Source organism: Streptomyces sp. NPDC008092, from assembly GCF_042957285.1.
In the GTDB taxonomy this organism is placed as follows: Bacteria; Actinomycetota; Actinomycetes; order Streptomycetales; family Streptomycetaceae; genus Streptomyces.
This window is the reverse complement of the sequence record NZ_JBIBHY010000002.1, coordinates 461,047-572,135: the sequence shown is the minus strand read 5'-3', so window position 1 is coordinate 572,135 and position 111,089 is coordinate 461,047. Positions and strand designations below refer to the sequence as shown.

Genomic DNA, 111,089 nt, shown 5'->3' with positions numbered 1-111,089 from the left:
GCCGCACGCAACGTCTTCGACGACCCGTCCGGCGCGTACGGCCTCTCCGCCACCGCCCGGCACGCGATCGCCGGCATCCTCGCGCATGCGCCCGCCCTCGCCGCGCTGCTGAACCCGACCGTCAACTCGTACAAGCGCTTCGGGCCCGACACCCTCGCCCCCTGGCTGATCGACTGGGGCCTGGACAACCGCAGTGCGATGGTCCGCGTGCCGCCCGAGCGCGGTGCCGGCGCGCGGCTCGAACTGCGCCTCGGGGACGCGAGCGCCAACCCGTACCTGGCGATCGCCGCGACCACCGCGGCCGCGCTCCTCGGCGTGCTGGCCGGCGAGGAGCCGCCCGCCCCGCTGGAGGGCTACGGGTACGACACCACGAAGGCGCCCGTGCTCCCGATGGACCTGCCCGCCGCCCTGGACGCGCTGGAGGCGGACACCGACCTGGCCGGGCTGCTCGGCAAGGACTTCACCACGTCGTACCTCACCTACAAGCGCAACGAGGTCGAACGCTTCCAACGGCACGTCACCGACTGGGAGTTCACCGAGTACGCCTACCACCTGTGACCGACCGCGGCCGTCCGCGACCACCTTCGAAGGACCGACGATGACCACAACCACCGGCGTCGAGACCATGCGGCTCGCCGACGTCGACCTCGCGAACCTCGACAACTTCACCGACGGGGTCACGCCCTGGCGGATGTTCCACACCCTGCGCCACGAGGACCCGGTGCACTGGCAGCCCGAGGAGGCGCCCAACTCCGGTTTCTGGGCCGTCACCCGGCACGCCGACATCGCGCGCGTCGACCGCGACGCCGAGACCTTCACCTCCACCCGGTTCGTGAACCTGGAAGAGCTCGACGAGGACCAGATCCGCAAACGCGCCTCGATCCTGGAGCTGGACGGGGTACGCCATCGCGCCCTGCGCAGTGTGATCCAGCGGCAGTTCGGGGCGGGGGTCATCAACAGCTACACGGACTTCCTGCGCGGGCTGACGGCGAAGACGCTCGACGCGGCACTGGCCAAGGGGACCTTCGACTTCGTGAAGGAGGTCTCCGCGGACTTCCCCATCAACGTCCTGGCCCGGCTCCTGGACGTGCCGCCGGAGGACAACCAGCGGCTCATCGACTGGGGCAACCGCATCATCGGCAACACCGACCCCGACTACGCGGACGTCCTGCTGCACAGCGCGGAGAGCGAGAAGTACCGCGACCTGCCGTTCCGCTCCCCCGCTTCCCTCGAAGTCTTCGAGTACGGACGGGAACTGGCCCGGCAGCGGCGCGGCGGCGCGGGGACCGACCTGGTCTCCAAGCTGGTCAACACCACCCCGCGCGACGGGGTCCCGCTCTCCGCGCAGGACTTCGACAACTACTTCCTGCTGCTGGTGGTGGCCGGCAACGAGACCACCCGGCACACCATCACCCACTCCATGCTGGCCCTCCTCCAGCACCCCGAGCAGCTGGCCCGGCTCCGGGACGACCCGTCGCTGATCCCTACGGCGGTGGAGGAGTTCCTGCGCTGGGCGTCCCCGGTCTACCACTTCCGCCGGACCGCGACCCGTGACGTCGAGCTCGGCGGCAGGCGGATCAGGGAGGGCGACAAGGTCGTCATGTGGTACGCCTCGGGCAACCGCGACGAAGAAGTGTTCGGCAACCCGTACGACTTCGACGTGGCCCGGCAGCACAACGACCACGTCGCCTTCGGCAAGGGCAGCCCCCATCTGTGCCTGGGCAACCTGCTCGCGCGCACCGAGATCCGGATCATGTTCGAGGAGCTGATCCCGCGGCTGGCCGGCATCCGGCTGGCCGGCGAGGTGCCCCGGGTGCGCTCCAACTTCGTCAACGGCATCAAGAGGCTGCCGGTGGAGGTGACGCTCGCCTGACGTCCCGGGCCGGAGCGCGGGCGCCGTGCGTCAGAGTGCCGCCGCCCACGCGTCTACGGTCGTCACCTCGGCCTGCTTCGGGAACACCTTCTCGGTGAGCACCCGGTGCACCTCCGGGTCGGAGTCGAGGCAGCCGTCGGACAGGACGGTGAGCTCGAAGTCGAGGTCGGCGGCCTGGCGCAGGGTGGACAGCACGACGCCGCTGGTGGCGATGCCGGTGAGGACGAGGTGGTCGATCCCGCCGGCCCGCAGCACCATGTCGAGGTCGCTGCCGGCGAAGGCGCTGACCCGCCGCTTGGTGACCACCGGCTCGCCGGGCGCGGGAGCCACGTCCGGGTGGACCTGCGTGGACCGGTCGTCGCCGGCCGGGCGGGGCGTGGCGCCCACGAGGCCGCGGAACATCTTGTTGCGGGCGCTGACCTCCGGGTAGCCCGGGCGGAAGCCGACCACCACGTAGATCACCGGGACGCCGCCGGCCCGGGCGGCGTCGATCGCCTTGCCCAGGCGGGGCAGGTACTCGGCGTCGGGAAAGCGGTCCACGACGACCTGCTGGACGTCCATGACGAGGAGGGCTTGCTGCGGCACCGTCTCTGTTCCTTCCACGCGACCCCCGTTGGTCATCAAGCGATTACTTGGCAACGTAGACCTCGCTGCGGGATCATGTCAACGCATGATTACTCCGTGGCGGAGCGTGGGTCCGCCGAGGGGGCCGGGATGGCGTCGAGGAGAGGAGCCGCTGTGTCATCGGACGACGTGAGCGATCAGGCCGCCGACGGGACCCGGCGCCGGGATGCCGCGGCGACCCGGCAGGCCCTGCTGCTGGCCGCCCGCTCCCGGTTCACACGGCTGGGCTACGACCGTACGACGCTGCGGGACGTCGCCGCGGACGCCGGGGTCAATCTGGCGCTCATCAAGCGGTACTTCGGCTCCAAGGAGGGCCTGTTCAAGGCGGCGCTGGCGTCGACGCCCCGGTTCCTCGGCGGCGAAGGGGGGTTCCCGCACGACCGGGCCGCGCTCGCCGAGGCGCTCAGCCGCCAGCTGGCGGCCGGGGCGTGGGCGGAGTTCGGCGAGCACCCGGTGCTGATGCTGCTGCGGGACTCCGGGGACGAGCAGGTGGCGGAGCTGCGCCGGCGCGCTCTGGAGGAGTTCGGCCGGCAGGTCCTCGAAGCGTCGGGGGCGTCGTCGGCACCCGACGCCGAGCTGCGGGCGGAGCTGCTGGTCGCCCTCGGCGTCGGGGTCGCCGTCGTACGCTCGGCCGTGGGCCTGCGGCCCCTGGCCGACGCGACACCCGACGACCTCGCGGGCCCCCTCCACGACGTCGTGGAGGGGCTGCTCGGGCCGCCGCGGGGCTGAGAGCCCCGCCCGGAGGGGTCACTCGGGCCAGGCGGAGTCCCGGATGACCTCGACGAAGTCGCCACGCCGGAAGCCGGGGACGAAGTGGGCGAGCACGTCGGCCTTGACGTTGCCGAAGGTGGTGTCGGGGCGGTCCTGGCTGCCCTCGGTGAAGGCGGCGAGGATCTGGTTCTTGAAGTCGGGGCGGGGGTGCGCCGCGACGACCGCCGCGCGCTGCGCGTCGGTGACCTCGTGGTAGCCGATGCCCAGCACGTCCAGCTCGACACCGCGGGTGACCAGGGCGATCTCGGGTGCCATGTGCAGCGGGATCTCCGGGGTGGTGTGCAGGGCGATGGCGGTCCAGACCCGGTCGGCGGGCTCGCCGGTGATGCCGTGGGCCCGCAGGAAGGCGCGGGCCTCGTCGGCGCCGTCGATCTCGAAGCGCTGGTCGGTGCGGCGCAGGCTCTTGGTGAGTCCCAGGTCGTGGAACATCGCGCCGACGTACAGCAGTTCGGGGTCGAAGCCCAGCCCGAGGGCCCGGCCGCGCAGCGAGCCCCACAGGAAGACCCGCCGGGAGTGGTCGAACACCAGCGGGGTGGCGACGTCGCGGACCATGTCGGTGGCCTCCCGGACCAGGGCGGTGTCCGGGATCCGCACGCCTGCGATCTCTTCGTTCATCGTTCTCGGCCTCCGTACCGGATGGGTGATGTGCCTCCAGGGTTCTCCGGGGGACGTAGGCTGGGCCATGTCCCTGCTGCCAGGAAAACCACGGATTCGGACATGACTCATCGGGTGGGCATTGTGGTCTTCGAGGGGGTGACCATGCTCGACGTCAGCGGTCCGTCGGAGGTGCTGCACCTGGCGGGACGGCTCGCCGACCCCTACGAGCTGGTGCTGGTCTCCCCGGAGGGCGGCACGGTCACCACGTCCGCCGGGCTGGCGCTGACCGGCACGGTCCGGGCGGCCGACGCCGGCCCGGTCGACACGGTCCTGGTGGCCGGCGGCGACCGGCTCGCCGAGCGGCCGGTCGAGGACGAGCTGCTCGCCACGGCCCGCGGTCTGACCGAACGGGCGCGCAGGGTGGCCTCGGTGTGCACGGGGGCGTTCGTGCTGGGCGAGCTGGGGCTGCTCGACGGCCGGCGCGCCACGACGCACTGGCGGCACGCGGCCGCCTTCGCGCGCCGTTTCCCCCGGGTGCGGGTCGAGCCGGACGCCATCCACGTCCGCGACGGGCGGTACGTCACCTCGGCCGGCATCAGCGCGGGCATCGACCTCACCCTCGCCCTGGTGGAGGACGACCACGGCGCGGACGTGGCGCGGGACGTCGCCCGCGAACTGGTCGTGTTCCTGCAACGCCCGGGCGGCCAGTCGCAGTTCTCCACCGCGATCACCACGCCGCCCGCCCGCAGCGACCTGCTCCGTACCCTGGTCGCGTCCGTGCTCGCCGATCCGACCGCCGACCACAGCCTGCCCGCCATGGCGGCGTCCGCCGCCGTCAGCGCCCGGCACCTGACCCGGCTGTTCACCGCCGAGCTGGGCACCACGCCCGCACGCTGGGTCGAGCGGGTCCGCCTGGACCGTGCCCAGCAGCTGCTCCTGGAGGGTCACAGTGTGACCGCGGCCGCCCAGCACAGCGGCCTGGGCACCGACGAGACCCTTCGCCGCGCCTTCGCCCGTCACCTGGGCACCACGCCGACCCACTACCGCAGACGCTTCGCCACCACCGGCCGCCCGGATCGGCCCGGACCGGGCCGGACCGGCTAGGGGACCAGCACCAGCCGCCCGCGCACCCCGCCCGCGGAGAGGCGGGCGTGGGCCTTGGCGGCGTCGGCCAGGGAGAACGTCTCGGCCACCCGGAGCGTCAGCACGCCCTCGTCCACGAGTCCGGCCAGCTCCGCCAGGCGCGCCCCGTCCGCGGTCACGGCGACGGCGGCGGTCCGCACCCCGCGCACCGGCGCCGGCTCGCCGCCGGGCCGGACATCGACGTAGCCGCCCCCGTCGCGCACCCACTCCAGAGCCGGCTCACCGAGAACCGCCGCGTCCAGGACGGCGTCGAAGCTCCCCGCCGCGACGTCGCCCGCCGTGAAGTGCGCGGCCCCCAGCGACCGTACGAGCTCCTCGTCGGCCCCGCGGGCCAGCGCGGTCACCGACACCCCCCGGTGGGCCGCCAGTTGGACCGCGAAGCCGCCGACCGCACCCGCCGCGCCGGTCACCAGGAGGGACTGCCCCTCGGTCAACTCCAGCAGGTCCAGGGCCTGTACGGCGGTCAGCCCGTTCAGCGGCAGCGTCGCCGCGTGCACGGCGTCCACCGTGGCCGGCGCCGTGGCCACCGCGTCCGCCGCCACGACGACGTACTCGGCGTGGGTGCCGAGCGGCCGCACCATGCCGGGGTCCAGCGCCACCACCTGGTCGCCGACGCCCCAGGCGGTGGCGACGCCGGTCGCGTCCACGGTCCCGGCCACGTCCCAGCCGAGCCCGATCCGCTTGCCCGCGCCGCCGAAGAAACCGGCCCGCACCCCCTCGTCCACCGGGTTCAGCGCGGCCGCCGCGACCTTGATCCGCACCTGGCGCGGGCCGGGCTCGGGCCGCTCGGTCTCCACGACCTCCACGGCCTCGGGCCCACCGAAGGTGTTCACCACTGCTGCACGCATGACGAGTTGCTCCCTCTACGGCTTTCCTTCCTTGGTCTCTCCGCGGCTGTCTGCAACCCTAGGAAGAGCTACTATCTACTGGTAAGTAGTTACCTGAAGGTGCCTAGGTCCCCCAGAGGTGAGCGATGCCGACGACAACGGCGGCCCAGCGGCGCGAGCAGGCGCGCGTGGAGTACGACGCGTTCATCCGGGCCTGCCCCACCAACCAGCTCCTCGACCGGATCAGCGACAAGTGGGTGAGCCTCGTCGTCTGCGCGCTGGCCCCGGGCCCGATGCGCTACAGCGAGCTGGCCCGCAAGATCGCCGGGGTCAGCCCCAAGATGCTCACCCAGACCCTGCGCTCCCTGGAACGCGACGGCATCCTCGCCCGCACGGTGACCCCGTCCGTCCCCGTCCGCGTGGACTACGAACTCACCCCGCTCGGCCTCAGCCTCTCCCTCCTGCTGGCGGGCGTGAAGGACTGGGCGGAGACCTACATCGAAGAGGTCCACGAGGCGCGCGAGCGCTATGACGCGGGGGCCGAGAGCTAGGCGCTCCACCGGAGGTGCCGCGACAGCCGGCCGCAGGCCGCGACAGTCCTCCGCCGGCCGCGGCGCCGTCGCGGCCGGTCCCGCAGTCGCTCCGAGAGCCTTCGGCCGGGGCACCCCCCGTGCCCCTGCTCGGCGCTGCCGAACCGCAGCGGACCTCGCCGTACCCGCTCGGTCGCCCGGCGGTACGGCCCGCGGACGCGCCGACCAGGCGGCCGAAAAGCGGTGTTCAGGCGCTCGATCGCGCCGCTCGCAACCGCCAGTTCAAGCCGATGTTCTGATGCGGTCATGACATTCGTGGTTCCCGGGTGTCAATCTGCTCTCCGAAAGTTCACCGTCTCATCACAGGTTGTCCCACACAACTCCCGTGTCCGACCCCTGTCTTCACCCCGCACGGCCACGAGGACCTGACCCCCCTCGGACCGTGCCACCCACCCGCGCGCCGCCGGACGGCCTCACCAGGCCGACCCGCTCTCCCGGGCCCCACCGGGCCCGACCACCCCACAGAAGGAGAACGCATGTTCCGGCAGGACCGTCATCAGCAACGCACCAGACACAGCGTCGCCCTGGCCCTCACCGCGGCAAGTGCGATGCTCGTGGCCGGAATACAGAACGGCACCGCCGTGGCCGCATCCGGCGGTCACGCCCCGGCCAGGATCCTGGCCACCCCCGACGCCGGCGCGGCCCCCGCCGCGCTCTCGCCGGCGAGGCACGCGGCGCTGCTCAAGAGCGCCGCCACGGACGCTCCCGACACCGCACGGACCCTCGGCCTCGGCGCCGGCGAGAAGCTGGTCGTCAAGGACGTGTCCCAGGACGCCGACGGAACGACGCACACCCGCTACGAACGCACCTACGCGGGCCTCCCCGTCCTCGGCGGCGACCTGATCGTCCACGACGACGGCGGCCGCCTCACGGTGTCGCGGGCCACGAAGGCGGCCCTCACGGTTCCGTCCGTCAAGGCGAAGGTCTCCTCGGCGACGGCGAAGGCCAAGGCGCTCACCACCGCCGCGAAGGCCGGTGCCGAACAGCCCGCGATCGACGGCGCCCCGCGCCTGGTCGTCTGGGCCGCCTCCGGCAAGCCCGCCCTGGCCTGGGAGTCCGTGGTCGGCGGCTTCCAGGACGACGGCACCCCCAACGAACTCCACGTGATCACCGACGCGGACACCGGAAAGCAGCTCTTCAAGTACCAGGGCGTCGAAACCGGCACCGGCACCGGCCAGTTCAACGGGACCGTGCCCCTCGGCACCACGCTCTCCGGTTCGACGTACCAGCTCGTCGACGGCGACCGCGCCGGACACCGCACCTACGACCTGAACCAGGGCACCTCGGGCACCGGCACGCTCTTCACCGACGACAACGATGTCTGGGGCGACGGCACCCCTGCCAACCGGCAGACCGCGGGCGTGGACGTCGCCTTCGGCGCGGCGGCCACCTGGGACTACTACAAGAACGTCTTCGGCCGCAACGGCATACGCAACGACGGCGTCGCCGCCTACAGCCGCGCCCACTACGGCAACAACTACGTCAACGCCTTCTGGCAGGACGCCTGCTTCTGCATGACGTACGGCGACGGTTCGGGCAACACCCACCCGCTCACCGCGCTCGACGTGGCCGCCCACGAGATGAGCCACGGTGTCACCGCGGCCACCGCCGGCCTCACCTACTCCGGTGAGTCGGGCGGTCTCAACGAGGCGACCTCGGACATCTTCGCCGCCGCCGTCGAGTTCTACGAGAACCTGCCGGCCGACGTCCCGGACTACCTGGTCGGCGAGAAGATCAACATCAACGGCAACGGCACCCCGCTGCGTTACATGGACAAGCCGAGCAAGGACGGCGCGTCCAGCGACTACTGGAGCTCCTCACTGGGCGGACTCGACGTCCACTACTCCTCGGGCCCGGCCAACCACTTCTTCTACCTGCTCTCCGAGGGCAGCGGAGCGAAGACCGTGAACGGGGTCGCCTACGACAGCCCCACCTACGACGGGCAGCCGGTGACCGGCATCGGCATCGAGAACGCCCAACGCGTCTGGTACCGGGCCCTCACCACCTACATGACGTCGAGCACCAACTACGCGGGCGCCCGCACCGCCACCCTCCAGGCGGCGGCCGACCTGTTCGGCGCCTACAGCCCCTCCTACCTCGCGGTGGCCGACGCGTGGGCGGCGATCAACGTGGGCAGCCGGATCGCACTGGGCGTCAACGTAGCCCCGATCGCGGACCAGATCAGCGGGATCGGACAGGCGGTGTCCCTCCAGACGTCCGCGTACACCACCAACTCCGGCGCGGGCCTGACGTACACGGCGACCGGCCTGCCGGACGGTCTGACGATGAGTGACACGGGCCTGATCTCCGGCACCCCGACCACCCTCGGCACCAGCGACGTCGCCATCACGGTCACCGACGACACCGGCGCGAGCAGCACGGTGAGCTTCTCGTGGGAGGTGGCCTACGTCTACGCCAACGCCACCCGCGTCGACATCCCCGACAACAGCACCGCGGTGGAGTCCCCGGTCACCGTCACCGACCGCACCGGGAACGCCTCGGCGACCACCCAGGTCTACGTGAAGATCATCCACACCTACCGGGGTGACCTGACGGTCGATCTGGTCGGACCCGACGGAACGGTGTACTCGCTGCTGAACAGGAGCGGCGGCTCCGCCGACAACGTCGACCAGACGTTCACCGTCGACGCGTCCGCACAGCCGCTGAGCGGCACCTGGAAGCTCCGGGTCCAGGACCACGCGGCGATCGACGTCGGCTACATCGAGCAGTGGCGGCTCATCCCCTGAGCCGCACCCGCCCCTGCACCTGACCTGAGGTGAGGAGCCGTTGTCCCGGGACGCCGCCGCGGCCCGGGACAACGGCTCCGCCCGGGTGCTGACAGCACCCGTTCGGCGTAACGTGTTGTGCGAATGAACCGGTCGCGGGCCATGCGGTCCGATGTCGTCGGTCGGCCCGTTGGTCTCCGTGGCGTGCACCCGCATCAGTCAGGAGCGCATCGTGGGGACACCTGTTCGTCGACGCGCGCGCGGCGGATCCGCCGTGCGCCGCACCTCTGTTGGACTCGTCACCACCGTGCTCGCCGCCGGTGTGTGCACCGTGCCGGCCGCGGGGGCGGCCGGCCGTCCCGTGTCCGCCGTCTCGGCCGTCTCGGCCGCGAGTTGCGCCGACACGGTCTACACGAAGATGACCCAGGCCCAGCGGGTCGGCCAGTTGTTCATGGGCGGGGTCAACGCCACCCGCCCGAGCACTGCGGACCTGCAGACGCTGCGTACCTACCACGTCGGGTCCGTGATGCTCACCGGACGCAGCAGCGCCGGGACCACCGCGACCCGGAAGGTGGTCGACGCCTTCCGCACGCAGGCCGACACGGTCGGCGGGCACCGGGTCGGGCTGCTGGTCTCCACCGACCAGGAAGGCGGCCAGGTCCAGGTGCTCAGCGGCCCCGGTTTCTCGGTCATCCCCAACGCCCTGACCCAGGGCACGTGGAGCACCGCGACCCTGCGCAGCCGCGCCGCGACCTGGGCGGGGCAGCTCAAGGCAGCGGGCCTGGACCTCAATCTCGCCCCGGTCGCCGATGTGGTGCCCGCGAGTCTCGGCACCCGCAACGCCCCCATCGGCCGCTACTACCGCGAGTACGGCCACACCCCCGCGGTCGTGACCTCGCACACCGGCGCCTTCGCCGCGGGGTTCCGCACGGCCGGGGTGATGACCACCTTCAAGCACTTCCCCGGACTGGGCCAGGTGACCGGCAACACCGACACCACGGCGAACGTCGTCGACTCCGTGACCACCGCCACCAGTGCGAGCCTCCAGCCGTTCCAGAGCGGGATCAAGGCGGGTGCGCCGTTCGTGATGATCTCGTCGGCGAAGTACACGAAGATCGACTCGAAGCACCTCGCCGCGTTCTCACCGACCGTCATCAACACGCTGCTGCGCACCAAGTTCGGCTTCAAGGGAGTCGTCATCTCCGACGACCTCGGCCAGGCGGTCGCGGTCCGCGCCTACACCCCGGCACAGCGGGCGGTGCAGTTCATCAACGCCGGCGGCGACATGGTCCTCACGGTCAAGGCGTCGACCGTACCGGCGATGGTCCAGGGGGTGCAGGCCCAGATGGCGAAGGACGCCTCCTTCCGCACGAAGGTCGCCGCCTCCGTCCACCGCATCCTCACGGCCAAGGCCGCCGCCGGCCGCCTCACCTGCAGCTGAGACCGGCCGCCCGGATGCGCCCCGCAGGCCGGACGCGTTCGGGCAGTGGTGTCCGGTAGTCGGGCAGGAGACGCAGGACACGGAACGCGGACTTCAGGAACACCCGAACGACGCGTGCACGGCGGGGACCGAGCCGGCCGATCCGGTGGAGCCGGCAGACCCGCTCGCCGGCGAGGTAGCGGGTCAGGTCCCTGCCGAACGCCCGGAAGGGCGCGGGGAACCAGCGGCCGGCGAAGTACTCCATCATCGCGGTCGCCACGGCATGCCCCGCCTCGGTCGGTTCGTAGGGCCGCGAGTCGAACTTCACGGCGAACTCGGTCATCGCGTCCCAGTCCTCCGGAAAGGGCTCGTCGGCCAGCGAGCCGGACTCGCGTTCCAGGAGGCGGAAGAGGGTCTGCGCCCAGCGGTGCCAGGCGGTCTTCATGGGCTCGCTGGTGCCGGGCAGTCCCAGCGAGGTCAGCAGGCGGTCGCCGTAGGTGGCGAGCAGGACGAGGAGGTAGACGAAGTCGTCGGTGTCGTCGAAGTTGCCGGGCAGGTGCGGGGTGGCCCGGGCGACCGCCAGGTGGATGCGGTTGAGCCGGTCGGCCGCCGCGCGCCCCGCTCCGCTGGACAGGCCGTCCACCATCCAGGCCATCAGGAAGCGGTTGGCGTCCTGGTACCGCCGCTCGGGTCTCGTCGCCAGCTTCGCGGTGTGCGCCAGCGTCGCGGCCGTGGCGCCCGGCTGCATCATGCGCATGGTGCCCGGGTAGAGCGTCATCGCCAGGGCGAACTCCGGGATTCTGTAACCGACATAGAGCGAAATCATCCGCTCCCAGTCGGTCTCCGGATCCAGCCCGGCGAGTTCGCGGTCCACCCACTTGTACCCACGGCGCAACGTCGGATCCCCTCAAGCCGGAGCCACGCGCCGCGCCGCCCCGGCTCTGCCGGGAACGTGACGCCGCGCGGGCGGAAACTCCCCGGAGAGCAAGACGCCGAAAACGCGCTCATGGCTCCGTCCGGCGCGAGGTCGGCGCCTCGTCCGCCGGACCCGTGGTGCGGGGCCGGGCCGCTCAGGCCGGGCCGGGCCCCGACGCGTCCCGGCGGGAGACGGCGAGGTAGCCGACGAAGCCGGCGATGGCGACCGTCCAGGCGAGGGTCACCGGTGCCAGTCCCAGGGCGAGCCCGCCCCGGCTGTGCCCGACCGCCATCCAGTCGGCGAGCGAGGCGCCGAGGGGGCGGGTGATGACGTAGGCCGTCCAGAAGGCGGCCACGGCGTTCAGGGCACCGCCGCGGTGGGCGATCGCCGGGACGCTGATCGCGACGGCGAAGAGGACCGCCGAGCCGAAGTAGCCGAGACCCGCGGTGGCGGTCAGGTCACCGGCGGCGGTACCGAGGGCGAAGGTGGCGAGGACGGCCGCCCAGTAGAAGATCTCCCGTCGGCGGGTGCGGATGCCGTGGATGGACAGCGTCCGCTCGACGGCGTACCAGAGGGCGAAGACCGCGGCCAGCACGACGAGGAAGAACGGGGTGGACAGCGCGTAGGGCACGCCGAGACCCACGTGCAGGACGTCGGCGGCCATCGTGCCGAACACGCTGACCATGACGACCGCGGTCCAGTACACCCAGGCGATGTACCGGCGGGCCGCGAACTGCACGACCAGGGAGACCGCGAGCGCGAGACCGCCGAGACCGACTGCCGGTATCGGGCCGAGGACGTGGGCCAGCAGGTCCGACGCGGTCTCGCCCATCCCGGTGGTGAGCACCTTGATGATCCAGAAGTAGACGGTGACTTCCGGCACTTTGTTCGCCATGGTGCGCAGGGGAACGCGGGCGCGGTCGTCGAGGAGGTGCTCTGTGGTCATGGGCCGCACGATGGCACGCCGTGCACCCGGTGCCACAGATGTCTTTACCAATGCTTTGGCGCCTCTGGTGCATGAGTTTCAGGTCCGCGCGCCGGCCCTGAACACAACCTGAACGTCACAGCGAACTCCCTGGTCACGGTGGTTGGGTAGGTGATACGCAGGTGAGTTCACATGTGGGTGCCCACGACGACGGCCGCCCCGCCGCCCTCCCGCGATCGTCTAGAGTTCCGTACGACGTCTACAAAGTTGTAGTCGTTCAGGTGTTCAGGTGAGACCGTCCGCCGGAAAGGGCCCCGTTCATGACCACACCGTTCCTCGCGGCGTCACAGCTGGCCGTGAACGTGCTCGACGCTCATTCGCTGCTGTCGGCCTTCGGCGTGCTGGGCGTCGGGGTGGTGATGTTCGCCGAGACGGGGCTGCTGATCGGGTTCTTCCTGCCGGGCGACTCGCTGCTGTTCACGGCCGGCCTGCTGTGCACCGGCTCGGCGCAGGGGAGCCTGCACCTGTCCCTGGGACCGCTGCTGGTGGCCGCGGCCGTGGGCGCGCTGGCCGGCGCGCAGTTCGGGTACCTGCTCGGCCGGAAGGCGGGCGGCACCCTGCTGGCCCGCAGCCGCTCCAAGCGCCTGCACGAGGGCGTGCAGCGCGCCGAGGACTTCCTCACCCGGTACGGCCACGCGAAGGCCATCGTCCTGGCACGCTTCGTGCCGGTGGTGCGGACGGTGCTCAACCCGATGGCGGGCGCGCTGGAAGTCCCGGTACGCACGTTCACCCAGTGGCAGGTCGTCGGCGGACTCGCGTGGAGTGTCGGCCTGACCCTCGCGGGATACGCGCTGGGCTCGTCGATCCCGAACGTCGACCGGTACCTGCTGCCGCTGGTGGCACTGATCGTGGTCGTGTCGCTGATCCCCGTCCTCTCCGAGGTGTACCGGGGCCGGCGCGCCGCCGGGTCCGAGGAAGGCCGCGGATGACCGCCCCGACCCCGGCCGTGGTGCGGCCGTAGCTGCGACGGAGGACCATGCGTCACAAGATCCTGGTGGTGGAGGACGACCACGCCCTGCGGGACGTCCTGCGCCGCGGGCTGGCCGACGAGGGCTTCGAGCCCGTGCCCGCCGCCGACGGCGCCACCGCCCTGCGGCTGACCGACGACGGCATCGGCGCGGTCGTGCTGGACGTCGGGCTGCCGGACGCGGACGGCCGGGACGTGTGCCAGGCGATGCGCGCCAACGGATTCGCGGCGCCGATCATCTTCCTCACCGCCCGCCACCACCTGACCGACCGGCTGTCCGGGTTCTCCGCGGGGGCGGACGACTACCTTCCCAAGCCGTTCCACCTCGCCGAACTCGTCGCCCGGCTGCGGGCCACGCTCAAGCGGTCCGCTCCGTCGGCGGTGTCCACGGCCGGGGACCTGGTCCTGGACGCGACCCGGCACAGCGCGCACGTCGGCGAGGCCCGGATGGAGCTGTCCCCGACGGAGTTCCGGCTGCTGGCCACGCTCGTGGCCGCGGGCGGGGACATCGTGGGCCGCCGGGACCTGGTGCGGGCGGCGTGGCCGGACGGGGCCCAGGTCAGCGACAACACACTGGACCAGTACCTGAGCCGGCTGCGCCGCAAGCTGCGCGAGGCGGGCAGCGACCTGAGCCTCGGGACAGCGCGCGGGATCGGCCACCGGCTGTCATGAACGGCCTCCTGCGCCACCTGGCCCCGCGCACGCTGCGCGGCCGGCTCTCGCTCGTGGCGGTGACCACCGCGGCCCTGCTGGTGACCGTCCTGACCGTGGCGTTCAACACCGTCATGGAGCGGCACCTGCAGCACCAGGCGGACGCCGAGCTGGGCAACCGTGCGGCCGCCGTCGCCACCACCGTGGACACCAGCGGCTCCCAGGCGCGGGTCCTGGAGACCGTCAACGACCGGCTCCTCGACGCCAACGTCTGGATCTACACCGGGACACGGCTGCTGGAGAAGCCCCCGTCCGCCACCGCCGGCAGCGCCCTGACCGAGGCCGCCGCGCGGCTCGCCGTCCGGGGGGACGGCGTCTGTACGACCGTGACGGCCCGGGATCCCCGGTCCGTCCGCCTGTGCGCCCACTCCGTGGCCGGGCGGCACAGCAGGGCGACGGTCGTCACCGCCCTGGATCTCGCTCCCTACCGCAACTCGGCGGACACCGTGCTGCTGGGGTCCCTGGTCCTGGACTCCCTCATGCTCGGGTGCACCTACGTGCTGACCCGCCTCGCGGTGGGGCGGGCACTGCGTCCGGTGGGCACCATGACGGACCAGGCCACCGAGTGGAGCGCGGTGGGCTCCGACGAGCGCTTCGGTGCCGCCGGCCAGCCGGCCGAGCTCGCCCGCCTGGGGGCTTCGCTGGACGCGCTGCTGGACCGCATCCGTACCGTGCTGCGGCACGAACGGCAGCTGACCGGGGAGCTGTCCCACGAACTGCGGACCCCGCTCACCCGGATCATCATCGAGCTGGACTGGTGGCGGGCCCGGCCGCGCTCCGGCGCCGAGACCCGGGCGACGCACGAGGTGATCGCCGAGGCCGCCCAGGCCATGCGCACGATCTGCGACACCCTGCTGGACGACGCCCGCGCGGAAGCGCGCACCCCCGTCACGGCCCCCGGCGCCACGGCCGTCGTACCGGTCCTGCACCGGCTGGTCGACCGCCTCGGGACGCCGGAGCGGGTGAAAGCCGTCGTCGACGCGGCCGACCCGGAGCCGGCCGCAGGGGTCCGGCCGGCCCTGCTCGAACGCATCGTGAGCCCGCTGCTGGCGAACGCGCTCCGGTATGCCCGCTCCACGGTGACCGTGTCCGCGCGTCCGGTGCCCGGCGGGGTGCGCATCAGCGTCACCGACGACGGTCCCGGCGTACCGGAGGCGTTCGTGGGCGACCTCTTCCAGCCCGGCCGCCGGGCCGATCCCGGGGACGGGCACGACGGCGCGGGCCTCGGACTGCCGCTCGCGCGCCGCCTGGCCCGGTCCGTGGGCGGCGAGGTGTCCCACGATCCCGCGTACACCTCGGGGGCGCGCTTCCTGGCCGACCTGCCCGCCGGGTGAGGCGCCGCGGGACCGCGGACGTCGTGTCCTAGGAGGCGGCCCTGCGTTCCCGGAACTGCGCGTAGGCCATGAAGCCGAGCAGGACCGCCAGCAGCACGGCCGAGGAGCCGGCCGTACCGAGGTCGAGACCGCCCTTGGCGGCCGGCTTGGTCAGGAAGTCGCCCGCGGTCGCGCCGAGCGGCCGGGTGAGGACGAACGCGATCCAGAACAGCAGGACGTTGGGCACCGCGGGCACCTTCATCAGTACGGCCAGGACGGCGAGCGCGCCGCTCACCAGCAGCGCGCCGCCGGCGTAGCCGAGGCCGGAGCTGTCGGAGAGGAAGTCGCCCATCGAGGTGCCGAGGGTGTTGGAGACGAGGATCGCCGACCAGAACAGGGCCTCGCCGCGGAGGGTGACGATCTCCCGGATCTGGAAGGTCATGCCGCTCGCTTTCCAGACCGCGAAGATGACCAGCAGGATCGAGATCAGGATCGCCGCGCCGACCGGGTAGCCGAGGCCGAGGCCCTGGGGTCCCCAGCCCAGTGCGGTGGCGCCGTTCGAGAGGTACTTGGCGCTGGCGTCGCGGTTCATGAAGTCGGACATGGTGGTGCCGGCCATGCTCGTGGACAGGATGACGGTCCAGTACAGGAACGGGTGGTAGCGGCGGGACCCGAGCTGGGCGGCGAGGGTCGCCACGAACACCAGGAACAGCGCGATCGTGGTGAGGAAGTAGCCGAGCTTCAGGGTCTGCGCGAAGAGGTCGCCGGCGGTCTCGCCGAGGGTGGTCGCGGCGATCTTCATGATCCAGAACGCCAGTGTCACCTCCGGGAGTTTCTTCACCACCGACGTGATCCTGCCCTGTGCCGCGGGGCCGGTGAGGACTTCGGGCTGCTCCAAGGTGGGGGGCTCCTGTTCGGTCGTGCCGCAGGGCGCGCGCTCCGCGGGGGATACCGGGAGACGCGCGCCCTGTCGTGGGCGGCCGCGTGGGGCGGCCGCCGTGACCGACCTTGGCAGCACCGGCCCGGACGGAACCCGAACATCTGCCGCGTGCCTGGTCAGACCGCGTGCCGCGGCATCCGCTGCGGCTGCGTCACATCCTTGCGGGTGACGGACAGGAACACGACGAGCCCGAGGATGACGGCGAGGAAGACGGCGCTGGTGACGACGGTGCCCAGACCCAGGCCGCCGTCGCCGTTCGGCTGGGAGAGGTAGTCGCCGAGGGACGCGCCGAGCGGACGGGTGAGGACGTAGGCGGTCCAGAAGCTGAACACCGCGTCCAGCCCGAGGGCGCGGTGGGCGAGGGCGACGGCGGCGAGGGCCAGGCCGAACAGGACCGCGGCGAGCCAGTAGCCGAGGGCCATCCGCTCGGAGACCAGGTCGCCGGCTGCGGTGCCGAGGGCGAAGGTGAACAGGACGGCGAGCCAGTAGAACGTCTCGCGGGCGGTCGTGTCGATCCGGTGGATGGACAGGGTGCGCTCGCGCCGGTACCAGACCACGAAGACGACCGCGAGGACGATCGCGAAGACGGTGGTGCCGGTCTCCAGCGGGACGCCTATGGTGTCGGTGAGGTTGTCGCTGACCAGGGTCCCCACGACGCTGATCAGGGCGACGGCCGACCAGTACACGCCGGCGCGGTAGGCGGCGGTGCGGAACTGGACGACCAGGACGACGGCCAGCAGCGCGCTCATCAGGATCGAGACACCGGTCAGGCCGAGCCCGGCCTTCTGGGCGAGCAGGTCGGCCGCGGTCTCGCCGACCGTCGTGCAGAGCACCTTGATGACCCAGAAGTAGACGGTGACCTCGGGCACCTTGTTCCGGCGCGGTCGGAGCCCGCCCGCGGACGCCTCGGCGTCGGCCCCCGCGGGAGCGGGGGTCTGCGATGTCTCGTGTGTCATGGGGCCCGACCGTGTCACGGGACACCTGAACGCATCCTGACTGCCGGGCCGATCCTGATCCTGGCTGCCGGGCCGTGCCGAGGTCCGCGCAGCGAGGTCACCGGGGACCTGCCGCCCGCTGGGCCACCACCGGCACCGGCTCCCCGCGCCCTTCCCAGGGCCGGGCCAGCGCGACCAGCGCCAGCCCCGCCGCCACCAGCGCGCCCAGCATGACGAGCGCCATCGGCCGGGAGCTGTCCTCCCCGAACACGCCCACCAGCGGTGCGGCCAGGGCGCCGAAGAGGAACTGGAAGCCGCCGAGGAGCGCGGAGGCCGCGCCCGGGGCGGTGCGGCCCACCGTCTGGCCGATGCTCATGGCGCTCGGGAAGACCAGGCCGATGCCGCCGGCGGTCACGAACAGGCTGCTCCAGGTGCCCGCGAGGGTCTCGCCCACGGTCACCACCAGCAGGACCTGCGCCAGCGCGCCGAGCAGGGCGATGCCGACCCCGGCGGAGAGCAGGGCGTTCAGGCGGGTGCCCCGCCCGGCCAGCCGGGCGAAGGAGGCGCCGGCGGCGAGCATGGCCACGGCGTTGGTCGCGAAGATGAGGGAGTAGGTGGTCGAGGAGACGCCGTGCAGGTTCTCGAAGACGAAGCTGGAGCCGCTGATATAGGCGAACAGCGCGGCCGAGACGAAGGCCACCACCAGGACGTGTCCCATGAAGGTGCGGCCTGCCAGCAGCGTGCCCATGGCCCGGAAGGCCCCGGCGAGTCCGCCGCTCCGGCGCCGCTCCGGCGGCAGCGACTCGGGCACCGCCCGCACCACGGCGAGCAGGAGCAGCACGCCGAGCACGGCCAGCACGGCGAAGACCGCCCGCCAGGTGGAGACGGCCAGCACGGCCCCGCCGAGCACCGGTGCGGCGACCGGGGCCACGCCGACCACCTGTGACAGGACCGCGAAGTAGCGCGGCAGTTCGGGCCCGTGGAAGCGGTCGGTGAGGACGGCCCGGGCGAGCACCATGCCGGCCGCGCCCGCGACGCCCTGCAGGAAGCGGGCGCCGGTGAGGGCGGCGATGTCCGGGGCCGCGGCGCAGGCGAGGGAGCAGAGGACGAATCCGGCCGACCCGGCCACGAGCAGCCGGCGCCGGCCGAGGCCGTCGCTGAGCGGGCCGATGACCAGCTGGCCGACGACGAGTCCGGCCAGGAAGGCGGTCATGGTCAGCTGCACGGCCGAGCTGCTCGCCCCGAGCGCCTTCCCGAGTGCGGGGAGACCGGGGACGTACACGTCCGTCGCGAGCGGGGCGACGGCGGTCAGCGCGCCGAGCACGGCGATGAGGGCGGTGGCCGTGCGGCCCGAAGGCGCAGGTCCGGGGGTGTCGGGGACGGCGTCGGCGCGGTTGCGCGAGGATGACGGGGCTGACATGGAAATAAAGGTAGCCGATAGTTCACCAGCTAACAAACATGAAGAGCGAGAAGACGAGCCGCATGCCCACCCCTTCCACCCCCGCCTCCGGTTCCCCCGCTTCCGCCGGCTCCCCCGGCCCCGCCAACCCGTCCGCCGCGGACGTCGGCGCCCAGTGGGCCGCGCACCACCCCGGCCTGGACACCTCCCCCATGGAGCTGATCGGGCTGCTCAAGCACGCCACCGGGCTGCTCAACCGCTCCGTGGAGCCCCTCTACGCCGGCGCCCTGCTCACCGCGCCCGAGCTCGACATGCTGATCCCGCTGCGGCACGCGACCGAGCCGTTCATCGCCCGGAGCCTCGCCGAGCGGCTGGGGCTGTCCCGGGCGGGGGTCAGCAAGACCCTCGGCAGACTGGAGCGGCGCGGCTTCATCGCCCGCACCCCCAGCCCCGCCGACCGGCGGGCCGCCCTGGTCACCATCACGGAGGCCGGCGCGAAGGCGGTCGACGACCTCTTCCCCCGGCAGCTCGCCGTCGAGATCGGCCTGCTGGACGGCCTGGGCGAGGACCGCGAGCGGGTGACCGAGGCGCTGCGGCGGCTGGTGGCGGCGATGGAAGCCCGCGCGGGCCGAGGCTGACACCCGGGTGCGCCCGGCCGGCCACGCGGTCCCGCCCCTCCGGCCGGGGGCCGCCGCCCGGTTCCTGCTGTAGGGGATGTTCCAATTAGAGTGTTCACCGCAGAGGCGGCCCGCCACCCCGGCCGCCGCGATCTCCGAGAGGCGCAGAGATGACCGGGCCGCAGACGGCGCGCAGGAAGCGCGCGAACGGGGTGGAGTCGCGCCAGCGCATCCTGGACGCCACCGTCGAGATCGCCGGCGAGCGCGGCTACGACGGGACCTCCATCGCGGCCGTCAGCGCCAAGTGCGGGCTGCCCGCCAGCTCGATCTACTGGCACTTCAAGGACAAGGACGACCTGATCGCCGCGGTCATCGAGCGCAGCTTCGAAAGCTGGCTCGGGGCCGTCGAACTGCCCGGCGACGACGCGGGCACTCCGCTGGAACGGGTCACCATGATGGCCGCGAACGTGGCCCGGTCCCTCGTCGCCGCCCCGGACTTCCTGCGCCTCGGTCTGATGCTCGCGCTGGAGCGCCGCCCCACCGAACCCCGCGGCCGTACGGTCTTCCTCCAGGTCCGCGAGACCGCCCACCGACGCATCGCGGAGATCGTCGCCACCCTGTTCCCGGACTTGGCCGAGGACGTCGTGGACACCCTGACCACCTATGCCGTCGCCGGCGCCGACGGCCTGTTCGTGCACCGGGAGGTCAAGGGCGACTCGGTCGACCTGGTGGCCCTGTTCGAACTGCACGCGCGGTTCGTCCACGACGCCGCGGTCCGGATGGCGGCCCGGGCGGAGCGCTGACGGCCGGCCCGTCGGCGCCCCGCGCGCGGATCCGGGCTCAGGACCCGGCACCCTCGTGGGCGACGGTGACGACGATCTTGCCGACCTGCTCGTTCGCCGCCATGTAGCGGTGCGCCTCGGCGATGTCCGCGAGGTCGAAGGTGCGGTCGACGACGGGGTCGAACGAGCCCGAGCCGAGGCCCGCGTTGACGAACGCGACCGCGCGGCGCAGGCGCTCGGGGTCCGTGGTGATCTCGAAGAGGGTGTACGTGCTGCTGGTCAGCGCCGGGAAGGACTGGGCGTTGGGCAGCGGGGTGGGGCGCGGGTCGAGGGCGCCGTAGACCACCAGGAAGCCGCCCGGGGCGATCCCCTGCGCGAGAGTCTCCACGCCGGGTCCGGCGACGGGGTCGAAGGCCAGGCGGACGCCCTCGCCGCCGGTGATCTCCTTGATCCGGGCGGGCAGGTCCTCCTCGTCGGTGACGATCACGTGCGCCGCGCCCGCCTCCAGCAGACGCTCCTTCTTGCCGGGGCCGCGCGTGGTGGCGATCGGGACCGCGCCGACGTGGCGGGCGATCTGGATGGCAGCGAGTCCCACGCTGCTGGAGGCCGCGGTGATCAGGACGTGGTCGCCGGGCCGCACCCGGCCGCTCTCGGCGAGGGGGCCGTAGGCGGTGATGTACGCCATCCACACGGCCGCCGCCCGGACCGCGTCGACGCCGGCCGGGCGGGGCACGACCGCCGAGGCCGGGACGATGACATGGTCGCCGTACGTGCCGTAGTCGGTCTGCAGGAACTGCGGTACGACCGCCACCGGGTCGCCCTCGGAGAGGCCGGCCACGCCCGCGCCGACCGCCTCGACCACACCGGCCGCCTCGTAGCCGAGCAGCGAGGGGAAGACCGGGTCGTAGAAGTAGGCGCCCTCGCGGTACATGATCTCGGCGCGGTTCAGGCCGATCGCGTCGACGCGGATCCGGACCTCCCCCGCGCCGGGCGCGCCGACCTCGACATCACGGAGGGTGAGGACCTCGGGTCCGCCGATCCGGTCGAACTGAACGAGTCTTGCCATGGCGCATCCGTCCCAGGGGCAGTGATCGGTGAGGAGACGCGCCGGGCCGGCCCGGCGCCTGTGCACTCACCTTGCCCCAAGGTTCGATGGCCGTCAAATTTTGAGCACGATCGAAATAGGGTCACCGGCCGCTTCGGCCCGCACCCGCTTCCGCCTCCAGCGCCGCGGCGGCCAGCACCGCCGAGAGCAGCCCCGGGAACCGCAGCTCCATCTCGTCGGTGCGCAGCGTGTTCATCTTCGTCGTCCCGACGTAGTACTGCCGGATCAGGCCGGCCTCGCGCAACACGCTGAAGTGGTGCGTCAGCGTCGAGAGCGAGACGGGCGCGACGAACGTCCCGCAGCTCAGGTCCTCCCCCGCGCGGACCAGCTGCAGCACCACCATGCGCCGCACCGGGTCCACCAGCGCCTCCAGCACCTGCTGGAGGGTGACCTCCGACAGCTCGGGGTGCTCCACGGTGCGGGCGGCGGTTCGGGGGCGGGCCACGGTGACTCCTCGGGGCGGCTGCTGGGCGGTCAAGTCATAGTACGACCGCCATCAAAACCGCCTCCGGCCCCGGGATCGTCCGGCGGGGTCTCAGGCCTTGCCCAGCAACTCGCGTACGTGCTGGACGATCTCCTCGTTGGTGTAGGCGTGCCCCCCGATGCCCCAGCCGCCGGGCACCGCCTCGGTCAGGGCGACCCAGGTGCGCTCGGCGAGGGAGGGGTCGCCCGCGGCGGCGGCCACCAGTTCCGACAGCTCCTTCACCAGGCCGAGCTGCTGCTCCCGGTCGAGGGCTCCGGCGTTGGTGGTGACGGTGACGCGCACGTGGTCGTTGCCGCCGCCCGCGGTGGAGAAGCCGTCGGCGTCCAGCTCGTGGACGAAGGCGGCGGTGTTGTCCGAGAAGAACGGGATGGCCGGAACCTTCTCCCAGCGCATGATCGCCTGAGCGAGGTCCTGGGCGAGGGCCTTCCGGTCCTTGATGATCCCCTTGGCGGCGTACACGTCGATCATGGGCATGCGATGGATCCTCGCTCCGTCTCGCGTCGAACTCTTCCCGCCGATCGTGTCCGGCGCGGGAGCGCGGGAGATCCCGTGATGTGCGTAGTCCGGGCACCGGGGACGCGTAGGCCCGGGGTGCGGGGCGGCCCGTCAGAGATTGATCATGTGTCCGGCGAGCCCGTGCAGGGCGTCCTGGACCGCCTCGCTCAGCGTCGGGTGGGCGTGCACGTTCCGGGCGAGTTCGTGCACCGTGAGGTCCCACTTCTGGGCGAGGGTCAGCTCGGGCAGGAGTTCCGTCACGTCCGGTCCGATCAGGTGGCCGCCGATCAGTTCGCCGTACCGGGCGTCGCTCACGAGTTTCACGAACCCGACCGTGTCGCCGAGGCCGTGCGCCTTGGCGTTGGCCGTGAAGGGGAACTTCGCCACCCGCACGTCGAAGCCCTGGGCGCGGGCCTCGGCCTCGGTCCAGCCGAAGCTGGCGATCTGGGGCTGGCAGAACGTCGCGCGCGGGATCATGCGGTAGTCCAGCTCCATGGTCTCCGCGCCGGCGATGCTCTCCGCGGCGACGATGCCCATCGCCTCGGCGGTGTGCGCGAGCATCAGCTTCGCGGTGACGTCGCCGATGGCGTAGATGTGCGGCCGGCTGGTCCGGCAGTACCCGTCGATGTCGATGGCACCCCGCTCGGTGAGCCGTACCCCGGTGCTGCTCAGCCCGTAGCCGGCCGTGCGCGGCTGGAAGCCGGTGGCCTGCAGGACCTTCTCCGCCTCCAGGACCTGCTCCGTGCCGCCGGAGCGGACCGTCACGCGGACGTTGTCCTCGGTCTCCTCGATGGACTGCACGGCGGTGGAGGTCAGGACCCGGATGCCCTGCCGCTTGAAGCGCCTGGTCAGCTCCGCCGAGACCTCCTCGTCCTCCAGCGGGGCGATCCGGTCCAGGAACTCCACCAGCGTGACCTCGACGCCGTAGGAGCGCAGCAGATAGGCGAACTCGACGCCGATGGCCCCGGCGCCCGCGATGACGATGCTCGACGGGAGGGTGTCGGAGAGGATCTGCTCCTCGTAGGTGACCACGCGGCGGCCCAGCGTCGTTCCGGGCAGCAGCTTCACGGTCGCGCCGGTCGCGATGATGCAGGAGCGGAAGGAGAGCCTGGTCTCGCCGTCCTGCATGCGTACCTGGAGGGTGTGCGGGTCGAGGAAGGTGCCCTCGCCCTCGAACTGCTCGATCTTGTTCTTGCGCATGAGGTAGCCGACGCCCTTGACGCGCCCGTCGGCCACCACCCGGCTGCGCTCGTAGGCGGCGCGGTAGTCCAGGCCCACCTCCCCGCTGATCTTCACGCCGAACTTCTCCGCGTCGTGCAGGATCAGCTGGGCGACCTCGGCGTTGCGCAGCAGCGCCTTCGCCGGGATGCAGCCGATGTTCAGGCAGACGCCGCCCCAGAAGCGGCCCTCCACGATGGCCGTGCGCAGGCCCAGCTGGGCGGCGCGGATCGCGGCCACGTAGCCGCCCGGCCCGGCTCCCAGGACGACGACGTCGAAGTCCGTCTGCATGGCTCCACCTCACCGTTGTGTCGCTCAGCGTTGTGTCGAGTCGGTCTGCTGACTCCACGGTCGCACGATCGGCTCGCGCGATCAGCCGGTCGGGTAGAGAAGGTCGAGCGGGCCGGACAGCGCGGCCCGGACCCGGCGTGCCGTCTCGTCGACGAGGACCTCGGGCTCGTCGCGGGCGATCGCGTCCATGGTCTGCGCGGCCACCTCGGCCGCGTCCGTCTTCGGCTCGTCGACCCCGGCGGTGGCGTCGGTGTCCACCCAGCCGACGTGCACGCCGACGACCAGCGTCCCCTGCTCCCGCAGGGCGACCCGCAGCGCGTTGGTCACCGACCACTGCGCCGCCTTCGACGCGGCATAGCTGGGGAACCGCCAGGTCGACCGCCACGACGCCACGGACAGCATGTTCACGAGGGTGCCGCCGCCGTTGGCCGCGAGCACCGGCGCGAAGGCCCGCGAGACGGCCCAGGTGCCGAGATAGTTCACCTCCAGCTCCTGGCGTGCGCCGTCCAGGGAGCCCTCCAGCAGCGGCGGCCCGGCCTGGATGCCCGCGTTGTTGATCACGATGCTCGCGTCGGACGCCGTCCGGGCGGCGGCCGCGATCTGCCCGGGGTCGGTGACGTCGAGGCGCAGCGGCTCCAGCCCGGGCTCGGTGAAGTCCTCCGGCCGTCGTACGCCCGCGTACACCTTCGCGGCGCCCCGGGCCAGCAGGGCGCGGCAGAACGCCAGCCCGATCCCGCGGTTCGCCCCGGTCACCAGCGCGACCGATCCCTCGATCTTCATGGTCGGACACCTCGCTTCACGGTTGACGGTCACCCGGCGGACGGCCCGGCCCTCCGTTTCATGCTGCGGCCTGTGCGAGCCGCTCACATCCGAAGATGCACCTGTCAGCAGGGTTTCTTCATGAGACTCGCTATCGTGGAGCCATGAAACGGACCTCGTTCGCCAAGTGGCCGTGCTCCATCGCACGGACCGTCGACCTGCTGGGGGACCACTGGACGCCGCTGGTGGTGCGGGAGGCGTTCTACGGGATCCGCCGCTTCGACGAGTTCCAGCGGGAACTGGGCATCGCCCGCAACACGTTGACCGACCGGCTGCGGCAGCTGGTGGACGAGCGGATCCTGGAGAAGCGGCTGTACGAGGCCGAGCCGCCGCGCTACGACTACGTCCTCACGGAGAAGGGGCGGGACCTGTTCGCGGTGCTGGCCGCCATGTCCGCGTGGGGCGACCGCTGGCTGGCCGGGGAACGGGGCGTGCCCGTGGTCTTCCACCACGAGGCCTGCGACCACGACACCACGCCCGAGGTGGTCTGCGCCCAGTGCCGTACGCCGCTGAGGTCCGAGGAGACGTCGATGCGGATGGGGCCCGGCTACCCCGAGCGGCTCAGGCAGCGGCCGGACATCCGCCGGCGGTTCGGCACCGACTGAGCACGGCACCCCCCTTTCGGCCCTTGACAGGGTGAGTCTTATCTAGCAACCCTGGAGATCAGACACCTGTACGGCAAGGAGGCCGACGGTCTTGGAGTGGACGGGCGCACGCTACGCGGACAAACCCACGGTCGAGGTGCGGACCTGGATCGACGCCCCACCGGCCACGGTGTGGGCCCTGGTCAGCGACATCGGTCTGATGCCGGACATGAGCGAGGAGCTCCGGTCCGTCGCCTGGCTGGACGGGGCGGCGGCTCCCGCGGTGGGGGCGAGGTTCGTCGGCCGCAGTGAGCACGAGGCGTTCGGCAGGTGGGAGACCACCTCCCAGGTGATCGAGTGCGAGCCGGAGTCGGTGTTCGCCTGGGCGGTGCAGGATCCGTCCGAGCCCTCCGCGGTCTGGCGGTTCCGGCTCCGTCCGCAGGACGGCGGTACGGAGCTGTCGCAGTGGATGCAGCTGGGCCCGGGACGTTCCGGGCTGTCGGTCGCCATCGACCGGATGCCCGACAAGGAGCAGAAGATCGTGTTCGTACGGCTGCGGGAGTTCGAGCGCGGCATCACCGCCACCCTCGCCGAGATCAAGAAGCGGGCGGAGGCGTGATGCGGACGGCGACCACGATCGAGGCCTCGGGCGGCGAACACTGGTCCCAGGCGGGCGACTTCGTCGTCGAGGCCGAGAAGCTGGGCCTCGACGTCTGCTGGGTCGCCGAGGCCTGGGGCTCGGACGCGCCCTCCGCGCTCGGCTACTACGCGGCGCTCACCGACCGGATGCTGCTCGGCTCCGGCGTCATGCAGCTCGGCACCCGGACCCCGACGGCCGTGGCCCAGACGGCCATCACCCTCTCCAACCTGTCCGGCGGACGTTTCCTGCTCGGCCTCGGCGCCTCCGGCCCACAGGTCATCGAGGGGCTGCACGGCGTCCCCTTCGCCCGGCCGCTGCGGCGGATGCGCGAGACGGTGGAGATCGTCCGGGCGGTCGTCGGCGGCGGCCGGCTCTCCTACTCCGGCGCGGAGTTCACACTGCCGCTGCCCGGCGGCGAGGCCGTTCCGATGCGGCTGTCGATGCGCGCCGAGCACGAGATCCCCGTCTACCTCGCGGCCCTCTCCCCCGCGATGCTGCGGCTGACCGGCGAGGCCGCCGACGGCTGGCTGGGCACCAGCTTCGTGCCCGAGGGCGCCGCCGGCGCCTACTTCGCCCACCTCGACGAGGGCCTGGCCCGCAGCGGCCGTACCCGCGCGGACCTGGACGTCTGCCAGGGCGCCGAGGTCGCCTTCGCGGCCGACGAGGAGGCGCTGGTCGCGATGGTCGCCGGCCGCAAGAAGGAACTGGCCTTCAGCCTCGGCGGGATGGGCTCGGCGTCCACCAACTTCTACAACCGCGCCTACAGCCGCCAGGGCTGGGCCGAGGTCGCCGCCGAGGTGCGCGAGCGCTGGCAGGCGGGCGACCGGGACGGCGCGGCCGGTCTGGTGACCGACGAGATGGTGCTCGGTACGACGCTGATCGGCACGGAGGCCATGGTGCGCGAGCGCCTCGCGGTCTGGCACGACGCGGGCGTCGACACCGTCCGCCTGTACCCGGCCGGTGAGTCCCTGGAGGACCGGCTCACCACGCTGGGGCGGGCGATCGAGCTGGTCCGCGAGGTCGGCGGGACCGGCTGAGGCGGGCCGGGTCAGTCGAGGACGTCGCCGCGGACCGGCTCCTGCCGCTGCCGGTGCTGCTCGTTCCAGAGGTCGGCGAGTTCACCGAGGGCGTCGCTGACACGGCCGAGTTCCCAGAGCAGGTAGCCGCCGGCCGCGGCGAACGGGATCCACTCGCCCCAGTGGAAGAGCAGGACCGGCATGTACAGCAGACCTGCCACGACGAGGAACTTGACCAGGATCTCGGCCGCGTAAGCCCTCCTGGGCGCGACGACGGCGTGCTCCCCACGGCCGTGGGTCCACTGGAGGCGCGACTTCATGACTGCTCCCTCGGGCTCTGGGCGCACACGCTGCTCGAACAGGCCGCCGCCGACTGACAGTTGACAGTTTCAGGGGGCGTGCGGCCGGTGGCCAGGGCCGCCCGAGGCCTTCGGCACATCTCCATGTGACCATCGCGAGCGGTAGCCCGCGTTCCGGTCTACGCCGAGGTGAGGCGGTCGCGGTGGGCGCTCAGGTCCCGGCGGGAGTGGACGTCGAGTTTCCGGAACACCTTGCGCAGGTGGTAGTCGACCGTGTGCACGCTGAGGAAGAGCCGGGCGGCGATCTCCCCGTTGGTGGCGCCGCCCGCGGCGAGCCGGGCGACCCGGGCCTCCTGGGGGGTGAGCAGGTCGGCGGCGTTCGACGCGTGGGCGCCGGCCGGGAGGGTGTCGCCGGCCGCGGAGAGCTCCTGGGCCGTCCGGGCGGCGAAGCCACGGGCGCCCATGGCGTCGAAGAGCCCGTGGGCGGCGCGCAGTTGGTGCCGGGCGTCCTTGGTGCGGCGCTCGCGGCGCAGCCATTCGCCGTAGAGCTGGTGGCTGCGGGCCCGGCGCAGGGGGCCGCTGACGTCCTCGTGGTGCCGGATGGCCTCGACGTACAGTTTCTCGGCCGCCGCCGGGTCGCCGGTGGTCAGCGCGCGGGCGCGGGCGAGGTCGCCGAGCAGGCCCGGGACGGGGGTGCGGTCCGCGAGCCGGGTCAGGAGTTCCAGCAGGCCCAGTGCCTCTGCCTCGCGGCCGCTGCGCGTCGCGGCCTCGACCATGTCGACGAGAGCGAACTTCGCCTGGCAGGTGTCCCCGATCTGTCCCGCGAGGCTCAGGTACGCCTCCTCGTACCGGCTCCGGCTCAGTTCGACCACGCACCGGGCGTAGTCGAGGAAGACCAGCTGGTACCCCTGGCCGGTGCGGGCGGCGTGCTCGCGCACCGCGTCGGCCAGCGTGTCCGCCTGCTCGAACCGGCCGCGCCAGGCGGCGACGAGCAGGGCGCCGAGATGCAGCTGGGAGCCGCGGGCCTCCTCCAGCGCCGCCCGCTGGTCGAAGAGGCGCTCGGACTCGTCGAGGCGGCCGGCGATCAGCTCCGAGAGGGCGGTGTGGCTGAGGGCGAGGGCCATCGGGATGGTGGCGCCCCGCCGGCCGGCCTCGGCGTGCAGCCGCCAGGCGAGTTCGTGCAGGGTGACGTCGTCGCCGAGGAGGGTGGCGTGCGAGCAGGCCGCGGCCAGCAGCTGGAACAGCTCGGGCGCGGTGGACTCCTCCTGCCGTACCGCCGCCACGGCCTGCCGGAGCCGCGGGCCCGCTCCGGCGAGCCCTTCGAGGTGTACGGCGGTGTCGGCCTCCAGCACCACGTCGCCCGTGGTGGCCGGCATCCCGGCGGGCAGCGGCAGCGAGCGGACGGTCTCGGCGACGTTGCGGCGCGATGCCCCCTGCGGTGCCAGGGAGCCGCTGATCTGCGCCTGGACGAGCGCTTCCACGAGGATGTCGCGGGCGAGCCGGATGTCGACGGGGCCGAGTTCCCGGGCCGCGGTCAGCAGCGCGTACGTCGCCGCCGCGGGCGCGCCCGTGAGCCGGTGGACGCGGGCCTGGACGCGCTGGACCAGGCCGTTGGAGCGCCGGTCGGCGCGGTGGGCGGCCGCCTCGTCGAGCAGCGTCTGCGCCCGGCCCGGCGCGCCGGCCACGGCGCTCGCCTCGGCCGCCGCCAGCAGCCGCCGGGCCCGGGCGGGCGGGTCGGAGGTCAGGGCGGCGGAGCGGGCGAGCAGCGACGAACTGCCGGTCCAGTCGCCGCGGTCGCGGGTGCGTACGGCGGCGTCGTCGAGTTCCACCGCGACGGCGTCGTCGGGATCGGTGGCGGCCGCCGCGAGGTGCCAGGCGCGCAGGTCGGCCTCGCCGAGATCGGCCGCGACCCGGGCGAGGGCGGCGTGCACCCGGGCGCGTTTCGCGAGGGGCGCGCCGTAGTAGACGGCGGAACGGATCAGCGGGTGACGGAACCTGACGGTCTCGCGTATGGCGAGGAGGTCGCACTCCTCGGCCGCCGCCGCGGCGCCGGCGTCGAAGCCGAGTTCCGGGCCGGCCCGCCACAGCACGTTCGGGTCGCTGGTGGGGTCGGCGGCCGCGGTGAGCAGGAGGGTGCGGGTCTGCGGCGGCAGCGCCCGCGCCTCGCGCAGGTAGACCTGTTCCAGGGCGCGGCCGAGCGGGATCGGCTCGGGCAGCGGCGTCTCGCCGCTGAGCTGGTCGGCGCGCAGCTCCCGGGCCGCCTCGACGAGGGCGAGGGGGTTGCCGCCGGTCGAGGCGACGACCCGGTCGCGGACACCGGGGTCGAGGGCGCCGGAGACCGCCGACTCCAGCAGCCGTCCGGCGGCGTCCGGGTCGAGGCCGGTGACGCCGAGTTCGGGGAGCCCGGCCAGGTGGTCGACCCGGTCGAGGTGGTCGCGGGCGGCGAAGACCATGGTGACGGCGTCGGCGTGCAGCCGGCGTGCCACGAAGGCGAGCACCGCGGCGGACTCCTCGTCCAGCCAGTGGGCGTCGTCGACCAGGCACAGCAGGGGCCGGTCGTCGGCGCGGGCGGCCACCAGCCCCAGGGAGGCGAGCGCGACCAGGAACCGGTCGGGCGGGCTGGTCCGCTCCTGCAGTCCGAAGACCTGGCAGAGTGCGGCGCGTTGCGGGTCGGGCAGCTTGGGCAGCTGGGACAGGTGCGGTCTGAGCAGCTGGTGCAGGGCGGCGAAGCCGAGTTCGGCCTCGGACTCCACGGCGTCGAACCGCATGATCTCGAAGTCGGCGGCCGCGCCTGCCTGGAGGTGGTCGAGCAGGGTGCTCTTGCCGCTCCCCGGCCCGCCTCTGAGGACCAGGACGCCGCTCATCCCGTGCCGGGCGTCGTCGAGCGCCGCCGTCAGCCGGCCGCGTTCCTCGTCCCGCCCGAACAGCTCGTCCAATGGTCAACCCCGGGATGCTCGAAAGGGGCGGCTTCCGCTGCTCGGTGCCACGCTCGGGTCCGGTCACCGGATCCGTGCGGCCCATACTGGCCAGCGCGCGGGGCCTTTGTCCAGTTGCCCCCACGGTCCGTAGCGCCGGGCCTACCGTACGGCGTCGGCCATGTGATGCCGCCCGCCCGGTCCGGTGTCAGGCTGGAAAACGATGCCGCCTGCCCGGCCCCGCCGCCGACGCACCCGCGGTGCCCCTCTCGCCAGGCGGTGCCCCGCGGAGACGAGCGGCCGGCCGGAACCCAGCGCCGCGGCATCGGCACTCCCCGGAGGTTCGTCATGAAGGATCTGCCCCCGCCGCCCACCCCCTACCTGGAGCCCGCGGCCCGCGAACTCGCCGACGCCACCGCACCGCACCCGCGGATCTACGAGGTACCGCCCCCGCAGGGGCGTGACATCCTCGCCGGGCTGCAGACGGGCGAGGGCGTGGCCAAGCCCCCCGCCGACGAGACCTGGATCGACGTCGACGCCGGCGAGTGGGGCACCGTGCGCGCCCACCTCATCAAGCCCGAGGGCATCAACGGGCCGTTGCCGGTCATCTTCTTCATCCACGGCGCCGGCTGGGTCTTCGGCGACGAGAACACCCACGACCGCCTCGTGCGGGAACTGGCCGCCGGGGCGCAGGCGGCGGCCGTGTTCCCCGTCTACGACCGGGCGCCCGAGGCCAAGTACCCGACCCAGATCGAGCAGAACTACGCCGTCGCCCGGTGGATCGTGGAGCACGGCGGGGAGTACGGCCTCGACCCGTCGCGGATGGTGGTGTGCGGGGACTCCGTCGGCGGCAACATGTCGGCGGTCCTCGCCCAGATGGCCAAGGACCGCGGCGACATCGACCTCGCCGCGCAGATCCTGCTCTACCCGGTGACGGACGCCGACTTCGACACGCCGTCCTACCGGCAGTTCGCCGACGGCTACTACCTCACGCGCGACGGCATGATCTGGTTCTGGGACCAGTACACGACCGACGAGGCCCAGCGCCGGGAGCGGTACGCGGCCCCGCTGCAGGCTTCCGTCGACGACCTCAGGGGGCTGCCGCCGGCCCTGGTGATCACCGACGAGGCGGACGTGCTGCGCGACGAGGGCGAGGCCTACGCGGCGCATCTGCGGGAGGCCGACGTCCCGGTCACCGCCGTGCGGGTCCAGGGCATGGTGCACGACTTCATGATGCTCGACAGTCTGCGCGACACGAACGCCACGAACGTCGCACGGCACCTCGCCGTCGACTCCATCAGGGAGGCGCTGCACCCCGCCGGGCACTGACCCGGCGCCGCGCAGGACAGCGGGCCGGTCCTGTTCCGGGTGACACCGGAACAGGACCGGCCCGCGCGTTGCCCGGCGGTGGTGCGGGGACGTCGGACGGCGCCGGCGGAGCAGTTCGCTGCCGTAGTCGGTGCCGCCGGTGCCGCCGGGCCTTCGCACGCCGGAACGGAGGGTTTCGCCGGGGAAGAAAGCCGGTTCGGGGGGCGCTCCGGATGACCGCGGAAGGCCGGCCGGCGGGAGCGGTCCCGGACGGGTCGGCTACGCCGTCGCGGTCGGGGTCATGCCGTTCAGGAGCGCGGTCAGGATGCGTGTGAGCCGGGGCTCGACGTCGACGACGGCATGCGCCATTTCGGGGCGCGACTCGTAGAGCTCACGGAGCCGGGTGCCGGGCGCGGCCATCTGCCAGAGCGCCCCGGCCATGCTCGTGGCCGTGGCGACCACGTCCGTGGCGGCGCTCTCGGTGATGCCCAGAAGCTCGCGCAACACCGCGGCCAGTGCGGCGACTTCGCCGAGAGCGACCGTCTTGAAGGCGTACGCGGACTCAAGCGACACGTTGCGTTCCAGGTTCAGCGGCGCCTGGGCGAGCAGGTCGCAGAAGAACGGCCGGTTCACGAGCGACTGCGCGACGGCGGCCGCGATCTCCTCGCTTCCGGCGCCGGGCAGTTCGGCCAGCCGCGTGCGCAGCGCCGCCGACCAGTCCTGCCAGCCCTCCGCGGTGAGGCTCAGGAAGATCTGCTCCCGCGTCTCGAAGTACCGCAGCATCGCGGACTTGTGCATGCCGACCGCGGCCGCGATGTCCGTCAGCGTCACCTCGCGAACGCTGCGCTCGGTACCGAGGGACCGGGCGGCGTCGAGGATCTCCCGCTCGCGCTGCTGCTTGGCCGCCGCGCTGCGGGCGCGCTGGGGGCGGGTCGTACTCACGACCGGAACGATAGCACAACCCCGTTTCGCTAATGTGACCGACGGCACTCCCCGGCCCCGGTCCCGCGTTCCCGCTCCCCGTTCCGCGAGAACCGCCAACACCCATCGCCGCCCGCGCCGTTAAAGGTCTCGCAGAGAGCCTGTCGCAGAATCCTCGCGGAATTGTCCGTGATCGGTAACGGAGGGATCCCGTGCCCGCCGTCTGCCGTCCTGACGGGTGCACGGGATCGACTCAGCGACAAGGATCGGGGCGGACATGGCGCGGCACGGCGGACGGGGATGGTACGGCCAGGTGGCCGCGGCGGCGCTCGGGGTCACGGCCGTGACCGTGGCCGCCTCGCTGTGGACCGCGCAGGCCGGTCCCGTCAACGGGCGTGCGCAAGCCGGGACTTCGGTGCACCACACCACGCCGAAGGCGGCTCCGGCCCCGGTGTCCGTGGAGATCGCGCACGCCTCGGACCGGGGCTCCCGGGGTGTGAACATCACCATCGACGACGGGCCGGACCCGGTCTGGACCCCCAAGGTGCTCCAGGTGCTCCGGGAGTACGGCGTGCGGGCCACGTTCTGCATGATCGGCCCGCAGGCGCAGGCACACCCCGATCTGGTCAGGGAGGTGGTGGCGGCCGGGCACCGGCTCTGCGACCACACGGTCTCCCACGACGTCACCATGGACACCAAGTCCGAGGCCTACCAGTCCGAGCAGATCCTCGACGCCGAACGCATGATCACCAAGGCGTCCGGAGGTGTACGGCCGCTCTACTACCGCGCCCCGGGCGGCGCCTTCACCCCGTACAGCCGCAAGGTCGCCGCCTCGCACGGCATGCGTCCGCTGGGCTGGAACGTCGACTCGAAGGACTTCGAACGCCCCGGCACGGCCGCCATCGTCGCCACCGTCAAGGAGGAGCTGCCCAACGGGCCGACCATCCTCTTCCACGACGCCGGCGGCGACCGCTCCGAGACGGTGGCCGCCCTGCGCGAGGTGCTGCCGTGGCTGAAGGAACAGGGGTACGCGTTCGGCTTCCCGGTGCGCTGAGCACGGGACCGCCCCGTCATCCCGGGCAAATGTTGCGGGCGGCCCGGCGGTGACCGCATATGGGTGGTGTGGGCGGTGCGGCGTCGGGGCCGGCCGCTCCAGGCCGGCGGAGGTGGACATGTCGGGGCGGGCACCACGGTGGGTGACGTGGCTGCGCGGCAAGGACCCGGATCTCGCGGCGACCCGGCGGGCCGGGCGTACGGCGCTGGTGATGCCCGCCCTGTTCGCCCTGTGCACCGAGGTGCTGCACTCCCCGGCGATGGCGAGCTACGCCGCGTTCGGCTCGTTCTCGATGCTGTTGCTGGTGGACTACTCCGGGCCGATGGTGGAGCGGCTGCGGGCGCAGGCGGCGCTCGCGGTGGCGTGGCTGGTGCTGATCTCCCTCGGTACGCCGGCCGCGCAGTCGCTCTGGCTCGCCGTGGCCGCCACCGTCGTGGTCGGGTTCGTCATCCTCTTCGTCGGCGTGGTCAGCTCGGTGCTGGCCGGCAGCTCGACGGCGCTGCTGCTGGCCTTCGTGCTCCCGGTCAGCGCCCCGGTGCCCCTGTCGCAGCTGCCCGAGCGGCTCGCCGGCGCGGGCCTGGCGGGGGCGGTGGCACTGCCTGCCGTCGCCCTGCTGTGGCCGCGTCCCGTCGCCGACCTGCTCAGCGCCCCGGCGGCGGCCGTCTGCCGGGCCGCCGCCGGGTACCTGCGGATCCGCGCGGCCCTGCCGGGGCCGGACGGGCCGGGGTCCGACGCCGAGCGGTGCCGGGTGGGCGCGGAGCACACGGCCCGGACCGGCGCGGAGCTGCGCGCGGTCTTCGACGCCACCACCTGTCGCCCCACCGGTCTGTCCGCGACCTCGCGGGCGCTGGTCCGGCTGGTGGACCAGCTCACCTGGCTGTGCGCGGTCCTCGTCGACCGGTCCGAGTACACCGACAATCCGCCGGCCTGCGATCCGGCCGCGCACACCGTGCGCGGCGCCGCCGCCCACGTCCTGGAGGCGGCCTGCGATCTGCTCACGGACCTGAACGGGGACACCGGTCCGCTGCGGACCCGCGAGAACGACCTGCGGGCGGCCCTGGCCCGGATGGAGCACAGCTCCACCGTCCGGGTGCCCGCCGAGCACCCGGGCGGCACCAGCACGGCGGAGGTCTACGGGTTCATCGCCACGCTCGACGTGTCCTTCCGCGCCCAGGAACTCGGTTTCGCCGTGCTGCAGATCGCCGGCAACGTCGACATGGCGGCCACCGCCTGGCAGCGCAGCTGGCCCGAGCGGCTCCTCGGCCGTGATCCGGGCGCCCTGGCCGCACCCCTCGCGTCCGCGCGGGAACGCGCCGTCACCCATCTCAGGCCGGACTCGGTGTGGCTGCACAACAGCCTGCGCGGCGCCGTCGGCCTCGGCATCGCCGTGTTCCTGGCCGGGGTGACCGGTGTCGGGCACTCCTTCTGGGTGCTGCTGGGCACCCTGTCCGTGCTGCGCTCCAACGCGCTCAGCACCGGGCAGAACGCCGTGCGCGCCGTCCTCGGCACGGTCGCCGGGTCCGTGGTCGGCGCCGCGCTGCTGCATCTGATCGGCCACCACGGCACGGCGCTGTGGTTCGTGCTCCCCGTGGCCGTTCTGTGCGCCGGGATCGCGCCCGCCGCCATCTCCTTCGCCGCCGGGCAGGCCGCGTTCACCGTCACGCTGGTGGTGCTGTTCAACATCGGCCAGGACCCGAACTGGCACATCGCCCTGCTGCGCGTCCAGGACATCGCGCTCGGGTGCCTGGTCAGCGTGGTGGTGGCCGTGTTCTTCTGGCCGCGCGGCGCCCGGGGCGCCGTCCACCGGGCCCTCGCCGAGGCGTACGACGACAGCGCCCGCTACCTCGCGGACGCCGTGGACTACGCCCTGGGCCACTCCGGCCCCACCGACCCCGGTCCGCAGGGCCGGGTGGCGGCGGCCGCCGCCCGCCGCCTCGACGACGCGTTCCGCAACTACCTCGCCGAGCGCGGTGCCAAGCCGCTGTCGCTGTCCTGCGCGACCACCCTCGTCACCGGGGTCGTCGGGCTGCGGCTGGCCGCCGACGCCGTCGTCTCCCTGTGGAAGGGCGAGGACCTGGCGCGGGTCCAGGCCGTCCGGGCCGACGCCCACCGTGCGGTCCTCGGTTCGGCGGCCCGGGTCACCGCCTGGTACCACGGCTTCGCCGCGAGCCTCGGGGGCCGTTCGCCCGTCCCCGACGCCGTCCCGCTCCAGCCCGAGGGCGCCGCGCGGCTCGTGGAGTCCGTCCGTACCGAACTCAGCGACGGTCAGGGCCGGGCCACCCCCGTCGCGGTCCGGATCATCTGGACCGACGACCACGTCGACGCGGCCCGCCGCCTCCAGCCGACCCTGTCCGAGGCCGCCCGGGCACAACGCCACCCCATGTGGGGGACACCCGCCGGCCCGACCCCGGCCGCAGGCCCGGGCACCCCGTCGTCGCCGGACGACGCGCGGCGGTGAGCCGGTGGAGGGCGGCGCGGCCCGGGCAGCGTCACCGACCGCCGACCGCCGCGCCGCCGGACACCGCCACGGGCGTCGCCCCGGCCCAGGCCCTGACGTCCCGGTGCAGGTGGGACCGGCCGGCGCAGCCGGTCCCCGCCGCGGGCCCCGCGGCGCGGTACCCGGCGGCGAGGCGGTCGGCCGCGTGGTCGAAGCGGACGCTCTGTCAGCTCGCGGTGCGCCGGATCCGCCCGGCGTACCGCTTCTCCAGTTCCAGGTTGCCCTCGAAGCCGCCGGGCACGTTGGCCGAGACGTAGACCGGCGGGCGGTCACCGGAGGCGAGGAGGAGGCCGGCCGCCTCGGCCACCGCCATCTGCACCAGCATCACCCCGGTCAGCGTGGACAGCGCCGAGACCGCGCCGCCGCCCGGGAGTCCGAGCAGGGCGTCGCCGCGCGGGGCCGCGTTGTCGAGGACCACGTCGGCCAGGTCGGCGAGCTTCCTGCCGCTGGGATGGCCGGCCGGGACCGCCCTGGTGTGCGCGAGGGAGGTGAGGGCGAGGAGCCGGTGTCCGCGTTCCCTGGCGTGCAGGGCCATCTCCACGATCACGCTGTTCACCCCGGAGTTGGAGACGACGACGAAGAGGTCCTGGGGATGCGGGGCGGCGAGGGCGTAGAGGCGGGCGGCGATGCCGGGCTCGCGTTCCAGGAGCGGGTCGTCGAGGACGCTCGGGTGCTCGCCGCCGTAGAGGACGAGGTCGGCGATGCTGATCCGGTTGGTGGGGACCAGTCCGCCCGCGCGGCCGGCGACTTCGAGGACCAGGGCCTGGGAGTGGCCGGTGCCGAAGGCCTGGACGACCCCGTCGGCGCGGACGCAGTCGGCGATCAGTGCGGCGGCCCGGGTGACGTCGGCGCGGGCCGACTCGGTGAGCCGGTGGAGGGCGGCGAGGCCCTCGCGGGCGAAGCGGTCGGCGTTCACCGGTCCGGTTCCGGACCCGCTGGCGGACTCGACGGACACGCGTGCACTCCCCACTGCCGGGACGACCGAGGTGTGTCACGGGGGCGGAACCCCTGGACCCGGAGCCGCCGGTGGATCGAACCACCCCGGATTCGCCCCCGCCGACGAATCAATAAATCATGCACGCGGCATGTGCTGCAATGGCGTGCCGTTCCGGTCCCCTTGTTCAACTGACGGCTCGTAAGGTGGCAGGTACGGTCTCCCCATGCCCTCGACCGACGTCACCACACTGATCCGAACCGAGCTGCCCCGCCTGGCCGGCTCCCTGCGGAAGGTCGGCGAGCTGATCCTGGCGGATCCGGCCGCCGTCACGCACTGTTCGGCCGCGGAGCTGGGCCGCCGCACCGGCACCTCCCAGGCGACCGTCACCCGTTTCTGCCGGGCCGTCGGACTCGATTCCTACCAGCACCTGCTGATCGCGCTCGCACAGGAGCGGGGCCGCGGCGAGGTCTCCGACTGGGGCACGGCCGAGATCGGTCCGGACATCTCCCCGGACGACAGCCTGGAGCGGGTGGTGAAGGTGGTCGGCACCGCGGACCTGCGGGCCGTCCAGCAGACCCTGGACCGGATCGACCTGGACGCGGTCGAGCGGGCGGCGCAGGCCATGGCCCGGGCCCGCAGGATCGACGTCTACGGCGTCGGCGGCAGCGGCGCGGTGGCACAGGAGACCGAGACCCGGCTGTTCCGGATCGGCTGTTCGGTGCGCGGCTGGACCGAGGTGCACGCCGCGGTCACCTCGGCCGCCCTGCTCACCCCCGCCGACGTCGCGCTCGGCGTCTCGCACTCCGGATCGACCCGCGAGACGACCGAGCCGTTCGAGACGGCCGGGGAGCGCGGCGCGACGACGATCGCCCTCACCTCGGACCCGCGTTCCCCGCTGGCACGCGCCGCCGACATCCGGCTCGTCTCGTCCACCCCGGAGACCAGCTTCCCCACCGGCATCATCGGCGCCCGCCACTCGGTGCTGCTCCTCATCGACTGCCTGTACGTCCGGGTCGCCCAGCTCTCCTACCAACGGGCCAGCGCCGCACTGGCGTTGACCGACCACATCGCGGGGCAGCACACGGTGAAGGCCCGGCGATCCCACTGAGCCGACCCCGGTCTGAATCAATGAACCATTGACAGACCAGGTGGTTGGTTGATTGAGCCACCCCTCGATGCCAGGATGGGGCTCCACCAGCACTCGTAGGAGCCCCATGCGTGTGACCTCTGTCGAGTCGACCGAGTCGTTCACCGGCCCCCCTGAGCAACCGCTGCAAGTGGTCGTCGTGCACGCCGAGCACGTCCCGGGCCGGCCGGTACTGCTCGCCGTCGAGGGGCCGGGGGTCCGCAGCGTCGGCGAGAACCGTGCCACCGCCGGCGAGGACGGAACCGTGCAGGCGGAGGTCCCCGTGTCCGCCGAGCGGCTCGCGCCCGGCGACCGGCGCAGGATCACGGTGACCGTCGAGGACGCGGGCATGGGCCGACTCCTGATCCACTGCGCCGAGTTCGTGGCTGCCGACCCGGCCGGACCGTGAGCCTGCCGCCTCCCCCGTGACCGCCGGCCCCGTCATCAGGCACGGGGGCCGGTGGTCACGGGTCCTCCGCGGGGCGCCGGCCGGTGGTGAGGAGCCGTGCCAGCGCCACGGCCCCCGCCAGGCCGTCCGCCACCGGGACGACCGTGAGGCCGGCGAGCCGTTCCCCGAGCGGGGTGAGCAGCGGACCGTCCGGGGCGCTCAGTCCGCCCGTGACGACCAGGGTCTCCCCCGGGCGCGGCAGCAACGCGGCCACGGTCCGGGCGAGATGACCGACCGCCTCCCGGAGGATCGCCCGGGCGACCACGTCGCCGGCCGCCGCCGCGGCCGGCACCAGCGGCGCGAGGTCGGCCAGCCGCACGGGCGGGCGGTCCAGCACCGCGGGCAGCAGCAGCGCCCGGTAGGCGGCCCGCCGGGCGGGCGCCCAGAACCCGCCGCCGGCCGGCGGCAGCGCGTCCGCCGCGATCCCCAGGGCCCGGCCGACGGTGCCGGTCAGGACCGTCGGTCCGCCGCGCCCGTCCGCGGCCCGCAGAGCCGCCCGGGCCGCCTCACGGCCGATCCAGAACCCGCCGCCGTCGTCTCCGAGCAGCCAGCCGTCCCCGCCGGACGTGGCGACCAGCACGCGCCCCTCGATCCGGGCGGCGACCGCTCCGGTGCCGGCCACCAGCGCTAGTCCGCCGGCCGGATGCCCGGGCGCCCCGGCGAAGGCCGCCTCGACATCGCTGTGGACCTCGACGGCTGCGGTGGTGATGCCCAGGCGCGCCAGAGCGGCGGCGAGGCCGGCCCGCGCCCGCACCCGGCCCCGGTCCTCCTCCGGCGCCCGGGCGGCCCCCGCGAAACCGCCGGCCACCGCGAGGACCCGCCCCCGTATCGCCTCGGGTACGGCCGACGCGACCGCCTCGGCCAGATGCGCGGAGAGTTCCGGCCCCGGAACGGTCAGCGCGTTGCCCGGCCCGGAGCCGCCCTGCCCGACGACCCGCCCGTCACGCGCGTCCGCGAGCACCGCACGGGTCCGGGTGCCGCCGGCATCGATCCCGACGACCCATCCCGCACTCCGGTCCGCAGCACTGTTCATCGGGGTTCATGGTGGCCCCTGGACCCCGCCGCGGCGAAGGTGTGAGGATCCGCACTCCCTCCGGGATTGCGCCGGCCGGGCCGGCACGCAAGAGTGTTCCAACTGTCGTACCCGTCAAGCGAAACACTTCCGTCGACCGCCGCATTCGGTGGCCCGGGCGAAGAGGAAGAGAAGCGCGTGAGCCGCATATCGGTCCGGGGGATCGCGGTGGCGTCGGCCACCGCGGTCACCGCTGTCGGAAGTGTCGTCGGTGTCGCCTCGGGCAGCAGCGCGCAGAACAACGACGCGGAGGCGACGGCGGCCGATGCCACCCTCCTCGCCGACCTGCCCACGGGACAGCAGGCCCGGGTGCAGACCACGTCGCTGACGCAGCAGGCCGACGCCATGGCGGTGCAGGCGGACGCGAGCGCCAGGAAGGACGCCGAGCAGGCCGCGCGGGCGGCGGCGGCCAAGGCGGCGGAGGCCAAGCAGGCCGCGGCCAAGGAACGCGAGGCGGCCAAGGCGGCGGCCGGCGACGCCACCGCCAGCTTCCCCGTGCAGAGTTCCTACACCGTGGCGCAGATCAAGGCGATGGCCCTGGAGATCGTGGGCAGCGGCCAGTTCCAGTGCTTCAGCAACATCGTGGATCACGAGTCCACCTGGAACTACCTGGCGGTCAACCCCTCCTCCGGCGCCTACGGCCTCGTCCAGGCCCTGCCGGGCAACAAGATGGCCTCCGTCGCCTCCGACTGGCAGACCAATCCGGCGACCCAGATCAAGTGGGGCCTCAACTACATGAACACCACGTACGGCAGCCCCTGCCAGGCCTGGGCGTTCTGGCAGGTCCACCACGCGTACTGAGCACGCGGTACGTCCGCTGCTCCCCGCCGGGGAAGTCCGATCGCCGTCGGACTTGTACGCCCCCATGTGACGACCGGGTCCCGCCCCGCTCGCAACCGTCCCGCTCGCAACCGCCCGGCGTCGCACGCGGGGAAGGCGTACAGCGGGCGAGCAGGATTCGTACCCGCCACCGGAGTCGCGGGCGAACGCCGACGCCGTCCCCTGCGTCGAAGGTGTGGCACTCAACCGCCGCGCCAGCAAACGAACTCCGGGGGACGGTCATGAAGGTACGAGCGAAGCGTCTGGTCGGCCTGCTGGTCGCGCCCGCGATCGGCGCCTGCCTCCTCGCGGGGTGCGACGACGGCTCGCGGGCCGGGGACGGCGGGCAGGCCCGGTCGGCACAGGCGCAGGAGCAGCGGGCCAGGCAGGTGGCCGACGCCTGGCGGGGATCCGCGGCGGCCGCCGTGTGGAGCCGGGGGTACTTCCCCATGGCGGGCCCGGTCCAGATCCCGGAGTCGGGCTGGCACAGCCGGGCCGACGAACAGGCCTACGAGAGGCGGAACTTCGTGCTGCGGGGCGACCTGCCCGCCACCGCACCCGAGCAGGGGAAGGTCCGCTGGCCGGGCAGGGGCGCTCTCACCCGTCCGCTGTGGGGAGCGAGGAAGGCGTACCGGTCGTTCGCCCTCGCCGACAGCGCGGGCTCCAGGCTGACCGTGACGGGAGCGAGGCTCGGCACGACGACCGTCGCCACGAGCCGCGGCCCGGCCACCGTCCCCGCCTGGCTGTTCACGCTGGCGGGCTACGGCAGCCCGCTCAAGCGGGTCGCCGTCACCGCGTCGACGCTCCCCGCCTCGCCCGTCGCGCCGGCCCGGGAGGGGTCCGCGGGCGGCCTCAGGAGTCTTTCCCGGCTTGCGGGGACGGCGCCGGACGGCCGGTCCGTCACGGTGCGGGCCTCGCACGGGGCCTGCGACGACGGTCCTGTCGTCAAGGCGCTGGAGACGGACCGGAGCGTCGTGCTCTACGCCTCCGTCAGGGGAGCCCGGGACGGCGCCTGCACCGCCGACCTGATCGAGCAGGACGTCGAGGTCGGGCTGCGCAGGCCGCTCGGGGAACGTGTGCTCCTCGATGCGTTCACCGGCCGGCCCGTGATGCCCGCGGACCGCTGAGGCCGCCGCCGGGATCGCCTAGGACGGCGACTCTGCGGACCGGCCGGCGCGCCGGGTGAAACGTCGCAGCCCCCGGCGCGTGGGGCGGAGGGGTGTGTCCTCGGGGGCGACCGGTCCATGGCCCGCCGTCACCGCCGGTGCGGTGGCCGGTGCCGGCAGTGAGCGGTTGCCCCGTTCGAGCCGGGTCCGGACGGCCCGCGCCATGGCCTGGTGGGCCGGCTCCAGCAGGATGCCCTCCGTGGCCAGGTGTTCCCACATGTGCAGCAGTTCCTGCCCTCGGGTGGCCACCTGGCCGTCGTCCGTCAGCCGCTGCCACGCCGCGGTGGCACGGGCCACCTCGGATGCCGCCCGGGTCACGTCGGTGCGGCAGCGGATGCGCGCGACGGTCAGCGCGAGGACGGTGGAGAGCATGTAGTCGCCGCGCTGGTACGCGAGGTACGCCTCGATCGCCCGTGCCTCCAGCGAGAGTTCGTCCTCGGCGCCCCTGCGCAGCGTGAGGTGCTCCCGCAGGGCGCTGGCGAGGACGGACGCGGCGTGCAGCTCACCGCGCTGCGCATGCTCGATGATGCGCTCGACGCGGGCGAGCGGCGGGAACGCCTCCTCCTCCGCTGCGGTGCGCTCGCGCCCGGGCGGCAGGTCCTCCTCGTCGGCGATGGTCCGGCTGGAGCCGTCGGGGTGGACCCGCAGGCGGGCCACCTGCAGCACGCTGCGGTCGATGACGGTGGCCGCCACCGGGGCGCCCAGGGTGCGGGCGAACATGGCGATCGCGTCGAGGATCGCCTCGTTGGGGGGCCGTGTGCCGCCCATCTCCAGCAGATGGCCGTTGACCACCGTCGACCCGTCCTCGGCCACGTAGGCGTCGAGCCGGATCAGCGGCGGGGCGCTGAGCGCGGGCAGGTTTCCCCCGTCGCGGGGGGTCAGTGAGTGGGTCATCCGCTCAGACTCCGGGTCGGACGACACCGAGGATGGGCATGGAGGCGGCCGGGGCGGTCGTGACCGTGCGTCCGGGCCGCGGGGCGTGGACGATCTGCCCGTCGCCTATGTACATGCCCACGTGGGTGGCGTCGTAGTAGATGATCAGGTCTCCGGGCCGCACGGAGGACAGGCTGACCCGGGTCAGCCCCTGCCACTGGGCCTGCGAGGTGCGGGGTATGGGGTGCCCGGCCGCCGCCCACGCGGTGGAGGTCAGCCCCGAGCAGTCGTACGAGGACGGGCCCACGGCGCCCCACACGTACGGTTTGCCTATCTGCGCCAGCGCGAAGTCGACGGCCTTCCCGGCCGCCCCGCTCACCTTCGTCCGGCCGCCGGTCGAACCGGTACCGGTCGAGGTGCCGCCGCCGGAACCGGGTCCCGTCCACCTGGCCTCGGCCTCCTTCGCCTGTTCCTTCTCCAACTGGGCGAGCTTACGGGTCTGTTCCTTCTTCAGCCCCGCCTCGATCTGCTCGGCCTCGGCGATCCTCTTCTCGATCTTCTGCTTCGACTCGGCCTTGTCCGCGCGGGTGTTCTTCAGTTCCCGCAGCTTCTCGGCGGCGGCGTCCGTCTGCCGGCTCAGCTCCGCACGGGCCTTCGCCTGGCTCTCGGACACGGTCACCACGTCACGCAGGGCCTGCCGGGCCTGGGCGGCGTCGTCGAGGGCGTGCTCGGGGTGGTCGCCGAGCAGCAGTTGGAGGCCCGTGGAGTCGAGGTTGCCCCCGCGGTACTGCGTGCGGGCCGCCGCGCCCGCGAGGTCGTGCAGGTCGGCGAGTCTGTTCTCGGTACGGGCGAGGTCCTTGTGGAGCGACGCCAGCCGCTTCTCCTGCTCGGCCGCCTTCACGTCGGCGGCGTCGTACGCCTCGGTCGCCACCTCCGCCTGGCGGTAGAGGCCTTTCAACTCGTCCTGGATGTCCTCGATCGACTTGTCGTTGCGCGGATCCGGTGAGCCCGGGGTTGCGTAACTCGGGCCTGGTAACACGGCGATCGCGCAGACGACGGCTGCGGTGGCGGCCCGGCTCCGCAGCCGTCTGCCACGGGTCGACACGTTCATCGGCTCCATCTTCAGAGGTCACATGCGGGTGGCCCGGACGGCCTGCTCTCCCGTCACAGCCGCCAACACGGTTCCCACGGGGAACTGTTCGATTCCTGAACACATTACCCCGCCGCGAACGGCCCGCCTCTGTACCCCCGGGCGCGTCAGCCTGCCCGCAAGCGCCTTCCGCACCACGGCCGGACACGGCGGGCGCGCCCCGGCACGGCACCGGCGAGGAAGAACTCCTGCGCAGAGGCGCCCACTTGCCCTCTTCTCCATCACCCGATCGAGGTACCGCTGCACGGCACGCCGCCCTCCTGGCCGACCATTCCGTTCCGAAACGGTCTGCTCGGCCAGGAGAACGGACACCGCGAAGTGCCCGTGAGACAGCCTCCGTTGCCCTGGAAGGCGGACCCGCTGCGCCGTCCGGCTAGCCGCAGGTCAGCGTCGGTGTCCCCCAGTCGCCGTGGTCGTTGCCGTTGCCGTCGCCTGCGTCGCCGACCACGAGGTCGAGCACCTGGGCGCCGCTGACGTCGACGTCGATCGGCACCGCGGCCTGCTTTCCGCGGATCGTCGGCGTGGTCACCAGGGTCCTGCCGTCGGCGATCACGGAGAACGTCACCGTTCCCGCACCGCCGGTCTCGTCGTCGACGCCCACCTCCGCCGTCAGTCGGGAGCACTGTCCGGCGAGGTAGAGCTGGACGTCGCTGACCGAGTTGGTGCCCAGGCCCTTGGCGTGGCCGACGCCCGCGACGGTGATCGGACGGCCGTCCCCGGCCGCCTGTTCGCCGACGCTGGTGTCGCGTTCCACCGGGCCCCACCCGTTGGTGGACGACAGGAACGGCAGGTCGCTCACCGCGCTCTGCCCGGCCGGCGGGGCCGGCGGGATCCCGCGGACGACGCGCTCGTCGCTGCCGGTGGCCTGCCGTCCGCTCTGCACGTAGTCCACCGTGGCGGTGAGTGCCGAGGCGGACGGGAGGGCGCCGTCCGGCGGCCTGACCGTCCAGGTGAAGGTGGCCGATCCGCCCGGTCGTACCCGCTCGACCGAGGCCGGGCTCGCGGCGGTCACGGTCCAGCCGTCGGGGGCGGAGAGCGAGGCCGTCAGGCGGGAGGCGGACGGCCGGTCCTCGGGCACCCGTACCGTCGTCTCGGCCGTGAAGGCCCGGGCGGACTGCGCGGTGTCGGGCACGTCCAGGGTGACGTCCGCACCCGGGCGCGACGGCATCGCGTACTTCCCGGCGTCGTAGCGGGGGCTGTCGTTCTGCGCGACACGCAGCGACGAGGCGTAGCTGCCGTAGTCGGTGAGGGAGACCCTGCCGAGGCCGCCGGTGCTGCCGTCCAGGTTCCAGACGGCGATGGCGATGCTGTTGTGGCCGTTGGGGTTGAGGATGCCGTTCGGTACGGGGAAGGTGTGCTGCGGGCCGAGGTAGTTGACGTAGTTGCCGACCTGCCAGCCGTTCACGAAGATCGTGGCACGGTACTTGCGGGACGGGTCGTCGGTGAACGTCAGCCCGACCGAGGTGTCCTGGCCGTGCGGCAGGTCCAGTTCGGCGTCGGTGCGGTACCAGGAGACGCCCGGGCGGGTGTCGGTGGCCGGCAGGGACACCTGGTCCCAGCTCCGGTCCGGGTAGCCGGGCAGGGACCAGCCGGCCCGCTCGCCGTACAGGCCGCCCGTGGAGAGCGGGCCGCGCACGGTGTCCTGGAGGTCCTCGCCGCCGCGTACGCCCTGCACCCGCCAGGTGACGGAGGTCAGCGGCGCTCCGGTGAGGGAGGCGCTGGTCAGGCCGCGTGCGGTCTTGTTGCCGTTGGTCGAGTTGTAGTCCTCCTCGTGTCCCATGTTGACGGTGAGGACGGAGAGGACGTTGTCGCCCTTGGCGTTCACGGAACCGGCGGGGAAGGTGAAGTCGGCGCTGCCGGTGGTGGAACTGCCCAGGAAGGTGCCGTTGAGCCAGGCGGAGAACGCCTGCGCGCCGCCGCCGGAGTCGGAGACCAGGTGGACGCCGGTCTCCTTGCCGGAGGTGCGGAAGCGGCCGCGGTACCAGGTGTTGCCGGTGTGGAAGCCGTAGTCGTCGGCGTAGAGCACGGGCTGCGAGTCGCTGCCGGAGACGCTGTTGGTGGACGTCTTGTCGGCCACCTGCCAGCCGGAGTCGTCGAAGCCGGGGGCCGCTTCGGGCGACTCCTCGGCGTGCTTCCAGTTCGTCAGTTCCGGCAGGTGGACCGGGACGGCCGTCGGGATCGTCCCGGTGCGGCTCGCCGTGTCGGTGGCCTCACCCCGTACCGTCCTGCCGTTCCAGGTGACCCGGTCGGCCGAGGTGAACACCTCGATGTCCTTGTCGTCGGCGTTGTCGCCGGTGAGGGCCACGGTACGGCCGTCGTCCAGGCTGGTCGCCGTGCGCAGCAGGTGGGTGCCGCGCACCAGCACCGGGCCGGTCGCCGTGTCCTGGCGCCAGAAGGTCTCCGCCGTGGCCTTGTCGCCGACGAGCAGCAGGAGCGGGCGCTTGCCGCCGCCGCTGACGCTGATGCGGATCAGGCCCTTGTGCGTGTAGTTGAGGCGCAGGTCCCCGGTGGCCGCGTCCCAGGTGGTGGTGACCTCGCCGCCGGTGGCGGTGACGGTGGGCTCGGTGGCGTAGCGCAGGACGGTCTCGCCGTCGCTGCCCTGGTCGCCGTAGAGGACGGCGACGTCCCGGTCCCCGATCGTCGCGCTGGTCATGATCTCCGACGTCGAGTACTGCAACTGCGAGTCGCCGAGCGGGTAGTTCGCGACGATCACGTGCGAGTCCCGGCCGTCGAGCGTGATCGCGGTGCCGGGCTGCTGGGGCACGACCGGGTAGGTCGGCTCGGCGGCGGAGTCGCCCGTCGGCACGTCGATCGCGTCGACGGCCACGTAGTTGTCCGTCGAGGCCGAGCTGTGGGTCCCGTCGACCACGATCTTCAGCGTGTGCGCACCCGGTGCCAGGCCGGTCTTCTGGAAGAGCACGGCCTGGTTCTCGCTGCCGGAGTCGTCGACCGTCGCCGCCTTGGTGCCGTCGAGGTAGACGTCGGCGTAGCCGTGGTTGTTCGTCTTCGAGCCGATCCAGCGGATCGCGGTGCCGTCGAAGGGGACGGTGAGGGAGTCGCCGGCCTTGTTCGAGAACGACTCGGTGTGCTTGTAGTCGCCGCCGGTGTAGCTGGTGTTGGCGACGTGCGACCACGAACCGGCGTACTGGAGCGCGGAGTCGGGGTCGTCCCAGGTGTAGGTGGTGTCCGCGGCCGGCTGGGCGTTGAAGTCGAGTGAGATATGGGTCTTGTCGACCGCGGTGGACGTGGAGTTGCCGTGCCGCAGGACGTGGAACTGGGTCTTCGTGTCGGGGTTCATCCGGGCGGTGTCGACGACCGCGGTGTCGTCCGGCGGAGTGGACCTGATCGCCTCGGTCTTGGTCAGCGGGGAGACCGACTGGGTGAAGTACCCGATCAGCTTGTCCTCGTAGTACTTCGGGTCGAGCTGGCGGGTCTCCCGGATCGCGGCCCCGTAGTCGTACGACGTGTAGTTCTCCGGCATGCCCAGCCAGCCCCAGTTGGTGCCGCCGTAGGTCATGTAGAAGCTCTGCGCGGTCGCGCCGACGGCGATGTTCTGCTTGTAGAAGACGTCGGCGAACTGGTCGTTGATCAGCTGGGCGCACTTGTCGTAGCCCGGTCCGCCCCACGGGTCGAAGGCGCCGCCCTGGAACTCCGGCGAGTAGAGCGGTTTTCCGGCGGGGTGGTCGTAGCTGATGTCGGGGACGCCGTTCCACTTCGCGGGGTTGGAGCAGTCGAAGCCCTGCGGGTAGGAGTCCGGGCCGTCGACGTCCAGGGCGCCGGTACCGGAGTTGAAGGTGCCGTTGTTGTTGCCGGTCAGCGGTACGGTGATGCCGTCGGCGCGGGCCTTGTCCTCCAGGTGCTGCATGTAGGAGCGGCCGGCGGCGGAGCCGTTGTAGTACTCGTTCTCGACCTGGTAGGCGATGACCGACCCGGTGCCGTTGGTCAGCTGGTGGCGGGCGATGATCCGGTCGATCTGCGTCAGCCATTCGTCGGCGTACTTCAGGAACCGCGGGTCGTCGCTGCGGTTGTTCCCGGCCTTGGTGGTCAGCCAGCCGGGCAGGCCGCCGCTGTCGACCTCCGCGTTGATGTACGGCGCCGGGCGCGCGATGACGTAGAGACCGGCCTCCTGGGCCATGTCGAGGAGCTTGTCGACGTCCCGCACCCCGCTGAAGTCGTACACGCCCGGCTTCGGCGAGTGGTAGCCCCAGTCGAAGTACAGGGAGGTGGAGTTGAACCCGGCGGCCTTCATCTTCTGGAAGATGTCGCGCCACAGGTCCGGACTCGGCAGCCGGAAGTAGTGGAACTCGCCGGACCACAGGTAGGTGCGCCGGCCGTCGACGAGGAACGAGTAGCCGTCCAGACTCACCGTGTGCGCCTGCGCGCCGACGTCCGGGGCGGCGGCCGGTGCCTGTCGGCCGACGTCCTGCGCCGCCGCCGCGGGCGCGACCATGCCCGCCGCGAGGGCGAGGGTCGCGGCCGCCGCGAGAACGGGCCGCCACCATCGGCGCCCACCGGGTCTCGCACCCTCTGAACCGATCCGATCACTCCGCACCGCGGCCTCCAGACCGACTTGAGCAATCAACACCAAACAGACTCGGGCAAAGTCGAACAGTAGGGGGGTGCAAGGCTCAACACAATGGGGCGGGAGCACACAGCCGAGGTGAACGGGACGGCCCGCAACACCGCTGGATGGAAGGGGCTCTGATCGCCCGTCAGACCGCCGAGGGCCGTGGCAGGCGCCGGGGCGCAGCAGTCCGTCGCTGTGCTGCTCCAGATACGTCAGCCAGTCCCGGACGGACGGCAGGGCGTCCGCGATGACCTGGCGGTCGCCGTAGGCCTGGTAGAGCGCCCAGGGCACGGTGACGCCCGCGTCGCCCCAGCCCGCCGTGCCGCTGCCGAGGGTGCCGACCACCGGCGCCACGTCCGTGAACGCGCCTGCCGGGGTCCGCGAGTCCTGCAGGTCGACGAGCCACTTGGACAGGAACCGGGCCGATTCCACGGTGTAGGCGGCGGTGGGCGAGAAGACGTTGATGTCCCCCGTCCAGCCCAGCCGCTCGTCGCGCGCGGGAGTGTCGGTCGGTACGGAGAGGAAGTTACCGCGCTGCCCCCGGGTGATGTTGTGGTGCAGCCGGTTCAGCAGCGGCGCGTCGGTCTCGAAGTCCAGGGTGAAGGGAGCGTCCGTGTGCATGACGCGCCCGGTGACGGCCTTCGCCGTGGGGGTGCCGGGGAATCCGGTCACCTCGACGTAGCGGAACCCGTGGAAGGTGAACCGCGGCTCGTAGACCTCCTCCCCGCCGCCTTTGAGGGTGTACGTGTCCGTCGCCGCCGCGCTCCGCAGGTTCGCGGTGTGGATCGTGCCGTCGGGGTTGAGCACCTCGGCGTGTCTGAGCCGCACGGTCGTGCCCGCGTCCCCCGACACCCGCAGCCGTACGGAGCCGACCATGTTCTGTCCCAGGTCGAACACGTGGACCCCGGGCTCGGGTTGGGTCACCTACTGCGGAGTCAGCTCCCGCTCCACCCGGACCGGCCCGTCCACCTGCGCGGTGATCAGCCCGGGGCCGATGCCGCCCTCGGCACGGGCGCCGAGCCGCGCGGGGTCTACCGGGCCGAGTACACCGGCACAACGCTGCGCGCGCCCCTCACCCACCGCTCCGCACCCGAACGGCGGGCGGCGGGCGGCGGGCTGAGCACTTCGGCGAAGCGACCGCGTCGGGGGGGGGGGGGGCGGGGGGGGGGGGGGCCCGGGGGGGGGGGGGGGGGGGCCCCCCCCCCCCGCCCGCGGCCCCCCCCCCCCCCCCCCCCCCCGCGCGGGCGGGGGGGGGGGGGGCCCGCGCGCTGAAGCCGCCCCGGGCCGGCGGGCGCCCCGGGCCCCGCCGCCCCCCGCCCCCCCCCCCCCGACGCGGTGGGCGGGGGCCCCGCCCGGCTCAGCCGGCCTCGGGCCCCGCGAACGCGAGCACGGTCTTCCCGTGCGTCCGGCCGGCCTCGTGGCGGCGGTGGACCTCGACGACGTCCGCCGCCGGAACCACGTCCGGCGGGACGGAGGCCAGCTCCCCGGAGGCGAGCGCGGACAGGGCCGAGGACAGGTACCGGCCGATGGCGGCGGGGGAACGGCGGGCGACATCGCCGATGTTGTACCCGGCGACCGTCCGGTTGTTCTTCCACAGGTCCCAGACGTCCGCCGTCCAGTCGGTGTCACGTCCGAGGTCCCCGTAGACGACCACCCGGCCGAAGGGCGCCAGCACCTCAAGGCTCGCCCGCCGGACCGGTCCACCGACGGGGTCCAGCACCAGGTCGGCGCCACGCCCGGCGGTGGCCTCCCGGACCGCGTCCGCGAAGTCCTCCCTGACGAAGAGGGCGTCGTAGCCCAGCTCGGCGGCCAGCCGTGTCTTCGTGGCGGAGCCGACCGTGCCGAGGACCCGGGAAGCACCGAGCGCCCGCGCGATCCGTGCCGCGGCCGAGCCGACTCCGCCGGCCGCCGCATGGATCAGGACCGTCTCGCCCGCGCGCAGCCGTCCCGCGTCCGTCAGCACCCCGTAGGCCGTCGGGTACACGCACGGCACCCCCGCCGCGACCGCCGGCGGCAGCCCGCCCAGCGGCCGGACGAAGTCCGTGTCGGTCACGGCGAACTCTGCGTATCCGCCGAAGGCCGGAAGGTACGCCGCGACCTGCTCGCCGACGACCCGTTCCGTCACCCCGCCGCCGAGCGCCGCCACCGTGCCGGAGACCTCCAGCCCGGGCACGTCGTAGCCCCCGGGGCCGTCGGGCTCGCCGAACTCGCCCCGGCGGTGCTGCACCTCGGCGAAGTTCACCCCGGCGTACGCGACCTCGATCAGCACCTGGCCCGGGCCCGGCCGCGGAGTCGGCACCTGGATCTCCTCCAGGACTTCCGGTCCGCCGTTCGACTTGAATCCGTATGCGCGCACGCAGTGTCCTTCCCTGTTCGGTCGATGCACTGGCCAAAGGACGTCGCGCGGAGTCGCCGCGGAGCACATCGCGGCCCGAACTCTCCTGCTCCACAGGCGTCTTGACGACCTCTGACCGTCCTCGGCCAACACCGCGGCGCAGCTCACCATTCCGCTCGGAGCCGGGCGCGCGCCTCCCGGTCTAGTACGTCGTCGGCCGGGCAGCGCCCGCGTGCGACGTAGCGGTCGGCGTAGGCCGCGACGGCGGCCACGACCGCGGCGCTCGCCCCCAGTCGCGGCAGGGCGTCCAGCGCCGCGGCGAAGCAGGTCACGGCGGCACGCCTGAGGTCCGGGTCGGCCAGCCCGTGGCGGGCCGCGGCGGTCCACAGCGGATTGTGCGGTGCCGGGGCCCCGGCACCGCGCTCGGCGAGGGGGGTCACGGCCCGGTTCGCGATCGCGGCGGCGCCCGGGTCGTCGAACAGGGCCGTGACCACCGCGAGCGGCACGATCCACCCGTCGTCGCCGGGCTGTGCGTCGATCATGCGCAGCTCCAGGTGTCCGCGTGGCCTGACCGGCGGAAACAGCGTGCTGATGTGGTAGTCGAGGTCCGCGCGGGTCGGGGGGCGCATGGTGCGCGAGCGGGTCCACTCGCGGAAGCTCACCCCGTCCGGCACCTCCCAGGGGCCGTCGCGGCGTACGCACATCACCGGCGCGTCGAGGACCCGACGGACCCAGGCGTGCCGCGGATCGTGGGCCAGGGAGGGCCCGCCGGCCCGGCCCGGATCGAGTTCCGCCCACATCAGCTGCCGGGTGGACAGCCAGCCCGTGGCCCGGCCCTCGGCCATCGGCGAGTTCGCGAACGCCGCGACCAGGACCGCGCCCAGGTGGTGTGCCAGCCACCAGCGGCGCGCGAACCCCATGACGCCGGACCCCTCCCATCCGGCGTCGAGGCACACCTGGACGGAGGCCGACGTGCACATCAGGGTGCGCCCCGCCGGGCCCGTCCGGTCGAGGCAGGCCTCCATCGCGTCGTACCGCCGCTCCCGCAGGAAACGGCGCGGCCGCTGCCAGGGGTCGACGCCCATGCCGGCCAGGGCCAGGCCCTGCCTGCGCAGTGCGGTGCGCACCGCGTCCAGATCGGCGGAGACCTCCGAGACGCACGCGGCCAGCGAGGGGGCCGGCCGGGAACTCAGTTCCACCTGGCCGCCGGGCTCGATGCTCAGACCGGACGTCAGCGGGAGGGTCCGCAGGCCGGCGTGGGCCGCTGCCAGTTCCTCCCGGCCCACGGACTCGTGCGGCGCACCCTCCCGGTGGACGAGCCACTCCACCTCCACGCCGACGCTGCGCGGCGGGCCCGTCTTGAAGCAGACCCCCTCGACCAGCGCCTCCGCCTGTTGTTCGGTGACGGCACGACCGTCACCGCCGCACTCCGGTGAAACCGACATCCGGGGGCCTCCTGAGCCGCCTCAGGGTCGTCGGGGGTCCGACGTCCGGTACGCGTACCGCTGTGCCTGCTGCAAGAGTCCGCCGTCCTGCCCTGTCACGACAAGAGCGCACTTTCCGGACGACTGGGCATCCGGCAACCCGCAGCGGCCAACTCGGCAGGCCCGGGCCGCCCTCAGCCCGTCGGTGGCTCGCCGCTCTCTTGCCGACGGGGGCGCCGGCCGGTTCACTGGGGAAATGGCGACCTTCGCCGCCACGCTGACGGGCTTCTGGCCCTCGCGTCGCGTCCACCTCTTCGACGGGTTCTGTAGCCGGGCCGCGTGACCGTGCTCCGCGGCCCCGGGGCATCCGGGGCCGCACCGTGCCACCGCCCACCCCAGTCACCCGTCGCACCAGAGGAAGCCGAGGTCCCCCATGTCCGTGACCGATGAACTGCTGGCCAACAACGCCCGCTACGCGGAGTCCTTCTCCGGCCCGCTCCCGCTGCCGCCCTCCCGGCGGCTCGCCGTCGTGGCCTGCATGGACGCCCGGCTGAACGTCTACGCGATCCTCGGCCTGAACGACGGCGAGGCCCACGTCATCCGCAACGCGGGCGGTGTGGTCACCCAGGACGAGATCCGCTCGCTCGCCATCAGCCAGCGGCTGCTCGGCACCGAGGAGATCATCCTCATCCACCACACCGACTGCGGCATGCTGACCTTCACCGACGACGGGTTCAAGGACGCGGTCCAGAAGGACACCGGAATCCGTCCGCCCTGGGCGGCGGAAGCCTTCGCCGATCCGGACACGGACGTGCGGCAGTCCATCGCGCGCATCAAGTCGGACCCCTTCGTCGTGCACAAGGACCGCGTCCGCGGTTTCGTCTTCGACGTGGCCACGGGCAGGCTCTCCGAAGTCCTCTGAGCGTCACGGTCCGAGGAGGGCGGCGACCCCGACGAGGTCCACGGCGCGGCGGCGGGCCAGAGGCTCCGAGGCTCGGGGGCGGACATGCGGATCGGGGACGCGGCGGCAGCGGCGGGGACCACCCCTCGGGCACTGCGGTTCTACGAGGAAAGGGGGCTGCTGCCGGCACCGCGGCGCACGGCCGCCGGGCAACGTGAGTACGGGCCCGACGAGGTGGCCAGGGTCCGGGTCATCCGTGAGCTGCTGGCGCTCGGTCTGACCGTCGAGGACCTGCGCAGTCTCGCCGACCGGCTCGCCATGCTCGGCGAGCTGCCCCCGGGGCGCTGCGGGCACCCCGACAGCGACCGGCCCGGCTCCGGGGTGATCGCCCGCAGGCTCGCGGCCCTCGACACCGAGATCGACCGGCTGACCCGACTGCGCGAAGGGCTCGTCCTGCGTACCTTCGGCCAACCGTGACGACACGTCGGCGGCGCCGAGTGCCCGGCCCCGGCCCGGCCGGCTGCCGGCGGAGGCGGCGGTCAGCACCGCCGTCGGCACGGCCTCATTGTTGCCCGGCGAGAGCGCTGCTGAAGTGGGTCACCGGGCGCTCCAGGCGTTCGCCGTCGAGGGTGATGTCGACAACCTCGTTGTAGAAGGCGAGGAGCCCCTGGACGGCGCCGACCGCGGGCAGCGGGTCCGGGTAGCTCCAGACGACGTCGGGCGGGACGTCGGCCTCGCCGCGCCAGGACCAGTACTCGGCGGTGCCCTTGTACGGGCAGCCGGTGTGGTGGCCGGTGGCTTCGAGCAGGTCGAGGCGGACGTCCTCACGCGGGATGTAGTAGCGGGTGGGCAGGCCGGTCTCGAAGAGCAGGACCGGCCGGCGGGTGTCCGCGACGACCGTGCCGTCGATCTCGACCACGAGGTGCCGGCTGCTGGGGATGGCGTCGACCCGCTTGTGCGGGTCACGGGGGTGGACGAAGATCTCTTCCTCCTCCTCGTACCAGTGGTCCAGGCCCCGCCCGACGCGCCGGAACCACTCGAAGGCGATGTGGTCGGCGAGGTCGGCGGCCGGGAAGGTCCAGGCGGCGTTCTCCAGCAGTTCGCCGTCGGCCTCGACGTCGTAGAAGATTCGCGAGCCGGTGTGGGTCCCGGTCGGCGGGTTCTTCGCGGGCTTGAGGAGTTCCTCGCGTACCTCGGCGCGCGGGAACGCGTACAGCGGCACGGGCACCCCGGGCTCCCAGACGAGGACGGGATGGCGGCTGTCGACCACCGTGACGTCGCCCTTGCGGCCGCGCACCCAGCGCTCGCTCGGCTCCCACAGGAGTCCTTCGGGGGTGGTCCGCACGGCCTGTGCGGTGGGGAAGGTGGTCATGAGCGGCTCTCCCTCGGCTGGTTCACGCGGTGACCTCGGCGACGTGGGGCGGTTCCGCGCCGGGCGGCCGGCTGCTCGGGGCGGCCGGAGACCCACAGGTACTCCTCGACGATGCCACTGGCACGCTCCCACACCGGGACGGGTTCGAAGGCGGTGCCGCCCGGGTCGGCGAAGGCCGGGAGGGGTGACACGACCGCCATGGCCGGGCGGCGCCTGTCGCGCCCGGATGCCCGCGACGCCGGTCCGGATCCGGGTGAGGGCCCGACGCGGCGGAGGTGAAGGCGGCGGCGGAAGGGAGCGAGTGGTCAGCGACGGGTCTGGGCGAACCGGTCGGCACGGCGGCCCGGACAGAACGGGTCGAGCAGCACGACGTCTGCCTGACCTGCGGTCTCCATGGCCGGATCAAAGCACACCGAACAAGGTGCGTCCACCATCCGTCCCGCCACATGAGACGACCCCGTTCACCGGACAGGGCGTCACATTGCGCCATTGACGTACGCCAAAATCGATCCGTAGCATCACCAACGGCATTGAGTGTCAGCGTCAAGCCCTGGCTCGCTGACCGGCAACCCTCCCGCGCGGTGGGGTGCTCCAGGTGAAAGCCCGGCGGGGTCACCGATGACTCCCGCAAGCGCGTGGTCCCGTGACCGGGGCCGGAGACGGGGAGGTTGGACATGCGGCACAGCGACGACTCCGCTGCCTCCCCCGCCGACGCCACGGCGTACTCCAGGCTCTCGCGCCGGCGCCACATCGATCTGAAGCGCTCGACCAGCTGCCTCTGTCGGGCCTGACCGGCCCGGCTGCCACCGGCTGACATCCGTCACCGGCCCAGGCCCCTTCGCGCCGCCCTTTACCCTCGCCGCCGGTTCCCGGTGTCGTCCGCATGCCAACCCCCCTTTTCTGCACAGCGCACACCCGGCCGGAGCCGATCCGTCCGGGCCGCACACACCGTCGTGCCTCCGTGCATCCGTGCGTGGTCGTGCCCCGGTGACACGAGTAGGAGAAAGCCCTCCGTGACTGCACTTCCGGATTTCAGACCCTCCCGATGGGCGCCCCTGGCCGCGCTCCTGACCACCAGCGTCCTGCTGACCGCGTGCGGTTCGGGCGACGACGGCTCCGGCGCCGGCAGCGGCCGGGCGAGGTCCGGCGGCACCCTGACCTTCGCGGTGGGGTCCGACGCCGGCTGCGTGGATCCGCAGCAGGTCGGCAGCAACGACACCATCTACTCGGTGCGCCAGATCGTGGACTCCCTGACCGACCAGGACCCGAAGACCGGCAGGATCGTGCCCTGGCTCGCCAGGAGCTGGGACATCAGCGCCGACGCGACCACGTTCACGTTCCACCTGCGCTCGGGGGTCACCTTCAGCGACGGGTCGAAGCTCACCGCGCAGGTGGTCAAGGACAACTTCGACGCGGTGCCGGAACTGGGCGCCCTGGGCACTCTCGCCGAGGGCTACCTGAGCGGCGTCAAGAGCACCGCCGTGGTCGACCCGCTCACCGTCAAGGTGACCTTCCAGCAGCCCAACGCGCAGTTCCTGCAGGCGACTTCGACCCATTCGCTGGGGATCGAGTCCTCGGCGAGCGTGCGGAAGACCCCGCAGGAGAAGTGCAGCGACGGGGTGGTCGGGTCCGGTCCGTTTGTGCTGAAGCAGTACGTGCAGAACCAGTCGGTCACCCTGGCCAGGCGCACCGGGTACGACTGGGGCTCCTCGCTCTGGTCGAAGAAGGGCGAGGCCTACCTGGACAAGCTGGTGTTCAAGGTCGTGCCCGAGGCCGGGGTGCGGGCCGGCAGCCTCCAGTCCGGGCAGGTGGACGCCATCAGCAGCGTCGGCAAGGCCAACGAGGCGGCGCTCAAGGGCGGCCAGGTCGCCCTGCGGAGCCGGGCCAACCCCGGTGTGGTGTTCGGCCTGGGGCTCAACAACTCGCGGCCGCTGCTGAAGGACCCGAAGGTCCGTCAGGCGATCTCGGCCGCCGTCGACCGGAAGCAGATCGCCGACACCGTTTTCCCGACCGGCACCCAGCCGGCGACCAGCATCCTGGCGCACACCACGCCCGACTACACGGATCTCTCCGCGGACCTCGCCCTCGACACGGCCAAGGCCAAGTCCCTGCTGGACCAGGCCGGCTGGCGGTCGGGCAGCGACGGCGTCCGCACCAAGGACGGCAAGAAACTGACCCTGACGATCAGCTGGTTCCCGAACGCGGCCACCAACCAGCCCGCGCTGGAGCTGGTCCAGCAGCAGCTCAAGGCCGTCGGGATCGGCGTGGTGCTCAAGCAGCTCCCGGTCACCCAGTTCGCCACCACGCTCCAGTCGGGTGACTTCGACGTGGTGTGGGGGAACACGACCCGCGCCGACCCGGACATCCTGCGCAGCTCCTTCTCCACGAAGCTGGCCAACTTCTACCACCTGCCGGCCAGTTCGCTGGACACGGCGCTGTCCGCGCAGGCCGCTACCACGGACACCGCGAAGCGCAGGCAACTGGTCGGCGAGGCACAGCGGTTGATCGTGCAGAACGCCTACGACATACCGGTGGTGGAGCTCCAGACCCAGCTGGGCGTCTCGAACAAGGTGCACGACCTCGCGTTCGACTCCGGCAGCCGTATCCAGCTGCACGACACCTGGATCGGCTAACGGATGCGCCGCTATGTGATCAAGCGGCTGGCGCAGGCGGCCGGAGTGCTGTGGGCGGCGTACACGGTGTCGTTCCTGGTGCTGGACTTCCTGCCCGGCGACCCGGTCTCGGCGATGGCCGGGGCCGGGATGGACTCGGGGCAGGTGGATCCGGCCCAACTCGCCGAGTTGCGCCACGAGTACGGCTTCGACAAGCCGGTGCTGGTGCAGTACGCCGAGTACCTGGGCCGGGCGGCGCGCGGGGACTTCGGCGACGCGGTCTCCACCGGCCGCCCGGTCACCTCCACCCTGGCCGACGCGCTGCCGCAGACGCTCCAGCTGACCGGTGCCGCGCTGCTGCTCGCGGTGGTCCTCGGCGGCGGCCTCGCGGTGGCGGCGACGTACACCTCGCGGCGGTGGCTGCGGCAGCTGCTGCTGTCGCTGCCACCGCTGGGGGTGTCCGTCCCGACGTTCTGGGTGGGGCTGCTGCTCGTCGAGGCGTTCTCGTTCAAGCTGCACTGGTTCCCGGCGTTCGGCAACGACGGGCTGCGCGGCCTGGTGCTGCCCGCCCTGACACTGGCGGTCCCGACCGGCGCGCAGGTCGCCCAGGTGCTGGCCAAGAGCCTGCTGACCGCGCTGGACCAGGCCTATGTGGAGACCGCGCGCGCCAAGGGTGCCGGCCGGTGGCGGGTGCATCTGCGGCACGCGCTGCGCAACGCGTCGCTGCCGGCGCTGACGGTCGTCGGCCTGCTGGTCGGGCAGCTGATCGCCGGTTCGGTGGTGGTCGAGACGGTGTTCTCCCGCGACGGTCTGGGCCGGGTGACCGCCGGGGCGGTCACCACTCAGGACATCCCGCTGGTCCAGGGGGTGGTGGTGTTCGGCGCGCTGATCTTCGTCGTGACGAACCTGCTGGTGGATCTCGTCTATCCGCTGCTGGACCCGCGGATCGTGGTGGCCTCGGAAAGGAGGACGAGCCTCGCATGAGTCAGAGCCTTGTCGACGACCAGGCCGAGGCCGCCCTCGGCACCGCCCGGCCGGTCGGGAACGGATCCCCCGCACAGCCCGGCCGGCCCGCCGGCATCCGCCGGGTGCTCCGCTTCCTGCTGCGCCGTCCCGGTCTGCTGCTGTCCGTCGTCGTCCTCGTGCTGGTGGTGCTGGCCGCCTTCCGGCCGGACCTGTTCACCTCGCAGGACCCGCTGCGGGGGGTGCCGTCCCAGAACTTCCGCGGTCCGAGCGGCAGTCACTGGTTCGGCACCGACGAACTGGGCCGCGACGTCTTCTCCCGTGTCGTCCACGGCGCCCAGCTCTCCCTCAAGGCCACGCTGATCGCGGTCCTGGTGGCGTTCGTGGTCGGCGGGCTGCTCGGCGTGGTCGCCGGGTTCGTGGGCCGCTGGGTGGACGACGTGCTGATGCGGTTCGTGGACGTCCTCCTCGCCATCCCCGCGCTGTTCCTGTCGCTGGCCCTGGTCACCGCGCTCGGGTACGGGACGGTGAAGGTGGCCGTCGCGGTCGGCATCGCCAGCGTCGCCTCCTTCGCCCGGGTGGCGCGGGCCGAGGTGCTGCGGGTGCGGCAGGCGGTGTTCGTCGAGGCGTCCCGGTCCTGCGGGGCCCGCTGGTACTCGGTGCTCGGCCGGCACGTCCTGCCCAACGCCGCGGGGCCGGTGATCGTCCTCGCCACGCTGGACTTCGGCACCTCGATCCTGGCCGTGTCGGCGCTGAGCTTCCTCGGCTACGGCGCGCCGCCGCCCGCCCCGGAGTGGGGGACGCTGATCTCCGACGGCCGCAACTACCTGGCCAACGCCTGGTGGCTGACCGCGCTGCCCGGTCTGGCGATCGCCGCGACCGTGCTGGCCGCCAACCGCGTCGCGCGGGCGCTGGACGGCGAATGGGCACGGCAGCGATGACCCACTCCGCGCATGAGAACAGCGACGCACCCGAGAACCGTGCCGCACCCGAGAACCGTGACGCACGCAAGAACCGTGACGCACGCGAGAACGGCGGGAACGTGACCACACCAGTCCTGGAGATCCGCGGCCTGTCCGTGTCGTACCGCACCCGGGGCGGCGCGGTGCCGGCCGTACGCGGCGTGGACCTGGACGTATGGCCCGGGCAGGTGACCGCCGTGGTCGGCGAGTCCGGCTCCGGCAAGAGCACCACCGCACACGCCGTCACCCGGCTGCTGGCGGCGAACGGCACCATCGACGCGGGCACGGTCCGCTTCGGCCGGCACGACCTGGCCGCCCTCTCCGAGGCGGAGCTGCGCACCGTGCGCGGTGCGCAGATCGGGCTGGTCCCGCAGGATCCGACGGTCTCGCTCAACCCGGTGAAGCGGATCGGCGAGCAGGTCGCCGAGGTGCTGCGCATCCACGGTCTGGCGACCCGGCGGACCGCGGGCGCCGAGGCGGTCGCGGTCCTCGACCGGGCCGGGCTGCCCGACGCGGCCGTCCGGGCCCGGCAGTACCCGCACGAGCTGTCCGGCGGCATGCGGCAACGCGCCCTGATCGCCGTCGCGATCGCGGCGGGGCCCCGGCTGATCATCGCCGACGAGCCGACCAGCGCGCTGGACGTCACCGTGCAGCGGGTCATCCTCGACCATCTCCAGCACCTCACCGAGGAGTCGGACACCGCGATCCTGCTGATCACCCACGACCTGGGGGTGGCCGCCGACCGGGCCCAGCGCCTGGTCGTCATGGACCAGGGCAAGGTCGTCGAGGCGGGCGAGACCCGGGCCCTGCTCGCCGACCCGCAGCACGAGTACACCCGGCGGCTGCTGGCCGCCGCCCCGAGCCTGGCGACGGCCCGCCCCCGTACCCCGGTCTCCGCGCCCGCCCCGGCCGACACCGCGGCTCCCCTGGTGGAGGCGCGCAACCTGGTCAAGGAGTTCCGGCTGCCGCGGGCCGCCGGCGGGGCCCGGACCCTGCGCGCGGTCGACGACGTCAGCCTCACCCTGCGCCGCGGCCAGACCCTCGCCCTGGTCGGGGAGTCCGGCTCGGGCAAGTCCACCACCGCCCGGCTGGTACTGCGCCTGACCGAGGCGACCTCCGGCCAGGTGCTGTTCGACGGCACCGACGTCACCGGCGCAAGGGGCGCCGAGGTCAGGGAGCTGCGCCGGCGCGCCCAGCTCGTCTACCAGAACCCGTACGCCTCGCTCGACCCGCGCTTCTCCGTCGGCGAGGTGGTCACCGAGCCGCTGCGGGCGTTCAGGGTCGGTGACCGCACCGCCCGGCTGGACCGCGCCCGCGAGCTGCTCGACCGGGTGGCCCTGCCCGCCGCGACCCTGGAGCGCCGCCCGGCGGAACTCTCCGGCGGACAGCGCCAGCGGGTGGCCATCGCGCGTGCCCTCGCCCTCTCCCCCGACCTGGTGGTGTGCGACGAACCCGTCTCCGCGCTCGACGTGTCCGTGCAGGCCCAGGTCCTCGACCTGCTGGCCGAGCTGCAGGCGGACACCGGCGTGGCCTACCTGTTCATCTCCCACGACCTGGCCGTCGTACGGCAGATCGCGCACCAGGTCGCCGTCATGCGGGCCGGCCGGGTCGTCGAGACGGGGCCGCCCGGGGACCTGTTCTCCGCACCCCGTCACGAGTACACCCGCGAACTGCTGGCGGCGATCCCGGGCGGGCGTGTCCCCGCCCCCGCCGCCGAGACCACCACGAGCTGAGGACCGTCGCCCATGAGCACTCCGGCCATCACCTCACTGGCCTTCCTGACGCCCGGCAACTTCGCGGACGACGACCCCTACGCCGGCCTGGAGGAGACCCTCCGGCTGTTCGAGTACGGCGAGCGGCTCGGCTACGACGGCGCCTGGATCAGGCAGCGCCACCTCGAACACGGCGTCGGCTCGGCGGCCGTGTTCCTCGCCGCGGCGGGCCAGCGCACCGAGCGGATCGAGCTCGGTACGGCGGTCATACCCATCGGCTACGAGAGCCCGTTCCGGCTCGCCGAGGACCTGGCGCTGGCCGACGTGCTGTCCCGGGGCCGGCTCCAGGTCGGTTTCAGCACCGGCATGCCGCACGCCGACCTGCTCGGCGACCTGGTGCACGACGGTGACTGGCGCCGCTTCGACCTGTCGTACGGCAGGATCGCCCGGGTCGTGCAGAACCTGCGCGGCGACTACCTCGGCGGTCCGGACACGGTCATCCACTCGCCGGGCAACGTCCAGCGCCCCCGTCTGCAACCGCACGACCCCGGCCTCGCCCGCCGCATCTGGTACGGCGGCGGCAGCCTGCGCTCGGTCCGGTGGGCCGGCGGGCAGGGCCTCGGGCTGCTGTCCGGGAACATCGTCACCGGGGAGGACACCGACGACTTCACCACCGCCCAGCTCAACCTGCTGTCGGAGTACCGGCGCGCGCTGCCGGACGGCCGTACGCCGCGGGTGGCCGTGGGCCGGGTGATCGTGCCCCTCGACAGCGCCGACGCGGCGACCCGCGCCCGCTACCGTGCCTATGCGGCGAGCCGCCGTGAGCGCACCCTCGCGCCCCAGGGCCCGAAGCGCATCCTGTTCGCCCCGGACGTCGTCGGGACCGCCGAGCAGATCCTGGAGGAGCTCACGGCCGATCCGGTGCTCGCCGAAGTGTCCGAACTGCGCCTGGAGTTGCCGTACGAGTTCCGGCGGGAGGAGTACGAACAGATCCTGCACGACGTACGGCACCTCGTCGCGCCCGAGCTGGGCCGGCGCCCGGACGGTGCCGGAGTCGGTGCCGGGGCCGGAGCGGGGCGGGCGCCGGGTGTCACTACCCGTCGGCCGGAAGGGCGTACAGGCCGGGCAGGTTGACCACGACGGCCTCCTGGGTGCTGCGGGCGATGACGACCACGGCCTCCTCGGCGGGGTCCGGGTTCTCCTCGCGGTGCGGCACGAACGGGGGGACGAAGATGTAGTCGCCCGGCGAGGTGCGCAGCCGTACCTCCTCGGGCCGCTCGCCCGTGTCGTCCAGGAAGACGAACTCGGGGTGCCCGCTCACCACGTAGATCGCGGTCTCGGACTCGCCGTGGTGGTGGTCGGAGCTGGCGGTCGCGGGGGCGACGTGGGTCTGGCCCATCCAGAGCTTCTCGGAGCCGACGGTCCGTCCGCTGACGGCGGCGAACCGCCGCATGCCGCCGGACTGCGCGGTGTCGCCGTCCAGGGCGTCGGCGCGGACGTGGTGCAGCCGGGTGCGCAGGGGCGTCGCCGGGCGGTCCCGGGCGTCGTGGAGATGGGGGTGGAAGCCTTCACCGGGGGTCGTCAGCGACTCGCTCATAACGGGACGCTAGGACCGCGCCAGAAAGGATGTCAAGAGGTGTCCTTTACGGTTCACCTGCGGCAATGTTGCCGCAATGAACGAACCGGGCGCGAAGAGAACCTCCGCCGGACACCGGGGGTCCGGCATGATGGGGTCATGTACATCTCCGCGAAGGCGGACTACGCCGCCCGCGCTCTGCTGGAGCTCGCCCGACAGCCGGACCGCCCGTTGACCTGTGAGGCGGTCGCGTCCTCGCAGGACATCCCGTTCCGGTTTCTCAAGTCCGTGGTCGGCGAGTTGCGGCGGGCCGGTCTGGTGCGCAGCCAGCGCGGCTGCGAGGGCGGGTACTGGCTGGGCCGGCCCGCCGCCGAGATCAGCCTGCTGGACGTCGCGCGGGCCGTGGACGGCGAGGTGATCACCCTGCGCGGCGAGCCGCTGGCCGGGCTCGACTACCCGGGGCCCGCCGTCGGTCTGCCGGACGTGTGGCGGCGGATCGAGGAGCAGGCCACCGCCGTGCTGGCCGGGATCACCATCGCCGGACTGCTGCTCTCGGAACCGGCCGGACGGCCGGCCGCCCAGGGCGCCGCGTGACGGGCGGCCGGGCCGTGCCGCCGGTCGAAGTCGTCGAGTACACCGACCCGTTGTGTCCCTGGGCGTGGGGTTCGGAGCCCGTCTTCCGCGGGCTGCGCACGGCGCTGGCCGGCCGGGTCCGCTGGCGCCGGGTGTACTGCATCCTCTTCGACCACGACGACGACCCGGCCCCCGATCCGGCGGCCGAGACCGCGTGGTACGCCCGCTACGTCGAAGGCATCGCGGGGCACACCCGGGCCCCCCGGGCGCTGCGGCTGAGCCGGGTCGCCGCCAGTTCCTGGCCCTCCTCGCTGGTCGCGAAGGCGGCCGAACGCCAGGGTCCCGAGGTGGCCGACCGGGTGCTGCGCCGACTGCGGGAGACCGTCTTCGTGCTCGGCGAGCCGGCCGACACCCTCGGGGCGGCGCTGGACGCGGCCGCCGGCGTACCCGGGCTCGACGCACGCCGGCTGGCGGCCGAGGCCGCCTCCGCGGCCGTACTCGGCGAGGTGCGCGCGGACCATGCGGAGGCGCGGCGGCCGGTGCCCGAAGTGCTGTCCGAAGTGCTGTCCGGAGTCCTGTCGGAGGTGCCGTCCGCGCCGGGCGGTTCGCCGCATCCCGGAACCGCCAAGGAGACGCCCGGCGGCGGGCACCGGTACGCGCTGCCGACACTCGTCGTGCACGGGCCCGGGGGCCGTCGGGTGGTGCCCGGTTGGCGGCCGTACGAGGTGTACGCCGACGCCGTCGGCGCCTTCTGCCCGGGGCTGCCGACGGCTCCTCGGACGCTGTCCGGGGCGGCGGCTCTGGCCCGGTACCGCAGCCTGACCGAGCCGGAGCGCGCGCTGCTGACGCGGGGCGCGTGGCCGCCGGCGGACGCCGTCCGGGTGGAGACCGCAGGCGGGCCGCTGTGGCTGGACCCGGAGGAGGCAGCCACCCACCCCGCCACCCGGCCGATGCCCTGACCGGCGGTGGAGCTCCGTCCCGCTGAATGAGACACCAATTGGTGTCCATTGACAGTCACCCCCTGCGGCCCCCACGATGTTGGACATGCACACGACCCACCCCGGTGTGGTGTGCCGCTACGTGGATCTGCGGCGCACCTGCAGCGCCCTCTGTCGCTGACCGCCTGCCGCCCTCGCCCCGCAGGCGCCTGACCGCAGACCGGTACCGGCCCTTCCCGGCTCCGCCGGACCCGACCGCTCTGCGTACCCCCCTGCCGGCGCCGCGACGTTCTCTGCGCCCCCGGCCCGCCGCCGCTGTACCCACCGGGTCCCGACAGACCTGCAAGTCCCTGTCGTGACGGATCCGTTGCGGCGCGGCGCCGGACCGCCGCCCGACGCCCTTTTCCTCTCCCCCGGTCGCCCTCGCGGTGCGGACCGGGGCACGCAACAGAGAGACAGCCATGTCCACACGCCGCACCCCGTCACGTCCCAGACCGGCCGCCCATCGCACTCCCCGACCCGTCGGCCGGCTGCGCGCCACCGCGCTGGGCACCGTCCTCGCCGCCGTGCTCTTCCCCTCCCTCAGCGCCTGCGGAGGCGGAGCGGACGCCGCCTCGGGCGGCAGCGCCACCCTGAAGTGGGCCTCCTCCTACTTCCCCGCGCACTGGGACCCGGTGGTCTCCGGCAGTGGCGCCCAGTTCCGTGAACTCTCCCTGGTCTACGCCTCGTTGACCCGTACCGACGCGAAGGGCAACGCCGTCCCCGACCTCGCCAGGAGCTGGGACTACAACAGCAGGGGCGACGAGATCACCTTCCATCTGCGGTCCGGGCTGAAGTTCAGCGACGGCACGCCGGTCGACGCGACCGCCGTGAAGGACGCCATCGAGCGCGCCCAGAAGCAGAAGAACTCCGCCCTGTTCGGCGACCTGACCTCCATCAGGTCGGTGGACGCCGAGGGGCTGGACGCGGTCGTCCACCTCACCCAGGTCGACTACCAGATCCCGCAGTTGCTCGGCGAGCGCGTGCTGCAGATCGCCAGCCCGAAGGCCGCCGCGCACCCGACCGAGCTGGACCAGAACCCGGTCGGCGCGGGCCCGTTCACCGTGACCCAGCTGGTGCCCGGCACGAAGGTGGTCCTGAAGAAGAACCCGGACTACTGGGACGCGAAGAACATCCACATCGACCATGTCGAGCTGACCTCCGCCCCCGACGCGTCGACGGTGGTCTCCGGGCTCCAGACCGGCGTCTACAACTTCGCGGACATCGCGCCCAGTCAGGCGGACGCCGCGAAGAAGGCCGGCCTCGACGTCTTCGTGCAGCCGGGGTTCAACGCCTCCAACATCAGCCTGAACATCAACAAGGCGCCGTTCGACAACGACAAGGTCGTCGACGCGGTCCGCTACGCCGTCAACCGCCAGGAGTTCGTGGACAAGCTGACCTTCGGCTACGGCGAGGCCACCGACCAGCCCTTCCCCAAGGGGTACGTCGCCTACGACCCGCAGTCGGCGGACGCCTACCCCTACGACCCGGCGAAGGCGAAGAAGCTGCTGGCCGAGGCGGGTTACAAGTCCGGGGACCTCAAGCTGAACCTGGTCATCCCGGCGGAGGACCCGCAGGCCGAGATCGTGCAGTCGCAGCTCGCGAAGGTCGGCATCACCGTCACCATCAAGATCGACAAGAACTGGGCCACCCCGTTCTTCGCCAAGGACCTGACGTTCTCCCTGTACGGCACCACCGGCCGGGACTCCGCGCTGCAGACGCTGACCGCGCACTTCGGCCCGAACGGCCCGCTGAACCTCAGCACACCGTACGAACCGGCCGGGTTCGAGGCCGCCGTCGCCAAGGTGCGCCAGACCCCGCTGGACGCGGCCGACTACGCCCAGGTGCTCCAGGCGGCCACCAGGGCCGGGCTGAAGAGCAAGGCGCTCGTCTTCACCTACTCCTCGCCGAACCTCTTCGCCAAGAGCAAGTCGATCTCCGGCCTGCCGAAGAACCCGGCCCACGTGGACTGGACCGGAGTGACCGTCTCCGGCGTCTCCAGCTCGAACTGACCGCCGTCCGCCGCAGAGAGACACCCAGACAGAGAGAGGGGGCAACACCATGACGACGACCGACGCGCCGGCCGTGCCGGCCACGGCCGCCGTACCGGCACCGCGTCACCGGGGTGCCGCGGTCAGGATCCGGCGCGCGTCCGCCCGGGTCCTGGCCACCCTCGCCCGGTCCGTCGCGATCTTCGTGCCCGTCTTCCTGGTCGCGACCTTCGTGACCTTCGCGCTGCGGTCGCTGAGCGGGCTCAGCCCGGCGCGCATCCAGCTGGGCGAGGACGCGACTCCCGAGGCGATCGCCCGGATCGAGGCGCAGTGGGGACTGAACCGGCCCTTCCTGGTGCAGTACGGCGACTGGCTCACCGGCGTCCTGCACGGACAGCTCGGCACCAGCTGGGTCAACGGCGCCGACATCTCCACCCTCATCGGCCTCGGGCTCGGCGTCAGCCTGTCCGTGGCCGTCCTCGCCCTTGTCATCGGCGTGGTCGTGGGCTTCGTCCTGGGCACGGTCGCCGCGCTGCGCCGCACCACCTGGGTCGACCGCGTGATCACCGGACTCGTCACCGTGATCTCGGTGATGCCCGCGTTCGTGGTGGGCATCGTGCTGGTCGCGGTCTTCGCGGTCGGGCTGCACCTGTTCCCGTCGGCCGGGTACATCCCGGCCGCCCAGGGGATCGGCCCATGGCTCGCCCACATCACCCTGCCGGCCGTCGCGCTGAGCTTCGACGTGGTCGCCGACGTCGCCCGCCAGCTGCGCACCAGCCTGGTCGCCGCGTACGGCGAGAACTACGTGACCGGGGCGGTCGTACGAGGGCTGAGTCCCCGTCGGATCTTCTTCGGGCACGTGCTGCGCAACGGCCTCGGACCGGCGCTGGCCACCCTGGGCCTGAAGTTCCCCGCGCTGGTGGGCGCGTCCGTGGTCACGGAGTGGATCTTCGGTCTGCAGGGCTTCGGCCGGTTCGCCAACGACTCGGCGCAGGCCGGTGACGTGCCCGCCGTGCAGGGCGTCCTCGTGGTGTCGATCGTGCTGGTCGTCACCTTCAACCTGATCGTCAACCTGGTGCTGGCCCGGGTCACCCCGGCCGCCCGGCGGGGGGTGTGACCATGGTCCGCCGCGTGCTGTCCCTGGCGTCCGGCAGGATCGCCGTCGCCGTCCTGGTCCTGGTCGCCCTGCTGGCCCTGCTGGGGCCCCTGCTCGCTCCGCAGAACCCGCTCGGCACCGGCGACGACACGCTCGCCGCCGTCTCCGGGTCGCACTGGCTGGGCACCGACTACCTCGGCCGGGACGTGCTGAGCAGGCTGCTGGCCGGATCCCGGATCAGCGTGCTCGGCTCCCTCGAAGTCGCCGTCACCGCGCTGGTCGTGGGGGTCGTCCCCGGCATCCTGTCCGTGCAGCTCGGCCGGGTCTTCGAGTGGATCACCCTGCGGCTGGCGGACACCCTGGTGGCGCTGCCGTTCCTGCTGTTCGCCGTCGCCGTGGTCGCGCTGCTCGGCAACGGCATCACCCAGGCGATGCTCGTCACCGGGGTGCTGGTGTCGCCGCTGTTCTACCGGGTGGCCCGGGCGGCGACCCTCTCGGTGACCCGCTCCCAGTACGTGGAGGCGGCGGTGATCTCCGGCGCGTCCACCGGCTGGATCGTGCGCCGACACGTGTGGGCGAAGGTGCTGCCGCCGATCGCGGTCGCGCTGGCCCAGACGGTCGGCGTCGGCTTCGTCATCGTCTCCAGCCTGACGTTCCTCGGCATCGGCGTGCAGCCGCCCGCGCCCACCTGGGGCGGGCTGCTCGCCTCCGACCTCGGCTATCTGAGCCAGCGGCCCTGGGCACCGCTCACCCCCGCCCTGCTCATCACGGTCACCGTGTGGGCCTGCAACCTGCTCGCCGACGCCATCCGGGACGTGTCCGGAGAGGCCGGGCGCGCCCTCGTCAACGACCGCAGGGCGCGGGCCAACCGGGCCGGCAGGGCCGAACCCGTCGTCTCCGGAGGTGTGCGATGACAACCCTGTCCGGCAACCTCGTCCCGGCCCGGGCCCGGGACGCCGAACCGCCGGCCGCCCCCGTGCTCTCGCTGCGCGGGGTGCGGATCACCGACCACGCGGGCGACCGGGAGATCGTGCACGGCGTGAGCTTCGACCTCGCGCCCGGCCGGACGGTCGGCATCGTCGGCGAGTCCGGCAGCGGCAAGACCCTCACCTGCCGGGCCGCGCTCGGCATCCTGCCCCCGCACTTCGAGGTCACCGCGGGCACCGTCGAGATCGCCGGTACCGACATCGCGACCCTGACCGCACGCCGGTGGACCGAGTTGCGGGGCGCCACCGTCAGTGCGGTGTTCCAGGACCCCGCGTCCTATCTCAACCCGTCCATCCGGGTCGGCGCGCAGATCGCCGAGGTGGTGCGGGTCAAGCTCGGCCTGAAGCGCCGCGAGGCCCGGCAGCGGGCGCTGGAACTGCTCCGGGCGGTCCGGCTGCACGACCCCGAGCTGGTCCACGACCAGTACCCCCACGAACTCTCCGGCGGCATGCTCCAGCGGGTCCTGATCGCCACCGCGGTCGCGGCCGACCCGCTGGTCCTCATCGCCGACGAGGCCACCACAGCGCTCGACGTCACCGTCCAGGCGGAGATCCTCGACCTCCTCGCGGACCTGCGCGAACGCACCGGGCTCGCCCTGGTGCTGGTCTCCCACGACCTCGCGCTGGTCGCCCAGTGGTGCGACGAGGTGCTGGTCATGCGCCGGGGCGAGGTGGTCGAACAGGGTCCCACCCGCGCGGTCCTGCACCAGCCGCGGCACGAGTACACCCGGTTGCTCATCGCCGAGCACGAACAGTACGGCCTGGAGAAGTTCCTCGCCGCGGAGGAGGAGACGTGAGCGGCACCGCAGCCGCCGGACCCGCGAGCCCGGTCCTGGCCGACCCCGTGCGCCCGGTCCTGGCCGTCACCGCACTGGACGTCGACTACGGACCGCGCCGCCGGCGCCGCCGCGCCCTGCACGGCGTGTCGCTGGCCGTCGCCCCCGGCGAGACCGTCGGCCTCATCGGGGAGACGGGATCCGGCAAGTCCACCCTCGCCCGCGCCGTTCTCGGCCTGGTGCGTCCGGCGGGCGGCTCGATCGCCGTCGCGGGCGAGGAGGTCACCGGGTACGGCCGCCGGCAGTGGCGCGAGCTGCGTCGCCGCGGGGTCGTGCAGTACGTCTTCCAGGACCCGCTGCGCAGCCTCGACCCCGACCTCACCGTCGCGGACTCCCTCACCGAGCCGCTGCTCGTCCGCGGCGTCCCGCGCCCGGAGGCCGTCGGGCGGGCCCGTGCCCTGCTGGACCGGGTGCGGCTCGCGGCGGAACTCCTGGACCGGCTCCCCGGAGAGCTGTCCGGCGGCCAGCGGCAGCGCGTCGCGGTGGCCCGGGCGCTGATCACCGAACCGCGGCTGGTCATCCTCGACGAGCCGGTCAGTGCCCTGGACTCCGCCAACCGGGTCCAGGTCCTGGAGATCCTCAAGGAACTGCGGGACACCGGCGTGGCCCAGATCTTCATCTCCCACGACCTCGGCTCCGTGGCCGGCGTCGCGGACCGCATCGCGGTGCTGTACCGGGGCGAGCTGGTGGAGACCGGTACCGCCCGTGACGTCATCGCCCGCCCCCGGCACCCCTACACCCGGCTGCTCGTCGGCTCGGCGCCCACGCTCCGGGGCGCGGCCGGCGCCGGCCGCGCCGAACGCGAGGCGCTGCGGGCGCTGTTGCACGCCTGACGAAAACCCTCCGCTTCCCCCAGCACCACCGAAAGGACCCGCCATGTCCCGCAAGCTCCACCTCGCGCTGCACCCCTACGGCGTCGGCGGCCCCGGCCAGCACGGCCTCTGGAAGGATCCCCGGATCGCCAAGAACGCCAGCATCGACATCAACTACTACATCCGGCTGGCCCAGGCGGCCGAACACGCCCTGTTCGACGCGCTGTTCATCGTCGACAGCCAGTTCATCAACGCCACCTACCCCGCCCACTACCTCAACCGGCTGGAGCCTCTGACCCTGTTGTCGGCGGTGGCCACCCACACCCGGCACATCGGCCTCGTCGGCACCGCCAGCTCGACCTACAACTCACCCTTCAACCTCGCCCGCAGATTCGCCTCGCTCGACCACATCAGCAACGGCCGCGCCGGCTGGAACGTCGTCACCAGCTTCGACACCGGCACCTCCAAGAACTACGGCCTGGACGAGCACCTCGACTACGCCACCCGATACGGCCGGGCCCTGGAGTTCGTCCAAGTCGCCCGCGGCCTGTGGGACTCCTACGAGGACGACGCCTTCCCGGCCGACCCCGCCCGCGACCTCTTCCTCGACCCGGACAAACTCCACGAACTCAACCACACGGGCGAACACTTCAAGGTCGCAGGCCCCCTCAACCTGTCCCGCTCACCCCAGGGCCAGCCGGTGATCTTCCAGGCCGGCGTGTCCGAGGAGGGCCGCGACCTGGCCGCACAGGTCGCCGAGGGCATCTACGCCCCGGGCGGTTCGCTGGAGCAGGCCCAGGAGTACTACGCCGACATCAAGCGCCGTACCGCCGCCTACGGACGCGACCCCGAACACATCAAGATCTTCATCCACGGCGGCCCGGTCGTCGCGGCCACCGACGAGGCGGCGCTGCGCCGGGAGCGGGAGATCTTCGAGGAGGACAACGACCTGGTGCGCAACCTGGCGCTGCTCGGCCGGTCGTTCGGTGCCTACGACTTCGGCGCGCATGATCTGGACGCGCCCTTCCCGGACATCGCCCACCTCGCCGAGAAGGGCGGCCGCACCAGCGCGGCGCGGATCGTCGAGCGGGCCCGGACCGAGAAGCTGACGCTCCGCCAGGTCGCCGCGTCGGCCAACGAGTTCCGCCGCTCGCCGTTCGTCGGAGCGCCGGAGACCGTCGCGGACGCGGTCGAGCGGTGGTTCGCCGCGGGCACCTTCGACGGCATCAACCTCGCCTTCCGCACCGAGGACGACCTCGCACTCTTCGTCGACGGCGTGGTCCCGCTGCTGCAGAAGCGCGGCCTGTTCCGCACCGAGTACACGGCCGACACCCTGCGCGGCAACCTCGGACTGCCGGTCCCCGCCAACCGCCACACCCGCGAGCGGGCGCTCGCCCGCGACTGACCGCACCCACCGACCACAGACCGCCAACGACCCACGGCCGCCGGCCGACCGCAGGAGTGAGGACGACATGACCACGACCGAGTACACCGACCACCACGGGCCCGAGGGCCTCCTCGTCCGCGGCACGGTCGTCGTGGTGCCGGGCCGGGGCGAGAGCCGGGCGACCTACGAGCGGTTCGGCAGCCGTCTCGCGGCCGACGCCTACCGGGTCCGGGTGGTCGATCCCCCGGCCCTCGACGCCGCCGGCCTCCCCGGCGCCCTGGACCGCTTCGGCGCCGCCCTCACCGCGGCCGCCGACGGCACCGCGCCCGACGGCGGCGACGGGGTCGCAGGACCGCTGGTGCTGGCCGGGGCCGACACCGGCGCCCTGGCGATCGCCGCGCTGCTGGGCCGGCCGGAGTCCGAGGGGGCACCGCGTCCGGACGCCGTCGTCCTCGCCGGCCTCCCCGGCCCCGGACGGACCGCCGCCACCGCCGAGGGCAGCTGGGAGGACGAGCTCGACGTACGTACCTCCTGCCCGACCCACCGTGCCAGGCTCACCGACGACACCCGGTTCCACCGGGGAGCGCTCGCCGGCGCGGTGGACGGGACCCTGCTCACGGCCGCGTACCAGAGCGAACTCGCCGTGCCCGCCCTGCTGCTGACCGGGGACGCCGACCCGCTCGCGGACCGCGCCGCGCTGGACCGCGCGGCCAAGTCCTGGCCCCGGGCCCGTCTCGCGGTCGTCCGCGGCGGCCACCACGACGTCCTCAACGACCTCCAGCACCGCTCGGTGGCGGCCGAGGTCGTCACGTTCCTGGAGACGCTGCGCAACGGCCTCCTCCCGGTGGTCACGGTCGAGTCGAGCGCGTGGTGAGCGCCCCGGCCGGCTCCGCCTCCTGACCGACTCCCCGTCCCGACTCTGGAAGGCTCACCATGGCCACTGTCCTGTCCGTCTCCGGAAGCCCGTCCGCCGCCTCGCGCACCGCGCGTCTGCTGCGCCACCTGGACCGCCGTCTGGCCGCGCAGGGCCACGAGGTGATCGCCCTCGACGTGCGGACCCTGCCCGCCGAAGCCCTGCTGGGCGCGGACTTCGCGCACCCGGCCGTCGTCGAGGCCACGGCGCTGTTCGAACGGGCCGAGGGCGTGGTGATAGGCACCCCGATCTACAAGGCGGCCTATTCGGGCCTGCTGAAGTCGCTGCTCGACCTGCTCCCCCAGTACGCGCTGGCGGGCAAGACCGTGCTGCCGCTGGCGACCGGCGGCAGCACGGCGCATGTCCTGGCCATCGACTACGCCCTGCGCCCGGTGCTCAGTTCCATGGGCGCCGCGCACATCGTTCCCGGCTGGTTCACGCTCGACAAGGACATCACGGCGGACGCCGACGGCCGACTGACCGTGGCCCCCGCGTCGGCCGAGGCGCTGGCCGAGGTCACGGACCGGTTCTCGGCGGCGCTGCACGGCCGGACGACCCGCCTGGCGGCCGCGGGCTGAGCCGCAGCCGAGGTTCGTCTCGGCGGGCGGCGGAACGACCGGTACGGGAAGACGACGGCTGACAGGCTCACCGCCCGCTTCACCCGGGCCGGTCGCCCGCGCACCGGCGTTCCCGGTGCGGTTTGCCTCACAGGCAACCCGACGCAACGGGACAATCACACACCGTGAGATCTGCGTAACTCCCGTTTATTCCGGATGACTTCGACCGGAAATGCGGCCTGGCTGAAGTGGAGTCCACAAGCAGCGGCGAGGTGCCACACCTCGGTCCCTCGCATGGAGGACTTTCATGCCTGAGCTGTATTTCGATGTGCGCTGGCCGGACGGCGAGACCCAGCGCTGCTACTCCCCGTCCACGGTGGTCGAGGACTTCCTCGGCGCGGGAGTCACCTACGAACTCGCCGATTTCGTGGAGCGCAGCCGGACTGCCCTCGGCATCGCGGGCGAACGGGTCCGGGAGAAGTTCGGCTTCGCCTGCACCGGCGCGTCGGACCAGCTCGCGCGGATCGAGCGGGCCGCCACGGCCTACCGGTCCGTGGCCGGGGCGAAGGTGACCGTCGAGGCACTGCTGAACGCCGACGGGAGCCCGCGGTGAGCCCGGGTACGTGGCCGGCCGGTACCCACTACCCCGTCGCCGTGATCGGCGGCGGTCAGGCGGGGCTGGCGGTCAGCCACTGCCTGACCGGGCGCGGCATCGAGCACGTCGTGGTCGAGGCCCACCGGGTCGGCCACGAATGGCGTGCGCGCCGCTGGGACTCGTTCTGCCTCGTCACCCCGAACTGGCAGTGCAGGCTCCCTGGTTACCCCTACCAGGGGGACGACCCGGACGGGTTCATGGTCCGGGACGAGATCGTGCGGTACCTGGAGGAGTACGTCGCCTTCTCCCGGCCCCCGCTGGTGGAGGGCGTCACGGTCACCGGCCTGCGCCGTACGCCGAGCGGGGTCTTCGAACTGGCCACCGACCACGGCGGGTTCACCGCCGACCAGGTGGTGGTGGCCACCGGCCCCTACCACACCCCGTCGGTCCCGCGAATGGCCGAGCGGCTGCCCGCGCCGGTGGTGCAGGTGCACTCCTCCGGTTACCGCCGCCCGGACCGGCTCCCGCCGGGCGCGGTGCTGGTCGTGGGGTCGGGTCAGTCCGGCTGCCAGATAGCGGAGGACCTGCACCTGGCCGGCCGTCAGGTGCACCTCGCGGTCGGCGGCGCCCCGCGCGTGGCGCGCTTCTACCGGGGCCGGGACTGCGTAGCCTGGCTCGACGACATGGGGCACTACGCCAGGCCGATCGACGCCTTCGACGACGCCGGCGCCGTCCGGATGCGCGTCAACCACTACGTCACCGGCCGTGACGGCGGCCGCGACATCGACCTGCGCGCCTTCGCCCGCGACGGCATGCGCCTGTACGGGCGGCTGACCGGGGTCGACGGGGCCAGGCTGGAGTTCGCCGACGACCTGAAGGCGAACCTGGACCACGCGGACGCGGTGGCCGAGGGCATCAAGGACGCCATCGACGCGCACATCGCCGCGCACGGCATCACCGCCCCCGCGGAGCCCCGGTACGTGCCGGTCTGGGAGCCGTCCGGGCAGCCGTCCGCCCTGGACCTGGCGGCCGCCGGCATCACGTCCGTGGTCTGGTCGACCGGCTTCCGCCGCGACCACCGCTGGATCGAGGTGCCCGCCTTCGACGGCCGCGGCTACCCCATGCACCGGCGGGGCGCCAGCAGCGTCCCCGGCCTGTACTTCCTGGGGCTGCCCTGGCAGTACTCGTGGGGCTCGGGCCGCTTCGAGGCGGTGGGCAGGGACGCCGAGTTCCTCGCCGGCCACATCGACGCCTCCCGCCGGCTGGCCGACGTGTGCGGCACCCTCACCGGCGCGCCCGCCGAACTCGCCGCCGCCCTCCCGATCGGCTGACGCCCATGGTCTTCGACGCGCACCGGCACATCGGCGTCCTCCCGGCGTACCCCTTCTACGGCGGCCCGCCCGTCCGCCCCGACACCACCGCCCGCGCCACGGTCAAGCGGCTGCTCGCCGACCTGGACGCCGAGGGCACCGAACGCGCCCTGGTCATCCCGAACTACGGGGTCCCCGATCCCGCCGTGGCGTTCTCCTTCAACGAGCTGGCGGTCGAGGCCGCGCAGACCGACGACCGGATCCGCGCCGGGCTCTGGGTCTCGCCCCGGCCGGAGGACGCCCAACGCACCGACCGGGCGCTGGCGTTGGCCGGTGAGCGGGGCGTGCGGGCGCTCAAGCTGAGCTTCCTGCTGGGCGGCCGCGCCACCGACCCGGCCTGCCGCCCCCAGCTGGACCGCATCTTCGCCACGGCGGCCGGACACGACCTCGTCGTCCATGTCCACACCTCACCCGGAGCCGCCTCCGACATCGACGAGGTCGGCCACCTCGTCGACTGGTACGCCGACCGGGTGCCTCTCCACCTGGTGCACTTCGGCGGCGGGATGAGCGGCCACATCAAGCTCGCCGGCTCCCGGTTCTTCGACTGGATCGCCGCCGGCAAGCGCGTGTACACCGACCTCTCCTGGGCGATCGGCTTCCTGCCGTACTGGCTGGCCCGGGAGATCGAGCACCGCGGTCTCGGCCACGACCGGGTGCTCTTCGCCAGCGACCAGCCCTGGGGCGACTTCACCGGCGAGTACGCACGGATGACCGCCGCCGTCGGCGGTGGCGAACTGGGCGACCGGGTCTTCCGGGACACCTTCACCGCGCTCTACGACTGACCCCCTCCTCCCCGTCAACGCCTCGCACAAGGAGACAGCCATGTCCGACACCGTCGAACTCACCGAGGTCGAGCAGAAGTCCCTCGACGAGATCCCGCACCCCTCCCTCCCCGAGGGCTCCAGCATCTACGGCTCCACCAAGGTGTTTCCCGACTACCAGGCCGAGAACGGCGAGACCTACTTCACCCTCGTGCACGGCATCGCGCACGAGTCGTCGGTGTCCTTCGTCGCCGTGCTGCAGGCGACCCGCGCCCTGCGCAAGGGCTTCGAGACCGCCATCTACTTCTACGGCCCCGGCTCCCTCAACTGCCTGGCCACCCGCGGCTTCCCGACCACCGGGAACTCCGCGTTCCCCGGCGAGCACAACATCAACAACCAGCTCAAGACGTTCATCGCGGAGGGCGGCAAGGTCTACTGCTGCCGCTTCGGCCTCTCCCTGCACGGCGCCCGCGAGGAGGACCTCATCGAGGGCGTCATCCCGACCCACCCCCTGGACGTCCAGGACGCGCTGATCCACTACGCGCGCAAGGGCGCCATCATCAACTCCACCTACCAGCTGTAAGGGGACGGGCATGAGCGTGGACACCGGCCCCACGGCGGTGGATGTGCGGATCACGACCCGCGCCGGACTCGCCCTGCACGGCGTGGCGACGGACGCCCCCGTGCGGCGTCCGGACGGTGCGGGACCCAGCGACGACGGTCACGTCCTCGTCGACGGTGCCGGTGCCGCGCTGCCCCGCAACCCCGGCAGCCCCTACCGGGTCCGCGACGGCAGGGTGTGGCTCGGTGACGAGGCCGGACACTTCAAAGACACCGGCCTCACCCTCACCGCCGTGCGGCGGCCCAGGTTCTACGACCTCAGCACCGCCGACGGCATCCCGTACGAGCACATCGCCCGCCTGCACGGCGCCGATGTCCTGGCCACCACCGTCGTCCAGACCTGCGTCCGCTACGCCGAGGCCGACCGCTGCCGCTTCTGCACCATCGAGGAGTCGCTGCGCTCCGGCGCCACGGTGGCCGCCAAGACACCGGCGCAGCTCGCCGAGGTCGCCGAGGCCGCCGTACGGCTCGACGGCGTCCGGCAGATGGTCATGACCACCGGCACCACCACCGGCCCCGACCGCGGCGCCCGCACCCTCGTCAGGTCGGTTCGGGCGGTGCTGGAAGCCGTGCCCGGCCTGCCGGTCCAGGTGCAGTGCGAACCGCCCGGCGACCTCGCGTGGATACGGGAACTGCACGACGCCGGGGCCACCGCCGTCGGCATCCACGTCGAGTCCCTCGACGACGAGGTGCGCCGGCGCTGGATGCCGGGCAAGTCCGCCGTCCCGCTGGCCGAGTACGAGGCCGCCTGGGACGAGGCGGTACGGGTCTTCGGGCCCAACCGGGTCTCCACCTACCTGCTCGTCGGGCTCGGTGAGGATCCCGACGAACTCGTCGCGGGTGCGGGCGGGCTGATCGACCGCGGGGTGTACCCGTTCGTCGTCCCGTTCCGCCCGATGGCCGGCACCCTCGCCGCCCGTGACGGAGTCGGCGCCCCGAGTGCCGAGGTGCTGCGGTACGTCACCGAGGGGGTGGCCGCGAAGCTGCTCGCGGCCGGGATGCGCGGCGCCGACCAGCGGGCGGGCTGCGCGGCCTGCGGGGCGTGCAGTGTGCTGCGGACGGCGGGCGGCTGAGATGTGTCTCGACGGCTCCGGGCCCGGCTCGGTGGCGGAGGGGATTCCCGACATCCTGGCTCTGCTCGGCGACCGCAGCACGCTGGCGCGCCGTGTGCCCGCCTTCCACGTCGAAGAGGCCCGTTCCCCGGCGGATCTGACGGCATACCGGCGGCTGCGCCGGGAGATCTTCGTGTACGGGCAGCGGCTGTTCGCCGGGCACGACCTGGACGACCGCGACGCCGACCCCCGCACCCTGGTGCTGGTCGCCAGGGAACGGGACGGCACGGTCGTCGGCGGGGTGCGGCTCGGTCCGGTCGCCGACGGCCCGGACATCGGGTGGTGGGCGGGCGGCCGGCTGGTCGTCGCGCCCCGGGCCCGGGGGCCGCAGGGCATCGGCGGGGCCCTGGTGCGGGCGGCCTGCGCACGGGCCGAGACCGAGGGCGCGCTCCGGTTCGACGCGACGGTGCAGACCCGCGCCGAGCCGCTGTTCCGGCGGCTCGGCTGGCAGCGGGTCCGGGCCGTCACGGTCGCGGACACCCCGCATGTCCTGATGCGCTGGCCGATCGGCCGGATCCCGGCGCTCGCGGCGGCCGCGAAGTCCCCGCTGGGGCCGCTCCTCGCGCCCTTCCGGGAACCGGCGCCGGCCGCCCGCGCCGCGGACCGGGACGGCCCGGCCCCGGCCAGCCGCCCGGTCCTGGGCGGCGCCGGTTTCGTCGGCGACGACGGCGCCCCCGTCCCCGGCACGGACGTGATCGCCGCCTGCGACGCGATCGTGCCCTCCATGGTCGAGCGGGATCCCGACTGGGCGGGCTGGTGCTCGGTCCTGGTCAACGTCAACGACCTGACGGCCATGGGCGCTTCGCCGGTCGGGCTGCTCGACGCGCTCGGTGCGCGGGACGCCTCGCACGCCGCCCGGGTCCTCGCCGGACTGGCGCGCGCGGCCCGGGCGTACGGCGTTCCGGTGCTGGGCGGGCACACCCAGCTCGGTGTCCCCGCCGCCCTGTCGGTCACCGCGCTGGGCCGCACCCGGTACCCGGTGCCGGGCGGCGGTGGCCGGCCGGGACACGCCGTCCGGCTCACCGCCGACCTCGGCGGCGGCTGGCGGCCGGGCTACCGGGGCCGCCAGTGGGACTCGACCACACACCGGCGCACGGACGAACTGCGCACCATGGCGGGCGCGGTGGCCGCCGCCCGGCCCGCCGCCGCGAAGGACGTGTCGATGGCGGGGATCGCCGGCACCCTCGGGATGCTCGCGGAGGCGGCCGGCTGCGGCGCGGTCCTGGACGTGGCCGCCGTGCCCCGGCCGCGCACCGCGACCGTGGGCGACTGGCTGACCTGCTTCCCGGGCTTCGCGATGCTCACCGCCGACCGCCCGGACGCGCCGCCGCTCCCCGCGGGCCCCGCCACGGGTGCCGTGTGCGGCGAGCTGACCACAGGAGAAGGCGTCGGGCTGCGCTGGCCCGACGGAGAGATCACCGAAGCGGTCACGTCCACGGTGACCGGGATGGGAGCCGCATGAGCGCCCTGCGCATGGCCGCCGTGGCCGCCGGGTTCGGCCGCGACCTGGAGGAGGACTTCCGGATCGCCGGACGTCTGATCGAGCAGGCCCGGGAACAGGGGGTACGGTTGCTCGCGCTGCCCGAGGCGTGCCTGGGCGGGTACCTGCTGAGCCTCGACGACGCCGCGGAGCTGGACGCGGGGCCGCCCGCGCTCGCCCTCGACGGCCCCGAGATCCGCCGGCTGGCCGCGCTGGCCGGGGAGATGACGGTCGTCGCCGGCTACTGCGAGGCGGACGTGGACGGCAACCGCTACAACAGCGTCGTCTGCGTCACCGGCGACGGTGTCCTCGGCAACCACCGCAAGGTCCACCAGCCGCTGGGCGAGGACGCCAGCTATGCCTCCGGGGACCGGTTCCACGCCTTCGACACCCCGGTCGGCCGGATCGGCATGATGATCTGCTACGACAAGGCCTTCCCCGAGTCCGCGCGGGCCCTGGCGCTGGACGGCGCCGAGATCGGCGTCTGCGTGTCGGCCTGGCCGGGGGCGCGCACCAACGCGTCGGCCGACCTCGAAGAGGACCGCTGGAAGCGGCGCTTCGACCTGTTCGACCGGGCGCGCGCCCTGGAGAACCAGATCGTCTGGCTCTCCGCGAACCAGGCGGGCACCTTCGGGTCGCTACGCTTCGTCGGCAGCGCCAAGGTCGTCGACCCCGGCGGTGAGATCCTCGCCGGCACGGGCGTCACGGCCGGCGTCGCCGTCGCCGAACTCGACGTCGTACAGGCCCTTGTCACCGCCCGCCGGTCGATGGGGCACCTGCGCGACCGGCGGCCCGAGACCTACGACCTGTCACCGGGAGCAGTCACCGCATGAGCACGATCCGGATCGCGGCCGCGGCCGCCCACTTCGGCCGCGACCTGGAGTTCGACCTGGCCCGCATCGCCAAGCTGATCGACGACGCGCGCGCCTCCGGCGCCGGACTGCTCGTCCTGCCCGACGCCGCCCTCGGCGGCTACCTCGCCGACCTCCGTCACCCCGACCCCGAGGCCCTGCCGCCGGCGCTGAAGCCCGACGACCCGCTGATCCTCCAAGTGGCGCGTCTGGCCGCCGAGATGGTGGTCTGCCTGGGCTACTGCGAGGACGCCGGCGACGAGCGCCACAACGCCGCCGTCTGCGTCAGCGGCGACGGCGTCCTCGGCCGCCACCGCAAGGTGCACCTGCCCGCCGGGGAGACGGCCGCCTACACACCGGGCGACCGCTTCGACGCCTTCGACACCCCCGTGGGCCGGCTGGGGATGCTCATCGACTACGACAAGACCTTCCCCGAGTCCGCCCGCTCCCTCGCCCTGGACGGCGCCGAGATCCTCGCCTGCCTGTCGGCCTGGCCCACGTCCATCACCAACCGCGCCCCGCGGATGGCCCAGGACCGGCAGGCCAGGCTCTTCGACCTGTACGACCAGGCCCGCGCCGCCGAGAACCAGATCGTCCTCGCCTCCTCCAACCAGACCGGCGCCATGGGCGGCATGCGCTTCCTCGGCCAGGCCAAGGTCGTCGGCCCCGGCGGTGACATCCTCGCCCGCACCTGGTCCAAGGCGGGCCTGGCCGTCGCCGAGATCGACGTCGCCGCCGAGACCGACCGGGCCCGCCGGGTCCTGCGCCACCTCGACGAGCGCCGGCCCGGCGCCTACCGGGAGGCCCGGACGTGAAGGTCGCGCTGCTCAGCTACTCCACCAAGCCCCGTGGCGGCGTCGTCCACACCCTCGCCCTCGCCGAGGCCCTGGCGGCGCTGGGCGAGGACGTCACCGTCTGGACCCTGGGCCGCGGCGGCGACGCGGGCTTCTTCCGCCCGGTCGCCCCCGCCGTCCGGCTGCGCGTCGTGCCGTTCCCGGACGGGCCGCCCGGGGAGACCGTCGGCACCCGCATCCTGCGCTCCATCGCCACGCTCCGCGACGCCTTCGACCCGGCGCCGTACGACGTCGTGCACGCCCAGGACTGCATCAGCGCCAACGCGGTCGACGGCCGCTGCGTCCGTACGGTCCACCACATCGACCACTTCACCACCCCGGAACTGGCCGCCTGTCACGAGCGGGCGATCGTCGAGCCGGCGGCCCGCATCTGTGTCTCGCGGGCGGTCGCGGACGAACTGGCCGCGGGCTGGGGCCTGACGGCGGAGGTCATCCCCAACGGCGTGGCCTACGACCGTTTCGCGGCCACGGATCCGGCGGCCCGTGCCGAGTGGCGCGCGCTGCTGGGCCGGTACGTCCTCACCGTCGGCGGCATCGAACCCCGCAAGGGCTCCCTGGACCTGCTGGAGGCGTGCGCCCTGCTGCGCACCGCGCATCCCGGCCTGCGCCTGGTGATCGCGGGCGGCGAGACCCTCTTCGACTACCGTGACTACCGCGCCCGCTGGGAGGCCCGGGCCGCCGAACTCGGTGTGCGGCCGGTGGTGCTGGGGCAGGTCGACGACGCCGGGCTGCCGTCCCTGGTGGCCGCGGCCTCGGCCTTCGCCTTCCCGTCCGTGAAGGAGGGCTTCGGGCTCGCCGCGCTGGAGGCCCTCGCGGCCGGCGTACCCCTGGTGGTCCGCGAACTCCCGGTGCTGCGCGAGGTGTTCGACGGTGCCGCCCGGTTCGCGGGCACCCCCCGGGAGCTGGCCGCCGCACTCGACGACGCCCTCACGCAGGACAGTCCCGCGCATCGCTCCACCGGACGCGAACTCGCCGCTCGCCACACCTGGGCCGCCGCGGCCCGGCACCACCTGAGGTTCTACCGGTCCCTCGGCTGACATCCCGTCCGCGCCCTTGTCGCTCTCCCTGCATGAACATAGACTCCGAACATGAACTGAAGTTGGTTCAGTTCTGGATCCGCCGCGGGCGGAAGGGAGCGGACGATGGACGGTTCCCTCGACGGCAGGGTCGCGCTCGTCACCGGTGCGGGCCGGGGCATCGGACGGGCGATCGCGGTGGAGCTGGCCCGGCAGGGCGCCTCGGCCGTGGTGGTCGCGGACCTCGACACGGCTGCCGTCCGCGAGACCGCCGAACTGGTGCGCGCCGAGGGGGCGAAGGCCGAGGCGGTCGGCTGCGATCTGCGGGTGCGCGACGACATCGGGGCCATGGTGGCGCGGTGCGCCGAGCGCTTCGGCGGCCTCGACGTGCTGGTCAACAACGCCGGAGTGATCGACACCGCGTTCACGACCGGCCGGGACCGCGGTGTCGCCTCGCTCCCCGAGGAGGTCTGGGACACCGTCTACGAGGTCAATCTCAAGGCCGTCTGGCTGACGACCAAGTTCGCGGCACCTCTGCTGCTGCGGTCCACACGCGGCCCGGCCATCGTCAACACCGCCTCCGTCTCGGGCCTCGTCGGCTTCCCCGACTGCCCCGCCTACGGCGTCACCAAGGCCGGTGTCATCCATCTGACCAAGGTCACCGCGGTCGACCTGGCCCCGGTGCGCTGCAACTGCCTCTGCCCGGGCGTCATCGACACCCAGCTGACCCGGGACCACGTCGCCGCGGCCGGGGATCGCGAGGCGACGGAACGGGCGCTGCTGGCCCCGCAGCTGGTGGACCGGCCGGGGCGGCCGGAGGAGGTGGCGCGCCTCGCCTGCTTCCTGGCCTCGGACGACGCGGCGTTCGTCACGGGCGCCGCCCATGTGATCGACGGCGGCGCGCTGGCCTGGCGCGGCGTCAGAAGCTGACGGAGGGACGGGCGTGATGGAGTCGAGGCTGGACGGCCGGGTGGCCCTGGTGACCGGCGCGACCGGAGGCATCGGTGACGCCGTCGTACGGCGGCTCGCGGCCGAGGGTGCCACGGTGGTGGTGACCGACGTCGACGCGGAGCGCTGCGCGAAGCTCGCCGAGGAGACCGGGGGCGGAGCCCTCGGGCTGGCCCTCGACGTGACCGACGAGGCGGCCTGGCAGGCGGTCGTCGGCCGGGTGACCGAGCGGCTCGGCTCGCTGTCCGTGCTGGTGAACAACGCCGGCATCGCGGCGATGCGCACCGTCGAGACGGAGACCCTGGAGTCCTGGGACCAGGTGATCGCGGTCACCCAGACCGGCGTCTGGCTCGGCATGAAGCACGCCGGTGCGGCCATCGAGCGCTCCGGCGGCGGCTCGGTCGTCAACGTCGCGTCGATCTTCGGCACGGTCGGCGGCTTCGGCTCCCAGTTCTCGTACCACGCCGCCAAGGGCGCCGTACGTCTCATGACGAAGAACGCCGCGCTGCACTGGGCGACCCGCGGTGTCCGGGTCAACTCCCTGCATCCCGGGTTCATCGAGACGCCCCGGTCCCGTGAACTGTGGCGGGGCACACCGCGGTTGGCCGCGATGCTCGACGGCACGCCGCTCGGCCGGCTCGGGACGCCCGAGGAGGTCGCGGCGGCCGTGGCGTTCCTTGCCTCCGACGACGCGAGCTTCGTGACCGGCTCGGAGCTGTACGTCGACGGAGGCTGGACGGCGCGCTAGCCGGCGAGCGCCGTGTAGTGGTCGACGCCGTCGGCCGACCGGGTGCGCCGGAGGTGACCGCGGACCGCCAGCACGTCGAGGTGGGCCGCGGTCTCGTTGACCGCGAGCATCTGGTTGAAGGCGGTCAGGTCGGCGAAGGGCACCTTGCGCCGGGTCCACCCCAACTCGCCCGCCACGTCGTGGGCGGTGAGCGTACGGGCGCCGACGACCGCCAGGGTCTGCGCGAGCCGGTCGTCGTGATGGGCCAGCAGCTCGCCGACCCGGGCGTGCACGCTGTCGCCCACCGGTCCGTGCGCGGGCAGCAGCCGGGCGTCCGCGAGCGTCGTCATCATCCGCAGCGAGTCGAGGTAGTCCCCCAACGGCAGCTCGGCCGGGCCGAGTTCGAAGCCGATGGACGGGGTGATGTGCGGCAGGACGTGGTCTCCGGAGAACAGCAGGCCGCGGGCCTGGTCGAGGTAGACGACGTGCCCCCGGGTGTGGCCCGGGGTCGGGACGACCCGCAGCCTCGTGTCGCCGAAGCGGAGTTCCTCCGCCGCCAGCCAGCGGTCGGGGGCCTCCCACACGCCCGGGTCGAAGTCGCCGTGGTCCATCGCGGCCACCCGCTCGGCGAGTTCGCCCGCGCCGGACCGCGTCAGCGTCTCCAGCGAACCGGCCGGCCGCGTCGTACGGAGCGACCCGAGCAGCTCCAGGCCCCGGCGTTCGCCGGCGCCCAGGTAGACCCGGGAGCCGAGCAGCCTGCGCAGGGCGACGGCCTGCGTGTAGTGGTCGCGGTGGATGTGGGTGACCAGGATGTGGCTGATCTCGCCGAGGTCGTGGCCTAGGCCGGCGAGGGCGTCCTCCAGCGCCTTGCGGGACTCGGGGACCGACCAGCCTCCGTCGATCAGGACCAGCCCCTCCGCCAGGCCTTCCAGCGCGTACACGTTGACCGCGCGCAGCCCGTCGTCCGGCAGCGGCAGCGGGATGCGGTGGACGCCGGGCCGTACGGTCTCGGCTCCCGCCCGCGACCACCGGCCGCGGTCGAAGCGGGGGGTGCGGGCCGCGGGGGTGGTCATGCGTCTCCTTGCCGGTGCGGTCGGGGGGTCGGGTCCGGGGCGAGCCGGGCGTGCAGTTCGCGTGCGAGTCCGCGGGCTCCCGAGCGGTCGAGCTTGCCCACCGTGGTCTGGGGCAACTCACCGACGGTGAAGGCGAATTCGGGCCACTTGGCCTTGGACAGGCCGGTGCGCTCGAGGTGTGCGGTGATGTCGTCGAGGCCGAGGCCGTCGTGGCCGTCCTCCGTGACCACGAGCACGGCGGCCCGTTCGCCGAGCAACGGGTCCGGCACGGGCACCACGCACGCCCTGGCGATGCCCGGGTGGGCGGCGACGGCCCGTTCGATCTCGGTGATGTCGAGGTTGCGGCCGCCCCGGATGATCACGTCCTTCTCCCGGCCCATGACGGTGACCGTCCCGTCGTCGCCGGTCACCAGGAGGTCCCCGGTGGGAAAGAAGCCGTCCGGGGTGAGGGCGGGCGGTTCGGCCTTGCCGTCGCGGGCGTAACCGACGAACAGGGAGGGGCCGCGGACCTCGGCCCGGCCGGTCGCGCCGGGGCCGAGGACGGTCCCGTCGGGGGCGACCGCGCGCAGTTCCGTGCCGGGGAACGGGCGGCCGTCCCGGCCCAGCCGGATCTCCTCGGGGTCGTCGGGCCGTGGGGAGGTGTGCCCGAGGCATTCGGACATGCCGAAGACGCGCAGGATCCGCGTCCCGAGCGACCGTTCGGCACGGGCGAGGGCGCCGCGGTCCATGGGACCACCGCCGACCGTGAGGGAGCGGACGCCTTCGAGGACCCGTGATCCGGCGGCCGCCGAGCCCATCTGAAGTGCCATGGTCGGCACGCACATGGTCCACCGGACATCGTTCGCGGACATCCGCGCCAGCGCCTCCTCGCGGTCCCACCGGCCGCTCAGGACGAGCGGGCCGCCGAGCATCAGCGCCATGCCCACCCCGAAGCAGTACGCCGCGGTCGAGGAGAGCGGCACGATCGCGGCCACCGCGTCGCCGTCGCGCAGCCCGTTGATCTCCGCGGTGCGGGCGCAGGCGTAGCGCACGGCGCCCTCGGACTGGACCACTCCCTTGGGCCGTCCGGTGGAGCCGGACGTGAGACCGATGACCGTGCCGCCGGACCAGCGGGAGACATCGCGCGGGCCGTGGCCGGCCAGGACCGCCCAGCCGTCGAGGGCCTCGGCCGTCCGCCCGCCCTCGACGCCGTCCCGCGCCTGCCAGCCCTCGGCCGCGGACGGTTCGGCGATGACGACGTCGGGGCGGATGTCCTCCAGGGCCGCCGCGAACTCGGCCGCGGTCGTGTGCCGGTTGACCAGCGCCAGGACGCCACCGGTCAGCCCCACGGCAAGGGTCGCGGCGACGGTGCGCCAGGAGTTGTCGGCCTGGAGCAGGACGGTCCCGCCGGGCGATCGCTCGGGCGATCCGTCGGGCGAACCGCCGGGCGAGCCGTCGGGCGAACCGCCGGGCGAGCCGTCGGGCGAGCCTTCGGGCGCCATGGCGTCGGCCAGTTCGGCCGCGCGCGCCAGCAGCTCGCGCGCGCCGTGCCGGCCCGTGTCGTCGACGACGGCGGTGAAGTCGGCCTTCTCCGCCCGTTGCTGGAACTCCCGCACTGTCTGTCGCATCCGCTGCTTCCTCGCCTCTTCGCGCGAAAGGTGGTGGTGGCCGGCCGGCTCCGACGGGCGTGCTCAGCCCCCGTACAGCTCCGCCTCGCCGCCCATGACGGCGATGCGCCGGCCCCGCATGTCGCCGACCTGGGCGACCGCGGCCGCCCACTCGGGGCTGTCCAGTGCCCTGCGCAGGTCCTCGGCGGTGTCGAAGCCCAGGACGGAGACCCCGTCCCAGCCCTCGGAGCGCGGTTCGAGGGCCGCGTCGACGTCGGTGTGCCGCCAGGACCGCAGGCCGGGCAGGGCACGGGTGAGTTCGGCGTGTTCGCCGCGCCACCAGCCGATGAACCGCTCGTGGGACCACTCGGGCGGCCGGGCGGCCAGCAGGACCAGGTTGTACATCGCGCCCTCCTCGGGCTTCTCAGGTGAACAGCACCTCGGGCGAGCGCCCGATCATCAGCCGCCGCAGCCGGCCGGTGTCGTCCAGCCGGGCGCCGGCCACGAAGGTCGCCTCCGGCACCCCGGAGCGCCGCACCTCGCCCAGGAACAGTTCGTCCCGGCCGACGGTGCCCGCCGTGAGCAGGTGGTGGGTGCGCACGCCCACCTCGCGCTGGGCGAGGTAGCCCGCCAGCTCGGCCCGGCCGCCGTGGAAGTCGGTCGCGCCGCCGCCACCGGTCGAGAAGAGGATGGAGAACGAGAAGTCGTCGCTGATCAGGTCCAGGACGCGGTCCGCGTCCGCGCTGTCGAGGATGGCGAACCAGCGGGTCAGGAACGCCGCGGTGGACTCCGCGGCCGGGGCGGTCACGGCCGGTCCACCAGGTCGAAGCCGGTGGTGAAGAAGGACTGGTAGCGCGCCATCAGCCCGGCGGGCGAGACCTGCACGGCGGACAGGAAGGCCCCCTTGGTCACGCCCCTCTCGACCACGAAGCCGTACGCCGTCTCGACGTCGCCGTCGACCGCGTACCTCTTGATCTCATGGGTACGGTCCACGGCCTGCCGCCCGGCTATGTACGCGGCGAACTCCTCCCGCGAACTCCCGCTGCGCTCACCGCCGGGCAGGGCGATGAGGAAGCGGAATCCGGGCTCCACCAGCTCCAGGGCCTTTTCCGGATCCTGGCCGTCCATTCGGGTCATGTATTCGCGAAGCACCATTGCCGATCGCTCTCCCTGCTCAGACCTTCAACAACCTGAGTTCAGTTCAGTTTGATCCCAAGGCGGCCGCCCCGGCAAGAGGCGGGACGGAGCCGGACGTCATTCGGCGACCATGCGCACCACGCACCCCTCGATCAACTCGCTGATCTCGGAGAGCTGGATCGCCCCGGTCGGGCGGTACCAGCGCCAGACACTGACGATCATGCCGAGCACGGCCAGCCCGAGGGTGTGGGCGTCGCGCAGCGGGAAGGCGCCCTTGGACATGCCCCGCATCAGCAGGTTCGTCCAGTCCCGCTCGACCATCTGCACCAGCTGGCGGGCCGCGACCCGCTCGGTCTCCTCCCGCCTGGACTTGCGCGGGTTGGCCAGCAGGGACATGTTGGCCTGCAAGATGCGCATCTGGCGGATCTCCTGCTCGGTGACCGCGAAGGCGGAGCGCACCGCCGCGCGCACCTCCTCGACCGGCTCCGTCATGTCCTTCGTGGCCTCGACGAACTGGTCGTGGGAGCGCTGCAGCTCCAGACGCATGATGGTGAGCAGGCAGTGGGCCTTCGACTCGAAGTAGTGGTAGAGCGCCGTCTGCCCGATGCCGACCCGGTCGGCCACCTCGGACCACTTGGTGCTCTCGTAGCCGTCCTCCCCGAACCGCTCCACCGCCGCCACCAGGATGGCCGCCCGCTTCGACCTGGGCCCCTCCTCCGGATCCACGATCCGCGCCCTCGCCATCGCCTCTCCCTCTGCTCCACGGCCGGTTCCGATCACCGCCCGGTCGTCCGAGAGTAGACCCAAGTTCAGGTTGGCTTCGAATCGACCGGGCGCGATTCCGCGGGCGGTCCCGCCCGTCACCGTGCTGCCGCATGCCCGAAGTCCGGCCGCCGCCGCCCGAGGAAGGCGGCCATGCCCTCCCGCCCCTCCCCCGACACGGCGGCCGCGGCCAGCCGGCGGGCCTCCGCGTCGAGCTGCTCGTCCAGCCCGGCCGCGAACGCGCGGGCGACCAGCCGCCGGGTCACGCCGTACGCCTCGGTGGCGCCGCGCGCCAGCGTCCGCGCCGCTCCCGCGGCCTCCTCCCGGAGCCGCTCCGGCGCGACGACCCTGCTCACCAGCCCGATCTCCAGGGCCTCCGCGGCCGGCACCCTCCGGTTGGTGAGCAGCAGGTCCAGGGCCCGCTTGGGGCCGACGAGACGGGGCAGCAGCCAGCTCACCCCGGCGTCCGGCGAGTACCCGATCGCGGTGTACGCCGCCGTGAAGTGGGCGTCCGCGGCGGCGAACCCGAGGTCGGCGGCCATGGCGAGCCCGAGTCCGGCCCCGGCGACGGCCCCCTGCACGGCTGCCACCAGAGGCGCGTCGAGGCCGGCGAGGATCCGCAGCGCCCCGTGCAGTGCGTCGGTGACGTCGGTGAGGTGCCCGGCCAGCCGTTCCTCGGGCACGGCCCCGAACTCCTTCAGGTCGCCGCCCACGCAGAAGGCCGGCCCGCGCCCGGTGAGCAGCACCGCCCGCACCCGCGCCGCCTCGCACTCCCGGGCCGCCGCCAGCAGCCCCCTGGCCGTCGCGAGGTCGATCGCGTTGCCCGAGCCCCTGCACATCTCGACACGGGCCACCCCGTCGTCGTCGATCCCGACGGTGACCCTCATCGTGCCGTCCACCCGCCGTCCACGGTGAGCACCTGTCCGGTGCAGTACGAGGACGCGTCCGAGGCCAGATAGAGCAGTGCCCCGTCCAGCTCGCCCGGTGCGCCGCCGCGCCCGAGCATCGTGCCGCGCTCCACCCAGCGCCGGGAGCGCTCGTCGGCGAACAGGGCGTCGGTCATCTCCGAGCGGAACCAGCCGGGGGCGAGGGCGTTCACCCGCACCCCCGCCCCTCCCCACTGCCCGGCCAGTTCGCGCGTCAGGCCGATCAGCCCCGCCTTGGACGCGGCGTAGGCGGCCCCGCCGAGCGGGGCACCTGAGACGAGCCCGAGGACGGAGGAGACATTGACGACCGATCTCGTACGGTCGTGATCGCACCGGGCCTCGGCGAGCAGCCGGGCCAGGTGGAACGGTGCCACGAGGTTGACGGCCAGGACGCCCGCGAAGTCACCGGGGCTCTCGTCCTGCGCGCGTACGGCGCCGGGTGCGCCCGCGTTGTTGACCAGGACGTCGAGCCGGCCGCCGTACTCGAAGGCGGTCTCCGCCAGCCGGATGCGGTCCGCTTCCCTCGCCACGTCGCAGACGACGGGGTGGATGCGCGGATCGCCGTCGGCCAGTTCCTTCAGGCGGTCCGGTCGTCTGGCCGCCGCGAACACCGTGGCCCCGGCGGCGGCCAGCACCGTGGCGAAGCGTGCGCCCAGCCCCGAGGAGGCCCCGGTGACCACCGCCGTCCGGCCTTCGAGCGAGAACAGGCCCACGAGCGCGCCGGTCACGCTTCCACCCCGATCGGCAGCGCGGTCGCCCCGCCGTCCAGGACGAGCGTCTGGCCGGTCATCCAGGAGGAGGCCCCGGAGGCGAGGAACACCGCCGCGTTCGCCACGTCCTCCACCGTCCCCAGCCTGCGCAGCGGGAGTCGCGCGGTCAGGATCGGCTCCCTGGGCTCCCATACGGCCCGCGCCAGCTCGGTCTTGACGAGGCCCGGCGCGACCGCGTTGACCCTGGCGTGCGGGCCCAGTTCGTAGGCGAGTTGCCGGGTGAGGTGGAGCATCGCCGCCTTGGTGGCGTTGTACCAGCCGATGTGCGGATCGACGACCAGTCCGCCGACGGAGGCGATGTTGACGACTGCTCCCCCGTGCTCGCGCATCCACACCCGCCAGGCGTGCCGGGTCCAGGCGACCATGCCGTACTGGTTGACCTCCACCGTCTTCTGCGCGCGTGGGGGATCGAGGTCGAGCAGGGGGCCCATGTACGGGTTGGTGGCGGCGTTGTTGACCAGGACGTCGAGGCTGCCGAACCGGTCCATGGTCTCCTCGGCGCACCGCTCGGCGTCCTCCGGCCGGCCCGCGTGGGCGACCACCTCGTGCACCTCGCCGTCTCCCGCGACCCGCAGCAACTCCTCGCGGGCGGCGGCCAGTCCGTCCGGCTTGCGGGCGGCGATCACCACATGGGCGCCCGCCTCCCGGTACGCCTTCGCGATGCCCAGCCCGATCCCCCGGGAGCCGCCGGTGATCACGGCCACCCGTCCGTCGAGTACCCGTGCGCTCATGCCGACTCCTCGGGATACCTGGCCAGTTCACGCCGCGCGACGGTGCGCAGGTGCACCTCGTCAGGGCCGTCCGCGATCCGCAGCGCCCGTGTGATGGCGTACAGCCGGGCCAGTACGGTGTCGTCGCTGACCCCGGCCGCGCCGTGCGCCTGGACCGCCCGGTCGACCACCCGGTGGGCCACCTCCAGCGCGGCCACCTTGATCGCGGCCACTTCGGTACGGGCGGCCGCGTTGCCCGCGGTGTCCATCAGCCAGGCCGACTTCAGGACCAGCAGGCGCAGTTGCTCGATCTCGATCCGGCTGCGGGCGATCCACTCGCGCACCACGCCCTGTTCGGCCAGCGGGCCGCCGAAGGCGGTACGGGTGAGGGCCCGGCGGCACATCAGCTCCAGGGCGCGTTCGGCGAAGCCGACCGCGCGCATGGCGTAGTGCATGCGGCCGGGCCCGAGCCGTCCCTGGGCCAGTGCGAACCCCTCGCCCTCGCCGCCGAGCCGCGCGGACACCGGCACCCGTACGTTCTCGAAGAGCACGTCGCCGTGGCCGCAGCGGTCGGTGTAGCCGAACATCGGCAGATCGCGCAGGACGGTGATGCCGGGGGTGTCGCGCGGGATCAGCACCATGCTCTGCTGCCGGTAGGCGGGTGCGGCCGGGTCGGTGACCCCCATCAGGACGATCAGCCGGCAGTCCGGGTCGAGGATCCCGGAGGTGTACCACTTGTGCCCGTCGACCACGTACTCGTCCCCGTCGCGCGTGATCCGGGTGCGGATGTTGCGGGCGTCGGAGCTGGCCACCTCGGGCTCGGTCATGGCGAAGCAGGACCGGATCTCGGCGGTCAGGAGCGGTCGCAGCCAGCGGTCCTGCTGTTCGGGTGTGCCGAAGAGGGCGAGCAGTTCCATGTTGCCGGTGTCGGGGGCCGAGCAGTTGAACACCTCGGGGCCGATGACGGAGCGTCCGGCCAGCTCGGCGAGCGGGGCGTATTCGAGGTTGGTGAGGCCCGCGCCCCGGTCGCCGTGGGCGAGGAAGAGGTTCCACAGTCCCTCGGCGCGCGCCTTCTCCTTCAGTTCCCGCAGTACGGGCGGTAGTCGGTGTGGTTCGTCCGCCTCGGCGAGCTGCCGGTCGTAGACGGGCTCGGCGGGCAGGACGTGCTCCGTCATGAACGCGGCCATCCGGGAACGGAGTTCCTCGGCCTTCGGGGAGAGTCCGAAATCCATGGTGCGGCTCCTTCAGGACCGTGGGGACCGTTGGGCGAGGATGTCGGCGGCCGTGCGGATCATCGCCGCGACGGTCGGGGGCAGCCGCTCCTGGTCGGGGTCGTGGTGCTTGCCCTCGCGGTGCCTGCGCAGGTTGTGCCCCATGATCGCGGCCATCTTGGTGCGGGCCAGGGCCCGGAACCAGTCGAGGGCGGGCGGTTCGGGGCGGCCGTCGAGGTAGGCGGTGAGCAGTTCCTCCTCGGTGGGCAGGCCGGGGACCGCGCGGCCGAGGCGGGGGAAGTTGCGGTGGTCGGTGAAGAGGAGGAACCACGCGAGGTCGATGCGCGGATCGCCGTACCCCCAGATCTCCCAGTCCACCACGGCGGCCGGCCGCTCGCCCCGGCACAGGACGTTGCCGAGGCGGAAGTCGCCGTGGGTGAGGGCGGGGGCCGTGCTGTCGGGGACGCGGGCGGCCAGAGCGCGCAGGACGTCCTCGGAACCGGGCCGGAGTTCGTCCGGAACCGCCCGCATCGTGCGGCTCCAGCGCTCCAGCTCCCCGGCCGGACCGAGCGGTTCGAGTCCCTCCGCGACCACCGTCCCGTGCAGCTCCCGCAGCACGCCGGCCAGGGCCAGCATGCGGGTCCGGCACCGTCCGGGATCCAGGCGGTGTTCGTCGAGGACCGGTTCGACGGCCTCGCCGTCCACGAACTCCATCGCGAACCAGGCGGGTTCGGTCTCGTCCACGGCCACGACGGCCGGGACGGGTACCGGGGACCCGGCGAGTGCGCGCAGGATCCGCGCCTGCCGCAGCACGTCGTTGCGGCCGACGGCACGCTGTCCGGGTGGTACCGCCTTCACGACGTACGAGACCTCTCCCGCCGTGACGCAGTAGGTGAGGCCCGAGTGGCCGCCGGGCAGGGTGCGCAGATCGCCCGCCGGCTCGTGCGGGTGCAGGTCGGCGAGCCGTGCGCGGACCCGCCGGCCGAGTTCGGCCGCTTCGGTCGTCGTACTCAACTCCCGTTCCCCTTCGGCTCTCTGGGCAGCCGGAGCACGCGCTCGGCCAGGATGTTGCGCTGGATCTCGTCGCTGCCGCCTGCGATGCGGTAGCCGGGGGCGCCGAGGAGGTGCTCGGTCCAGGCGAAGGTGCCCCACTCCCCCGTGTCGGCGGCCAGCCGCGGTCCGAGGAGCTGCTGGACGAGGTCGGTGGTGGCGCGCATGGTCGCGGTGGCGTGCAGCTTGCCGACCGAGGCCTCGGCACCGGGTTCGCGGCCGGCCGCCAGGGCGGCCGTCACCCGCAGCCCGGTGAGCCGTTGGACGAGCCCGCGGACGTACAGGTCGGCCGCCTGCTGCCGTTCCGCGCCGGTGAGCGGGCGGGGCAGATGACGGGCGAGGTCGAGGGCGCGCTCGGCGTTGTCCAGGCCGAGGCCGCCGGAGTCGAGGCGTTCGGCGGCGAGGACGGTGAGGGTGACCCGCCAGCCCTCGCCGACCGGACCGAGCCGGTCCGTGTCCGGCACGTGGACGTCGTCCAGGTAGACCTCGTTGAAGCTGGAGCCGCCGGTCATCTGCCGGATGGGCCGTACGGTCACGCCCGGCGCGTCCATGCGGACCAGGAGGACCGTGATGCCCGCGTGCCTGGGGGCGTCGGGGTCGGTGCGGCACACGGCCACGCCCCAGGTGGCGACCCGGGCGCCGGACGTCCACACCTTGTGTCCGCGGACCACCCAGCCGTCGCCCTCCCGCACCGCCCGGGTGCGGACGCCGGCCAGGTCGGAACCGGCCTCGGTCTCCGAGAAGAGCTGGCAGGCGAGTTCGTCGGTGCGGAGCATGGGGCGCAGCCAGCGCCGCTTCTGTTCGTCGGTGCCCCAGACACGGACGGCGGGGGCGACGAGCCGACGGGTGACCGGGAAGACCTCGGTGCGCCGCGGCACGTCGAAGGCCGCTTCCTCGGCCTGGTACAACTGCTCGTAGTGTGCGGGCAGTTCGCGGCCCCCGTACTCCGACGGCCAGTCGAGGGCACCCCAGCCCTGGTCGTACCGGGTGCGCTCCCACCGCCGGATCAGGTCGGTGTGGGCGCGCTCTTCCGCCTCGGTCCAGTTCTCGAAGACCGCCACCGAGTCGTCACCGCGGCCCCAGTCCCGGTGCGCGGCGCGCTCCTTCGCCACACCGGCCAGCCAGTTCCGGGCCTCGGCGCGGAACTCCGCGGGCTCGGGAATGCTCCTCATGGTCCTCCGGCCTCCCTTCCTCTTCGCGCTGCCTCGACGGCTCGACGGCTCAGCGGGTCAGTACCGTGCAGGCGCTGACGCCCGGCGCGCCGTACACGTGGGTGAAGCCGGCCGCCGGAGCACCCGGCACCTGCCGCTCGCCCGCCCGGCCGCGCAGCTGCTGTACGACCTCGTGGACCTGGCGCAGCCCGGACGCGCCGACGGGTTCGCCGTTGGCGATGCAGCCGCCGTCGGTGTTGACCGGCAGCGAGCCGCCGATCCCGGTCGCCCCGAACGGGATGAGCGACTCCTGCTCGCCGTGTGCGCAGAACCCGCACTCGGCCAGGTGCATGACCTCGGCGCCGCTCTCGGTGTCCTGGAGCTGGCACACGTCGATGTCGGCGGGGCCCAGTCCGGCTTCCTCGAAGGCGTGCCGTGCGGCGTCCGCGCTCACGCTCGTCGGGGTCCCGGGCGGCGCCCAGGGGCTGAACACCTCGAAGGAGCCGAACCGGCGGGTCCGTACGACGGCCGCCCGCAGGGTGACCGGAGCTCCGCCGAGTCGGCGGGCCACGGCCCGGCTGCACAGGACCAGCGCGACCGCGCCCTGGCCGGGCGAGCAGAACATGTACCGGGTCAGCGGGTCGTTGACCAGGCCGGAGGCGAGGATCTCGTCGGCGTCGAGCGGTTTGCGCCGCCAGGCGTGCGGGGTGAGCGCGCCGTTGGCGTACGCCTTCTCGGCGACCAGGGCGAGGGTGCGGGGGCTGATGCCGTGGTCGTGCAGGTACCGCTGGATCTTCATCGCGAAGAACTGCGTGGTGACCATCAGCCCCTCGCGGCCGTAGGCCTCGTCGAGCCCCCAGTCGGCCGGCCGCGGGTCGAAGGCGCCGCGCGGGTGCTTGTCGAAGCCGACGGCGAGGGCCACGTCCGCCGCCCCCGACCGGATCGCGTGGACGGCGGAGACCAGCGCGCTGCCGCCGGTGGCGCACCCGTTGCGGACGTTGGTGAACGGCACTCCGGTCAGGCCGAGTTCGGCGACGAGTGTGTCGGCGTTGCCGGCGGCGTCGCTGCCGCCGTACGCGGCCCGCACCCGCGACCACGGCAGTCCGGCGTCCTGGAGGGCGGCGCGTACGGCCTGCACGGCCAGCTCCCGCCCGCTCGCCTCCGTCCGGGCGAAGGAGGTGATCCCGGCGCCGCAGACCAGCACGTCCTCGCCGCTCATGCGACGGCTCCCTTGGCCCTCGGCACACCGTCCCCCGCGGTGACCGTGACCGGCATGCCGATCTCCGCGTCCTCGGGCCGGATGTCGAGGACGGCCAGCACCCTGACGCCTTCGGGGAGTTCGACGTATCCGATGGTGAACGGCGTGAATCCCGCGGTGGGCGGGACGTACGGGGGTGCCTTGGGCGCGTACCGCTGTACGGTCCAGGTCCACAGCGTGCCCGTGGCGGAGAGCGCGACCGGTTCGGCGGGTCCGCCGCAGCGGGGGCATCCGGGGCGGGCCGGGTAGGCGGCCACCGCGCAGTCGGCGCACCGGGAGCCACGCAGCCGGCTCCCGGTCCCCGCCGCGCCGCTCAGCGGCCCTTCCACTGCGGTTCCCGCTTCTCCAGGAAGGCGGCCACGCCCTCCGCGGCGTCCTCGGAGTTGAGCATCACGCCGACCGCGAGGTGTTCCATGACCATCAGGGACTGGATGTCCGCGTCGAGGCTCCGGTCGATGGTCATCTTGGTGATCCACATGGTGAACGGGCTCTTGTCGACGAGCTGGTCGGCGAACTCCTCGACGGTGGCGTCGAGTTTGTCCGCGGGCGCCGAGGAATTGATGAGCCCGAACCCGGCGGCCTCGACCCCGGTGAGCAGCTTGCCGGTGAGCATGAGCTCCTTGGTCTTGCGGACGCCGATCATGCGCGGCACGCGGTAGATCGGCCCCGCGCCGCCGAACAGGGCGCGGCGGATGTGGAAGTCGCCGATCAGGGCGTCGTCCGCGGCGATCGCGAAGTCGCAGGAGATCATCAGCTCGAAGCCGCCGGCGGTGACATGTCCTTCGAGGACGGCGATCGACGGAGTCTTCATCGAGTACAGCCGGTCGCAGACCTTGGCCGACAGCACGGCGACGTCGATCGCGTTGGACCGGCCGACGAAGTCGGCCTTGAGGCTGTCCAGGTCGAACCCGGAGCAGAAGGTGCCGCCGCGCCCGCGCAGCACCAGCACGCGCAGTTCGGGGTCCGCGTCGACCTCGGTGATGATCTCGTCGAGGCGGTTGAGGATCGGCACGGTCACGCAGTTCTTCTTGTGCGGGCGGTTCAGCCAGACCCGCGCCACCTGCCCGTCCCGTTCGAACTGGATCTCGTCTTCGACTGCCATGAGCCCCTCCAAACTGAACTGAATTGAGTTCGATTCTGGGGGCGGTGGAGGCCCCTGTCAATGGTCGGGAAGATCGGTGGCCGACGAGCGGTCAGTCGTCGCGACCGGCGAGGCCGAGCAGGCCGGCCAGGCGCAGACCGTGGTCGTCCCCCGTGCCGAACAGCGCCTCGTCCGCTCTGGCACGCCGCACGTAGAGGTGGGCCGGATGCTCCCAGGTGAAGCCTATTCCGCCGTGCAGCTGGACGTATTCGGTGACGGCCAGGCGATACGCGCCGGTGCAGGCGACCGCCGCGGCGCTCGCGGCGACCGGCAGCTCCGGCCGCCGCGCGGCCAGGCAGGCGCTCGCGTACGACGACGCCGAGCGGGCCCCCTCGACCGCGACGAGAAGGTCGGCCAGCCGGTGCTTGACCGCCTGGAAGGATCCGATGACTCTGCCGAACTGAGTTCGGTGCGATACATGGTCCAGGGTCGCGTCCAGCGCGTGCGAACTGCCTCCCACATGCTCGGCGGCCAGCGCCACCCGTGCGGCGTCCCGTACGGCGGCGGCGATCGCCGGGGCCTGTCCCGGCTCGCCGACCGGCTCGGCCGCGGCTCCGGCGAACCGGACGTACGCCTGGCGCCGGGTGGGATCGAGGACGCGCCGGGCCGTACGACGACAGGTCGCGGCGCCGGGCACGCAGGCGAACAGCCGCTCCCCGTCCGGGGCGCGGGCGGCGACCAGCAGGAGATCGGCGCCTTCGCCGTCGGGCACGAAGTCCGCCTCGCCGCGCAGCACCCATCCCCCGGGGCCGCGCTCGGCGGCCACCCGGGCCGGGTGCAGCACTCCGGCGACGGTCGCGGTGCGCGCTCCGGAGGCGATGCCCGGCAGCCAGCGTTCGCAGGCCCGCCGGTCGCCGCCGGTCAGCAGGGCCTCCCCGGCCAGCACGGCGGTCGGCAGCAGCGGAGCGGGCCACAGGACGCGCCCCGTCTCCTCCAGGGCGACGGCGAGTTCGGCGAAGGTGTAGCCGGCGCCGCCGTACTCCTCGGGAACGGCGAGGCCGTGCACGCCGATCTCGCGGGCGAGCCTGTCCCAGAGCGCCCGGTCGAATCCGCGCGGGCTCGCGGCCTGTTCGCGGACCTGCCCTGGCCCGCAGGAATCGGTGAGCACATCCCGTAGCACCGCTCGCAGCTGGCGCTGCTCCTCGGTCTGCAGCAGCAGTGCGGGATCGATATCGAGCCTGTCCATCCGAACCTCCCTCATCACACCGTGAACCGCCCGCCGTTGGCCAGCAGGACCGCGCCCACGAGGTTCGCCGCGTCCTCACCGGCCAGGAACAGGGCGATGTCGGCGATCTCCTCCGGCGTGGCGTAGGGCCGGACCCGCGGACCGGCGAAGCCGTCCCGGAGCGCCGCGGGCGTGCGCGCGGCCATGCCCGTCTCCGTCGGACCGGGCGCCACCGTGTTGACGCGGACGCCGAACGCGATCGCCTCCTTGGCGACGGCCTGGCTCAGCGCGTGCGCACCGGCCTTCGACGCCGCATAGTGCGGGTAGCCGGCCAGGGTGTCGAAGGCCGAGGAGGAGCCGACAGTGACGACCGCGCCGGACCTGCGGGGCACCATGGCGCGCAGTGCGGCGCGCAGCACGTGGAAGGTGCCGTCGAGGTTGACCCGCAGCACCCGCCGCCACGCCTCGTCGCCCAGCCTCGCGGTCACCTCGGGCGGGCGGCCGTCGCGCAGCGCCTCGGCGATCCACTCCTTGGCGGCGGGGTCGTCGACACCGGCCGCGTGCACCACCACGTCCAGGCGTCCGTGCTCCGCGACCGCTTCGGCGAACGCCCGGTCGACCTGCGCCCGGTCCGCGACATCCACGGTCAGCGCGTGCGCGCCGGGCAGTTCCCCGGCCACGGCCGCCACCGCGGCGCCGTCGATGTCGGCGGCGAAGACCTCCGCGCCCTGCCCCGCGAGCCGCCGGGCCACCGCCGCTCCGATGCCGGAGCCCGCGCCGGTGACCAGAGCGACGCGTCCGCCGAAGCGTCCGGTCCTCCCGTCACCGCGTTCGTCACCCATGGCGGCCACCTCTCCCTCCGACTACTGAACTGACTTCATTTTTGTTACCGTCTCGGCCATGTCAACAGGCGGAACAAGAGCGGTCCGGCTGACGCGCTGGGGCGGCCCGCCCGTCCTCACCGGGTTGCCGCGCCCCGTACCCACGGGCGAGGAAGTGCTGGTGCGGGTCGAGGCGGCCGGGCTGTGCCGGTCGGACCTGCACGTCGTCGACGCCGCCGCGGGCGGTCTCCCCTACCGGATTCCGTTCACCCTCGGCCACGAGGTCGCCGGCCGGGTGCTGCAGCGGGGCCCGCGGGCCGTGGGTCCGCCCGTGGGGGAGCGCGTCGTCGTGTACGGGCCGTGGGGCTGCGGGCGGTGCGCGAACTGCGGTGCGGGCGCGGAGAACTACTGCGACCGGCGACCGGCTCTGGACCGGGAACTGACCGGCACCGGAGCGGGACTGGGCCGGGACGGCGGCATGGCCGACACGCTGCTCGTCCCGTCCGGCCGGCTGCTGGTCCCGGTGGGCGACCTGGACGCGGTCCAGGCGGCGCCGCTGACCGATGCCGGCCTCACCGCGTACCACGCGGTCACCTCCGTCGGGCCCGCGCTCGCCGGCGGTGCGAGCGTGGTCGTGGTCGGCATCGGCGGGCTGGGCCACCTCGCGGTCCGGATCCTGCGGGCGACGACGGCCGCACAGGTACTGGCCGTGGACGTCCGGGAGGAGGCGCTGGCCCTGGCCGACGCGTGCGGCGCGCACTTCGGGACACTGCTGCGGCCCGACACCGCCCGGGTCCTGCGGGCCCGGACGGGCGGGACCGGAGCGGTGGCCGTGCTCGACTTCGTCGGCAGCCGCTCCAGCCTGGAACTCGCCGTCGCCGTGCTGCGGTCCGGCGGAGAGCTGGTCGTGGCCGGCAGCGGGGGCGGCGAACTGACGGTCCGCAAGCCGGGCGCGCTCCCGCCCGGAACACGGATCTCGCTGCCCTTCTGGGGAACCGTGCCCGAGCTCGAACGGGTGGTCGCGCTGGCCCGCGCGGGCGCCCTGCGCGTGGAGGTCGAGCGGTACGCGCTGTCGAACGCCCTGGAGGCGTTCGAGAGGCTGCGCGCGGGCGCGGTACGGGGGCGGGCCGTCGTCGTTCCCGACTGAGTCTCCGGCCGGGGCCCGGGCCGGGTTCCCGGCCGGGGCCCGGGCCGGGTTCCCGGCCGGGGCGCCGCCCCGTCCGAAACCGCACCGCCGCAGCGCGCCCGTACCGACATCTCGACTACAGAAGTGAGTTCAATTAGCGTCTTGTCCCATGCGGGGGCACGGAGACGTCGGTGACACGGAGGCGGAGGACTGCCCATGGGTGCGGACACAGTGGACCTGCTGGTGATCGGCGGCGGCATGGCCGGACTCTCGGCCGCCGCCCGGGTGGCGGCCGAGGGCGGCTCGGTGGTGCTGGTGGAGAAGGCGGAACGCACCGGCGGCTCCGCCCGCTTCGCCGGTTTCATCTGGACCGCCCCCACGGTCGGGGAGTTGCGCCGGGTCAACCCGGACGGCGACCCGGAGCTGGCCGCCGCCCTGGTCGGCGGCTTCGCCGACGGGGTGGCCTGGGTCCGGTCGCTCGGCGTGGAGTGCAGGCCGCCGGTGCCCGTGCTCGGTTTCGGGCGCGGGCACCAGGTCGACACCAACCACTACCTCGACACCTGCGAACGGCTCGTCCGGGACCGGGGCCAGGAGGTGCTGACCGCCACCTGGACCCGCACCCTGCTGACGGAGAACGGCCGGGTGACGGGGGCCGAGTGCCTCCTGCCGGACGGCTCGGCGCGCCGGATCGAGGCCACCTGGACCCTGCTCGCGACCGGCGGCTTCCAGGGCGATCCCGGGCTGCGCGCCCAGCACCTCCACCCGCAGGCCGCGGACGTCGCGCTGCGGGCCAACCCGCACAGCCGGGGCGACGGGCTCGCGCTCGGCCGGGCGGTGGGGGCCGGGTTCGGCGCGAAGGACGCCGGCTTCTACGGCCACCTCATGCCGGCGGGTGTCTCCCTGGCCGACCCGGCGCGCTTCGTCGACCTCGCGCTCTACTACAGCGAGCACGCCCTGCTGTTCGACACCACGGGCGAGCGCTTCGCCGACGAGACGGCAGGGGACCATCTCACCGCCATGGCCCTGCTGGACCGGCCGCAGGCCCGCGGTCTGCTGGTCGCGGACGCCCGCGTGCACCGGGAGTGGATCAGCGCCCCGTACGTGGCGGGCATTCCGGGCGTCGACAAGTTCCAGCTGTGCCATCGGGCCGGGGCCCGCTGCGCGGTGGCGGAGGATCTGGCGGACTTCGCGTCGATGCCCGCGGAGTGGGGCTATCCGGGCGCCGTGATCCGCGACCGCATCAGGGAGTTCAACGCCGCGGCCGCATCGGGCGGGGTCCCGGCCCCCGGGCGCCTGCTGGACCTCCGCCCGCTGGACGAGCCGCCGTTCTACGTCATCGAGGCCGCCCCGGCGGTCACGTTCACCTTCGCCGGCCTGCCGATCGACGCCGGGGCCCGCGTCCTGACCGGGCAAGGGGACACGGGCTCCGGCGGGCGCGGTCCGGTCCCCGGACTGCTCGCGGCCGGCGCGGACGCGGGCGGGCTGTACCGGCGCGCCTACGCGGGCGGTCTCGCCCCCGCCCTGGTCTTCGGGCTGGCAGCGGCCCGGACCGCGCTCGCCGGTACACCGGCGGCCGCCGGCCGCTGAGGCCCTGCCGGCCGGCCCGCACAAATCCCGTGCACGAGTCTTGCCCGCCGGGCGCTGCAGTGCCTAGCGTACTGAATTGAGTTCACTTTGATTCGGTGACTGCCCGCGGTGCCCGTACGTCCCGCACGCGTGGCGTGAAACGCTCTCTTCCCCGAGGGAGGGACTGTGAGTCAGTTCCTGCTTGTCCTGGTCAGCGGTGTGGCGAGTGGAGCCGTGTACGGCCTCATGGGCCTCGGGCTGGTCATCATCTACCGGGCCACGGACGTCGTGAACTTCGCGATGGCGTCGCTCGCGACCCTGGGCCTGTACGTGGCCGTCTCGCTGCACGACCGGGGCGTGGCGACGGCGCTCGGTCTGCTCGCCGCCGTCGCCGTCACCGTCGCGGCCGGCCTGCTGGTGCGCGAGACCGTGATCCGGCCGCTGGGCCAGGGACAGCTGTTCTCCGCGCTGGTCGTGACCATGGGAGTCTCGCTGATCGCCGAGAACCTGGCCGGGTCGGTCTGGGGCGAACAGCCCAGGGACTTCCCCAGCCTGGTGGACGGCACCGTGCGCTGGTCGGGCGCGGCACTGCCGGTGCAGAGCCTGGTGACGATCGGTGTCGCCGCGGTGGCGATGGCACTGGTGGGCTACCTGTTCTCGCGCACCACGCTCGGTTCGGCCATGCGGGCGGTGGCCGAGTCCGCCGACACGGCCCGGGTCGTCGGCCTCGGCGCCCAGCGGCTCGCCCGGATCTCCTGGGCCCTCGGCCTCGGTCTCGCCGCGCTGGCCGCGTGCCTGTACGCGCCGCGCTCGGGCCTCGCGACCACGGCGCTCACCGCACCGCTGTTCCGGGCCTTCGCCGGGATCTTCCTGGGCGGTCTGACCAGCATGTACGGCGCCGTCGTGGGCGGGCTGGCCATCGGCGTCCTGGACAACCTGGCGGCGAACTACGTCTCCGCCGGCTTCCGCGACACGTTCGTGTTCTCGTTCACCGTGCTGGTGCTGCTGATCCGCCCCCAGGGGCTGTTCGGCGCCCGCACCTTCCAGCGCGTCTGAGGGGTCGCATCCATGGTCTTCAACCGTTCCGTCCTGGCGAGGGCCGCCCTGGGACCGGCCGCCGGCGCGGTGCTCATGGTGTTCATGGCGGCCGGCGCGATCCCGGCCTACCAGATGTACTCGGTGGCGCTGGCGGCCGTGTACACGATCGTCGTGCTGTCGGTCGGCCTGCTCGCAGGCTGGTCCGGCATCTGGTCGGTGGGCCACCCCGCGTTCTTCGCGATCGGCGCCTACTTCGCGGCGTACGGCAGCGCGCACGGCTGGGCGCTGGAGGCGGTGGTCCTGGCGGCCCTCGCCGCCGGTTCCGCCCTGGGCGCCTTCCTCGGGTACGCGGGCGCCCGGTTCTCGGTGCTCTACATCGCCCTGCTGACCCTCGCCTTCACCACGGTGACCCTGGAACTGGTCAACAGGTGGAGCAGCGTGACCGGGGGCGACCAGGGAGTCCCCGTGCTCCAGTTGCGCAGCGCGGCGGGCCTCGGCACGTTTCCGGGCGGTGGCACAGAAGCCCAGTACCTCGCGGTGGGCGCGGCGGCCGTGGTCCTCGCCCTGGCCGTGCCCGCCCGCGCCTCGGCGCTGCGGATGCGCCTGGTGGCCGCCAAGTCGCATCCCATGGCCGCCCGTACGGTCGGTATCGCGCCGGAAGCCCAGTCCTCGCTGTCGTTCGCGGTCAGCGGGGCGTGCACGAGCTTCGCGGGCGTGCTGCTCGGCCTGATCACCGGGTTCGTCAGCCCGGACCCGTTCTCGCTCGCCTTCGGCATCTCGCTGATCGCGGCGTGCGTCCTCGGCGGCGTCGGCTCGGTCCTCGGCGCCGTGGCCGGCGGTGTCTACCTGACCTGGAGCCCCTCGCTCTCGGCCACCGTGGGGATGCCCCAGCCGGTGGTTCAGGGCGTCGTCCTGATCGCCGTCCTCCTCTTCCTGCCCGCGGGAGTCGTACCGTCCCTCGCCGGGCCCGCGCGCCGGATCCTGCGGCGCGTACGGCGACGGCCGACGGCGGGCCGACCGCCGTTCCCCGAACCGTCCGCGGGCCGCCCGCCGTCCGGTCTCCCCCCGTCCTCCGGGCCCACCGCGCCACCCCCGCCCCCCGGCCGCTCGTCCGGGGCCGACGGCGAAACCCCCGCCCTCCTCCGTCTGGACCACGTGTCCGTCGCGTACGGCGGCCTCAAGGCCCTGGAGGACGCCTCGCTGTCCGTGCGGCAGGACGAGATCCTGGCCGTCATCGGGCCCAACGGGGCAGGAAAGACAACGCTGTTGAACGTCCTGTCCGGGCTGACCGGCAACGGCCGCGTCAGCGGCACCGCGGACTTCACCGGCCGGCCCCTGCTCAAGGCGAGGGCGACCGCGCGACGGCGGCTGGGGATCGGCCGGACCTTCCAGCACGCCGAGGTGTTCTCCGAACTCACCGTCGCCGAGAACCTGCTGTGCACCCGCCGCCGCATCACGGCCCGCGACCGGGACGCCGTCGCCCGACTGCTGCACTCCGTCGGCCTCACGGACGTGACGGACCGTCGCCCCGCGGAGCTGCCCTTCGGTCTGCAGAAGCGCCTCGACCTCGCGCGGGCGATGGCCGAGGGGCCGCGGCTGCTGATCCTCGACGAGCCCTTCGGCGGCCTCGACGCGGGCGAACGGGCGTTGCTGGCAGGGCACATCAGGCGGCTCAACGCCGAGGGCACCGCCGTGGTCGTCATCGACCACGTCCTCGACGACCTCTTCTCAGTCGCCCACCGGGTGCTCGCCTTCGACTTCGGCCGTACCATCGGCGACGGCACCCCGGACACCGTGCTCCAGGACCCGAAGGTGCGGTCGTCCTATCTGGGAACGGTCGGCAGCCGGGCCCAACTGCCCGCCACCGTGGGCCGGCACAGCCTGATCCGGCTGCGCGGGGCAGGCCACTCGTACGGCGGTGTGGTCGCCCTGCGGGACGTCGATCTCGACGTCCGCGAAGGAAGCGTGCTCGGTGTCGCGGGGGCCAACGGCGCGGGCAAGAGCACCCTCGCCGGCATCCTGCACGGCTCGCTCCGCCCCGCCCACGGCGTACGGGAGCCGAGCGGCTCCGTGCGCACGAGTCTGGCTCCCGAGGGCCGCGGACTGTTCAGGACGCTGTCGCTGCGCGAGAACCTGGAGGTCGCGGCGTACGCGGCCGGCATCACCGGTGGAGCGCTGCGCGAGCGACTGGAAGAAGCCGTCCAGTGGCTGCCGGCACGGCTGCGGGACCGGATGTCCGCCCCGGCCGCCGGGTTGTCGGGCGGCGAGCAGCAGATGCTCGCCATCGCCCGGGCGCTGATCGCCCGGCCGGACGTTCTGATCGTCGACGAACCGGCCCTCGGACTGGCCCCCGCCCTGGTGGACGAGGTCTACGACCGGCTGATCGGGCTGACGCACGACGGCCTGACGGTGGTGCTGCTGGAGCAGTCCCTCAGCCGGGCCCTGGCCGTCTGCCACGAGGTGGCCGTCCTGCACGAGGGCGTCGTCGCCGCCCAAGGACGGCCGGACGACCCCAAGTTCGCGGCCCGGGCGGAGTCGGCGTACTTCAGCGGCGGCCCGGCACCCGCCCCGACCGAGGCGGAGACGGCCCGGACCTCCCGGGTGAAGTGACATCCCCTGCCGACCGCCACACCCGCTGTATCCCTTACGTCCGTTGTGAACATCGTGAACGTCGTGAACGAGGTGGACCGTGATCAGGACCTTCAGCAGATTCCGCCGTGCGGCGGGAGCGACAGCCGTTCTCGCCGTACTGGCACTGACCGCAAGCGCGTGCGCCGGTCAGGACTCGGCGTCGGCAGGCAGCAACTCCTCCGAGATCCACATCGGCGCGTGGCTGCCCCTCACGGGCTCCACCGCCACGTACGGCGTGGCCGAGAAGGCGGGCGCCGACGCGTACTTCAAGATGCTCAACGCCCAGGGGGGCATCAACGGCCGCAAGGTCGAGTGGACCGTCCGGGACAACGCGGCCGACCCGCAGCAGACCGTGCAGATCGCGCGTGAACTGGTCGGTCAGGACAAGGTCGTGGCCATCGTCAACGCGAACGGCACCTCCCAGGCCGAGGCGGCCTTCCCGTTCGTCCTCAACCAGTCGAAGGTGCCGGTCCTCAACGAGGTCGGAGGCGCCGAGAACTGGTACAAGCCGCCGCGCGCCGGTCTGTTCGGCACCCAGACCCTCTACGAGGACCAGGCCGCGGCCGTCGCCGCGTGGGCGGTGCAGGACGGCGCGAAGAAGATCCTCGTCGTGCACAGCGACCCGGCCGCCTTCGTGAACGTGGCCGAACAGGTGGCGCCCGTCGCGAAGAAGCTGGACCCCTCGGTCGAGGTCGACCGGCTGCCGGTCAAGTACCAGACCACCGACTACACACCCGTGATCAGCAAGGTGAAGTCGGCGAAGCCGCAGGCGGTCATCCTGATCCTCACCTCGCCCGAGGCGGCCGCCTTCCTCAAGGAGGCCAAGCTGCAGGGCCTCGCTCTGCCCACGTACGCCTACGCCCCGGTGGCGGCCGAGTCGACGATCGCCCTGGCCAAGGACGCCGCCGAGGGTCTCAAGGCGGTCCAGCTGGTCAAGGCGCCGTCCGACGACGACCCCGCGGTCAAGGAGTTCCGGACGGCGATGGCCAAGTACGAGCCGGGCCAGACCGCGGGCTTCCTCGCCCTGTGGGGCTGGAGCAACGCCAGGGTCTTCGCCGAGATCGCGAAGACCGTCAAGGGCCCTGTCACGGCCCGGTCCCTCACCGACGCCTACCAGAAGGCGACCAAGGTGGACCCGGGGGTGTCGCCGGTCATGAGCTTCAGCGCGAGCAACCATCTGGGGACGCGCAGCGTGCAGAAGGTAGAGGTGAAGAACGGCGTCTGGACGTCCGTGGGCGACTTCTACACTCCCCCGACCCGCGACTGATCGCCCGTCCCGGCGACGCGGTTCCGCTGGGGCGCCGGGTGTTCTCCGTCGGACGCCACGGAACGAGCCGCAGCCGGCCTCCGCCACGAGGTCCGCGCCCACGCCGCGTGCCGTGACGAGGTGACCCACCGGTGGATGCCCGGGCCGGTACCGTGCCGGGTGCCGCGTCGGGCGGTGGCCGGCACGGTGCCGCGGGGGCGGGCCCACCCGGAACTGGGTGCTGCTACTTGGCGGCGGCCGAGACGAGGCCGTCGAGCCAGGCCTGGTGGCCGTTGAGCATGGGGTTCGGGCGTTCGTTCGCGAGGGCCGCGGCCGGTGCGCCGATCTGGGTCTCCTGGGTGAGGATGCGCACCCGGTTGCCGGGCAGGTCCTCGACCAGCCAGGCGTGCAGGACGTCCAGCCGCTCCTCCGGCTTGCCGTCCTGCTTCGCCGTCCAGGACAAGCGGCCCGGGACGCCGTCCGCCGGGGCCTGGAACTCGACGACATGGGCGTCCAGGGGCGGGAAGCCGAAGGTGCCGAAGCTGAAGATCCGGTCGTCCGCCAGCTCGGGGCCGCCGCCGGACGGGAAGGAGATGTCGGCGACGTTGTCGTAGTAGCCCTCCCACTCGGAGGTGTCGACCAGGTAGTGCCAGACCCGGGCGGCCGTGAGGCCCTTCACGATCACCTCGTTGGAGACGAAGTTGTCGCCGGTGCCGGGGAGGTACTTCTCGGGCCAGTTGATCGCGTTCTGCGTGGTCATGCTGGTCATGCGGGTGTCCTTACGGTGAAGTGCGTGGTCAGGAGAGCTTCTTGAGGAGTTCGGCGGCGAGCGGGCCGGCGGAGGCCGGGTTCTGGCCGGTGACGACCCCGCGGTCGACCACGACGTGCGGGGCCCACGGTTCGCCCGCCTCGACGTTCAGGCCGGCCTCGGTGAGGCGGTCCTGGAGCAGCCACCTGGCGCCGTCGGCGCTGCCGGCGAGCCGCTCCTCGGCGTTGGTGAACGCGGTGATCCGGTAACCGGCGAACGCGTTGGTGCCGTCCTCCCTGACGGCGGCGAGCAGGGCGGCCGGGCCGTGGCAGACCACGCCCACCGGGAGGCCGGACTCCAGCGCGCGGGTCAGGATGCGGCCGGAGTCGGCGTCGACGGCCAGGTCCTCCATCGGGCCGTGCCCGCCGGGGACGTACACCGCGTCGAAGTCGTCCACCGTCACACCGGTCAGGGCGACGGGACTGCGGAACTCCGGGGCCTCCGCCACGACCGCCCGGACCGCCGCGGCGTTCTCCTCCCCGCCGTTGGCCTGCGGGGTGAGGCTGGCGGGGTCGGCCGGCGGGACCACGCCGCCCGGGGTGGCGACGGTGATCCCGTGGCCGGCGGCCTTGAACGCCTCGTAGGGGACGACGGCCTCGTCGGCCCAGAACCCGGTGGGGTGTGCGGTGCCGTCGGCCAGCGTCCATCGATCGGCTCCGGTCATCACGAAAAGGATCTCCGCCATGTCTCTCCCCTGCTTCCGCCTGCATCGTCGCCACCCGGGTGGGCTGCCGCCACTCGGCGACGCCTCCCACGCTAGGACCGTCACCCATCCGCCCACCAATAGGGAAGCCGATCTCCGGTATCGGGATGCCGATGGCGTGCCCGGTTAGGCTGGAGGCCATGAAGCACCGGACGCATGCCACGGTCCCGCCCCGGGGAGCCGGCGGCGGGCAGCTCCCGCAGCACGCGGACCTCAACCTGCTCCGGACGTTCCTGGCCGTGTACCGTGCGGGGTCGTTCACGGCGGCGGCGCCGCGGCTCGGGCTCTCCCAGCCCACGGTGACCGCGCAGATCCGCACCCTTGAGCAGCAGACCGGCCGCGAGCTGTTCACCCGGCTGCCCCGGGGTGTGGAGCCCACGCCGTACGCCCACGAGATGGCCGGGCGGATCGCCGCCCCGCTCGACGCGCTCGGCGGCCTGGAGGAGTCCGGCGCGCTCGCCGCGCCGGTGCACCTGGCGGGGCCGTCGGAGCTGCTGTGCGTACGGGTGCTGCCCGCGCTCGTCCCGCTCGTCGCCGACGGCGTCCAGCTCCGTGTCTCGCAGGGGCTGCCCGAGCCGCTCCTTGAGGAGATGCGGGCGGGTCGGCACGACCTGGTCATCGCCACCCGGCGGCCCCGCGGCCGGGCGCTGGAGTCGGTGCCGCTCGCCGACGAGGAGTACCTCCTGGTCGCGAGTCCGGCCTGGGCCGAACGCCTCGCCGGCCACCCGGAGGCGGACGATCCGGGCGCCGCCCTGCGCGAGGTGCCCATGGTGACGTACGCGGAGGACCTGCCGATCCTCCGCCGCTACTGGCGGACCGTGTTCGGCAGGCCGCTCACCGCCCGTGCCGCCGTCACCGTGCCCAACCTGTACGCGGTGCTCTCGGCGGTCAACGCGGGCGCCGGCTTCAGCGTGCTGCCCCGTTCGCTGTGCCAGGAGTACCTCGACTCGGGCCGTCTCGCCCTCCTGCACGCCCCGCAGGAGCCGCCGCTCAACACCCTGTTCCTCGTCCAGCGGCCCGGCGCCGAGGCCAACCCCGACGTGACCCGGGTGCGCGACGCCCTGCGGCGTACCGCCCGCGACTGGTAGCGGCCGCGTCGTACGCCTCCCGGACCTGCCGGTCGCTGACGCGCAGGGCCAGGGCGGCGGCGCCCAGGCACAGGGCCGCCAGGGTGAGGAAGGCGATGCGGTCGGCGAAGGCGGGGCCGGTGCCGGCGGGTGGGGCGAGCGACGCCGTCAGGGTCCCGGCCAGGGCCACTCCGAAGGCGCCGGCGGTCTGCCGCTGCATGTTGAGGAGGGTGGTGGCGTCGGCCGTACGGGCGGGCGGGATCGTGACGAAGGCGGCGTTCTGGGCGCTGGCGAAGAGCAGGCCGACGGAGGTCCCGAGCAGGTACATCGACGGGTAGAGGGCGAACGGGTGCGGGGCGGCCGTCAGGATCGCCAGGAGCACGACGACCAGCGCGGCTCCGGCGCCGCCCGCGGCCATCAGGCGGCGGGGGCCGACCCGGTCGTGGAGGCGGGGCACGAGCTGGGAGGCGGTCAGCATGCCGAGCGCCTCCGGGAAGGTGGCCAGGCCGGAGTGGAGCGCGTCGTAGCCCAGGTCGGTCTGCAGGAACTGGGGATAGAGATACAGCACGCCCATGAACGCCGCCCCGGTCGGCAGCAGGACCAGCTGGGTCGTACGGAACAGCTGGTCCTCGGCCACCCGCAGGTCGATCATCGGGTGCGCGGCCCGCAGCTCCCAGGGCACGAACGCGGTGAGGAACGCCACGCCGCCCACCAGCGGAACCAGTGTGCCGGTGCTTCCCCAGCCCCGGTCCGGGGCGCCGGTGAGGGCGTACAGGACCGCCGCGAGGCCGCCGCCCGCGAGGACGAAGCCGGGCACGTCGAAACGGGGTGCGCCCGTGCCGGGGAAGTCGGGCAGGACGGCCGCCCCGAAGAGCAGGGCGAGGACGCCGACCGGCAGGTTGACGAGGAACACCCAGTGCCAGGAGGCGGTGTCCACCAGCCAGCCGCCCAGGACCGGGCCGAGGGCCGGGGCGACGGCGGTCGGCAGCATGACGTACTGCTGTGCGCGCAGCCGCTCGGCGACGGGGAACGCGCGCAGCATCATCGTCATCCCGACGGGGGCGAGCAGACCGCCGCCGACGCCCTGCAGCACGCGGTACCCCGTGAGCGCTCCGAGCGAGCCGGCGGTGGCGCACAGCGCGGAGGCCACGGTGAACAGCAGCAGGGCGGTCAGCGCGGTGCGCCGGGTGCCGAAGCGGTTGCCGAGCCAGCCGGAGACGGGGATGCAGACCGCGAGGGCGACCAGGTAGCCGACGTTGACGGAGCTCAGTCCCGAGGTGTCGACGGCGAAGTCGCGGCCGATGGCCGGCAGGGCCACGTTGACGATCGTGGTGTCCATGATGGCCATGAAGTTCGCGGCGACGAACACCCCGCAGACGGCGACCTTCGCGGGGACCCGGTGACCGAAGCGCGGCCCGGTCGGCAGTACGGAGCTCACCGGCCGTCGCGGAGCCAGTGGACCTGCTCCTCGGTGAGGGTGAGGCGGCGCGCCTGGAGGGAGTTGTCGATCTGCGCGGTGGTCCGCGCCCCGATGGACGGCCACACGCCGGGGTGGTGGAGGGTCCAGGCGAGGGCCACGGTCTCGGGCCGGGAGCCGAGCTGTCCGGCGAGTTCGCGGCAGCGGTCGCGTCGGGCGCGGTTGGCCTCGGTGTCGTAGGGGTCGGGCTTGCCGTGGTGCGCCTTGGGTCCGGTGCGGGCGAAGTGGCCGCGGGCCTGCGAGGACCAGCCGAGCAGGGGCAGCCGGTGTCGTCGTACGACGTCGAGCACGGCGGTGTCGGCGTGCAGGCTGCCCTCCAGCCGGGCCGGGTCGGGTTCGGCGAGGCTGAACTGGTAGCTGGCGACGGGTGTGTGGCCCCTCGCGACGAGTGCGGCGGCGAGCTCCGCCAGCCGCGCCGCCCGCCAGTTGGAGACGCCGACGCGGCGTACGTGTCCGGCGTCGACGAGGCCCACGAGGGTGTCCGCGAGCTCGGCGACCGGCCGGGTGGGGTCGTCGCAGTGGTAGAGGAGGACGTCGATGACGTCGACACCAAGGTTCGCCAGTGCGGACCGCACGTGGGCGAGGACGGTGTCCCGGTCGAGTGGGATGTCGCCGCCGGTGGTGTCGTGGCCGACCTTGGTGGTCACGCCCAGTGTGCCGGGGTTCGCCCGCAGCCACGCGCCGACCGCCGCCTCGGCCCGCCCGCCGGCGTAGCTGTGCGAGGTCTCCACCAGCAGCCCGCCGGCGTCGGCGAAGTGGGCGAGCCGCTCGGCGGTGGCCTCGGCGGGCTCCGCACCGAACGGGCCCCCGAGGACGAAGCGGTGTGCGGCCGTCTCCATGCCGTCCTCGTCGAGGAGCCCGTCGAGCAGCTGCAGTGGGGATCGCGGCATCAGGCGTCGCCTCCGGGGACCCGCCGGAAGCCGTCGACGTCGGCGAACGGCCGGGGCAGGTGCGGCCGGAGCGGGACCTGGAAGGTGTTGAGCATCATCGCGGACATGCTGAAGCTGCCGATGCAGCCGATGAGGTCCAGCACGCCCTCCTCACCGAACAGCTCGATGGCCTCGGCGTAGGTGGCGTCCGTGACGAAGTGGTCGTACAGCATCTCGTGGGCGAAGGCGTGAAAGACCCGCTCGTCCTCCGCCTTGAAGCCGGGGTCCTCGTCGCGGGCGAGGCGGTCGAGGCACTCGGCCGGAATGCCTTCCTCGACGGCCTGCTGGATGTGGGCGTTCCAGGCGGACTGGCTGTCGAAGTGGCGGCCGGCGATGAGCACGCTCAGCTCGCGCAGCTTCTGCGGGAACCGGGACTCGTTGCGGCAGTACCGGCCGAGGTTCTCCACCCAGTGGGCGAGTTCCATGTCGCGCGCCCAGACGAGGAAGGGCGGGGGTGGTTCGACGCCGGGGCCGACGATGGTTTCGAGCAGTTCGGTCTGCTCGGGGGTGAGGCTGGTCAGCGGGGTCAGTCGCATGGCTGCGCTGCCTTTCAGGGGGAGGTGGCGGTGCGGCGGCTCGGGCGGGGAGCGTCCCGGACGGGATGCTCAACCCGCTGGAGCTGGTGGACGGTTGTCGTCAGGCGGTGCGCCACCACGCGTAGTACTTGTCGCCGTAGCCGTCCATGATGTCCGCGTACTCGTGGTCCGCGTCCGGGAACTCGAAGAAGTCGTGCGGCACTTGGAGGTCGGTGAAGCGGGTGTCCAGGTCGCGGATGGTGGGCGCGAGGCGGGTGTCGAGGCGGCCGGACAGCAGCCGGACCTGGCTGGTGCGGCGCAGTTCCGGGGCGTTGGCGAGGACCAGGCTCCAGGGGTGGCAGAGGTCGTAGTACTCCTGGTCGCCGAAGTAGGTGTTGTTGACCCGGTCCTCCGGCTCGTCCTTGAGGTCGCGCAGGATCGCGGGGGCGACCGCGGACACCTTGCCGAAGATCTTCGGGTACTTCAGGCCGAGGTGCAGGGCGCCGAAGCCCCCCATGGAGAAGCCCTCGACGGTACGGGCGGCGGCTTCGGGAATCGTCCGGTAGGTGTCGTCCATGTGCCGGACCAGGTCGAAGGCGGTGATCTGGGCGAGCGGGCGGGCGCCGTCCTTGGAGTCGACGTACCAGCCGATCGGCAGGATCTGCGGGACGACGACGATCGCCGGGGGCATGACCTCGCCCCGGACCGCCTTGTCGATCCGCGCAACCATTTCGGAACCCTGGCGGGCGTTGCCGAACCCGCCGTGCAGCCAGTAGATGACGGGGAAGCGCCGGTCGGGCTCGGTCTCGTACTGGGGCGGGAGGTAGAGCTGGTAGCTGCCCTGGGCGTCCGCGCTGCCGCGCGAGGGCTGCGGGTAGAGACCGAAGGCGGTGAGTTCCTGGTCCTCCTGGACCTCGTCGATCCACTGCTGTTCGATCTCTGCCATCTGTTGCGGGGTCGTG

107 protein-coding genes and 1 riboswitch (1 of these 108 running past the window's edge) are annotated in these 111,089 nt (G+C 73.1%); of the genes, 57 read left to right on the top strand and 50 right to left on the bottom strand.

Features of this window, described 5'->3' with window-relative positions; translation table 11 throughout:
- Together ACFZB3_RS07515 and ACFZB3_RS07510 are read left to right on the top strand one after the other, a co-directional pair.
- Nucleotides 1–558, top strand: the final stretch of a protein-coding gene (locus ACFZB3_RS07515) for a glutamine synthetase family protein (RefSeq protein WP_391371185.1). Its footprint begins 792 nt before the window's first position; only the last 558 of its 1,350 coding nucleotides appear in the window; its start codon lies off the left edge, out of view; its stop codon occupies nt 556–558.
- A 40-nt stretch (nt 559–598) separates the two neighbouring features.
- Entirely contained in the window at nt 599–1,873 is a 1,275-nt protein-coding gene (locus ACFZB3_RS07510; RefSeq protein WP_391371182.1) for a cytochrome P450, read from the top strand.
- Between the two features lie 30 nt (nt 1,874–1,903).
- Here ACFZB3_RS07510 and ACFZB3_RS07505 read toward each other — a convergent pair whose 3' ends face one another.
- Nucleotides 1,904–2,458 (bottom strand): isochorismatase family protein, encoded by a 555-nt coding sequence (locus ACFZB3_RS07505; protein WP_391371179.1) that lies wholly within the window; start codon nt 2,456–2,458, stop codon nt 1,904–1,906.
- 153 nt (nt 2,459–2,611) lie between these two features.
- Here ACFZB3_RS07505 and ACFZB3_RS07500 point away from each other — a divergent pair, with 153 nt between their 5' ends.
- Nucleotides 2,612–3,226 carry a TetR family transcriptional regulator gene (locus ACFZB3_RS07500; protein WP_391371176.1) on the top strand — a complete coding sequence of 205 codons (615 nt, stop codon included), beginning with the start codon at nt 2,612–2,614 and terminating at the stop codon, nt 3,224–3,226.
- A gap of 18 nt (nt 3,227–3,244) precedes the next feature.
- On the opposite strand, the gene ACFZB3_RS07495 is transcribed toward ACFZB3_RS07500, so the two are convergent.
- The gene (locus ACFZB3_RS07495) at nt 3,245–3,883 is read right to left on the bottom strand and encodes an HD domain-containing protein (RefSeq protein ID WP_391371173.1); all 639 of its coding nucleotides are present in this window, start codon (nt 3,881–3,883) and stop codon (nt 3,245–3,247) included.
- 102 nt (nt 3,884–3,985) lie between these two features.
- Between ACFZB3_RS07495 and ACFZB3_RS07490 the strand changes: the two genes are divergently transcribed.
- Nucleotides 3,986–4,969 carry a DJ-1/PfpI family protein gene (locus tag ACFZB3_RS07490; protein WP_391371171.1) on the top strand — a complete coding sequence of 328 codons (984 nt, stop codon included), beginning with the start codon at nt 3,986–3,988 and terminating at the stop codon, nt 4,967–4,969.
- On the opposite strand, the gene ACFZB3_RS07485 is transcribed toward ACFZB3_RS07490, so the two are convergent.
- Nucleotides 4,966–5,856 (bottom strand): zinc-binding dehydrogenase, encoded by an 891-nt coding sequence (locus tag ACFZB3_RS07485; protein ID WP_391371168.1) that lies wholly within the window; start codon nt 5,854–5,856, stop codon nt 4,966–4,968. The two genes, ACFZB3_RS07490 and ACFZB3_RS07485, sit on opposite strands and share 4 nt — an antisense overlap.
- Before the next feature lie 125 nt (nt 5,857–5,981).
- On the opposite strand from ACFZB3_RS07485, the gene ACFZB3_RS07480 reads away from it, so the two are divergent.
- The 3 genes from ACFZB3_RS07480 (at nt 5,982) to ACFZB3_RS07470 (ending at nt 10,592) form a co-directional block, all read left to right on the top strand.
- Nucleotides 5,982–6,386, top strand: a complete 405-nt coding sequence (locus tag ACFZB3_RS07480) for a winged helix-turn-helix transcriptional regulator (protein ID WP_391371166.1) — start codon at nt 5,982–5,984, stop codon at nt 6,384–6,386.
- A gap of 515 nt (nt 6,387–6,901) precedes the next feature.
- Nucleotides 6,902–9,172, top strand: a complete 2,271-nt coding sequence (locus ACFZB3_RS07475; protein WP_391371164.1) for a M4 family metallopeptidase — start codon at nt 6,902–6,904, stop codon at nt 9,170–9,172.
- A 253-nt stretch (nt 9,173–9,425) separates the two neighbouring features.
- Entirely contained in the window at nt 9,426–10,592 is a 1,167-nt protein-coding gene (locus ACFZB3_RS07470) for a glycoside hydrolase family 3 N-terminal domain-containing protein (RefSeq protein ID WP_391371162.1), read from the top strand.
- Here the strand turns inward: ACFZB3_RS07470 and ACFZB3_RS07465 are convergent.
- Entirely contained in the window at nt 10,579–11,466 is an 888-nt protein-coding gene (locus ACFZB3_RS07465; RefSeq protein WP_391371159.1) for a DUF2236 domain-containing protein, read from the bottom strand. The two genes, ACFZB3_RS07470 and ACFZB3_RS07465, sit on opposite strands and share 14 nt — an antisense overlap.
- A 175-nt stretch (nt 11,467–11,641) precedes the next feature.
- Complete coding sequence (locus ACFZB3_RS07460) at nt 11,642–12,433, bottom strand: hypothetical protein (protein ID WP_391371157.1); 792 nt, start codon at nt 12,431–12,433, stop codon at nt 11,642–11,644.
- Between the two features lie 299 nt (nt 12,434–12,732).
- On the opposite strand from ACFZB3_RS07460, the gene ACFZB3_RS07455 reads away from it, so the two are divergent.
- Genes ACFZB3_RS07455 through ACFZB3_RS07445 form a run of 3 tightly spaced genes read left to right on the top strand, consistent with a single transcriptional unit; the run spans nt 12,733 to nt 15,484 of the window.
- Entirely contained in the window at nt 12,733–13,401 is a 669-nt protein-coding gene (locus ACFZB3_RS07455) for a VTT domain-containing protein (protein WP_391371155.1), read from the top strand.
- 47 nt (nt 13,402–13,448) lie between these two features.
- Nucleotides 13,449–14,111, top strand: coding sequence for a response regulator (locus tag ACFZB3_RS07450; RefSeq protein WP_391371152.1), 663 nt, complete (start codon nt 13,449–13,451; stop codon nt 14,109–14,111).
- Entirely contained in the window at nt 14,108–15,484 is a 1,377-nt protein-coding gene (locus tag ACFZB3_RS07445; RefSeq protein WP_391371149.1) for an ATP-binding protein, read from the top strand. Before ACFZB3_RS07450 ends, ACFZB3_RS07445 begins: the two co-directional genes overlap by 4 nt.
- Before the next feature lie 28 nt (nt 15,485–15,512).
- On the opposite strand, the gene ACFZB3_RS07440 is transcribed toward ACFZB3_RS07445, so the two are convergent.
- The 3 genes from ACFZB3_RS07440 to ACFZB3_RS07430 form a co-directional block, all read right to left on the bottom strand.
- Entirely contained in the window at nt 15,513–16,361 is an 849-nt protein-coding gene (locus tag ACFZB3_RS07440; RefSeq protein WP_391371146.1) for a hypothetical protein, read from the bottom strand.
- Nucleotides 16,362–16,519: 158 nt separating this feature from the next.
- Complete coding sequence (locus ACFZB3_RS07435; RefSeq protein ID WP_391371143.1) at nt 16,520–17,359, bottom strand: hypothetical protein; 840 nt, start codon at nt 17,357–17,359, stop codon at nt 16,520–16,522.
- Between the two features lie 97 nt (nt 17,360–17,456).
- Nucleotides 17,457–18,758 carry a Bcr/CflA family efflux MFS transporter gene (locus tag ACFZB3_RS07430; protein WP_391371140.1) on the bottom strand — a complete coding sequence of 434 codons (1,302 nt, stop codon included), beginning with the start codon at nt 18,756–18,758 and terminating at the stop codon, nt 17,457–17,459.
- Nucleotides 18,759–18,820: 62 nt separating this feature from the next.
- On the opposite strand from ACFZB3_RS07430, the gene ACFZB3_RS07425 reads away from it, so the two are divergent.
- Both ACFZB3_RS07425 and ACFZB3_RS07420 read left to right on the top strand, forming a co-directional pair.
- The gene (locus tag ACFZB3_RS07425) at nt 18,821–19,375 is read left to right on the top strand and encodes a MarR family transcriptional regulator (RefSeq protein WP_391371137.1); all 555 of its coding nucleotides are present in this window, start codon (nt 18,821–18,823) and stop codon (nt 19,373–19,375) included.
- A gap of 149 nt (nt 19,376–19,524) precedes the next feature.
- Complete coding sequence (locus ACFZB3_RS07420) at nt 19,525–20,157, top strand: TetR family transcriptional regulator (protein WP_391371134.1); 633 nt, start codon at nt 19,525–19,527, stop codon at nt 20,155–20,157.
- Between the two features lie 37 nt (nt 20,158–20,194).
- On the opposite strand, the gene ACFZB3_RS07415 is transcribed toward ACFZB3_RS07420, so the two are convergent.
- From ACFZB3_RS07415 to ACFZB3_RS07395, 5 genes are all read right to left on the bottom strand, one after another.
- Nucleotides 20,195–21,202: a zinc-binding dehydrogenase gene (locus ACFZB3_RS07415; protein ID WP_391371131.1), complete on the bottom strand. Its 1,008-nt coding sequence runs from the start codon at nt 21,200–21,202 to the stop codon at nt 20,195–20,197.
- A gap of 121 nt (nt 21,203–21,323) precedes the next feature.
- Nucleotides 21,324–21,686: a helix-turn-helix domain-containing protein gene (locus tag ACFZB3_RS07410; protein ID WP_391371129.1), complete on the bottom strand. Its 363-nt coding sequence runs from the start codon at nt 21,684–21,686 to the stop codon at nt 21,324–21,326.
- Nucleotides 21,687–21,776: 90 nt separating this feature from the next.
- Nucleotides 21,777–22,199: a 4-oxalocrotonate tautomerase family protein gene (locus tag ACFZB3_RS07405; RefSeq protein ID WP_391371126.1), complete on the bottom strand. Its 423-nt coding sequence runs from the start codon at nt 22,197–22,199 to the stop codon at nt 21,777–21,779.
- 132 nt (nt 22,200–22,331) lie between these two features.
- Complete coding sequence (gene lpdA / locus ACFZB3_RS07400; RefSeq protein ID WP_391371124.1) at nt 22,332–23,729, bottom strand: dihydrolipoyl dehydrogenase; 1,398 nt, start codon at nt 23,727–23,729, stop codon at nt 22,332–22,334.
- Nucleotides 23,730–23,810: 81 nt separating this feature from the next.
- A complete protein-coding gene (locus ACFZB3_RS07395) occupies nt 23,811–24,509 on the bottom strand; it encodes an SDR family oxidoreductase (protein ID WP_391371121.1) in 699 nt (232 codons plus the stop codon).
- Nucleotides 24,510–24,652: 143 nt separating this feature from the next.
- On the opposite strand from ACFZB3_RS07395, the gene ACFZB3_RS07390 reads away from it, so the two are divergent.
- The 3 genes from ACFZB3_RS07390 (at nt 24,653) to ACFZB3_RS07380 (ending at nt 26,809) form a co-directional block, all read left to right on the top strand.
- The gene (locus ACFZB3_RS07390) at nt 24,653–25,153 is read left to right on the top strand and encodes a winged helix-turn-helix transcriptional regulator (RefSeq protein ID WP_391371119.1); all 501 of its coding nucleotides are present in this window, start codon (nt 24,653–24,655) and stop codon (nt 25,151–25,153) included.
- A 91-nt stretch (nt 25,154–25,244) separates the two neighbouring features.
- Nucleotides 25,245–25,751 carry an SRPBCC family protein gene (locus ACFZB3_RS07385; protein ID WP_391371116.1) on the top strand — a complete coding sequence of 169 codons (507 nt, stop codon included), beginning with the start codon at nt 25,245–25,247 and terminating at the stop codon, nt 25,749–25,751.
- A complete protein-coding gene (locus ACFZB3_RS07380; RefSeq protein WP_391371113.1) occupies nt 25,751–26,809 on the top strand; it encodes an LLM class flavin-dependent oxidoreductase in 1,059 nt (352 codons plus the stop codon). The genes ACFZB3_RS07385 and ACFZB3_RS07380 overlap by 1 nt, the downstream gene beginning before the upstream one ends.
- Nucleotides 26,810–26,820: 11 nt before the next feature.
- On the opposite strand, the gene ACFZB3_RS07375 is transcribed toward ACFZB3_RS07380, so the two are convergent.
- Together ACFZB3_RS07375 and ACFZB3_RS07370 are read right to left on the bottom strand one after the other, a co-directional pair.
- A complete protein-coding gene (locus tag ACFZB3_RS07375; protein ID WP_391371110.1) occupies nt 26,821–27,108 on the bottom strand; it encodes a hypothetical protein in 288 nt (95 codons plus the stop codon).
- A 158-nt stretch (nt 27,109–27,266) separates the two neighbouring features.
- Entirely contained in the window at nt 27,267–30,023 is a 2,757-nt protein-coding gene (locus ACFZB3_RS07370; RefSeq protein ID WP_391371107.1) for an AAA family ATPase, read from the bottom strand.
- A gap of 327 nt (nt 30,024–30,350) precedes the next feature.
- On the opposite strand from ACFZB3_RS07370, the gene ACFZB3_RS07365 reads away from it, so the two are divergent.
- Nucleotides 30,351–31,331, top strand: a complete 981-nt coding sequence (locus tag ACFZB3_RS07365; RefSeq protein ID WP_391371104.1) for an alpha/beta hydrolase fold domain-containing protein — start codon at nt 30,351–30,353, stop codon at nt 31,329–31,331.
- A 258-nt stretch (nt 31,332–31,589) separates the two neighbouring features.
- On the opposite strand, the gene ACFZB3_RS07360 is transcribed toward ACFZB3_RS07365, so the two are convergent.
- Complete coding sequence (locus ACFZB3_RS07360; protein WP_391371101.1) at nt 31,590–32,252, bottom strand: TetR family transcriptional regulator; 663 nt, start codon at nt 32,250–32,252, stop codon at nt 31,590–31,592.
- A gap of 256 nt (nt 32,253–32,508) precedes the next feature.
- Here ACFZB3_RS07360 and ACFZB3_RS07355 point away from each other — a divergent pair, with 256 nt between their 5' ends.
- Together ACFZB3_RS07355 and ACFZB3_RS07350 are read left to right on the top strand one after the other, a co-directional pair.
- Entirely contained in the window at nt 32,509–33,285 is a 777-nt protein-coding gene (locus tag ACFZB3_RS07355) for a polysaccharide deacetylase family protein (RefSeq protein WP_391371098.1), read from the top strand.
- A 118-nt stretch (nt 33,286–33,403) separates the two neighbouring features.
- A complete protein-coding gene (locus ACFZB3_RS07350; protein ID WP_391371095.1) occupies nt 33,404–35,743 on the top strand; it encodes an FUSC family protein in 2,340 nt (779 codons plus the stop codon).
- A 205-nt stretch (nt 35,744–35,948) separates the two neighbouring features.
- On the opposite strand, the gene ACFZB3_RS07345 is transcribed toward ACFZB3_RS07350, so the two are convergent.
- A complete protein-coding gene (locus ACFZB3_RS07345) occupies nt 35,949–36,737 on the bottom strand; it encodes a sugar isomerase domain-containing protein (protein ID WP_391371091.1) in 789 nt (262 codons plus the stop codon).
- A gap of 205 nt (nt 36,738–36,942) precedes the next feature.
- Here ACFZB3_RS07345 and ACFZB3_RS07340 point away from each other — a divergent pair, with 205 nt between their 5' ends.
- Entirely contained in the window at nt 36,943–37,827 is an 885-nt protein-coding gene (locus ACFZB3_RS07340) for an SIS domain-containing protein (protein ID WP_391371088.1), read from the top strand.
- 106 nt (nt 37,828–37,933) lie between these two features.
- A complete protein-coding gene (locus ACFZB3_RS07335) occupies nt 37,934–38,254 on the top strand; it encodes a hypothetical protein (protein WP_391371085.1) in 321 nt (106 codons plus the stop codon).
- A 55-nt stretch (nt 38,255–38,309) separates the two neighbouring features.
- On the opposite strand, the gene ACFZB3_RS07330 is transcribed toward ACFZB3_RS07335, so the two are convergent.
- Nucleotides 38,310–39,326, bottom strand: coding sequence for a BadF/BadG/BcrA/BcrD ATPase family protein (locus ACFZB3_RS07330; protein ID WP_391371082.1), 1,017 nt, complete (start codon nt 39,324–39,326; stop codon nt 38,310–38,312).
- Between the two features lie 177 nt (nt 39,327–39,503).
- Here ACFZB3_RS07330 and ACFZB3_RS07325 point away from each other — a divergent pair, with 177 nt between their 5' ends.
- Both ACFZB3_RS07325 and ACFZB3_RS07320 read left to right on the top strand, forming a co-directional pair.
- Nucleotides 39,504–40,166 (top strand): transglycosylase SLT domain-containing protein, encoded by a 663-nt coding sequence (locus ACFZB3_RS07325; RefSeq protein WP_391371078.1) that lies wholly within the window; start codon nt 39,504–39,506, stop codon nt 40,164–40,166.
- A gap of 260 nt (nt 40,167–40,426) precedes the next feature.
- Nucleotides 40,427–41,311: a hypothetical protein gene (locus ACFZB3_RS07320; protein ID WP_391371075.1), complete on the top strand. Its 885-nt coding sequence runs from the start codon at nt 40,427–40,429 to the stop codon at nt 41,309–41,311.
- An 18-nt stretch (nt 41,312–41,329) separates the two neighbouring features.
- Here ACFZB3_RS07320 and ACFZB3_RS07315 read toward each other — a convergent pair whose 3' ends face one another.
- The 6 genes from ACFZB3_RS07315 to egtA all read right to left on the bottom strand — a co-directional run bounded on the left by ACFZB3_RS07315 (nt 41,330) and on the right by egtA (nt 51,720).
- Nucleotides 41,330–42,244: a hypothetical protein gene (locus tag ACFZB3_RS07315; protein ID WP_391371072.1), complete on the bottom strand. Its 915-nt coding sequence runs from the start codon at nt 42,242–42,244 to the stop codon at nt 41,330–41,332.
- Nucleotides 42,245–42,248: 4 nt separating this feature from the next.
- Nucleotides 42,249–43,334, bottom strand: a complete 1,086-nt coding sequence (locus ACFZB3_RS07310) for an NlpC/P60 family protein (RefSeq protein WP_391371069.1) — start codon at nt 43,332–43,334, stop codon at nt 42,249–42,251.
- Nucleotides 43,335–43,746: 412 nt separating this feature from the next.
- Complete coding sequence (locus tag ACFZB3_RS07305) at nt 43,747–48,864, bottom strand: family 78 glycoside hydrolase catalytic domain (protein ID WP_391371067.1); 5,118 nt, start codon at nt 48,862–48,864, stop codon at nt 43,747–43,749.
- Complete coding sequence (locus tag ACFZB3_RS07300; protein ID WP_391371064.1) at nt 48,865–49,020, bottom strand: hypothetical protein; 156 nt, start codon at nt 49,018–49,020, stop codon at nt 48,865–48,867.
- Nucleotides 49,021–49,297: 277 nt separating this feature from the next.
- Nucleotides 49,298–50,296, bottom strand: a complete 999-nt coding sequence (locus ACFZB3_RS07295; protein WP_391371061.1) for a zinc-binding dehydrogenase — start codon at nt 50,294–50,296, stop codon at nt 49,298–49,300.
- Between the two features lie 143 nt (nt 50,297–50,439).
- A complete protein-coding gene (egtA, locus tag ACFZB3_RS07290) occupies nt 50,440–51,720 on the bottom strand; it encodes an ergothioneine biosynthesis glutamate--cysteine ligase EgtA (RefSeq protein WP_391371058.1) in 1,281 nt (426 codons plus the stop codon).
- A 412-nt stretch (nt 51,721–52,132) separates the two neighbouring features.
- Here egtA and ACFZB3_RS07285 point away from each other — a divergent pair, with 412 nt between their 5' ends.
- Together ACFZB3_RS07285 and ACFZB3_RS07280 are read left to right on the top strand one after the other, a co-directional pair.
- The gene (locus ACFZB3_RS07285; protein WP_391371055.1) at nt 52,133–52,621 is read left to right on the top strand and encodes a carbonic anhydrase; all 489 of its coding nucleotides are present in this window, start codon (nt 52,133–52,135) and stop codon (nt 52,619–52,621) included.
- An 84-nt stretch (nt 52,622–52,705) separates the two neighbouring features.
- Nucleotides 52,706–53,077 carry a MerR family transcriptional regulator gene (locus ACFZB3_RS07280; RefSeq protein WP_391371053.1) on the top strand — a complete coding sequence of 124 codons (372 nt, stop codon included), beginning with the start codon at nt 52,706–52,708 and terminating at the stop codon, nt 53,075–53,077.
- An 85-nt stretch (nt 53,078–53,162) separates the two neighbouring features.
- On the opposite strand, the gene ACFZB3_RS07275 is transcribed toward ACFZB3_RS07280, so the two are convergent.
- On the bottom strand, nt 53,163–53,972 hold the full coding sequence (locus tag ACFZB3_RS07275; protein ID WP_391371050.1) for a DUF427 domain-containing protein: 810 nt from the start codon (nt 53,970–53,972) through the stop codon (nt 53,163–53,165).
- Nucleotides 53,969–54,172 carry a hypothetical protein gene (locus ACFZB3_RS07270; RefSeq protein WP_391371047.1) on the bottom strand — a complete coding sequence of 68 codons (204 nt, stop codon included), beginning with the start codon at nt 54,170–54,172 and terminating at the stop codon, nt 53,969–53,971. Before ACFZB3_RS07270 ends, ACFZB3_RS07275 begins: the two co-directional genes overlap by 4 nt.
- 326 nt (nt 54,173–54,498) lie before the next feature.
- Nucleotides 54,499–54,612: riboswitch (SAM riboswitch) on the top strand.
- Between the two features lie 34 nt (nt 54,613–54,646).
- Between ACFZB3_RS07270 and ACFZB3_RS07265 the strand changes: the two genes are divergently transcribed.
- The 6 genes from ACFZB3_RS07265 (at nt 54,647) to ACFZB3_RS07240 (ending at nt 61,355) form a co-directional block, all read left to right on the top strand.
- The gene (locus ACFZB3_RS07265; protein WP_388908340.1) at nt 54,647–54,763 is read left to right on the top strand and encodes a putative leader peptide; all 117 of its coding nucleotides are present in this window, start codon (nt 54,647–54,649) and stop codon (nt 54,761–54,763) included.
- 222 nt (nt 54,764–54,985) lie between these two features.
- Nucleotides 54,986–56,605, top strand: coding sequence for an ABC transporter substrate-binding protein (locus ACFZB3_RS07260; protein ID WP_391371044.1), 1,620 nt, complete (start codon nt 54,986–54,988; stop codon nt 56,603–56,605).
- A gap of 3 nt (nt 56,606–56,608) precedes the next feature.
- The gene (locus tag ACFZB3_RS07255) at nt 56,609–57,568 is read left to right on the top strand and encodes an ABC transporter permease subunit (RefSeq protein ID WP_391371041.1); all 960 of its coding nucleotides are present in this window, start codon (nt 56,609–56,611) and stop codon (nt 57,566–57,568) included.
- A complete protein-coding gene (locus ACFZB3_RS07250) occupies nt 57,565–58,488 on the top strand; it encodes an ABC transporter permease subunit (RefSeq protein WP_391371038.1) in 924 nt (307 codons plus the stop codon). Before ACFZB3_RS07255 ends, ACFZB3_RS07250 begins: the two co-directional genes overlap by 4 nt.
- Nucleotides 58,489–58,589: 101 nt before the next feature.
- Entirely contained in the window at nt 58,590–60,242 is a 1,653-nt protein-coding gene (locus ACFZB3_RS07245) for a dipeptide ABC transporter ATP-binding protein (RefSeq protein ID WP_391371035.1), read from the top strand.
- A gap of 12 nt (nt 60,243–60,254) precedes the next feature.
- The gene (locus ACFZB3_RS07240; protein WP_391371032.1) at nt 60,255–61,355 is read left to right on the top strand and encodes an LLM class flavin-dependent oxidoreductase; all 1,101 of its coding nucleotides are present in this window, start codon (nt 60,255–60,257) and stop codon (nt 61,353–61,355) included.
- On the opposite strand, the gene ACFZB3_RS07235 is transcribed toward ACFZB3_RS07240, so the two are convergent.
- Nucleotides 61,315–61,818 (bottom strand): cupin domain-containing protein, encoded by a 504-nt coding sequence (locus ACFZB3_RS07235; RefSeq protein WP_391371030.1) that lies wholly within the window; start codon nt 61,816–61,818, stop codon nt 61,315–61,317. The two genes, ACFZB3_RS07240 and ACFZB3_RS07235, sit on opposite strands and share 41 nt — an antisense overlap.
- A gap of 138 nt (nt 61,819–61,956) precedes the next feature.
- On the opposite strand from ACFZB3_RS07235, the gene ACFZB3_RS07230 reads away from it, so the two are divergent.
- The 21 genes from ACFZB3_RS07230 to ACFZB3_RS07130 all read left to right on the top strand — a co-directional run bounded on the left by ACFZB3_RS07230 (nt 61,957) and on the right by ACFZB3_RS07130 (nt 82,281).
- On the top strand, nt 61,957–62,391 hold the full coding sequence (locus tag ACFZB3_RS07230; protein WP_391371027.1) for an Rrf2 family transcriptional regulator: 435 nt from the start codon (nt 61,957–61,959) through the stop codon (nt 62,389–62,391).
- Nucleotides 62,388–63,329, top strand: coding sequence for a DsbA family protein (locus ACFZB3_RS07225; RefSeq protein WP_391371024.1), 942 nt, complete (start codon nt 62,388–62,390; stop codon nt 63,327–63,329). The genes ACFZB3_RS07230 and ACFZB3_RS07225 overlap by 4 nt, the downstream gene beginning before the upstream one ends.
- A gap of 440 nt (nt 63,330–63,769) precedes the next feature.
- Entirely contained in the window at nt 63,770–65,359 is a 1,590-nt protein-coding gene (locus ACFZB3_RS07220; protein ID WP_391371018.1) for an ABC transporter substrate-binding protein, read from the top strand.
- Between the two features lie 49 nt (nt 65,360–65,408).
- Nucleotides 65,409–66,455, top strand: a complete 1,047-nt coding sequence (locus ACFZB3_RS07215) for an ABC transporter permease subunit (RefSeq protein WP_391371015.1) — start codon at nt 65,409–65,411, stop codon at nt 66,453–66,455.
- 2 nt (nt 66,456–66,457) lie between these two features.
- On the top strand, nt 66,458–67,348 hold the full coding sequence (locus ACFZB3_RS07210; RefSeq protein ID WP_391371013.1) for an ABC transporter permease subunit: 891 nt from the start codon (nt 66,458–66,460) through the stop codon (nt 67,346–67,348).
- The gene (locus ACFZB3_RS07205) at nt 67,345–68,217 is read left to right on the top strand and encodes an ATP-binding cassette domain-containing protein (RefSeq protein WP_391371010.1); all 873 of its coding nucleotides are present in this window, start codon (nt 67,345–67,347) and stop codon (nt 68,215–68,217) included. Before ACFZB3_RS07210 ends, ACFZB3_RS07205 begins: the two co-directional genes overlap by 4 nt.
- Nucleotides 68,214–69,089 (top strand): ATP-binding cassette domain-containing protein, encoded by an 876-nt coding sequence (locus ACFZB3_RS07200; protein ID WP_391371008.1) that lies wholly within the window; start codon nt 68,214–68,216, stop codon nt 69,087–69,089. The genes ACFZB3_RS07205 and ACFZB3_RS07200 overlap by 4 nt, the downstream gene beginning before the upstream one ends.
- 43 nt (nt 69,090–69,132) lie before the next feature.
- Nucleotides 69,133–70,473 carry an NtaA/DmoA family FMN-dependent monooxygenase gene (locus ACFZB3_RS07195; RefSeq protein WP_391371005.1) on the top strand — a complete coding sequence of 447 codons (1,341 nt, stop codon included), beginning with the start codon at nt 69,133–69,135 and terminating at the stop codon, nt 70,471–70,473.
- Between the two features lie 67 nt (nt 70,474–70,540).
- Nucleotides 70,541–71,329, top strand: a complete 789-nt coding sequence (locus ACFZB3_RS07190; RefSeq protein WP_391371002.1) for a serine aminopeptidase domain-containing protein — start codon at nt 70,541–70,543, stop codon at nt 71,327–71,329.
- 59 nt (nt 71,330–71,388) lie between these two features.
- A complete protein-coding gene (gene ssuE, locus ACFZB3_RS07185) occupies nt 71,389–71,946 on the top strand; it encodes an NADPH-dependent FMN reductase (RefSeq protein WP_391370999.1) in 558 nt (185 codons plus the stop codon).
- A gap of 286 nt (nt 71,947–72,232) precedes the next feature.
- On the top strand, nt 72,233–72,538 hold the full coding sequence (locus tag ACFZB3_RS07180) for an MSMEG_0570 family nitrogen starvation response protein (protein WP_391370997.1): 306 nt from the start codon (nt 72,233–72,235) through the stop codon (nt 72,536–72,538).
- Nucleotides 72,535–73,851, top strand: coding sequence for an MSMEG_0569 family flavin-dependent oxidoreductase (locus tag ACFZB3_RS07175; RefSeq protein ID WP_391370995.1), 1,317 nt, complete (start codon nt 72,535–72,537; stop codon nt 73,849–73,851). The genes ACFZB3_RS07180 and ACFZB3_RS07175 overlap by 4 nt, the downstream gene beginning before the upstream one ends.
- A 5-nt stretch (nt 73,852–73,856) precedes the next feature.
- On the top strand, nt 73,857–74,672 hold the full coding sequence (locus ACFZB3_RS07170) for an amidohydrolase family protein (RefSeq protein WP_391370992.1): 816 nt from the start codon (nt 73,857–73,859) through the stop codon (nt 74,670–74,672).
- Nucleotides 74,673–74,712: 40 nt separating this feature from the next.
- A complete protein-coding gene (locus ACFZB3_RS07165) occupies nt 74,713–75,234 on the top strand; it encodes an MSMEG_0572/Sll0783 family nitrogen starvation response protein (protein WP_391370989.1) in 522 nt (173 codons plus the stop codon).
- Nucleotides 75,235–75,244: 10 nt separating this feature from the next.
- The gene (locus ACFZB3_RS07160; protein ID WP_391370986.1) at nt 75,245–76,345 is read left to right on the top strand and encodes an MSMEG_0568 family radical SAM protein; all 1,101 of its coding nucleotides are present in this window, start codon (nt 75,245–75,247) and stop codon (nt 76,343–76,345) included.
- A gap of 1 nt (nt 76,346) precedes the next feature.
- Entirely contained in the window at nt 76,347–77,846 is a 1,500-nt protein-coding gene (locus ACFZB3_RS07155) for an MSMEG_0567/sll0787 family protein (RefSeq protein ID WP_391370983.1), read from the top strand.
- The gene (locus tag ACFZB3_RS07150) at nt 77,843–78,697 is read left to right on the top strand and encodes a nitrilase-related carbon-nitrogen hydrolase (protein WP_391370981.1); all 855 of its coding nucleotides are present in this window, start codon (nt 77,843–77,845) and stop codon (nt 78,695–78,697) included. The genes ACFZB3_RS07155 and ACFZB3_RS07150 overlap by 4 nt, the downstream gene beginning before the upstream one ends.
- The gene (locus ACFZB3_RS07145; RefSeq protein ID WP_391370979.1) at nt 78,694–79,530 is read left to right on the top strand and encodes a nitrilase-related carbon-nitrogen hydrolase; all 837 of its coding nucleotides are present in this window, start codon (nt 78,694–78,696) and stop codon (nt 79,528–79,530) included. Before ACFZB3_RS07150 ends, ACFZB3_RS07145 begins: the two co-directional genes overlap by 4 nt.
- Nucleotides 79,527–80,606: an MSMEG_0565 family glycosyltransferase gene (locus ACFZB3_RS07140; RefSeq protein ID WP_391370976.1), complete on the top strand. Its 1,080-nt coding sequence runs from the start codon at nt 79,527–79,529 to the stop codon at nt 80,604–80,606. Before ACFZB3_RS07145 ends, ACFZB3_RS07140 begins: the two co-directional genes overlap by 4 nt.
- Nucleotides 80,607–80,711: 105 nt before the next feature.
- Nucleotides 80,712–81,515, top strand: coding sequence for a glucose 1-dehydrogenase (locus tag ACFZB3_RS07135; RefSeq protein WP_391370973.1), 804 nt, complete (start codon nt 80,712–80,714; stop codon nt 81,513–81,515).
- Nucleotides 81,516–81,531: 16 nt separating this feature from the next.
- On the top strand, nt 81,532–82,281 hold the full coding sequence (locus ACFZB3_RS07130) for a glucose 1-dehydrogenase (RefSeq protein ID WP_391370970.1): 750 nt from the start codon (nt 81,532–81,534) through the stop codon (nt 82,279–82,281).
- On the opposite strand, the gene ACFZB3_RS07125 is transcribed toward ACFZB3_RS07130, so the two are convergent.
- The 17 genes from ACFZB3_RS07125 to ACFZB3_RS07045 form a co-directional block, all read right to left on the bottom strand.
- Nucleotides 82,278–83,333, bottom strand: a complete 1,056-nt coding sequence (locus tag ACFZB3_RS07125; protein WP_391370967.1) for an MBL fold metallo-hydrolase — start codon at nt 83,331–83,333, stop codon at nt 82,278–82,280. The genes ACFZB3_RS07130 and ACFZB3_RS07125 overlap by 4 nt on opposite strands.
- Nucleotides 83,330–84,940 carry an AMP-binding protein gene (locus ACFZB3_RS07120; protein ID WP_391370964.1) on the bottom strand — a complete coding sequence of 537 codons (1,611 nt, stop codon included), beginning with the start codon at nt 84,938–84,940 and terminating at the stop codon, nt 83,330–83,332. Before ACFZB3_RS07120 ends, ACFZB3_RS07125 begins: the two co-directional genes overlap by 4 nt.
- Before the next feature lie 63 nt (nt 84,941–85,003).
- Nucleotides 85,004–85,324, bottom strand: a complete 321-nt coding sequence (locus ACFZB3_RS07115; protein ID WP_391370962.1) for an EthD family reductase — start codon at nt 85,322–85,324, stop codon at nt 85,004–85,006.
- 19 nt (nt 85,325–85,343) lie between these two features.
- Nucleotides 85,344–85,727, bottom strand: coding sequence for a nuclear transport factor 2 family protein (locus ACFZB3_RS07110; protein ID WP_391370960.1), 384 nt, complete (start codon nt 85,725–85,727; stop codon nt 85,344–85,346).
- Nucleotides 85,724–86,056, bottom strand: a complete 333-nt coding sequence (locus ACFZB3_RS07105) for a nuclear transport factor 2 family protein (protein ID WP_391370957.1) — start codon at nt 86,054–86,056, stop codon at nt 85,724–85,726. The genes ACFZB3_RS07110 and ACFZB3_RS07105 overlap by 4 nt, the downstream gene beginning before the upstream one ends.
- A 117-nt stretch (nt 86,057–86,173) precedes the next feature.
- A complete protein-coding gene (locus tag ACFZB3_RS07100) occupies nt 86,174–86,800 on the bottom strand; it encodes a TetR family transcriptional regulator (protein WP_391370954.1) in 627 nt (208 codons plus the stop codon).
- Nucleotides 86,801–86,916: 116 nt separating this feature from the next.
- On the bottom strand, nt 86,917–87,705 hold the full coding sequence (locus tag ACFZB3_RS07095; RefSeq protein ID WP_391370951.1) for an enoyl-CoA hydratase-related protein: 789 nt from the start codon (nt 87,703–87,705) through the stop codon (nt 86,917–86,919).
- Complete coding sequence (locus tag ACFZB3_RS07090) at nt 87,702–88,472, bottom strand: SDR family oxidoreductase (RefSeq protein ID WP_391370948.1); 771 nt, start codon at nt 88,470–88,472, stop codon at nt 87,702–87,704. The genes ACFZB3_RS07095 and ACFZB3_RS07090 overlap by 4 nt, the downstream gene beginning before the upstream one ends.
- The gene (locus ACFZB3_RS07085; RefSeq protein ID WP_391370945.1) at nt 88,469–89,245 is read right to left on the bottom strand and encodes a glucose 1-dehydrogenase; all 777 of its coding nucleotides are present in this window, start codon (nt 89,243–89,245) and stop codon (nt 88,469–88,471) included. Before ACFZB3_RS07085 ends, ACFZB3_RS07090 begins: the two co-directional genes overlap by 4 nt.
- The gene (locus ACFZB3_RS07080) at nt 89,242–90,456 is read right to left on the bottom strand and encodes an acyl-CoA dehydrogenase family protein (RefSeq protein ID WP_391370942.1); all 1,215 of its coding nucleotides are present in this window, start codon (nt 90,454–90,456) and stop codon (nt 89,242–89,244) included. The genes ACFZB3_RS07085 and ACFZB3_RS07080 overlap by 4 nt, the downstream gene beginning before the upstream one ends.
- 12 nt (nt 90,457–90,468) lie before the next feature.
- Complete coding sequence (locus tag ACFZB3_RS07075; RefSeq protein WP_391370939.1) at nt 90,469–91,449, bottom strand: phosphotransferase; 981 nt, start codon at nt 91,447–91,449, stop codon at nt 90,469–90,471.
- Entirely contained in the window at nt 91,446–92,657 is a 1,212-nt protein-coding gene (locus ACFZB3_RS07070; protein ID WP_391370936.1) for an acyl-CoA dehydrogenase family protein, read from the bottom strand. Before ACFZB3_RS07070 ends, ACFZB3_RS07075 begins: the two co-directional genes overlap by 4 nt.
- 49 nt (nt 92,658–92,706) lie before the next feature.
- Nucleotides 92,707–93,855, bottom strand: coding sequence for a thiolase family protein (locus tag ACFZB3_RS07065; RefSeq protein WP_391370933.1), 1,149 nt, complete (start codon nt 93,853–93,855; stop codon nt 92,707–92,709).
- A complete protein-coding gene (locus tag ACFZB3_RS07060) occupies nt 93,852–94,223 on the bottom strand; it encodes an OB-fold domain-containing protein (RefSeq protein ID WP_391370931.1) in 372 nt (123 codons plus the stop codon). Before ACFZB3_RS07060 ends, ACFZB3_RS07065 begins: the two co-directional genes overlap by 4 nt.
- Nucleotides 94,208–94,996, bottom strand: coding sequence for an enoyl-CoA hydratase-related protein (locus tag ACFZB3_RS07055; RefSeq protein WP_391370928.1), 789 nt, complete (start codon nt 94,994–94,996; stop codon nt 94,208–94,210). Before ACFZB3_RS07055 ends, ACFZB3_RS07060 begins: the two co-directional genes overlap by 16 nt.
- A 91-nt stretch (nt 94,997–95,087) precedes the next feature.
- On the bottom strand, nt 95,088–96,221 hold the full coding sequence (locus ACFZB3_RS07050; protein ID WP_391370925.1) for an acyl-CoA dehydrogenase family protein: 1,134 nt from the start codon (nt 96,219–96,221) through the stop codon (nt 95,088–95,090).
- Nucleotides 96,222–96,235: 14 nt separating this feature from the next.
- The gene (locus tag ACFZB3_RS07045; protein ID WP_391370922.1) at nt 96,236–97,042 is read right to left on the bottom strand and encodes an SDR family NAD(P)-dependent oxidoreductase; all 807 of its coding nucleotides are present in this window, start codon (nt 97,040–97,042) and stop codon (nt 96,236–96,238) included.
- Between the two features lie 58 nt (nt 97,043–97,100).
- Between ACFZB3_RS07045 and ACFZB3_RS07040 the strand changes: the two genes are divergently transcribed.
- From ACFZB3_RS07040 to ACFZB3_RS07020, 5 genes are all read left to right on the top strand, one after another.
- A complete protein-coding gene (locus ACFZB3_RS07040) occupies nt 97,101–98,168 on the top strand; it encodes an alcohol dehydrogenase catalytic domain-containing protein (protein WP_391370919.1) in 1,068 nt (355 codons plus the stop codon).
- A gap of 195 nt (nt 98,169–98,363) precedes the next feature.
- The gene (locus tag ACFZB3_RS07035; RefSeq protein WP_391370916.1) at nt 98,364–99,734 is read left to right on the top strand and encodes an FAD-dependent oxidoreductase; all 1,371 of its coding nucleotides are present in this window, start codon (nt 98,364–98,366) and stop codon (nt 99,732–99,734) included.
- Between the two features lie 165 nt (nt 99,735–99,899).
- A complete protein-coding gene (locus tag ACFZB3_RS07030; protein ID WP_391370913.1) occupies nt 99,900–100,769 on the top strand; it encodes a branched-chain amino acid ABC transporter permease in 870 nt (289 codons plus the stop codon).
- A gap of 12 nt (nt 100,770–100,781) precedes the next feature.
- Entirely contained in the window at nt 100,782–103,361 is a 2,580-nt protein-coding gene (locus tag ACFZB3_RS07025) for an ATP-binding cassette domain-containing protein (RefSeq protein WP_391370910.1), read from the top strand.
- A 79-nt stretch (nt 103,362–103,440) separates the two neighbouring features.
- Entirely contained in the window at nt 103,441–104,649 is a 1,209-nt protein-coding gene (locus tag ACFZB3_RS07020) for an ABC transporter substrate-binding protein (protein ID WP_391370908.1), read from the top strand.
- A gap of 223 nt (nt 104,650–104,872) precedes the next feature.
- Here ACFZB3_RS07020 and ACFZB3_RS07015 read toward each other — a convergent pair whose 3' ends face one another.
- Both ACFZB3_RS07015 and ACFZB3_RS07010 read right to left on the bottom strand, forming a co-directional pair.
- Nucleotides 104,873–105,397 (bottom strand): SRPBCC domain-containing protein, encoded by a 525-nt coding sequence (locus tag ACFZB3_RS07015; RefSeq protein ID WP_391370905.1) that lies wholly within the window; start codon nt 105,395–105,397, stop codon nt 104,873–104,875.
- A gap of 28 nt (nt 105,398–105,425) precedes the next feature.
- Nucleotides 105,426–106,121: a DJ-1/PfpI family protein gene (locus ACFZB3_RS07010; protein ID WP_391370902.1), complete on the bottom strand. Its 696-nt coding sequence runs from the start codon at nt 106,119–106,121 to the stop codon at nt 105,426–105,428.
- 158 nt (nt 106,122–106,279) lie between these two features.
- On the opposite strand from ACFZB3_RS07010, the gene ACFZB3_RS07005 reads away from it, so the two are divergent.
- Nucleotides 106,280–107,227 (top strand): LysR substrate-binding domain-containing protein, encoded by a 948-nt coding sequence (locus ACFZB3_RS07005; protein ID WP_391370898.1) that lies wholly within the window; start codon nt 106,280–106,282, stop codon nt 107,225–107,227.
- On the opposite strand, the gene ACFZB3_RS07000 is transcribed toward ACFZB3_RS07005, so the two are convergent.
- The 4 genes from ACFZB3_RS07000 to ACFZB3_RS06985 all read right to left on the bottom strand — a co-directional run bounded on the left by ACFZB3_RS07000 (nt 107,130) and on the right by ACFZB3_RS06985 (nt 111,073).
- Entirely contained in the window at nt 107,130–108,644 is a 1,515-nt protein-coding gene (locus tag ACFZB3_RS07000) for a DHA2 family efflux MFS transporter permease subunit (protein ID WP_391370895.1), read from the bottom strand. The genes ACFZB3_RS07005 and ACFZB3_RS07000 overlap by 98 nt on opposite strands.
- A complete protein-coding gene (locus tag ACFZB3_RS06995; RefSeq protein ID WP_391370892.1) occupies nt 108,641–109,573 on the bottom strand; it encodes an aldo/keto reductase in 933 nt (310 codons plus the stop codon). The genes ACFZB3_RS07000 and ACFZB3_RS06995 overlap by 4 nt, the downstream gene beginning before the upstream one ends.
- Nucleotides 109,573–110,148, bottom strand: coding sequence for a carboxymuconolactone decarboxylase family protein (locus ACFZB3_RS06990; protein ID WP_391370889.1), 576 nt, complete (start codon nt 110,146–110,148; stop codon nt 109,573–109,575). The genes ACFZB3_RS06995 and ACFZB3_RS06990 overlap by 1 nt, the downstream gene beginning before the upstream one ends.
- Before the next feature lie 100 nt (nt 110,149–110,248).
- Nucleotides 110,249–111,073, bottom strand: a complete 825-nt coding sequence (locus ACFZB3_RS06985; protein ID WP_391370886.1) for an alpha/beta hydrolase-fold protein — start codon at nt 111,071–111,073, stop codon at nt 110,249–110,251.
- Nucleotides 111,074–111,089 lie beyond the last annotated feature (16 nt).

Bases quoted from the DNA above. Each gene is read 5' to 3' on its own strand.
- ACFZB3_RS07510 (WP_391371182.1), top strand. From the start codon at position 599: ATGACCACAACCACCGGCGTCGAGACCATGCGGCTCGCCGACGTCGAC.
- ACFZB3_RS07495 (WP_391371173.1), bottom strand. From the start codon at position 3,883: ATGAACGAAGAGATCGCAGGCGTGCGGATCCCGGACACCGCCCTGGTC.
- ACFZB3_RS07490 (WP_391371171.1), top strand. From the start codon at position 3,986: ATGACTCATCGGGTGGGCATTGTGGTCTTCGAGGGGGTGACCATGCTC.
- ACFZB3_RS07485 (WP_391371168.1), bottom strand. From the start codon at position 5,856: ATGCGTGCAGCAGTGGTGAACACCTTCGGTGGGCCCGAGGCCGTGGAG.
- ACFZB3_RS07480 (WP_391371166.1), top strand. From the start codon at position 5,982: ATGCCGACGACAACGGCGGCCCAGCGGCGCGAGCAGGCGCGCGTGGAG.
- ACFZB3_RS07475 (WP_391371164.1), top strand. From the start codon at position 6,902: ATGTTCCGGCAGGACCGTCATCAGCAACGCACCAGACACAGCGTCGCC.
- ACFZB3_RS07460 (WP_391371157.1), bottom strand. From the start codon at position 12,433: ATGACCACAGAGCACCTCCTCGACGACCGCGCCCGCGTTCCCCTGCGC.
- ACFZB3_RS07455 (WP_391371155.1), top strand. From the start codon at position 12,733: ATGACCACACCGTTCCTCGCGGCGTCACAGCTGGCCGTGAACGTGCTC.
- ACFZB3_RS07450 (WP_391371152.1), top strand. From the start codon at position 13,449: ATGCGTCACAAGATCCTGGTGGTGGAGGACGACCACGCCCTGCGGGAC.
- ACFZB3_RS07445 (WP_391371149.1), top strand. From the start codon at position 14,108: ATGAACGGCCTCCTGCGCCACCTGGCCCCGCGCACGCTGCGCGGCCGG.
- ACFZB3_RS07435 (WP_391371143.1), bottom strand. From the start codon at position 17,359: ATGACACACGAGACATCGCAGACCCCCGCTCCCGCGGGGGCCGACGCC.
- ACFZB3_RS07430 (WP_391371140.1), bottom strand. From the start codon at position 18,758: ATGTCAGCCCCGTCATCCTCGCGCAACCGCGCCGACGCCGTCCCCGAC.
- ACFZB3_RS07425 (WP_391371137.1), top strand. From the start codon at position 18,821: ATGCCCACCCCTTCCACCCCCGCCTCCGGTTCCCCCGCTTCCGCCGGC.
- ACFZB3_RS07420 (WP_391371134.1), top strand. From the start codon at position 19,525: ATGACCGGGCCGCAGACGGCGCGCAGGAAGCGCGCGAACGGGGTGGAG.
- ACFZB3_RS07415 (WP_391371131.1), bottom strand. From the start codon at position 21,202: ATGGCAAGACTCGTTCAGTTCGACCGGATCGGCGGACCCGAGGTCCTC.
- ACFZB3_RS07405 (WP_391371126.1), bottom strand. From the start codon at position 22,199: ATGCCCATGATCGACGTGTACGCCGCCAAGGGGATCATCAAGGACCGG.
- lpdA (WP_391371124.1), bottom strand. From the start codon at position 23,729: ATGCAGACGGACTTCGACGTCGTCGTCCTGGGAGCCGGGCCGGGCGGC.
- ACFZB3_RS07395 (WP_391371121.1), bottom strand. From the start codon at position 24,509: ATGAAGATCGAGGGATCGGTCGCGCTGGTGACCGGGGCGAACCGCGGG.
- ACFZB3_RS07390 (WP_391371119.1), top strand. From the start codon at position 24,653: ATGAAACGGACCTCGTTCGCCAAGTGGCCGTGCTCCATCGCACGGACC.
- ACFZB3_RS07380 (WP_391371113.1), top strand. From the start codon at position 25,751: ATGCGGACGGCGACCACGATCGAGGCCTCGGGCGGCGAACACTGGTCC.
- ACFZB3_RS07375 (WP_391371110.1), bottom strand. From the start codon at position 27,108: ATGAAGTCGCGCCTCCAGTGGACCCACGGCCGTGGGGAGCACGCCGTC.
- ACFZB3_RS07365 (WP_391371104.1), top strand. From the start codon at position 30,351: ATGAAGGATCTGCCCCCGCCGCCCACCCCCTACCTGGAGCCCGCGGCC.
- ACFZB3_RS07355 (WP_391371098.1), top strand. From the start codon at position 32,509: ATGGCGCGGCACGGCGGACGGGGATGGTACGGCCAGGTGGCCGCGGCG.
- ACFZB3_RS07350 (WP_391371095.1), top strand. From the start codon at position 33,404: ATGTCGGGGCGGGCACCACGGTGGGTGACGTGGCTGCGCGGCAAGGAC.
- ACFZB3_RS07340 (WP_391371088.1), top strand. From the start codon at position 36,943: ATGCCCTCGACCGACGTCACCACACTGATCCGAACCGAGCTGCCCCGC.
- ACFZB3_RS07335 (WP_391371085.1), top strand. From the start codon at position 37,934: ATGCGTGTGACCTCTGTCGAGTCGACCGAGTCGTTCACCGGCCCCCCT.
- ACFZB3_RS07330 (WP_391371082.1), bottom strand. From the start codon at position 39,326: ATGAACAGTGCTGCGGACCGGAGTGCGGGATGGGTCGTCGGGATCGAT.
- ACFZB3_RS07320 (WP_391371075.1), top strand. From the start codon at position 40,427: ATGAAGGTACGAGCGAAGCGTCTGGTCGGCCTGCTGGTCGCGCCCGCG.
- ACFZB3_RS07315 (WP_391371072.1), bottom strand. From the start codon at position 42,244: ATGACCCACTCACTGACCCCCCGCGACGGGGGAAACCTGCCCGCGCTC.
- ACFZB3_RS07310 (WP_391371069.1), bottom strand. From the start codon at position 43,334: ATGAACGTGTCGACCCGTGGCAGACGGCTGCGGAGCCGGGCCGCCACC.
- egtA (WP_391371058.1), bottom strand. From the start codon at position 51,720: ATGTCGGTTTCACCGGAGTGCGGCGGTGACGGTCGTGCCGTCACCGAA.
- ACFZB3_RS07285 (WP_391371055.1), top strand. From the start codon at position 52,133: ATGTCCGTGACCGATGAACTGCTGGCCAACAACGCCCGCTACGCGGAG.
- ACFZB3_RS07280 (WP_391371053.1), top strand. From the start codon at position 52,706: ATGCGGATCGGGGACGCGGCGGCAGCGGCGGGGACCACCCCTCGGGCA.
- ACFZB3_RS07275 (WP_391371050.1), bottom strand. From the start codon at position 53,972: ATGACCACCTTCCCCACCGCACAGGCCGTGCGGACCACCCCCGAAGGA.
- ACFZB3_RS07270 (WP_391371047.1), bottom strand. From the start codon at position 54,172: ATGGCGGTCGTGTCACCCCTCCCGGCCTTCGCCGACCCGGGCGGCACC.
- ACFZB3_RS07265 (WP_388908340.1), top strand. From the start codon at position 54,647: ATGCGGCACAGCGACGACTCCGCTGCCTCCCCCGCCGACGCCACGGCG.
- ACFZB3_RS07255 (WP_391371041.1), top strand. From the start codon at position 56,609: ATGCGCCGCTATGTGATCAAGCGGCTGGCGCAGGCGGCCGGAGTGCTG.
- ACFZB3_RS07250 (WP_391371038.1), top strand. From the start codon at position 57,565: ATGAGTCAGAGCCTTGTCGACGACCAGGCCGAGGCCGCCCTCGGCACC.
- ACFZB3_RS07240 (WP_391371032.1), top strand. From the start codon at position 60,255: ATGAGCACTCCGGCCATCACCTCACTGGCCTTCCTGACGCCCGGCAAC.
- ACFZB3_RS07235 (WP_391371030.1), bottom strand. From the start codon at position 61,818: ATGAGCGAGTCGCTGACGACCCCCGGTGAAGGCTTCCACCCCCATCTC.
- ACFZB3_RS07230 (WP_391371027.1), top strand. From the start codon at position 61,957: ATGTACATCTCCGCGAAGGCGGACTACGCCGCCCGCGCTCTGCTGGAG.
- ACFZB3_RS07220 (WP_391371018.1), top strand. From the start codon at position 63,770: ATGTCCACACGCCGCACCCCGTCACGTCCCAGACCGGCCGCCCATCGC.
- ACFZB3_RS07215 (WP_391371015.1), top strand. From the start codon at position 65,409: ATGACGACGACCGACGCGCCGGCCGTGCCGGCCACGGCCGCCGTACCG.
- ACFZB3_RS07210 (WP_391371013.1), top strand. From the start codon at position 66,458: ATGGTCCGCCGCGTGCTGTCCCTGGCGTCCGGCAGGATCGCCGTCGCC.
- ACFZB3_RS07205 (WP_391371010.1), top strand. From the start codon at position 67,345: ATGACAACCCTGTCCGGCAACCTCGTCCCGGCCCGGGCCCGGGACGCC.
- ACFZB3_RS07195 (WP_391371005.1), top strand. From the start codon at position 69,133: ATGTCCCGCAAGCTCCACCTCGCGCTGCACCCCTACGGCGTCGGCGGC.
- ACFZB3_RS07190 (WP_391371002.1), top strand. From the start codon at position 70,541: ATGACCACGACCGAGTACACCGACCACCACGGGCCCGAGGGCCTCCTC.
- ssuE (WP_391370999.1), top strand. From the start codon at position 71,389: ATGGCCACTGTCCTGTCCGTCTCCGGAAGCCCGTCCGCCGCCTCGCGC.
- ACFZB3_RS07180 (WP_391370997.1), top strand. From the start codon at position 72,233: ATGCCTGAGCTGTATTTCGATGTGCGCTGGCCGGACGGCGAGACCCAG.
- ACFZB3_RS07170 (WP_391370992.1), top strand. From the start codon at position 73,857: ATGGTCTTCGACGCGCACCGGCACATCGGCGTCCTCCCGGCGTACCCC.
- ACFZB3_RS07165 (WP_391370989.1), top strand. From the start codon at position 74,713: ATGTCCGACACCGTCGAACTCACCGAGGTCGAGCAGAAGTCCCTCGAC.
- ACFZB3_RS07160 (WP_391370986.1), top strand. From the start codon at position 75,245: ATGAGCGTGGACACCGGCCCCACGGCGGTGGATGTGCGGATCACGACC.
- ACFZB3_RS07155 (WP_391370983.1), top strand. From the start codon at position 76,347: ATGTGTCTCGACGGCTCCGGGCCCGGCTCGGTGGCGGAGGGGATTCCC.
- ACFZB3_RS07150 (WP_391370981.1), top strand. From the start codon at position 77,843: ATGAGCGCCCTGCGCATGGCCGCCGTGGCCGCCGGGTTCGGCCGCGAC.
- ACFZB3_RS07145 (WP_391370979.1), top strand. From the start codon at position 78,694: ATGAGCACGATCCGGATCGCGGCCGCGGCCGCCCACTTCGGCCGCGAC.
- ACFZB3_RS07135 (WP_391370973.1), top strand. From the start codon at position 80,712: ATGGACGGTTCCCTCGACGGCAGGGTCGCGCTCGTCACCGGTGCGGGC.
- ACFZB3_RS07130 (WP_391370970.1), top strand. From the start codon at position 81,532: ATGGAGTCGAGGCTGGACGGCCGGGTGGCCCTGGTGACCGGCGCGACC.
- ACFZB3_RS07125 (WP_391370967.1), bottom strand. From the start codon at position 83,333: ATGACCACCCCCGCGGCCCGCACCCCCCGCTTCGACCGCGGCCGGTGG.
- ACFZB3_RS07120 (WP_391370964.1), bottom strand. From the start codon at position 84,940: ATGCGACAGACAGTGCGGGAGTTCCAGCAACGGGCGGAGAAGGCCGAC.
- ACFZB3_RS07115 (WP_391370962.1), bottom strand. From the start codon at position 85,324: ATGTACAACCTGGTCCTGCTGGCCGCCCGGCCGCCCGAGTGGTCCCAC.
- ACFZB3_RS07105 (WP_391370957.1), bottom strand. From the start codon at position 86,056: ATGACCCGAATGGACGGCCAGGATCCGGAAAAGGCCCTGGAGCTGGTG.
- ACFZB3_RS07100 (WP_391370954.1), bottom strand. From the start codon at position 86,800: ATGGCGAGGGCGCGGATCGTGGATCCGGAGGAGGGGCCCAGGTCGAAG.
- ACFZB3_RS07095 (WP_391370951.1), bottom strand. From the start codon at position 87,705: ATGAGGGTCACCGTCGGGATCGACGACGACGGGGTGGCCCGTGTCGAG.
- ACFZB3_RS07085 (WP_391370945.1), bottom strand. From the start codon at position 89,245: ATGAGCGCACGGGTACTCGACGGACGGGTGGCCGTGATCACCGGCGGC.
- ACFZB3_RS07080 (WP_391370942.1), bottom strand. From the start codon at position 90,456: ATGGATTTCGGACTCTCCCCGAAGGCCGAGGAACTCCGTTCCCGGATG.
- ACFZB3_RS07070 (WP_391370936.1), bottom strand. From the start codon at position 92,657: ATGAGGAGCATTCCCGAGCCCGCGGAGTTCCGCGCCGAGGCCCGGAAC.
- ACFZB3_RS07065 (WP_391370933.1), bottom strand. From the start codon at position 93,855: ATGAGCGGCGAGGACGTGCTGGTCTGCGGCGCCGGGATCACCTCCTTC.
- ACFZB3_RS07055 (WP_391370928.1), bottom strand. From the start codon at position 94,996: ATGGCAGTCGAAGACGAGATCCAGTTCGAACGGGACGGGCAGGTGGCG.
- ACFZB3_RS07050 (WP_391370925.1), bottom strand. From the start codon at position 96,221: ATGGACAGGCTCGATATCGATCCCGCACTGCTGCTGCAGACCGAGGAG.
- ACFZB3_RS07045 (WP_391370922.1), bottom strand. From the start codon at position 97,042: ATGGGTGACGAACGCGGTGACGGGAGGACCGGACGCTTCGGCGGACGC.
- ACFZB3_RS07040 (WP_391370919.1), top strand. From the start codon at position 97,101: ATGTCAACAGGCGGAACAAGAGCGGTCCGGCTGACGCGCTGGGGCGGC.
- ACFZB3_RS07035 (WP_391370916.1), top strand. From the start codon at position 98,364: ATGGGTGCGGACACAGTGGACCTGCTGGTGATCGGCGGCGGCATGGCC.
- ACFZB3_RS07025 (WP_391370910.1), top strand. From the start codon at position 100,782: ATGGTCTTCAACCGTTCCGTCCTGGCGAGGGCCGCCCTGGGACCGGCC.
- ACFZB3_RS07015 (WP_391370905.1), bottom strand. From the start codon at position 105,397: ATGACCAGCATGACCACGCAGAACGCGATCAACTGGCCCGAGAAGTAC.
- ACFZB3_RS07010 (WP_391370902.1), bottom strand. From the start codon at position 106,121: ATGGCGGAGATCCTTTTCGTGATGACCGGAGCCGATCGATGGACGCTG.
- ACFZB3_RS07005 (WP_391370898.1), top strand. From the start codon at position 106,280: ATGAAGCACCGGACGCATGCCACGGTCCCGCCCCGGGGAGCCGGCGGC.
- ACFZB3_RS06995 (WP_391370892.1), bottom strand. From the start codon at position 109,573: ATGCCGCGATCCCCACTGCAGCTGCTCGACGGGCTCCTCGACGAGGAC.
- ACFZB3_RS06990 (WP_391370889.1), bottom strand. From the start codon at position 110,148: ATGCGACTGACCCCGCTGACCAGCCTCACCCCCGAGCAGACCGAACTG.
- ACFZB3_RS06985 (WP_391370886.1), bottom strand. From the start codon at position 111,073: ATGGCAGAGATCGAACAGCAGTGGATCGACGAGGTCCAGGAGGACCAG.